Annotated in this window: 104 protein-coding genes and 2 tRNA genes (1 of these 106 cut by a window edge); 48 read left to right on the forward strand and 58 right to left on the reverse strand. The window is 69.9% G+C overall.

The genetic code is table 11. The annotated features are described in order from the left end of the window. Positions 1-145: 145 nt before the first annotated feature. Positions 146-313 carry a 50S ribosomal protein L33 gene (gene rpmG, locus ACFSOX_RS14030; RefSeq protein WP_111355553.1) on the forward strand — a complete coding sequence of 56 codons (168 nt, stop codon included), beginning with the start codon at positions 146-148 and terminating at the stop codon, positions 311-313. A 575-nt stretch (positions 314-888) separates the two neighbouring features. Here rpmG and ACFSOX_RS14035 read toward each other — a convergent pair. Beyond that, positions 889-2,265 (reverse strand): PleD family two-component system response regulator, encoded by a 1,377-nt coding sequence (locus ACFSOX_RS14035; RefSeq protein WP_378478439.1) that lies wholly within the window; start codon positions 2,263-2,265, stop codon positions 889-891. 12 nt (positions 2,266-2,277) lie between these two features. Beyond that, positions 2,278-2,649 carry a response regulator gene (locus tag ACFSOX_RS14040; protein WP_111355551.1) on the reverse strand — a complete coding sequence of 124 codons (372 nt, stop codon included), beginning with the start codon at positions 2,647-2,649 and terminating at the stop codon, positions 2,278-2,280. Positions 2,650-2,913: 264 nt separating this feature from the next. On the opposite strand from ACFSOX_RS14040, the gene ACFSOX_RS14045 reads away from it, so the two are divergent. Further along, entirely contained in the window at positions 2,914-4,194 is a 1,281-nt protein-coding gene (locus tag ACFSOX_RS14045; RefSeq protein WP_378478440.1) for a DNA polymerase IV, read from the forward strand. A gap of 170 nt (positions 4,195-4,364) precedes the next feature. Here the strand turns inward: ACFSOX_RS14045 and ACFSOX_RS14050 are convergent, their stop codons facing one another. Beyond that, positions 4,365-5,270 carry a cell envelope integrity EipB family protein gene (locus ACFSOX_RS14050; RefSeq protein ID WP_378478441.1) on the reverse strand — a complete coding sequence of 302 codons (906 nt, stop codon included), beginning with the start codon at positions 5,268-5,270 and terminating at the stop codon, positions 4,365-4,367. A gap of 291 nt (positions 5,271-5,561) precedes the next feature. On the opposite strand from ACFSOX_RS14050, the gene ACFSOX_RS14055 reads away from it, so the two are divergent. From ACFSOX_RS14055 to ACFSOX_RS14065, 3 genes are all read left to right on the forward strand, one after another. Continuing rightward, positions 5,562-6,026 (forward strand): RidA family protein, encoded by a 465-nt coding sequence (locus ACFSOX_RS14055; protein ID WP_111355548.1) that lies wholly within the window; start codon positions 5,562-5,564, stop codon positions 6,024-6,026. 30 nt (positions 6,027-6,056) lie between these two features. Beyond that, positions 6,057-6,785 carry a glycerophosphodiester phosphodiesterase family protein gene (locus ACFSOX_RS14060; RefSeq protein WP_378478442.1) on the forward strand — a complete coding sequence of 243 codons (729 nt, stop codon included), beginning with the start codon at positions 6,057-6,059 and terminating at the stop codon, positions 6,783-6,785. Positions 6,786-6,864: 79 nt separating this feature from the next. Continuing rightward, the gene (locus ACFSOX_RS14065) at positions 6,865-8,130 is read left to right on the forward strand and encodes a GNAT family N-acetyltransferase (protein WP_378478555.1); all 1,266 of its coding nucleotides are present in this window, start codon (positions 6,865-6,867) and stop codon (positions 8,128-8,130) included. 35 nt (positions 8,131-8,165) lie between these two features. On the opposite strand, the gene ACFSOX_RS14070 is transcribed toward ACFSOX_RS14065, so the two are convergent. Beyond that, positions 8,166-8,414: a PilZ domain-containing protein gene (locus ACFSOX_RS14070; RefSeq protein ID WP_378478443.1), complete on the reverse strand. Its 249-nt coding sequence runs from the start codon at positions 8,412-8,414 to the stop codon at positions 8,166-8,168. 256 nt (positions 8,415-8,670) lie between these two features. Here ACFSOX_RS14070 and ACFSOX_RS14075 point away from each other — a divergent pair, with 256 nt between their 5' ends. Beyond that, entirely contained in the window at positions 8,671-9,096 is a 426-nt protein-coding gene (locus ACFSOX_RS14075; RefSeq protein WP_378478556.1) for an HIT family protein, read from the forward strand. 255 nt (positions 9,097-9,351) lie between these two features. Here ACFSOX_RS14075 and ACFSOX_RS14080 read toward each other — a convergent pair whose 3' ends face one another. The 7 genes from ACFSOX_RS14080 to ACFSOX_RS14110 all read right to left on the reverse strand — a co-directional run bounded on the left by ACFSOX_RS14080 (position 9,352) and on the right by ACFSOX_RS14110 (position 15,106). Next, complete coding sequence (locus tag ACFSOX_RS14080; RefSeq protein WP_378478444.1) at positions 9,352-10,365, reverse strand: metal ABC transporter solute-binding protein, Zn/Mn family; 1,014 nt, start codon at positions 10,363-10,365, stop codon at positions 9,352-9,354. A 197-nt stretch (positions 10,366-10,562) separates the two neighbouring features. After that, the gene (locus ACFSOX_RS14085) at positions 10,563-10,868 is read right to left on the reverse strand and encodes an ETC complex I subunit (protein WP_378478445.1); all 306 of its coding nucleotides are present in this window, start codon (positions 10,866-10,868) and stop codon (positions 10,563-10,565) included. 235 nt (positions 10,869-11,103) lie between these two features. Continuing rightward, a tRNA-Pro gene (locus tag ACFSOX_RS14090) sits at positions 11,104-11,180 on the reverse strand. A 130-nt stretch (positions 11,181-11,310) separates the two neighbouring features. Then, the gene (locus tag ACFSOX_RS14095; protein ID WP_378478446.1) at positions 11,311-11,967 is read right to left on the reverse strand and encodes a GntR family transcriptional regulator; all 657 of its coding nucleotides are present in this window, start codon (positions 11,965-11,967) and stop codon (positions 11,311-11,313) included. Positions 11,968-12,338: 371 nt separating this feature from the next. Continuing rightward, positions 12,339-13,160 carry an ABC transporter permease gene (locus ACFSOX_RS14100; protein ID WP_378478447.1) on the reverse strand — a complete coding sequence of 274 codons (822 nt, stop codon included), beginning with the start codon at positions 13,158-13,160 and terminating at the stop codon, positions 12,339-12,341. Positions 13,161-13,170: 10 nt separating this feature from the next. Then, a complete protein-coding gene (locus ACFSOX_RS14105) occupies positions 13,171-13,926 on the reverse strand; it encodes an ABC transporter ATP-binding protein (RefSeq protein ID WP_378478448.1) in 756 nt (251 codons plus the stop codon). A gap of 133 nt (positions 13,927-14,059) precedes the next feature. Beyond that, a complete protein-coding gene (locus ACFSOX_RS14110; protein WP_378478449.1) occupies positions 14,060-15,106 on the reverse strand; it encodes an ABC transporter substrate-binding protein in 1,047 nt (348 codons plus the stop codon). Positions 15,107-15,300: 194 nt separating this feature from the next. Here ACFSOX_RS14110 and ACFSOX_RS14115 point away from each other — a divergent pair, with 194 nt between their 5' ends. Then, positions 15,301-16,359, forward strand: coding sequence for a zinc-binding dehydrogenase (locus ACFSOX_RS14115; protein ID WP_378478450.1), 1,059 nt, complete (start codon positions 15,301-15,303; stop codon positions 16,357-16,359). A 32-nt stretch (positions 16,360-16,391) separates the two neighbouring features. Continuing rightward, positions 16,392-17,783, forward strand: coding sequence for an acetate--CoA ligase family protein (locus ACFSOX_RS14120; RefSeq protein ID WP_378478451.1), 1,392 nt, complete (start codon positions 16,392-16,394; stop codon positions 17,781-17,783). 26 nt (positions 17,784-17,809) lie between these two features. Here ACFSOX_RS14120 and ACFSOX_RS14125 read toward each other — a convergent pair whose 3' ends face one another. Genes ACFSOX_RS14125 through ACFSOX_RS14135 form a run of 3 tightly spaced genes read right to left on the reverse strand, consistent with a single transcriptional unit; the run spans position 17,810 to position 21,486 of the window. Then, positions 17,810-19,039, reverse strand: a complete 1,230-nt coding sequence (locus ACFSOX_RS14125; protein WP_378478452.1) for a M20 family metallopeptidase — start codon at positions 19,037-19,039, stop codon at positions 17,810-17,812. 12 nt (positions 19,040-19,051) lie between these two features. Then, positions 19,052-20,653, reverse strand: coding sequence for a gamma-glutamyltransferase (gene ggt, locus ACFSOX_RS14130; protein ID WP_378478453.1), 1,602 nt, complete (start codon positions 20,651-20,653; stop codon positions 19,052-19,054). Positions 20,654-20,664: 11 nt separating this feature from the next. Next, positions 20,665-21,486: a putative hydro-lyase gene (locus ACFSOX_RS14135; RefSeq protein ID WP_378478454.1), complete on the reverse strand. Its 822-nt coding sequence runs from the start codon at positions 21,484-21,486 to the stop codon at positions 20,665-20,667. Between the two features lie 245 nt (positions 21,487-21,731). Here ACFSOX_RS14135 and ACFSOX_RS14140 point away from each other — a divergent pair, with 245 nt between their 5' ends. Then, complete coding sequence (locus ACFSOX_RS14140; RefSeq protein ID WP_378478455.1) at positions 21,732-21,911, forward strand: hypothetical protein; 180 nt, start codon at positions 21,732-21,734, stop codon at positions 21,909-21,911. 59 nt (positions 21,912-21,970) lie between these two features. Here ACFSOX_RS14140 and ACFSOX_RS14145 read toward each other — a convergent pair whose 3' ends face one another. The 15 genes from ACFSOX_RS14145 to ACFSOX_RS14215 form a co-directional block, all read right to left on the reverse strand. Then, the gene (locus ACFSOX_RS14145; protein WP_378478456.1) at positions 21,971-22,666 is read right to left on the reverse strand and encodes a GntR family transcriptional regulator; all 696 of its coding nucleotides are present in this window, start codon (positions 22,664-22,666) and stop codon (positions 21,971-21,973) included. After that, the gene (locus tag ACFSOX_RS14150) at positions 22,663-23,445 is read right to left on the reverse strand and encodes a GNAT family N-acetyltransferase (protein ID WP_378478457.1); all 783 of its coding nucleotides are present in this window, start codon (positions 23,443-23,445) and stop codon (positions 22,663-22,665) included. Before ACFSOX_RS14150 ends, ACFSOX_RS14145 begins: the two co-directional genes overlap by 4 nt. Before the next feature lie 33 nt (positions 23,446-23,478). After that, positions 23,479-24,735 (reverse strand): M20 family metallo-hydrolase, encoded by a 1,257-nt coding sequence (locus ACFSOX_RS14155; RefSeq protein ID WP_378478458.1) that lies wholly within the window; start codon positions 24,733-24,735, stop codon positions 23,479-23,481. Between the two features lie 40 nt (positions 24,736-24,775). Continuing rightward, positions 24,776-25,657 carry an alpha/beta fold hydrolase gene (locus tag ACFSOX_RS14160; protein ID WP_378478459.1) on the reverse strand — a complete coding sequence of 294 codons (882 nt, stop codon included), beginning with the start codon at positions 25,655-25,657 and terminating at the stop codon, positions 24,776-24,778. 199 nt (positions 25,658-25,856) lie between these two features. Then, on the reverse strand, positions 25,857-26,987 hold the full coding sequence (locus tag ACFSOX_RS14165) for a pyridoxal phosphate-dependent aminotransferase (RefSeq protein WP_378478460.1): 1,131 nt from the start codon (positions 26,985-26,987) through the stop codon (positions 25,857-25,859). A gap of 49 nt (positions 26,988-27,036) precedes the next feature. Further along, complete coding sequence (locus ACFSOX_RS14170) at positions 27,037-27,819, reverse strand: SDR family oxidoreductase (protein WP_378478461.1); 783 nt, start codon at positions 27,817-27,819, stop codon at positions 27,037-27,039. Between the two features lie 183 nt (positions 27,820-28,002). Beyond that, entirely contained in the window at positions 28,003-28,827 is an 825-nt protein-coding gene (locus tag ACFSOX_RS14175; RefSeq protein ID WP_378478462.1) for an ABC transporter permease, read from the reverse strand. Positions 28,828-28,891: 64 nt separating this feature from the next. Then, a complete protein-coding gene (locus tag ACFSOX_RS14180; RefSeq protein ID WP_378478557.1) occupies positions 28,892-29,725 on the reverse strand; it encodes an ABC transporter ATP-binding protein in 834 nt (277 codons plus the stop codon). 19 nt (positions 29,726-29,744) lie between these two features. Then, a complete protein-coding gene (locus ACFSOX_RS14185) occupies positions 29,745-30,830 on the reverse strand; it encodes an ABC transporter substrate-binding protein (RefSeq protein WP_378478463.1) in 1,086 nt (361 codons plus the stop codon). Positions 30,831-31,074: 244 nt separating this feature from the next. Further along, a complete protein-coding gene (locus ACFSOX_RS14190; protein WP_378478464.1) occupies positions 31,075-31,752 on the reverse strand; it encodes a GntR family transcriptional regulator in 678 nt (225 codons plus the stop codon). Positions 31,753-31,870: 118 nt separating this feature from the next. Continuing rightward, the gene (locus tag ACFSOX_RS14195; protein WP_378478465.1) at positions 31,871-33,079 is read right to left on the reverse strand and encodes a M24 family metallopeptidase; all 1,209 of its coding nucleotides are present in this window, start codon (positions 33,077-33,079) and stop codon (positions 31,871-31,873) included. A 217-nt stretch (positions 33,080-33,296) separates the two neighbouring features. Next, complete coding sequence (locus ACFSOX_RS14200; protein WP_378478466.1) at positions 33,297-34,349, reverse strand: ABC transporter substrate-binding protein; 1,053 nt, start codon at positions 34,347-34,349, stop codon at positions 33,297-33,299. Between the two features lie 37 nt (positions 34,350-34,386). Then, entirely contained in the window at positions 34,387-35,835 is a 1,449-nt protein-coding gene (locus ACFSOX_RS14205; protein ID WP_378478467.1) for an amidohydrolase family protein, read from the reverse strand. A 17-nt stretch (positions 35,836-35,852) separates the two neighbouring features. Beyond that, positions 35,853-36,599: an ABC transporter permease gene (locus ACFSOX_RS14210; RefSeq protein WP_378478468.1), complete on the reverse strand. Its 747-nt coding sequence runs from the start codon at positions 36,597-36,599 to the stop codon at positions 35,853-35,855. A gap of 152 nt (positions 36,600-36,751) precedes the next feature. After that, positions 36,752-37,558, reverse strand: a complete 807-nt coding sequence (locus ACFSOX_RS14215) for an ABC transporter ATP-binding protein (protein WP_378478469.1) — start codon at positions 37,556-37,558, stop codon at positions 36,752-36,754. A gap of 240 nt (positions 37,559-37,798) precedes the next feature. On the opposite strand from ACFSOX_RS14215, the gene ACFSOX_RS14220 reads away from it, so the two are divergent. Beyond that, positions 37,799-38,401: a MarR family winged helix-turn-helix transcriptional regulator gene (locus tag ACFSOX_RS14220; RefSeq protein WP_378478470.1), complete on the forward strand. Its 603-nt coding sequence runs from the start codon at positions 37,799-37,801 to the stop codon at positions 38,399-38,401. A gap of 163 nt (positions 38,402-38,564) precedes the next feature. On the opposite strand, the gene ACFSOX_RS14225 is transcribed toward ACFSOX_RS14220, so the two are convergent. Continuing rightward, the gene (locus ACFSOX_RS14225) at positions 38,565-39,464 is read right to left on the reverse strand and encodes a LysR substrate-binding domain-containing protein (protein ID WP_378478471.1); all 900 of its coding nucleotides are present in this window, start codon (positions 39,462-39,464) and stop codon (positions 38,565-38,567) included. A 272-nt stretch (positions 39,465-39,736) separates the two neighbouring features. Here ACFSOX_RS14225 and ACFSOX_RS14230 point away from each other — a divergent pair, with 272 nt between their 5' ends. The 3 genes from ACFSOX_RS14230 to ACFSOX_RS14240 are packed head-to-tail and all read left to right on the forward strand — an operon-like array spanning position 39,737 to position 43,643. After that, entirely contained in the window at positions 39,737-40,705 is a 969-nt protein-coding gene (locus ACFSOX_RS14230; protein ID WP_378478558.1) for a tripartite tricarboxylate transporter substrate binding protein, read from the forward strand. Then, positions 40,705-41,562, forward strand: a complete 858-nt coding sequence (locus ACFSOX_RS14235; RefSeq protein ID WP_378478472.1) for an enoyl-CoA hydratase/isomerase family protein — start codon at positions 40,705-40,707, stop codon at positions 41,560-41,562. Before ACFSOX_RS14230 ends, ACFSOX_RS14235 begins: the two co-directional genes overlap by 1 nt. Further along, positions 41,559-43,643 (forward strand): acetate--CoA ligase family protein, encoded by a 2,085-nt coding sequence (locus tag ACFSOX_RS14240; protein ID WP_378478473.1) that lies wholly within the window; start codon positions 41,559-41,561, stop codon positions 43,641-43,643. The genes ACFSOX_RS14235 and ACFSOX_RS14240 overlap by 4 nt, the downstream gene beginning before the upstream one ends. Positions 43,644-43,658: 15 nt before the next feature. Here ACFSOX_RS14240 and ACFSOX_RS14245 read toward each other — a convergent pair whose 3' ends face one another. From ACFSOX_RS14245 to ACFSOX_RS14255, 3 genes are all read right to left on the reverse strand, one after another. After that, positions 43,659-44,144, reverse strand: a complete 486-nt coding sequence (locus ACFSOX_RS14245) for a DUF192 domain-containing protein (protein ID WP_378478474.1) — start codon at positions 44,142-44,144, stop codon at positions 43,659-43,661. Between the two features lie 283 nt (positions 44,145-44,427). Further along, positions 44,428-45,033 (reverse strand): cold-shock protein, encoded by a 606-nt coding sequence (locus ACFSOX_RS14250; protein ID WP_378478475.1) that lies wholly within the window; start codon positions 45,031-45,033, stop codon positions 44,428-44,430. 168 nt (positions 45,034-45,201) lie between these two features. Further along, a complete protein-coding gene (locus ACFSOX_RS14255; RefSeq protein ID WP_378478476.1) occupies positions 45,202-45,960 on the reverse strand; it encodes an SIR2 family NAD-dependent protein deacylase in 759 nt (252 codons plus the stop codon). A gap of 59 nt (positions 45,961-46,019) precedes the next feature. Here ACFSOX_RS14255 and ACFSOX_RS14260 point away from each other — a divergent pair, with 59 nt between their 5' ends. From ACFSOX_RS14260 to ACFSOX_RS14280, 5 genes are all read left to right on the forward strand, one after another. Beyond that, positions 46,020-46,478, forward strand: a complete 459-nt coding sequence (locus tag ACFSOX_RS14260; RefSeq protein ID WP_378478477.1) for a VOC family protein — start codon at positions 46,020-46,022, stop codon at positions 46,476-46,478. Between the two features lie 327 nt (positions 46,479-46,805). Continuing rightward, positions 46,806-46,881, forward strand: a tRNA-Glu gene (locus tag ACFSOX_RS14265). Between the two features lie 485 nt (positions 46,882-47,366). After that, a complete protein-coding gene (locus tag ACFSOX_RS14270; protein ID WP_378478478.1) occupies positions 47,367-47,648 on the forward strand; it encodes a hypothetical protein in 282 nt (93 codons plus the stop codon). A gap of 31 nt (positions 47,649-47,679) precedes the next feature. After that, positions 47,680-47,952, forward strand: a complete 273-nt coding sequence (locus tag ACFSOX_RS14275; protein WP_378478479.1) for a hypothetical protein — start codon at positions 47,680-47,682, stop codon at positions 47,950-47,952. 77 nt (positions 47,953-48,029) lie between these two features. After that, the gene (locus tag ACFSOX_RS14280) at positions 48,030-48,257 is read left to right on the forward strand and encodes a hypothetical protein (RefSeq protein ID WP_378478480.1); all 228 of its coding nucleotides are present in this window, start codon (positions 48,030-48,032) and stop codon (positions 48,255-48,257) included. 566 nt (positions 48,258-48,823) lie between these two features. On the opposite strand, the gene ACFSOX_RS23650 is transcribed toward ACFSOX_RS14280, so the two are convergent. The 13 genes from ACFSOX_RS23650 to ACFSOX_RS14340 form a co-directional block, all read right to left on the reverse strand. Further along, positions 48,824-49,846: a hypothetical protein gene (locus ACFSOX_RS23650; protein WP_465270122.1), complete on the reverse strand. Its 1,023-nt coding sequence runs from the start codon at positions 49,844-49,846 to the stop codon at positions 48,824-48,826. Next, on the reverse strand, positions 49,843-51,774 hold the full coding sequence (locus ACFSOX_RS14285) for a phage tail tape measure protein (RefSeq protein WP_378478481.1): 1,932 nt from the start codon (positions 51,772-51,774) through the stop codon (positions 49,843-49,845). Before ACFSOX_RS14285 ends, ACFSOX_RS23650 begins: the two co-directional genes overlap by 4 nt. Positions 51,775-52,466: 692 nt before the next feature. Then, positions 52,467-52,838 (reverse strand): hypothetical protein, encoded by a 372-nt coding sequence (locus ACFSOX_RS14290; protein ID WP_378478482.1) that lies wholly within the window; start codon positions 52,836-52,838, stop codon positions 52,467-52,469. Beyond that, on the reverse strand, positions 52,838-54,028 hold the full coding sequence (locus ACFSOX_RS14295) for a S49 family peptidase (RefSeq protein ID WP_378478483.1): 1,191 nt from the start codon (positions 54,026-54,028) through the stop codon (positions 52,838-52,840). Before ACFSOX_RS14295 ends, ACFSOX_RS14290 begins: the two co-directional genes overlap by 1 nt. Next, positions 54,025-55,053: a hypothetical protein gene (locus tag ACFSOX_RS14300; RefSeq protein ID WP_378478484.1), complete on the reverse strand. Its 1,029-nt coding sequence runs from the start codon at positions 55,051-55,053 to the stop codon at positions 54,025-54,027. Before ACFSOX_RS14300 ends, ACFSOX_RS14295 begins: the two co-directional genes overlap by 4 nt. 61 nt (positions 55,054-55,114) lie before the next feature. Next, entirely contained in the window at positions 55,115-55,489 is a 375-nt protein-coding gene (locus ACFSOX_RS14305) for a hypothetical protein (protein WP_378478485.1), read from the reverse strand. A gap of 4 nt (positions 55,490-55,493) precedes the next feature. Continuing rightward, complete coding sequence (locus tag ACFSOX_RS14310; protein ID WP_378478486.1) at positions 55,494-56,051, reverse strand: hypothetical protein; 558 nt, start codon at positions 56,049-56,051, stop codon at positions 55,494-55,496. A gap of 64 nt (positions 56,052-56,115) precedes the next feature. Then, positions 56,116-57,480, reverse strand: coding sequence for a hypothetical protein (locus ACFSOX_RS14315; RefSeq protein ID WP_378478487.1), 1,365 nt, complete (start codon positions 57,478-57,480; stop codon positions 56,116-56,118). Between the two features lie 73 nt (positions 57,481-57,553). Then, entirely contained in the window at positions 57,554-57,862 is a 309-nt protein-coding gene (locus ACFSOX_RS14320; protein WP_378478488.1) for a DUF6074 family protein, read from the reverse strand. Positions 57,863-57,918: 56 nt separating this feature from the next. Further along, positions 57,919-58,599, reverse strand: a complete 681-nt coding sequence (locus ACFSOX_RS14325; protein WP_378478489.1) for a hypothetical protein — start codon at positions 58,597-58,599, stop codon at positions 57,919-57,921. A 91-nt stretch (positions 58,600-58,690) separates the two neighbouring features. After that, positions 58,691-58,909, reverse strand: a complete 219-nt coding sequence (locus ACFSOX_RS14330) for a helix-turn-helix domain-containing protein (protein WP_378478490.1) — start codon at positions 58,907-58,909, stop codon at positions 58,691-58,693. A 271-nt stretch (positions 58,910-59,180) separates the two neighbouring features. Continuing rightward, positions 59,181-60,491, reverse strand: coding sequence for a tyrosine-type recombinase/integrase (locus tag ACFSOX_RS14335; protein WP_378478491.1), 1,311 nt, complete (start codon positions 60,489-60,491; stop codon positions 59,181-59,183). Between the two features lie 247 nt (positions 60,492-60,738). Then, entirely contained in the window at positions 60,739-61,752 is a 1,014-nt protein-coding gene (locus ACFSOX_RS14340) for a helix-turn-helix transcriptional regulator (RefSeq protein ID WP_378478492.1), read from the reverse strand. Between the two features lie 283 nt (positions 61,753-62,035). Here ACFSOX_RS14340 and ACFSOX_RS14345 point away from each other — a divergent pair, with 283 nt between their 5' ends. The 7 genes from ACFSOX_RS14345 to ACFSOX_RS14375 all read left to right on the forward strand — a co-directional run bounded on the left by ACFSOX_RS14345 (position 62,036) and on the right by ACFSOX_RS14375 (position 70,315). Then, positions 62,036-64,378 carry a TonB-dependent siderophore receptor gene (locus tag ACFSOX_RS14345; protein WP_378478493.1) on the forward strand — a complete coding sequence of 781 codons (2,343 nt, stop codon included), beginning with the start codon at positions 62,036-62,038 and terminating at the stop codon, positions 64,376-64,378. Further along, positions 64,375-65,334 carry an alpha/beta hydrolase gene (locus ACFSOX_RS14350; RefSeq protein ID WP_378478494.1) on the forward strand — a complete coding sequence of 320 codons (960 nt, stop codon included), beginning with the start codon at positions 64,375-64,377 and terminating at the stop codon, positions 65,332-65,334. Before ACFSOX_RS14345 ends, ACFSOX_RS14350 begins: the two co-directional genes overlap by 4 nt. Beyond that, entirely contained in the window at positions 65,331-66,467 is a 1,137-nt protein-coding gene (locus ACFSOX_RS14355) for an ABC transporter substrate-binding protein (RefSeq protein WP_378478495.1), read from the forward strand. Before ACFSOX_RS14350 ends, ACFSOX_RS14355 begins: the two co-directional genes overlap by 4 nt. 91 nt (positions 66,468-66,558) lie before the next feature. Further along, positions 66,559-67,620 carry a FecCD family ABC transporter permease gene (locus tag ACFSOX_RS14360; protein WP_378478496.1) on the forward strand — a complete coding sequence of 354 codons (1,062 nt, stop codon included), beginning with the start codon at positions 66,559-66,561 and terminating at the stop codon, positions 67,618-67,620. Continuing rightward, on the forward strand, positions 67,620-68,456 hold the full coding sequence (locus ACFSOX_RS14365; RefSeq protein WP_378478497.1) for an ABC transporter ATP-binding protein: 837 nt from the start codon (positions 67,620-67,622) through the stop codon (positions 68,454-68,456). The genes ACFSOX_RS14360 and ACFSOX_RS14365 overlap by 1 nt, the downstream gene beginning before the upstream one ends. An 18-nt stretch (positions 68,457-68,474) precedes the next feature. Next, entirely contained in the window at positions 68,475-69,371 is an 897-nt protein-coding gene (locus tag ACFSOX_RS14370) for a siderophore-interacting protein (protein WP_378478498.1), read from the forward strand. Between the two features lie 164 nt (positions 69,372-69,535). Continuing rightward, a complete protein-coding gene (locus tag ACFSOX_RS14375) occupies positions 69,536-70,315 on the forward strand; it encodes an IclR family transcriptional regulator (RefSeq protein ID WP_378478499.1) in 780 nt (259 codons plus the stop codon). A gap of 223 nt (positions 70,316-70,538) precedes the next feature. On the opposite strand, the gene ACFSOX_RS14380 is transcribed toward ACFSOX_RS14375, so the two are convergent. The 3 genes from ACFSOX_RS14380 to ACFSOX_RS14390 form a co-directional block, all read right to left on the reverse strand. After that, positions 70,539-71,792: an MFS transporter gene (locus tag ACFSOX_RS14380; RefSeq protein ID WP_378478500.1), complete on the reverse strand. Its 1,254-nt coding sequence runs from the start codon at positions 71,790-71,792 to the stop codon at positions 70,539-70,541. Between the two features lie 223 nt (positions 71,793-72,015). Next, positions 72,016-73,254 (reverse strand): MFS transporter, encoded by a 1,239-nt coding sequence (locus tag ACFSOX_RS14385; protein WP_378478501.1) that lies wholly within the window; start codon positions 73,252-73,254, stop codon positions 72,016-72,018. 28 nt (positions 73,255-73,282) lie between these two features. Further along, the gene (locus ACFSOX_RS14390) at positions 73,283-74,236 is read right to left on the reverse strand and encodes an amidohydrolase family protein (protein ID WP_378478502.1); all 954 of its coding nucleotides are present in this window, start codon (positions 74,234-74,236) and stop codon (positions 73,283-73,285) included. Positions 74,237-75,039: 803 nt separating this feature from the next. On the opposite strand from ACFSOX_RS14390, the gene ACFSOX_RS14395 reads away from it, so the two are divergent. From ACFSOX_RS14395 to ACFSOX_RS14425, 7 genes are all read left to right on the forward strand, one after another. Beyond that, positions 75,040-75,879, forward strand: a complete 840-nt coding sequence (locus tag ACFSOX_RS14395; RefSeq protein ID WP_378478503.1) for a cyclase family protein — start codon at positions 75,040-75,042, stop codon at positions 75,877-75,879. Continuing rightward, positions 75,879-76,220 (forward strand): cupin domain-containing protein, encoded by a 342-nt coding sequence (locus ACFSOX_RS14400; RefSeq protein WP_378478504.1) that lies wholly within the window; start codon positions 75,879-75,881, stop codon positions 76,218-76,220. The genes ACFSOX_RS14395 and ACFSOX_RS14400 overlap by 1 nt, the downstream gene beginning before the upstream one ends. A 118-nt stretch (positions 76,221-76,338) precedes the next feature. Next, a complete protein-coding gene (locus tag ACFSOX_RS14405; protein ID WP_378478505.1) occupies positions 76,339-77,142 on the forward strand; it encodes an SDR family NAD(P)-dependent oxidoreductase in 804 nt (267 codons plus the stop codon). A gap of 2 nt (positions 77,143-77,144) precedes the next feature. Continuing rightward, positions 77,145-78,068: a 3-hydroxyacyl-CoA dehydrogenase family protein gene (locus tag ACFSOX_RS14410; RefSeq protein ID WP_378478506.1), complete on the forward strand. Its 924-nt coding sequence runs from the start codon at positions 77,145-77,147 to the stop codon at positions 78,066-78,068. A 138-nt stretch (positions 78,069-78,206) separates the two neighbouring features. After that, positions 78,207-79,670 (forward strand): sodium:solute symporter family protein, encoded by a 1,464-nt coding sequence (locus ACFSOX_RS14415; protein WP_378478507.1) that lies wholly within the window; start codon positions 78,207-78,209, stop codon positions 79,668-79,670. Beyond that, complete coding sequence (locus ACFSOX_RS14420; RefSeq protein WP_378478508.1) at positions 79,667-79,795, forward strand: hypothetical protein; 129 nt, start codon at positions 79,667-79,669, stop codon at positions 79,793-79,795. Before ACFSOX_RS14415 ends, ACFSOX_RS14420 begins: the two co-directional genes overlap by 4 nt. A gap of 179 nt (positions 79,796-79,974) precedes the next feature. Next, positions 79,975-80,919, forward strand: a complete 945-nt coding sequence (locus tag ACFSOX_RS14425) for a beta-keto acid cleavage family enzyme (RefSeq protein WP_378478509.1) — start codon at positions 79,975-79,977, stop codon at positions 80,917-80,919. 269 nt (positions 80,920-81,188) lie between these two features. Here ACFSOX_RS14425 and ACFSOX_RS14430 read toward each other — a convergent pair whose 3' ends face one another. Beyond that, positions 81,189-82,187: a dihydrodipicolinate synthase family protein gene (locus ACFSOX_RS14430; protein ID WP_378478510.1), complete on the reverse strand. Its 999-nt coding sequence runs from the start codon at positions 82,185-82,187 to the stop codon at positions 81,189-81,191. Positions 82,188-82,236: 49 nt separating this feature from the next. Further along, positions 82,237-83,607 (reverse strand): MFS transporter, encoded by a 1,371-nt coding sequence (locus ACFSOX_RS14435; protein WP_378478511.1) that lies wholly within the window; start codon positions 83,605-83,607, stop codon positions 82,237-82,239. Positions 83,608-83,770: 163 nt separating this feature from the next. Here ACFSOX_RS14435 and ACFSOX_RS14440 point away from each other — a divergent pair, with 163 nt between their 5' ends. The 8 genes from ACFSOX_RS14440 (at position 83,771) to cysN (ending at position 92,368) form a co-directional block, all read left to right on the forward strand. Beyond that, the gene (locus ACFSOX_RS14440; RefSeq protein WP_378478512.1) at positions 83,771-84,733 is read left to right on the forward strand and encodes a LysR family transcriptional regulator; all 963 of its coding nucleotides are present in this window, start codon (positions 83,771-83,773) and stop codon (positions 84,731-84,733) included. A gap of 326 nt (positions 84,734-85,059) precedes the next feature. Further along, entirely contained in the window at positions 85,060-86,130 is a 1,071-nt protein-coding gene (locus tag ACFSOX_RS14445) for a siroheme synthase family protein (protein WP_378478513.1), read from the forward strand. A 10-nt stretch (positions 86,131-86,140) separates the two neighbouring features. Further along, entirely contained in the window at positions 86,141-86,491 is a 351-nt protein-coding gene (locus tag ACFSOX_RS14450; protein ID WP_378478514.1) for a DUF2849 domain-containing protein, read from the forward strand. Between the two features lie 14 nt (positions 86,492-86,505). Continuing rightward, positions 86,506-88,167 carry a nitrite/sulfite reductase gene (locus ACFSOX_RS14455; RefSeq protein ID WP_378478515.1) on the forward strand — a complete coding sequence of 554 codons (1,662 nt, stop codon included), beginning with the start codon at positions 86,506-86,508 and terminating at the stop codon, positions 88,165-88,167. Then, positions 88,151-88,897, forward strand: coding sequence for a phosphoadenylyl-sulfate reductase (locus tag ACFSOX_RS14460; protein WP_378478516.1), 747 nt, complete (start codon positions 88,151-88,153; stop codon positions 88,895-88,897). Before ACFSOX_RS14455 ends, ACFSOX_RS14460 begins: the two co-directional genes overlap by 17 nt. A gap of 2 nt (positions 88,898-88,899) precedes the next feature. After that, positions 88,900-89,418 carry a DUF934 domain-containing protein gene (locus tag ACFSOX_RS14465; protein WP_378478517.1) on the forward strand — a complete coding sequence of 173 codons (519 nt, stop codon included), beginning with the start codon at positions 88,900-88,902 and terminating at the stop codon, positions 89,416-89,418. Between the two features lie 8 nt (positions 89,419-89,426). After that, complete coding sequence (cysD, locus tag ACFSOX_RS14470; RefSeq protein ID WP_378478518.1) at positions 89,427-90,422, forward strand: sulfate adenylyltransferase subunit CysD; 996 nt, start codon at positions 89,427-89,429, stop codon at positions 90,420-90,422. Next, positions 90,422-92,368 (forward strand): sulfate adenylyltransferase subunit CysN, encoded by a 1,947-nt coding sequence (gene cysN, locus ACFSOX_RS14475; RefSeq protein ID WP_378478519.1) that lies wholly within the window; start codon positions 90,422-90,424, stop codon positions 92,366-92,368. Before cysD ends, cysN begins: the two co-directional genes overlap by 1 nt. Before the next feature lie 75 nt (positions 92,369-92,443). On the opposite strand, the gene ACFSOX_RS14480 is transcribed toward cysN, so the two are convergent. Together ACFSOX_RS14480 and ACFSOX_RS14485 are read right to left on the reverse strand one after the other, a co-directional pair. Then, complete coding sequence (locus tag ACFSOX_RS14480) at positions 92,444-92,794, reverse strand: hypothetical protein (RefSeq protein WP_378478520.1); 351 nt, start codon at positions 92,792-92,794, stop codon at positions 92,444-92,446. Between the two features lie 50 nt (positions 92,795-92,844). Then, positions 92,845-94,788: a cation:proton antiporter domain-containing protein gene (locus ACFSOX_RS14485; protein ID WP_378478521.1), complete on the reverse strand. Its 1,944-nt coding sequence runs from the start codon at positions 94,786-94,788 to the stop codon at positions 92,845-92,847. 271 nt (positions 94,789-95,059) lie between these two features. Between ACFSOX_RS14485 and ACFSOX_RS14490 the strand changes: the two genes are divergently transcribed. Next, a complete protein-coding gene (locus ACFSOX_RS14490) occupies positions 95,060-95,488 on the forward strand; it encodes a hypothetical protein (RefSeq protein WP_378478522.1) in 429 nt (142 codons plus the stop codon). 113 nt (positions 95,489-95,601) lie between these two features. Then, positions 95,602-98,166, forward strand: coding sequence for a protein translocase subunit SecD (gene secD, locus ACFSOX_RS14495; RefSeq protein ID WP_378478523.1), 2,565 nt, complete (start codon positions 95,602-95,604; stop codon positions 98,164-98,166). 159 nt (positions 98,167-98,325) lie between these two features. On the opposite strand, the gene ACFSOX_RS14500 is transcribed toward secD, so the two are convergent. The 3 genes from ACFSOX_RS14500 to ACFSOX_RS14510 are packed head-to-tail and all read right to left on the reverse strand — an operon-like array spanning position 98,326 to position 101,373. Further along, positions 98,326-99,048 (reverse strand): ABC transporter ATP-binding protein, encoded by a 723-nt coding sequence (locus tag ACFSOX_RS14500; RefSeq protein ID WP_465270123.1) that lies wholly within the window; start codon positions 99,046-99,048, stop codon positions 98,326-98,328. A gap of 10 nt (positions 99,049-99,058) precedes the next feature. Continuing rightward, entirely contained in the window at positions 99,059-100,192 is a 1,134-nt protein-coding gene (locus ACFSOX_RS14505; RefSeq protein ID WP_378478524.1) for an ABC transporter permease, read from the reverse strand. Further along, positions 100,189-101,373: an efflux RND transporter periplasmic adaptor subunit gene (locus ACFSOX_RS14510; RefSeq protein ID WP_378478525.1), complete on the reverse strand. Its 1,185-nt coding sequence runs from the start codon at positions 101,371-101,373 to the stop codon at positions 100,189-100,191. Before ACFSOX_RS14510 ends, ACFSOX_RS14505 begins: the two co-directional genes overlap by 4 nt. Before the next feature lie 281 nt (positions 101,374-101,654). On the opposite strand from ACFSOX_RS14510, the gene ACFSOX_RS14515 reads away from it, so the two are divergent. The 6 genes from ACFSOX_RS14515 (at position 101,655) to ACFSOX_RS14540 (ending at position 109,755) form a co-directional block, all read left to right on the forward strand. Further along, positions 101,655-102,218, forward strand: a complete 564-nt coding sequence (locus ACFSOX_RS14515) for a hypothetical protein (protein WP_378478526.1) — start codon at positions 101,655-101,657, stop codon at positions 102,216-102,218. Between the two features lie 84 nt (positions 102,219-102,302). Further along, the gene (locus ACFSOX_RS14520; protein ID WP_378478527.1) at positions 102,303-104,063 is read left to right on the forward strand and encodes an efflux RND transporter periplasmic adaptor subunit; all 1,761 of its coding nucleotides are present in this window, start codon (positions 102,303-102,305) and stop codon (positions 104,061-104,063) included. Between the two features lie 9 nt (positions 104,064-104,072). Continuing rightward, positions 104,073-107,210 carry an efflux RND transporter permease subunit gene (locus ACFSOX_RS14525; protein ID WP_378478528.1) on the forward strand — a complete coding sequence of 1,046 codons (3,138 nt, stop codon included), beginning with the start codon at positions 104,073-104,075 and terminating at the stop codon, positions 107,208-107,210. Between the two features lie 31 nt (positions 107,211-107,241). After that, positions 107,242-107,643 (forward strand): hypothetical protein, encoded by a 402-nt coding sequence (locus tag ACFSOX_RS14530; RefSeq protein WP_378478529.1) that lies wholly within the window; start codon positions 107,242-107,244, stop codon positions 107,641-107,643. Positions 107,644-107,992: 349 nt separating this feature from the next. Continuing rightward, complete coding sequence (locus ACFSOX_RS14535; protein ID WP_378478530.1) at positions 107,993-108,562, forward strand: GNAT family N-acetyltransferase; 570 nt, start codon at positions 107,993-107,995, stop codon at positions 108,560-108,562. Beyond that, a complete protein-coding gene (locus ACFSOX_RS14540) occupies positions 108,559-109,755 on the forward strand; it encodes an MFS transporter (RefSeq protein WP_378478531.1) in 1,197 nt (398 codons plus the stop codon). Before ACFSOX_RS14535 ends, ACFSOX_RS14540 begins: the two co-directional genes overlap by 4 nt. 137 nt (positions 109,756-109,892) lie before the next feature. Here the strand turns inward: ACFSOX_RS14540 and pflA are convergent, their stop codons facing one another. Then, positions 109,893-110,693 (reverse strand): pyruvate formate-lyase-activating protein, encoded by an 801-nt coding sequence (pflA, locus tag ACFSOX_RS14545; RefSeq protein ID WP_378478532.1) that lies wholly within the window; start codon positions 110,691-110,693, stop codon positions 109,893-109,895. A gap of 195 nt (positions 110,694-110,888) precedes the next feature. After that, positions 110,889-112,348: the 3' portion of a formate C-acetyltransferase gene (pflB, locus tag ACFSOX_RS14550; protein WP_378478533.1), read on the reverse strand. 799 nt of this gene lie beyond the right edge of the window; 1,460 of the gene's 2,259 nt are visible here — the last part of the coding sequence; its start codon lies beyond the right edge, outside the window — the gene reads right to left on this strand; the stop codon is at positions 110,889-110,891.

Genomic DNA, 112,348 nt, shown 5'->3' on the forward strand with positions numbered 1-112,348 from the left:
GAATCAGACCTTCCGCTACCCCGAAACCGCCGTTAACCCGAGTTCGGTGCCCTGGCCGGGCGGGGTGCTTCCTTGACATTTCGGGCTCTGCCACTAGGTTGCCCGCAACTCACCGCATCGTTCGAACGTTTTTCGAGGGCGCCCCATGGCGAAGGCCACCACCATCAAGATCAAGCTCGTCTCGAGCGCCGACACCGGCTACTTCTACGTGGCGAAGAAGAACTCGCGCACGCAGACCGAGAAGCTCGTCAAGAAGAAGTACGACCCGGTCGCCAAGAAGCACGTCGAGTTCCGCGAAGCCAAGATCAAGTGAGGCGCCCGCGGCGCGCGCCGCGGCCTGCTCCTCTTCGATCCGCCGATCTCTTTCGATCCTTTGACGACACGCTGGCCGGGCTCGTCCCGGCCTTCGGCGTTCGTGGGGCCGCGCGATACGGCCCCGGCAGGACGGAGGCGTGCGTCGGCGAGGCGCAGGCGGCGCCTCGGATGGACTTGTGATGGGAAGGACGCCGGCCGCCACCGAGCCGCATCCGGCGCGCGTCGGCGCTTATCGCCGGTCGGCGTAAAGCTTCGGAAGACCGGCCCGAAAGAAAAGTGGCCGGCCGGGAGCGGTGTTTCGAGGAGGCCACTCTCACCGCTCACCGGCCGGCCGAACCCCACGGACCCAGGAGATGCGGCGGACCTGAGCACTCCGTAGGGTTAGCCCTACTCGTTCGGAACGCGGCGACTCGACGTGCCTGCACACCCCCGTTCGAGCAATTTCAATCAAAATCTAGCGCAAGTTCCCGGGAAATCAACCACCGTCCACCCGCCGAGCTCTGCGCCCGTGCGGCATGCTGAACATTTAAGGTTTACGCATCAGTCGCTTAAATCCGCCGGGATGGTCCCGCCTCAGGCCGCGGCGGCGACCACCCGGTTGCGCCCGTCCCGCTTAGCCCTGTACAACGCCTCGTCGGCACGTTTCAGAACCTTCGCCGGGCTGTCGTCCGTTCCGGCTAGCCCGGAAATTCCGATCGAGATCGTCACCTCGACGCTGCGGCCCGAGGCATGGATCAGGAACGGCTCGGAGGCGATGCGTCGGCGCAGCCGCTCGGCGACCTTGGCGGCGACCGTGATGTCGGTGTCGGGCATCACCACGACGAACTCCTCGCCGCCGAACCGGCAGGCGAGATCGATGCCGCGGATCGACTTGCGCAGCCGCATGGCGAACTCGCGCAGCACGTCGTCGCCGCCGTCGTGGCCATGCGTGTCGTTGATCGACTTGAAGAAGTCGATGTCGAGCACGAGCACGGAGAGCGGCTTGCCGCGGGCGATCGCCTGCTCGACCAAGGTCGCCACATGGGTCTCCATGTAGCGACGGTTGTGCAGCCCGGTGAGCGCGTCGGTGATCGCCATCTCGATCGACAGCGTGACGTTGTCGCGCAGCCGCTCGGTGAACCGCTTCTTGCGCACCTGGGTGCGGGCGCGGGCGAGCAGCTCGTTGCGGTCGATCGGACGGAAGACGTAGTCGTTGACCCCGATCTCCAGGCCACGATTGAGCCGCGCGCTCTCCTCCTCCGGGTCGGCGATCGCCAGGATCGGGACGTTGCGGGTGCGGTCGAGCGAGCGGAGCTGGCTGCACAGGCGCAGCGCGTCGAAGCTCTCCAGCCCGAGCGACACGACGACGAGATCGTAGGTGCCGTCGGCGGCCCGGAACAGCGCCTCGGCGGCGTCCGTCTCGACATCGACCGTGTGCTCGGCCGACAGCATCCCGGCGATCCGGTCCCACGACGACTTGCGGTCGTCGATCAGCAGAACCTGGCCACCGCGGCCCGTGTCGGCGATCGCCTCCATGACCGGGTTCTCGATGCCGATCTCGCGCGAGGTCTGGGCCCGCATGCGCAGCTCGTCGGTCATCAGCTTGAGGCGCGTGAGCGAGCGCACCCGCGCGACCAGCGCGATGTCGGACACCGGCTTGGTGAGGAAGTCGTCGGCGCCGGCCTCGAGGCCGCGCACCCGGTCGGCGGCCTGGTCGAGTGCCGTCACCATGACGACCGGGATGTGGTGGGTCTTGGGGTTCGCCTTGAGGCGCCGGCACACCTCGAATCCGTCCATGTCGGGCATCATGACGTCGAGCAGCACGATGTCGCACTGCGCCCGCTCGCAGATCGCCAGCGCCTCGGCGCCGGACAGCGCCGTGATGACGTCGAAATACTCGGCCGAGAGCCGCGCCTCGAGCAGCTTCACGTTCGCCAGGACGTCGTCGACGACGAGGATGCGGGCGGTCATGGGTGGATCACCTCACGGCTGGCCGAGGAAATGGCGGACGGTCTCGATGAACTTGCCGACCGAGATCGGCTTCGACAGATACGCCTCGCAGCCGCCCTCGCGGATGCGCTCCTCGTCGCCCTTCATGGCGAAGGCCGTCACGGCGACCACCGGGATGGCCTTGAGCTCGGGGTCGTCCTTCAGCCAGCGCGTCACCTCGAGGCCGGAGACCTCGGGGAGCTGAATGTCCATCAAGATCAGATCGGGGCGATGACGGCGAGCGAGATCGAGCGCCTCGATGCCGTTGCGCGTCCCGATCGTGCTGTAGCCGTGCGCCTCCAGAAGATCGTGGAAGAGCTTCATGTTGAGCTCGTTGTCCTCCACGATGAGGACGGTCTTCGGCATCGAAGCCCCCCGCGGTTCGCGACCGCTCCGGCGAATTCGGCGTTTCAGCGCCGTCCGCGATATGGTCCTTACTAGCTCATCCTACAAGCTATTCCTTTCACAATCGCAAACAATCACGCACCGGAAAGGATTTGTTAAGTATAGTGAATCCGAACGCTACGGCGAGTCCCGGCGCGCCGCCGGCGGCGCCGAAGACCCGGGGGCGGACTTGATCGACTCGACCCGCCGCCCGACAGTCGGGCCGAACGAGACCACGAGGCGCCCATGGCGGCCTTCTGCCGCGACTGCCTGAGCGAGGCGCCGGACGCCGCGCGCCGCTGCGCCCGCTGCGGGTCGCCGCGACTCGTCGCCCATCCCGACCTCGACCGCTTCCACATCGCCCATGTCGACTGCGACGCCTTCTATGCGGCGGTCGAGAAGCGCGACCGGCCCGAGCTGCGCGACCTCCCGGTCATCATCGGCGGCGGCACGCGCGGCGTCGTCTCCACGGCCTGCTACATCGCCCGCACCTTCGGGGTGCGCTCGGCCATGCCGATGTTCGAGGCGCGCCGGCTGTGCCCGGACGCCGTGGTGATCAAGCCGGACATGGCGAAATACGCCGAGGCCGGCCGCACGGTGCGCGCCATGATGCGGCAGCTCACCCCTCTGGTCGAGCCGCTGTCGATCGACGAGGCGTTCCTCGACCTCGGCGGCACCGAGCGCCTGCACGGCGCCTCGCCGGCCATGACGCTCGCCCGCTTCGCCAGGCGGGTCGAGCAGGCGGTCGGCATCACGGTCTCGGTCGGCCTGTCGGACAACAAGTTTCTGGCCAAGCTCGCCTCGGACCTCGAGAAGCCGCGCGGCTTCTCGGTGCTGTCGCAGGCCGAGGGCGCCCGGTTCCTGGCCCCGAAGCCGGTGACCGCGATCTTCGGGGTCGGCCAGGCGACCGCGGCGACGCTCGCCAAGGCGGGCTACCGCACCGTCGCCGACCTGCAGCGGGCCGACGAGGCCGCGCTGATGCGCGCCTTCGGGGCCGAGGGCCTGCGGCTCGGCCGCCTCGCCCGCGGGCTCGACGCCCGCATCGTGACGCCCGACCGGCCGGCCAAGAGCATCTCGGCCGAGACGACGCTCGACACCGACGTCGCCGATGTCCGCCGGCTGGAGAAGCTCCTGTGGGCGCTGTCCGAGAAGGTGTCGGGGCGGCTGAAGGCGGCCGGCCTCGCCGGCAGCACCGTGACGCTCAAGCTCAAGCGCCACGACCACCGGCTGCGCACTCGCTCGCACAGCCTGCCGGCGCCGACCGCGCTCGCCGCGACGATCTTCACGGTCGGCCGCGACCTGCTGGCGCCCGAGGCCGACGGCACCCGGTTCCGGCTGATCGGGATCGGGGTCGGCAGCCTCGCCGCCGGCGAGACCGCCGATCCGCCCGACCTGATCGACACCAGGGCGACCCGCACGGCCGCGGCCGAGCATGCCGTCGACAAGATCCGGGAAAAGTTCGGCAAGGCCGCCGTGATGCGCGGGCTGTCGCTGGACGACGCGGAGGAGACCCGGCGGAAAGGGTGACGGCGACGGCTGATGGCGCCGGTCGTCCCGGGGCGGCCCGCAGGGCCGAACCCGGGATCCATACGCCCTACCCGTCATGAGCCCCCGACACCGGGGCGATGGATTAAGGGCTCGCGAGCCTTCGGCTCGCGCTCCGGACCGACGGAGCTTTCAGATCGCGAGAAAGCCCGTTACGGGCACGCCTTGTCGGGCTTGATGTCGAGCTGGGTCATGTCGCCGGCGACGACGAAGTCGCCGTAGTCGAGGCGCAGCGCCCGCGAGACGCCGTTCTCGTAGAGCTGGAAGCCGATCGCGTAGACCGGGGTCTGCTCGCCCTGCCCGGCCGCGCGGTCGAAATAGCTGATCGTCACGGGCCACCGCTTGAGGCCGTCGAGCGCCGCCTGGCCGGCCGTCGCGTCGCCCTCGGGACGGTTCTCCGGGCCGATCGCGGGGCCGATGACGGTGAGCGTGTTGAACGACTTCTGGCCGTTCTCGGATCCGTCGTAGACGGGCAGCTCGAGCAGCGTCCTGCCTTCGCGCGCCGCGTCAAGAACACGGCGCATGTGCTCGGTCGGAAACACCATTCCGATGTCGAGATCGAATGTCGTCCCGGTCGGCTTGGTGAGCGCCACCGCGACCTTGTCGTCGCGCCGCTCGGCCTTGCCGTCGACCATGTCGCCGGGCCGGTCGTTGACGTAGTTCTGCGAGCTGAAGCGGAAGCTCTTGGCCGCGGCGTCCTCCCAGGTGGAGGCGCGCAGGTCGCTGACCGCCACCTTGCCCTCGCCGTTGTCGAGCTCGGAGACCTGGCGGAACTGCAGCACCCAGCCGTCGCAGGCATTGCCGGAGAAGTCGTAGAGGATGCGCCCGCGCACCGACTGCAGCGACCGCTTGCCCTGCGAGCGGACGAGCTTGAGGTCGTAGACGGCGCGATGCGAGGCGAGCCCCGGGGCGGCGCCCGCCGACGGCGCCGGCGTCGCCGCCGTGCAGGCGGCGGCGATCACGACCGCGGCGGCGAGGCGGACCTGGTGGGGCCGGGCCTGCAGGAAGCGGGCCTGCAGGAGGCGCGTGCACGACTGTCCGAGAGAGCCGAGATCCATCGCGTCCGGTAACTCCTGTGCGGTTGCCGGGCCGTCCCGCGCACCGTCCCGCGAACATAGGCGGCGCCCGGAGTCGCCGCAACCGCGCGCCGGCATGCGTCCGGCCCGCACGCGCACGTTCGCCCGACGGCGCCCCACCCGCGATGCGGTCCGCGGTACCGCGCCGCCGGCCTGCCGGGCTGCCATTCAGGGCTGCCATGCCGGGACCGACGCAATGGCGCGGCCCCATTGCGCGGCGATCCGCGATCGACGACAAGGTCGCGGTCCACAAACGGCCGGGGAGGCTCGACAATGACCAGCAGTGCCGAACAGAAACTCGCGGAGCTCGGGATCGTGCTGCCGACGCCGGCGGCGCCGATCGCCAACTATGTCGGCTTCGTCCGCTCGGGCCGGCTCCTGTTCGTCTCCGGCCAGCTCTGCCTGGTCGACGGCAAGGCCGTCGCCACCGGCAAGCTCGGCGCCGACGTGACGATCGAACAGGGTCGCGACGCGGCGCGCATCTGCGCCATCAACCTGCTCGCCCAGGTGAAGGCGGCGCTCGGCGATCTCGACAAGGTGGTCCGGGTGGTCCGGCTCGGCGGCTTCGTCGCCTCCGCCCCGAGCTTCCTGGACGGCCCCAAGGTGCTCAACGGCGCCTCCGACCTGATGGTCGAGGTGTTCGGCGAGAAGGGCCGGCACGCCCGCACCACGATCGGCGTCGCGGTGCTGCCCGGCGACGCGGCGGTCGAGGTCGAAGGCACCTTCGAGGTCGCCTGACCCCACACCTGACGACAGGAGCGGCGCGCCATGGGAACCCTGACCTGGCTCACGGTGCGCCCGATCGCCCATCGCGGCCTCCACGATGCCGAAGCCGGCATCGTGGAGAACACCGCCGCCGCCTTCACGGCCGCCATCGCGGCCGGATACGGCATCGAGACCGACCTGCAGCCGAGCCGCGACGGCGAGGCGATGGTCCACCACGACGACGCCCTCGGCCGGCTGGTCGAAGGCACGGAGCGGCTGCGCGATCTCGACGCGGCCGACCTCAGGGCGCACCCTTACAAGGCCACCGCCGACCGCATGCTGACGCTCGGCGAGCTTCTGGATCTCGTCGGCGGCCGGGTGCCCCTGCTGATCGAGCTGAAGAGCCGCTTCGACGGCGACCGGACGCTGGCGCGCCGGGTCGCCTCCTTGCTGGGAGGCACGACGGCGCCGATCGCCGTGATGTCGTTCGATCCCGCCCTGATGGTCGCCGTGAACGCGCTGGCGCCGCGGCTGACGCGCGGCCTCGTCGGCGAGCGCCGCTTCGCCGGAGCGGGGCCGCTCGATCGCCGGGCCGGAATGCTGCTCGACGCGCTGCGTGCCGATCCCGCCTTCCTGGCGTGGCGCTTGCAGGATTTGGACGCCTGGCCGCCCCGGCTCGCCCGGACCTTCGGCCGCCCCCTGCTCTCCTGGACGATCCGCTCCGCGGCCCAGCGCGACGAGGCTTTGCGGGCCGGCGCCGATCAGGTGATCTTCGAGGGGTTTCGGGCGTAGACTGAAACGATCGCTCCATCGGGAGATCACCCCCCTGACCTCCACCCCCGCGCCCCCCGCGACCCCCGCCCGCCCGGCCATCCCGGCCGGCCTGCGCATCAATGTCGTCTCGTCGATCGCCGAGATCCCCGCTCCAGTGTGGGACGCCTGTGCCAACCCGGCCCCGACGGATGCCGCACCCGGCGCCGAGCCGCCCCTCGCGGCGAGCTACGATCCCACCTCAGGCCTTACCTACAATCCGTTCGTTTCACACGCTTTTCTCTCCGCTCTCGAGGCGTCGCGCTCGGCCGTGACGCGGACCGGCTGGCAGCCCCGCCACCTCGTTCTGGAGGATGCGACCGAGACCGTGCTGGGCGTGGTTCCATGCTATCTGAAGTCGCATTCGCGCGGCGAGTACGTGTTCGACCACGGCTGGGCCGACGCCTACGAGCGGGCCGGCGGCCGCTATTATCCGAAGCTGCAGGTCGCGGTGCCGTTCACGCCGGCGACCGGCCGGCGCCTTCTCGTCGCCCCCGGGCCGCAGGCCGAGGTCGCCCAGGTGGTGCTGCTCGACGGGCTGAAGACGCTGTGCGGACGCGAGGGCCACTCCTCGGTCCACGTCACCTTCATGACCGAGGCGGAGGCGAGCCTCGCCGCCGACTACGGCTGGCTCACCCGCACCGACCAGCAGTTCCACTGGGACAATCTCGGCTACGGCAGTTTCGAGGACTTTCTGAACGCGCTCGCCGCGCGCAAGCGCAAGGCGATCCGGCGCGAGCGGCGCGAGGCGGTGGAGAACGGCATCGAGATCGTGCGGCTCACCGGCGCCGCCATCGACGAGGAGGCGTGGGACGCCTTCTTCGCCTTCTACATGGACACCGGCTCGCGCAAATGGGGCCGCCCCTACCTCACCCGCGACTTCTTCTCGCGGGTCGGGGCCAGCATGGCCGACCAGATTCTTCTCGTGATGGCGAAACGGAACGGGCGCTACATCGCCGGCGCGCTCAACTTCATCGGCGGCGACACGCTGTTCGGCCGCCATTGGGGCGCCGTCGAGCACCACCCGTTCCTGCATTTCGAGCTGTGCTACTACCAGGCGATCGAGTTCGCCATCGAGCGCCGCATCCCGCGCGTCGAGGCCGGCGCACAGGGCGAGCACAAGCTCGCCCGCGGCTACCTTCCGAACACCACCTGGTCGGCCCATCACATCGCCGACCCGGCGCTGCGCCGCGCGATCGCCGACTACTTGAAGCGCGAGCGCGCCTATGTCGACGCGGCCGCCCGCGAGCTCGCCGCAGCGAGCCCGTTCCGCCGCGACGGCATCGATATCCGCCCCCCGGCCGAGGCCGAGATGGAGGCGGATTGACGGGCCCCGTCATTCCGGGGCGGCGCGCGGCGCCGTCAGAACTGGATGCCGATCTTGCGGCCCTTCTCCCAGACGACGCGGCTCGATTTCTTCACGGCGCCGTGCAGGAAGGTGAAGCGCTTGGGGATCGGCCCGTTGCCGCCGACATAGAGGCAGGCGCCGCCGGCGCTGACATCGATCACCTGACAGTCGATCGCCGGGCTCTTGGGATCGACGAAGATCTTCCCGACCCGCGGCACGAGACCGCTGGGGCGCACCCGCACGAACCTGCGCTTGTCGTTCATGGCCGCTCCGCGCCGCTGCGAGAGATGCCACGATCTTCCGCGGCCGCGATTAAAGCCGCGTTAAACTATCGCGCGCCGCGCGTGCCGCCGCCGTGCCTCGCCGCGGCTTGACGGGCGGGCGCACGGTTTGCCATCCATGCGGGGACCGATCGGTATCGTCGCGGACGGCCGCGATCGACGCGCGCCCCCCCCGACGACGGGACCGAGGCAGCGGGAACAACACAGCGGGAACAAGGCAGCGGGAATGAGGCAGCCTATGGCGAGCTACGACACCTCGAACGTGTTCGCGAAGATCCTGCGCGGGGATCTGCCCTGCCACAAGGTCTACGAGGACGACCGCGCGCTCGCGTTCCTCGATATCATGCCGCGCTGCCCCGGCCACACGCTGGTGATCCCGAAGGCGGCGGCACGCGGCATCTACGACATCGCGCCGGAAGATCTCGGCCACGTCCACCAAGTGGCGCAGAAGATCGCCAAGGCGGCAACGGCGGTGTTCAAGGCGGACGGCGTCACCATCCAGCAGTTCAACGAGCCGGCCGGCGGCCAGGTGGTGTTCCACCTGCACGTCCACGTGCTGCCGCGCCACGACGGCGTGCCGCTCAAGCCGGCCGCGACCTTCAAGGAGGAAACGGCGACGCTCGCCAATCACGCCGCCCAGCTGTCGGCCGCGCTGGCGGGGTGAAGGCGATTTCCGGAACCATCACTCCGAGGCGCGGACCGTCAGATCCGCGAGCCCGGACCGATAGGCGTCATATCGATGGCTCCGAGCCCTGACCCGTCGTCCTGAGGCGCCCGGCGAATCCGGGCCTCGAAGGATGGCGGCCGCTGTCAGGACCGTCGCCCTTCGAGGGCTGCGTTTCGCGCAGCCGCCTCAGGGTGACGGTGAGAGTCAGTGCCGGAAGCCATTCGCATCCCCCGTGAAGCTGCGCCCGTACCATCACCCCTTCAGCGCGTCGGCGAGCGCCTTGGTGTTGGCCCGCATCATGTCGACATAGGTCGGCGCCGCGCCGGACGGCTCGGACAGCGCGTCGGAGAACAGCGTGCCCCCGACCTTGGCGTCGGTCTCCTTGGCGATGCGGTCGAGCAGGCGCCGGTTGGAGATGTTCTCGACGAACAGCGCCCGTACCTTCTCCTTCTTGATCAGCTTGATCAGGTCGGCGATCTCGCGCGCCGAAGGCTCGGAATCCTCGGTCACGCCCTTGGCGGCCCGGAACGTGATGCCGTAGGCGGCGCCGTAGTAGCGGAACGCCTGGTGGGCCGTGATCACGGTGCGCATGTCCTTCGGCACCCCCTCGAACGCCGCCACGATGTCGCGCTCGAGCGCGTCGAGCTGCTTCAGATAGGCATCGGCGTTCGCCGCATAGGTCGCCTTGTTGGCGGGGTCGACGGCCGTAAGTCCGTCGCGGATGTTGCCGACATAGAGCTTCACGTTGGCGACCGACTGCCAGGCGTGCGGGTCGTCCTTGCCGTGGTCGTGATCGTGGCCGTGCCCGTGGCCGTGATCGCTGTCCTTGGGCTTGGCGATCGGCTTGAGGCCCTTCGCCGCGACGACGACCGGGCCGGTGTAGCCGGAGGCCTTGGTCATCCGCTCGACCCACCCCTCGAGACCCAGCCCGTTGATCACCACGAGCTTGGCGCCGGCGAGCTTCTTCGAATCGGCCGGCGAGGGCTGGAAGGCGTGCATGTCGGCGTTCGGGCCGACCAGGAGATCGACCGCGACCAGCGGGCCGCCGACCTGCTTCACCAGGTCGCCGAGGATCGAGAAGCTCGCCACCACTCTTACGGGCACGGCAGCAGCAGGGACGTCCGCCGGCGTGCCGGCCTCGCCCGCCGCCTGGGCGAGCCCCGCCGTCGGCGCCGCGAGTGCGGCCACAAGCGCGAGGCCGGCGGTCGTCGCCGCCAGGGTGCCGAGCAGGGTCCGCCGCGTGAAGGTCACCGGGAGCCGGGGCATCGGAGTCTCCTGTAATGCCAATGTAATAACATAACATTCAGGAGATGGTTTTGAGCCTGAACCGCGCCGCTGTCAACCGCCCCGCGTGCGCGGCGGACGAGCCGTCGTCCCTCACAGCCGACGGTTCGCCGACGGAGCATTGCGTCGGCCCGGTTCGCGTCGGCTCGGTTCTCGGGGGCGTCGACGGTGCGTCGGCGTCAGTGCGTCCAGAGACCGCGGCGCGAATAGGCGAAATTGTCGGCGTAGGCGATGGTGCGGCGGCTCGGTGCCTTCGGCTCGAGCACCTGGTAGGCGACGCCGTGCTGCTCGCAGAAGGCGATCGCCTCCTCCTTCGTCTCGAACCGCATGCGGACCTGCTGGCGGGTGTCGCCCGAGCTGGTCCAGCCCATCAACGGCTCGACCCGCCGCGGCTCGTCGGGCTCGTAGTCGAGCACCCAGTGCTTGGTCTTGGCGGTGCCGGACTGCATCGCGTTCCGGGCGGGCTTGTAGATGCGTGCGATCATGAAGGCCTCGGCGACGATCCCGCGTCAGTGTCCGTCGTTCCGCGACCCCGCCGGCGGCACCGACGCGGCCCCGGAGGGACCGCAAAAGTCCTACGCGACCCGCGAAGAAACGCAAGCCGGTCGGGCGACGCGGACGGCGGACGGCGGACGGCGAGCAGGTCTCGGCGATGGCCGGCGCCGTTTGAAGCCCCGGGCGCCTCGGCTCCCCGCCGTCGGCTCCCGTCGTCCAGGGAAATGGTCGGGGCAGCAGGATTCGAACCTGCGACCTGGAGTACCCAAAACTCCCGCGCTACCAGGCTGCGCCATACCCCGAAGCCGAGAAATCGGAAGCCGAGAAATCGATCGTGCAGTACCGGGCGGGACTTGCGGGGTCAAGCGGCGCCGGGACGTCCCGGAACGGCAGGTGGTCGTTGCGCCCCCGCCCCACCGATCCTTCACGCGCTCAAGCGCTCTCCTGGAGCTGCAGCCGCAGAGCGAGGGCGTGACGGATATGGCGTCGGGCGAGCTGCTCGGCCCGTTTCGCGTTCCGATCGCGGATCGCCCGGATGATCTCGACATGCTCGCGGCGGGCGAGCTCGGTCGAGCCCGGCAACACGAAGGTCGAGTGCCGCAGCAGGCCGAGCGAATCGACGATGCTGTTCAACGACTGCAGCAGGTAGCGGTTGTGGGCCGCCGCATAGATCGTCTGGTGCAGCTCCGCGTTGATCAGGACCAGACGATCGGGGTCGCCGGCGGCGCCGAGCTCGTTGCCCGCGATCGAGAACATCAGCTTGATCTCGGCGTCCGACGCGTGCTGGGCGGCGAGCCCCGCGGCCGTTCCCTCGAGCACCTCGCGGACCGCGTAGAGCTCGACGAGCTGCTGGCGATCGAGCGCGGCGATCATCAGCCCGTTCCACGGCCCGCTGGTCAGCAGCCCTTCCGAAACGATGCGGTGGAACGCTTCGCGCACCGGCGTGCGGCTGATGTCGAGCCAGCGCGCCACGTCGGCTTCGCGAAGGTGCCGGCCGGGGCGGAAATGGCCGCTGCGGATCGCCTCGCGCAGCACCCGGTAGGCGAAATCGCCGAGCCCCTCGCCCGGCCGCTGCCGTGGCGCCGGCATCGGAAAGCCGGCCTCCGTGTCGTCTCCCTCGGCGGCCGGATCCGAGTCGGCGCGACGGCGCGGGGCACGCCGTTTGTCGCTGCGCAGCCTGGTCGCCGCTCGGGCCATGCTCGATCCGTCCGTCTCGGGAACCGCTCGTCCGGGGATCCGCTCGAAACGGAATCCACTCGAATCGGGTGCCGTTCGCTTCGAGCGTCGTTCGTTTCGGGTGTCGTTGGTATCGGGTGTCGGTTGATATCGGGTGTCGTTGGTATCGGGTGTCGGTTGATATCGGGTGTCGGTTGATATCGGGTGTCGGTTGATATCGAGTGTCGTTGGTATCGGGGTTCGCCCGCCACGCCCCTCCGGTCCCGACCGGGAGGGCCGGCGACTCAGGTCTTGGTCGCCCAGGGAACCATCAGGCGCTCGACGAACTCCACCGCATAATACAGCACGATGCTCATCAGCGTAAGCACCACCAGGGCCGCGAAGGCCAGCGGGGTGCGCGACTGCGAGGACGAGACGAGAATCAGGTAGCCGAGCCCCGATTCGGAGCCGACGAACTCGCCGATGACGGCGCCGATCACGGCGAACGTGATGGCGATCTTCAGGCCGACGAAGATGTGCGGCAGGGCGGTCGGGAACCGTGCCTTGACGAAGGTCTGGACGGGCGTCGCCGACAGCGAGCGGATCAGATCCATCAAGGCCGGCGGCACGGCGGTCAGGCCCGTCGCCGTCGCCACGACGATCGGGAAGAAGCAGACCAGGAAGACGACGATGATCTTCGGCATCGCGCCGAAGCCGATCCACAGCGCGAGCAAGGGCGCGATGGCGACCTTCGGCACCGACTGCAGCGCGAGCAGGATCGGATAGATGGTCTTCTGCAGCACCGGCGAGGAGACGACCGCGACGGCGAGCGGCACGCCGACCACGATCGACAGCGCGAAGCCCGCCAAGGTCTCGTAGAGGGTGACGAGCGAATGCGCCGCGAGCTCGCGCCACCAATCGACGAAAGCCTCGCCGATCACCAGCGGCGACGGCAGGAGCCAGGCCGGGATCTTCGCTTCCCGCACCGCGACCTCCCAGATCGCCAACAGGATCGCGAAGGTCGCGAGCGGCAGCAGCACGTCGCGCAGCGACACGCGCTCTGGATCGACCCAAGATTCGGTCCCGTTCTCGGTGTCGTCGTCGGTGTCGGTGGTCGCGGCGGTCATGCGGACCTCCTCAGGCGCGGCGGATCAGGGCGCGGATCTCGTCGGAATGCGCCTTGAACGCCGGGGTGAACTGCAGGTCCAGGGTGCGGGGCCGCGGCAGGTCGATCTCGATCACCTTCTCGATGCGGCCCGGCCGCGGCGACATCGCCACGACCCGGTCGGCGAGCAGGATCGCCTCGGGGATGTTGTGGGTGACGAACACCACGGTCTTGCGGTGGCGCTCCCAGATGCGCAGCAACTCGAAGCCGAGATCCTCGCGCGTCATCGCGTCGAGCGCCGCGAACGGCTCGTCCATCAGCAGCACCGAGGGATCGTGGACGAGGCCGCGGCAGATCGCGGCGCGCTGCTGCATGCCGCCCGACAGCTCGCCCGGCGCGCGGTTCTCGAATCCGCCGAGCCCGACCAGCGCGAGGAGCTCGACGGCCCGCGCCCGCGCGGCGGTCATGTCGAGGCCGATGATCTCTGCCGGCAACAGCACGTTGTCGAGCACGCTGCGCCACGGCATCAGCACCGGTTGCTGAAACACGATTCCGATGTCGCGCGACGGCCTGTCGAGCAGGGTTCCGCCGAGCAGGATCTTTCCGCGCGACGGCTTGATCAGGGCCGTGATCAGCTTGAGCAGGGTCGACTTGCCGCAGCCCGAGGGTCCGACGAGCGCGATGAACTCGTTCTCACGGATGTCGAGATCGACCTTCTGGAGCGCCGTGGTGCGGCCGTTGCGGGTCGCATAGGTCTTGTAGACGTCGAAGATCTGGATCTTGGTCATGGCGCCCGTCGCCGTCTCGGGAGTGGCGGCCGGCGGCCCGCCCGCAGGCGGAACGGCCGCGGACGGAACGGCCGGCCTGCGGCGATCGTCACCGCAGGCCGCGGGATCGGCGAGACCGAGGCTCATCGCCGCGTCACTTGCCGACCATGTCGGTCACCGCGATGTCCTGCACGGTCACGGGCGACTTGAGCTTGAAGGCGTCCGAGACGATGTCGATCGTCTTCTGGACGCGCGCCGGGTTGACGGCACCGAGGGGCTCGCCGGGCACCTGGGCGAGCGCCGCCACGGCGGCCGTCTCGGCGGTGGCGACGTCGACGTCGACCTGGCGGTGATACTTGTTCATGATCGCGCCGGCCGCGGCCGGATCGGCGATCGCGTCCTTCAGGCCGCGCATCGTGGCGGCGACGAAGCGCTTGACCAGATCCGGATTGGTCCTGATCGTCTCGTCCGTCGCGATGATGCCGTTCGAGTAGTAGTCGAGGCCGACGTCTCCGTAGGCGAGGCGCACCAGCTCCTTGCCGCCGGCCGCCTTCTTGAGCAGCGCCTCGCCGACCGTGAACTGGCCGATGCCCTCGGCGCGGCCGAGATTGAGCATCCCGGGCAACGCGTCGCTCGCCGCGACGATCCAGCTCACCTTGGCGGGATCGATCCCGGCGGCTTTGGCGTAGGCGTCGAACATCTTCGGCATGGCGCTGAACGCCGTGTCGGCGACCCGCTTGCCCTCCAGATCCTTCGGCTTGGCGATGCCGGACTCCTTCAGCACGTAGATGGCGTGCGGCGGCTTGGCGTAGACCATGGCCACCAACTTGACCGGGATCTGATCGTTGCCGCGCCCGAGAATGACGGCGGCCGCGTCGGCGAAGCCGAGCTGTGCGGTCTTCGCGGCCACCTGCTTGACGGCGTCGGCGGAGCCCTGCCCGCGCACGATCTCCACGTCGAGCCCGGCGTCCTTGTAGTAGCCCTTGTCGAGCGCGACGAAGTAGTAGGCGTGACGGCCGTTGAAGCCGAAGTCGGTCACGAACGTCACCTTGTCGGCAGCCTCGGCGGCACCGCCGGCGAGGGCCACGGCGGCGACCACGGTCGCGACCGCGCCGAGCGCGGCCCGGCGGGTCCAGGATGCGATCGCGGTCCGCGTCGAAGCCGATGTCTCGATCTGCATCCACGTCTGCTCGTTCTGCATCTGTCGCCTTCCTTGGGCTCGATGATGACAGGGAAGCCGTCCGCGCGGCGCGTTGATTTCCGGTATAAGTCGGTATACAAAATCAGACCCATCGACGGCAAGCACCCGGCCCGCTTCAAATATGCGCAGGGCTGCCGAAATTTCAGACACGGCGGCGCCGCCCGGCGGCGGCGCGCCGCAGGACAGAGACGGACATGATCCCGCAGACCATGAAGGCCGCGATCTACGAGCAGTACGGCGATCCCGACGTGCTGCGTTACGCCGACTTTCCGGTGCCGACGCTCGCCCGCGGCGAGGCTCTGGTGAAGGTCCACGCGGTGGCCCTCAACGGCTACGACCTGATGGCGCGGGCCGGCCGCTACAAGCCCAACAAGGGGCGCTTCCCGCACATCCTCGGCGGCGACTTCGGCGGCGAGCTCGTCGCCCTCGACGCCGAGGCGAAGACCGACCTGCCGCTCGGCACCCGGGTGACCAGCTGGTGGGTGCTGCCCTGCGGCTACTGCGACCAGTGCACCAGCGGTCATCCGAACCGCTGTTCGCGCGACTATCGATACCTCGGCGCGCACGCGCACGGCGCCTATGCCCAGTATGTCAAGCTGCCCGCCCATCACCTGATCCCGCTGCCGCCGAACGTGACGTTCGAGGATGCAGCCGCCTTCCCCAACGCCTTCGGCACCGCCTGGCACATGGTGGTGAAGCGCGCGAACGTGCGGCCGGGCGAGACCGTGCTGGTGAACTCCGCCTCCTCGGGCGTCAGCATGGCGGCCATCCAGATCTGCAAGCTGATCGGCGCCCGCGTGATCACCACGTCGAGCAGCGACTGGAAGCTCGACCGCGCCAAGGCGCTCGGGGCCGACGACCTCGTCAACTACAACACGGTCGATTTCGTCGACGAGGTGCTCAGGCTGACGAACAAGCGCGGCGTCGACTGCGTGGTCGAGCACGTCGGTGGCGACTTCCTGGGGAAGTCGCTGCGCTGCCTCACCCGCGGGGGTCGCGTCGTCACGGCCGGCGGCACCAAGTCCTACGACTGCACTGTGCAGGTCAATTTCATTTTCCACAAGGAGCTGTCGATCATCGGTTCGAACAGCGCAACCAAGCACGATCTCGAAGCGATGATGCCGATGCTCGACGACGGGCGACTGAAGACCGTGATCGACCGCATCTTCCCGCTGTCGCAGGCGGCCGAGGCGCACCGCTATCTCGAGGCGGCCAAGCAGTTCGGCAAGGTGCTCCTGAAGGTCGAGCACTGAGCCGGCGCACCGCCCGAGGAGACCGAACCGTCATGCGCGACATCCGTCCGCTCGTCGCCCCGCGCTCGATCGCCGTGATCGGCGCCTCGACCAACGCCCAGAAGTCCGGCGGCGTCCTGTTCCACAACCTGGTGCGCGGCGGCTTCGCCGGCCCGCTCTACCCGATCAACCCAAACGCCGCCGAGGTGATGGGTCGCAAGGCCTATGCGAGCCTCGCCGACGTGCCCGAGCACGTCGATCTCGTCTACATCGTGCTGCCGCGCGACCATGTCGAGACCGCCGTGACGCAGTGCATCGCGGCGGGCGCCCGCGCCGCCTCGATCATCACGGCCGGCTTCGCCGAGGCGAGCGAGGCGGGCCGCGTCGACCAGGAGCGCATCCGGGCGATGGCGCGCGGCGCCGGCCTGCTGCTCGGCGGGCCGAACACCATCGGCATGGTCAATGCCGAATGCGGCATGATGGGGAGCTTCGTGAACTTCCCGCGTTGGGAGACGGGCGGCGTCTCGCTGTTCACCCAGACCGGCATCTTCACCGGTGCCCTGATGCTCGGCGTGATGAGCGCCGAGACGCAGCGCCTGCCGGTCGGCAAGAGCATCGACGTCGGCAACAAGATCGACGTCGACGAGCTCGACTTCCTCGACTTCGTCGCCGACGATCCGGGCACGTCCGTGATCGGCTTCTACATCGAGACGATCCTTCGCCCGGCTGCCTTCCTGGCGCGCGCGAAGCAGATCCGAGGGAGCAAGCCGATCGTGATGCTCAAGCCGGGCCGCACCGCCGACGGCGCCCGCGCCTCGCTCGCGCACACCGGCTCGCGCGAGAGCCTGACGGACAGCGAGCGCGACGCGCTCGACGCCGCGATCGCGGAGGCCGGCATCATCCGGGTCGCCGACGAGCACGAGTTCGTCGACACGCTGCGCACCCTCGCCTATGCACCGCGACCGAAGGGCCGGCGCGTCGCGGTGGCGACCACCAGCGGGGCGCTCGGGGTGATGACGACCGACCTCGTCGTCGAGGCCGGGCTGACACTGTCGACCTTCGCGCCCGCGACGGTCGCGCGCATGCGCACCATCCTGCCCGACTGGCTGCCGCCCGAGAATCCGTTCGATTTCTGGATCGGCATCGACGTGAAGGGCCCGCGCGAGGCGCACGAGGTCGGGCTCGACGCCGTGATGGCGGATCCGAACACCGACATGGTACTCGCCACGCTGCTCGCCCCGGGCAATGCCGACTTCCCGGAGTTCGGCGCGCTGATCCGGCGGCTGCGCAAGGAGCACGACAAGCCGATCGTGCTGGCGATCTACGGCGGTGCGGCGCGGGAGCGGTGGATCCGCGACATCGAGGGCGCCGGTGTGCCGGTGCTGCGCACCTCGCGCGAGGCCGCCCGCGCGCTCGCCCTCCTCGCCGCGGCCGCGGCGGTCTGACCGCAGCGGCGGTCCGACCTTCGCGGTCAGACCGCCGCCGGCGCCCGCTGTCGGGCGAGCAACGCGAGCGCCGTGCGGGCATAGACCTTGGCGCAGTCGACGACGTCCTGCTCGAAGGCGAAGTCGTCGACGCCGGCCGAGAGCGTCGGCTGCGGGCCGTAGCAGATCGCCGGCACGCCGAGCGCTCGCCAGCGCCGCGCGTCGCTGCCCGGCAGCCGCACGACGAAGCGCGGCGCCCTTCCCCGCACGGCGGTCGCGGCCGCCACGGCGGCGAGCGTGAGCGGATCGTCGAGCGCCGTCCAGTTGGCGTCCCACGCCTTGACGGCCGTGACCGTGACGTCGGGATCGCCCTCGGCCGCCTCGCGCACCCGCGCCTCGATCTCGTGCGCCGTGACGCCCGGCGGCAGCCGCACGTCGATCTCGGCCCGCGCCGTGGTGGCGATCAGGCTGCGCACGCCACCGGCCGCGACCGTGCCGGCGCTGAGCGAGACGCGCAGGCCGGCATTGTCCGGGCCGCCCGTGACGGCGCCGATCTCCGGCGGAACGGTGGCGTAGAGGCTGTTGATCGGATCGATGCGCGACAGCAGCGCCGCGAGCTTCGCCACCGCGGTCCGCCCGGTGAGGGCTCGCGACGAGTGGCCGCCGTCGCCCCGCACCACGACATCGAGCCACAACAGGCCCTTCTCGGCGACCGCGAGCTCCATCCAGCCCGGCCCCTCGCCGCTGATCAGATAGTCACCGTGCACGTCGGGCCGGGCGGCGAGCAGATGGACGGCGCCGCGCTCGCCGAACATCACCTCGTCGCACACCGCCGTCATGGTGAGGCGGCCGCGGAACCGGTCGCGATGCCGCGCCAGCACCGTGGTGGCGAGACACATGGCCGCCAGCGCGCCCTTCATGTTGCCCATGCCGAGCCCGTAGAGACGGCCGTCGCGGCGCGTCTGCGTCAGGATCGGCACGGTCCAGCGCGTCTCGTCGCCGGCCTGCATGGTGTCCATATGGGCGTTGAACACCACCTGCGGCCCGGTCCCGGCACCATCGACATGCGCCACGATGTTGGGCGCGTCGGGATCGCAGAAGGCGCGCTCGCTCGCCACGCCGCCGGCGTCGAGAACGCGTTCGACGATCGGCGCGACACCGGCCGTGTGGCCGGGCGGGCTCATGCTGGGCGCCGCGACGAGCGCCGCGCACAGGTCGACGAGCGTTTCGCGCGCGGCGTCGATCTCGGCATCGACGATGGTCGGAAGATCGGTCACGAACAATGGTCCTCAGTAGCCCAGCGCCAGCCCGTCGCGGCGCGGATCGGCGCCGCCGCGCAGCACGCCCGCGGCGCGATCGATCCAGATCGCCTGCGCGGTGCCGAGCGGATTTTCCGGTCGCGTCACGGTGTGCCCGAGCGCGCGAAGCGCCTCGGCCACGTGTTCCGGCACCGTGCTCTCGATCTCGAACGTGTCACCGCGCGCGAACATCCGCGGCAGGTCGATCGCCTGCTGCACCGGGAGGCCGTGATCCAGGATGTTGGAGAGCACCTGCACCTGCCCGAACGGCTGGAACTGCGCGCCGGTGACGCCGAACGGCATCACGGCCTCGCCGTCCTTCGACAGCATCGCCGGGATGATGGTGTGCAGCGGCCGCTTGCCGGGCGCCAGCGCGTTCGGATGTCCTTCCTCCAGCACGAAGCCGCAGGCCCGGTTGTGCAGCACGACGCCGGTCTCCGGGCAGACGATGCCGCTGCCGAAATCCTCGTAGATCGAGTTGATCAGCGCGACGGCGTTGCGGTCGCGGTCGACCGCGGCGATGAACACGGTATCGCGATGCACGGGCCCGACCGGCGGCAGCGGATCGACGATGCGACCGGTCGGCGACACGCGCGCGCGCAGCGTCGCCGCATGCGCCTCGGACAGCAACCGCGCGACCGGCACGGCGCCGCTGCGCGGATCGCCGACGATCGCGTCGCGCTCGGCATAGGCCTGACGGCCGATCTCGGCGAGGAGATGATAACGCGCCGTGCTCACCGGATCGAAGCGCGCGAGGTCGAAGCCGTCGAGCACATTCAGCATCATCAGCGGCACCACGCCCTGGCCATTGGGCGGACACTCCCACACGTCGTAGCCGCGGTAGCGGACCGAGATCGGCGTCACCGGCTCGGGCGCGTAACCGGCGAAGTCGTCCGCGGTGTGGACGCCGCCGAGCGCCCGCAGGGTGCGCACCAGCGCGGCCGCGACCGGACCGCGATAGAACGCCTCGGCGCCGTCGCGCGCGATGGCCCGCAAGGTCGCGGCGAGCAGCGGCTGGCGATGAATCGTGCCGGGCCGCGGCGGCGCCCCGTCGACGAGAAAGATCGCGGCGGCGGCCGGGTTGCGGCGGAGCTTCGCGACCTGCCGGCCCCAGTCACGGGCGAGCCGCTCGGGCACCGGACAGCCCGCCTCGGCGACCGCGATCGCCGGCGCGAGCAGGCGGGCGAGATCGAAGCGGCCGTGCTCCCGCACCAGGCGCTCCCAGGCGCCGATCGCCCCCGGGATCGTGACGGCGTGCGGGCTCTCCACCGGGATCTCGCGAAGGCCTTTTGCGAGCAGTGAATCGCGTGTCGCGCCGGCCGGCGCGGAGCCAGACCCGTTGAGGCCGACCGGCGCCGCGTCCCCGGCCCGCATCAGGAGCACGAAGCAGTCGCCGCCGATGCCCGTCTGGGTCGGCTCGACGACGGCCTGCATGGCGGCCGCGCACACCGCGGCGTCGACCGCATTGCCGCCGGCGCGCAGCACGTCGAGCCCGGCGAGCGTCGCGGCCGGGTGCGAGGTCGCGACCATGCCGTCGGCGCCGAGCGCCTCGGAGCGGCCGGGCCGCTCGAAATCGCGAAACCGATGATCCATGGGCGCCGGTCTCACAGCACGGCGAGGCTGGCGTTGCGCAGATCCGTCACCAGCATCGACGACGGCGCGTGCGTGATGCAGAACGGCGGCTTCGCATTGGCGACGGCGAGCTGCGGGGTGAGACCGCACGCCCAGAACAGCGGCAGCTCGCCGGGCTCGACGGTGCCGTCGCCGACGCCACGATACCTCACCGCAAGATCGACGCCGATGGCGGCCGGATCGCCGATATGCACGGGCGCGCCGTGCACGTTCGGAAAGCGCGACGTCACCTGGATGGCCCGGATGGCATCCGCCGGCTTGAACGGCCGCATCGTCACGGCGAGCTTGCCGTGGAAGCGCCCGGCCGGCCTGGTGTCGATGTTCGTCACGTAGACCCCGGCGACCGAGCCGCGCTCCAGGAAACGCAAAGGCAGCCCCGCGTCGACGAGCGCCTCCTCGAAGGAGAACGAGCAGCCGAGCGCGAAGACGACGAGGTCGTCACGCCAATGGTCGGTGATGTCGGTGACCTCCTCGACGAAGGCCCCGTCGCGGAAGACGTGATAGCGCGGCACGTCGGTGCGGATGTCGAGATCGGCGGCGAGCGTCGGCAGGCGCGGATCGCCGGGATCGGAGCGGGCGATCAGCGGGCACGGCGCCGGATTACGTTGGCAGAACAGGAGGAAATCCTCGGCCCAATCCTTCGGCAACATGCACAGATTGGCCTGGACGTGGCCGGGCGCGAGGCCGGCCGTGTAGCCCGTGTAGTCGCCGGCGCGGCAGGCGTGGCGCACCGCGCGGGGGTCGCGGCGATCCCAACGGTACTCGGTCGTCTTCGGCAACGTGATCGTCGTCATGGTCCTGGCCGTTCCGTGTCGCGACCGTCGCGCCGCGCCTTCGTGCGAAATTTGTATACCAAATTATCCCGCGGCGTGGAAAGAGCGCTGTGCCGGCCACGCCCGACGGGTTGAAGCCCCGCCCACGGAGCAACCGGCAGCGGGTGGAGGCTGCCTGCCGCAGATCGAAGGTATCCCGTTCGGAAACCGTTAACCGTCTCGCGCCACCTTGCGGGTCAGGTCCGGTCCCCGAGGATGCCCGACGAGTGCAGACCATGGACGAGCAGAATTCGAAGTTTCACGAGGCCGACGTCGAGTTGCGGGAGCTGATCGACGATCTCAACAAGGTCGTGGGGCGGGTCCAGGTGGCGATCGCGAAAGTGACTCGCAAACCGACCGACGACGACGCCACGGCCGGCCCCGCGGAGACCTCGGCGGCGGCCTAGACGTTCGGTCGCGGGCGGCCTCCCCGGGGCTGCCCCTCGGACCCGAGCCGCGCCCGTCCTCACTCCCACACGGCGACGAAGTCGACGAGGTCGTCGCCGAGGAGGTTGACGTGGTCGCGCATCAGCACGTCGGCGCGGTCGGCGTCGTGGGCCCGGATGGCGGCCAGCACGGCCTCGTGCTCGACCAGCGTCTTGTCGAAGCGGTGCGGCTTGTAGGTGACGCGGCGGCGGAACGGTGCGACGCGGTTGCGCAGCTGGCGCACCTGCTCGGCCAGGAAGCCGTTGCGGGCGGCGTCGTAGATCAGCTCGTGGAACTCCTGGTTCACGGCGTAGAAGCGCTCGACGTCGCTCTCGTGGCCGGCCGCCGTCAGGCGCGCGTGGATCGCCTCGAGGTCGCGCAGCCGCGCCGGCGCGATGCGGCGCGCCGCGAGCCGCGCGCACAGCCCCTCCAGCTCGGCCATCACCTGGAACATCTCGAGCAGCGTCGCGATGCTGATCTTGCGCACGACGACGCCCTGGCGGCTCTTCTGTTCGACCAGCCCGTCGGCGCCGAGCAGCCGGAACGCCTCGCGCACCGGCGTGCGCGAGACGCCGTAGCGCTGGGCGATATCGTTCTCCTCCAGCCGGTCGCCGGGCGCGAGCGTGCCCTTGACGATCGCCTCCTCGAGCTCGCGGCGCAGGATCTCTGTCAGCGTCCGTCCGGCGGCGCGCAGCACCGGGCCGGGCCGCACGAGCGCGCCGCGGCCCGCCGTCACGGTGCGCCCTCCGCCGCGGCGAACCCGCTGGCGTCAGGATGGCGCTCGTCGCTGGGGAAGAGGCGCGCGGTGTCCGCCATCAGCGCACCGAGCGTCGTCCTCTGGCGGCCGTCGGCGTCGAAATTGTCGGGCGCGAGCCACGCCTCGAAGGCCGCCTTGCGGGCCGGCCACTCGGAGGCGAGTATCGAGAACCAGGCGGTGTCGCGCGCCCTGCCTTTCTGGATCATGTGGCGTGGAAAAACGCCCTCGAACGTGAAGCCGAAGCGCAGCGCGGCGCGCCGCGACGGCGCGTTGAGCGTATTGCACTTCCATTCGAAGCGCATATAGCCCAGCGTTTCGAACACCAGCCGGGCGACCAGATAGATCGCCTCGGTGCCGCCGGGCTTTCGCGACAGCGCCGCCGTGTAGAGGATGTTGCCGACCTCGATCACCTTGTGGGCCGGCTTGATGCGCATGAGGGCGAGATGGCCGACGGCGCGCCCCGTGGCGTTGTCGACGATGGCGAGCGTCACCGGCTCGTCGCGGCCGGCGACGCTGTCGAGATACGCATCGAACGCGGCCCGTTCCGGGAACGGTCCGGCATTCAGATAGAGCCACAGCGCCTCGCGGTCCGGCCCCTGCGAGGCGGCGAACACGTCGTCGCCGTGCACCGCCGGATCGAGCGGCACCAACGTGACGAAGCGGCCGGCGAGCCGCGGCCGGCCGGGATGCCGGGCCGCCACGCCGTCGTCGAGCGGACCGACGGGCAGGCCGGCGGCGGGATGGATCACCGGACGCATCGCATCACTCCGGGACTCGCTCGGCGCATCTGATCACTCCGCCACCGACAGCCCGAATGCCGTCTCGGCGAGCACGCGGGCGCCGGCGGCGATGTCGTCTCGCGTCGCGCTCTCGGCCTCGTGGTGGCTCAGGCCGTCCTTGCACGGGATGAAGATCATTCCGGTCGGACCATGATAATGCAGATAGCGCGCGTCATGCCCCGCGCCGGAGGGAATGTCCATCCAGGCGATCCCGAGGTTTTCGGCCGCCGCCCGGATGCAGTCGCGGATCGCCGCGGGGAACGTGAGCGGCGGATCGTGCAGCAGCTCGCGCACCGCGACGGCGCAGCGCCCGGCCGCGGCCTCGCACAGGCCCGGGATGCGGTCGCCGAGATCACGGAGCGTCGCAGTGTCGGGGTGGCGCAGATCGATCGAGAAGACGACGCGGGCCGGCACCACGGAAGGTGCATTCGGCGTCACCTCGAAGCGGCCGATGGTGAAGCGCACCACGTCGGCCGCGTCCCACATCGCGTCTTGCAAGGCCTGCACCATGGCGACGGCGGAGACCAGGGCATCGCGCCGCGCGCTGCGCGGCGACGTGCCAGCGTGGTTCTCCTCGCCCGTCACGGTGACCCGGAAGGTGCGCTTGCCCTGGATGCCAGTGACGACGCCGATGGTGCGCTTCTCCGCCTCCAGGATCGGCCCCTGCTCGATATGCGCCTCGACGAAGGCGGCGACCGGCGTGCCGAGCGGGCGGCGCGGGAGCTGCGACTCGGCCGCCAGCACGGCGGCGAGCGCATCGGTCACGCTGACACCGGCGGCGTCGCGCACCGCGAGGACGTCGGCGAGCTTTCGGGCGCCCGTGAAGGCGGCCGAGCCCATCATGCCGGGGGCGAAGCGCGAGCCCTCTTCGTTCATCCAGGCGACGACGTCGATCGGCCGGCGCGGCCGTGCGCCCGACGCGATGATCGCCTCCACGCTTTCGAGCGCCGCCAGCACCCCGAAGGCGCCGTCGAACTTGCCGCCCGTCGGCTGGCTGTCGATATGCGAGCCGATCATCACGGGCGCGAGGTCGGGCTCGCTTCCGGCGAGCCGCAGGAAGAGATTGCCGGCGTCGTCGTTGGAGGCGACGAGCCCGATCGCCGCGCCCCAGGCGACGAGCGTGCGGCGCGCGTCGATCTCCTCGGCCGACAGCGCCTGGCGATCGACGCCGCCGTTCGCCGTCGCGCCGTGCCGTGCCAGCTCCATGTGCCGGCGCCACAGCCGCTCGGCATCGACATGCGCGGCGATCGTCCCGGGTCGCACCATCATGCTCGCTCCGCCTCGCTCGGCCCGTATCGGCCCGTCCGCGTCAGTCTGTTCGCATGACTTGCGCCGGATTGGCGCGCGGATCACGCGGCAACCATTTGCGCGCCTCGACCATGGCGAAGAACTCGGCCAGCGCCGCGTTGAACGCCGCCGGTTCCTCCAGATTGATGGTGTGGCCGGTCTTGGGGAGGATCAGCAGGCCGCAGGCCGGGATCACCCGCTTCATGTAGAGGGCCGGCTGCAGGCAATGGTCGTCCTCGTCGCCCGAGATCACGAGGCTCGGCACCGGCATGACGCGCAGCCGGTCCTCGAGGTCGTAGAGCGACGGCCGCTGCGCCTGCACGCCGCGCATCGTGTTGGCGGCGCCGGTCTCATCGTGCTGGCCGAGCCAGTCGGCGAACTCGCGCCAGCCGCGCGGATCCTTGTTCTGGAACTGCACCCGCGAAGCGCCGAGCGCGTAGATCTCGGCGAACTGCCTCGATCCCTGCTCGAGGAAATTCTTGGCGACGTTCTCGGAGACGCCCTTGAAGTAGCTCTCGTGCTGCTTCTCGGCGCCGTAACCGGCCCCGGCGATGACCAGCGAGAGCGCCTTGTCGGCGTGGTCGAGACCGAAATGCACCGTGGCGAAGCCCCCCATCGACAGGCCGACGATGTGCGCCTTGCCCATCCCGAGGCCCGTGATCACGTCGGCGATGTCGGCGGTGGCGCGCGCCTGCGAGTAGGCCTCGACGTTCACGGGCACGTCGGAGGGTGGATAGCCGCGCGCCGCGAAGGTGACGCAGCGGTAGCGGCGGGCGAAGAACCGCATCTGCGGCTCCCAGCTCCGATGGTCGCCGCCGAACTCGTGCACGAACACGATCGGCGTGCCGCTGCCCGCCTCCTCGTAATAGAGCTTCACGCCGTCGCTGGCCGTGACGTATCCCATCGTCCTCTCCTTCCGCCGTTCGAGACTCAGCTCGAAAGCGCCCCTTGGTCACTCCGCCCGAGCCCCGTCATCCTGAGGAGCTCGCGAAGCGAGCCTCGAAGGATAAACGGCCCCGGCACCCCGGCCGTCGCCCTTCGAGGCCCGGCTTCGCCGGGACACCTCAGGGTGGCGGAGCAATTCAGAGCCATCCAAGCAAGGCTCAGAACAGCGCCGGCGTCTCGTTCATGCCGCGCGCCTCCTCGACCGCCTCGGGGAGCGCGGCGCAGAATTCGTCGACCCATTCGGCCGGTACGCTGACGCTCACCTTGATGAAGCGATCGCCGAACGTCTTGGTGTGATAACCGCCGTGGCGGATCTGGATGTTGCGCTTGCCCATGGCGACGCACACGGCCTCCGGCCGCAGCCCCGCTTGGTCCACCTCGATCACGAGAAAGTTGCCGTTGGACGGGAACACCGGCAGATGCAGGCCGCATCGCTGCGCGACGCCGCGCACCCGCGCCTGGCTGTCGCGTTGCGCCGCCAGCACGGCCGGGAACCACTCGTGCTTCACCTTCAGCCCGGCGATGGCGCCGCGCTGCGCCAGGATGCTGGAGCCGAGATTGTTGGGCGGCGCCGCCGCGAGCTTTTCGGCGACATCCGGATGCGTCACCAGCGCACCCATCCGCAGCCCGGCGAAGCCGAGCCACTTCGAGAAGCTCCACGTCGTGATGGTGCGCTCGGGATAGAGCTGCGCGGCGAGATGATGCTGGAACGCGAAGTCCCGGTACGTGCAGTCGTGGATCAGATAGGCACCGACCGAGCGGGCGATGTCGACGATCGCGGCGATCTCCTCGGCCGTGCAGCAGCAGCCGATCGGATTGTTCGGATCGACGATGTAGATCACCGTCGTGCGCGACGTGACGACCCGGCGTAGGCGCTCCGGGTCGAGCCTATAGCCGTGCTCGGGGCCGTAGATCGGGATCTGGATCACGTCGGCGCCGGCCGCGCGGGCGAACGCCATCGGCCATGCCCAGGTCGGATCCGTGGTGACGAACTGGTCGCCCGGCCCGCACAGCGTGCGGCAGACGTGATAGAGCCCCTCGACGGCGCCGTCGGTGATCAGCGCCGAGAGGCCGTCGAGCCCGAGGTCGCGCGCGACGAGATCGCGCAGCTCCTCGAGACCGGCCGGCGGCGCATAGGCGTGATAGTTTTCACCCTCGATGCAGTCGATGAGCGCCTGGCGCACCGCCGGGTGCGAGGGATAGTGGTTGGTGTTCTGGCCCATCCAGCGCAGGCCGGGCGTGCTCATCAACCGGTCGAAATGCCGGTTGCGGATCTCGAAGTCCTTCATCGACGCTGCTCCGGCCGAATTGTTTCGAAGGATGCGATCGGACGCGCGCCTAGATGATCGAGCGGCGCGACGCGATGCCGCCGTCGATGGTGACGATCGTGCCGGTGATGTAGGCGGCGCGCGGCGAGGCGAGGAAGACGATCAGGTCGGCGACCTCCTCGGGCGTCGCCGGGCGCTTGCCCGGATACTTGTCGTTGAGCTCCTGCCAGCGGCTGTCGTCGCCGTACCATTCGGTGGCGCGGCGCTTCATCAGCTTGATCATGCGGTCGGTCGCGACCGGTCCGGGATTGACGCCGACCACCCGCACGCCGTGATCGAGGCTGACGCCGCCGAGCGCCCGGGTGAACGCCATCAGCGAGGCGTTGCCGGAGGCGCCGGCGATGTAGTTGGCGTCCCAGTTCTCGCCCGAGTTGCCGATGTCGTTGACGATGACGCCGGCGCCGCGCGCCGTCATGCGTGGATAGATCAGGCGGGTGAGGTCGATGTAGCCGTAGACCTTGAGGTTCCAGCCGCGCCGCCACGCGGCCGCGTCGACCGCGAGGAGATCGCCGGAGGGGATGTCGCCGGCGTTGTTGACCAGGATGTCGACGTCGCCGCACGCCGCCGCGAGTTCTTCGATCGCCGCCGTGTCGGAAAGGTCCGCCGGATGGATCGCGACCTCGACGCCGTACTCCTTCACGATACGGTCGCGGTTGGCCTCGAGCTGCTCGGCCGAGCGAGCCGACAGATGCAGCGAGCATCCCTCCGCCGCGAAGGCGAGCGCCGACGACAGCCCGATCCCCTTCGACGCGCCCGTGATCAGGACGCTCTTCCCCTTCAGGTGCAAGTCCATTTTCTTCTCCGTTGACGTCTCCTCGGCGCCGGGCCGAGCCGCCCCGCCCGCTCCGCGATCGGCGCGGGCGAGCCTTGGGCGTCGTTTGGATGTCGTGCGATCACATGTCGTGGATCACGCGCGTCGGTCACAGGCCCTGGGTCACAGGCGTTGGGTCACAGGCCTGGGGTCACAGGCCGTCGGTCACATGGCCTCGGTGGAATAGACTCGGTTGGCGAACCACTCGCCGGCGGCGACCAGCCCGTAGAGCAGCAGGCCGGCAACGCACAGGACGACGATAGCCGCCATCGACACCTCGGTGTCGGCCCGGGCGGTCGCGAAGATGATCAGGTAGCCGAGGCCGGCCTGCGCCGTGATGAACTCGCCGATGATCACGCCGATGATGGCGAGCGTCATCGCGATCTTCATGCCGCTGAAGATGTAGGGCAGCGCCGAGGGAAACCGGACCGCGGTGAACACCTGCCACTCGGTCGCGGTGAGCGAGCGGCACAGTCGCAGCATGTTGCGGTCGACGTTCATGAAGCCGGCCGCCGTCGCGATCACGATCGGAAAGAAGGCGATGAACACCGAGAAGGCGATGCGCGACTGGCTGCCCACCCCGAGCCAGATGATGAACAGTGGCGCCAGCGCGATCTTCGGGATGAGCTGAAAGAACACCAGGTTCGGGTAGAGCGCGTCGCGCGCCAGCGTCGAGTAGGTGATGAGGATCGCCAGCGCGATGCCGAGCACCGAGGCCAGCACGAAGCCGACCGCGGATTCCAGCGTCGTCGGGATCGCGTGCATCATCAGGATGTCCCAGCGCGAGACGATGTAGCGCAGGATCGCGATCGGCGACGGCAGGATGACGGCCGGCACGTCGGCGACCGTGACGGCCACCTGCCAGATGGTCAGCACCACGAGGGCGAGTCCGAGCGGCAGGCCGACGGTGCGCAGGCTGCGGCCCGCGACGCCCGAGACTGGCACCTTCAGGCTGGTGCCGGTCTCGGTGGCGATGGTGGCGTTGGCCATGGGGGCTCTCCTCGGATCGTCTTTTTCGCGCGTCGTCGCTCGGTCGTCGCGGCGCGAGCGCCGGTCACTCGACGCGCGAGGCGGCGGCGCGGGGACCGCGCGATGCGCCGGCGTCGGCATGGGCGTCCTCGATGCTCAGGCGGAGCGTCCGGCACACCGCCGTGAACTCCGCCGTCTCCTCGATGTCGAAGCGCCGCGGACGAGCGAACGGCATCTCCATGTCGAGGATGATGGTCGAGGGGCGCCCACCCATCACCAGCACGCGGTCGGACAGAAAGGCCGCCTCGCGGATCGAGTGGGTCACGAAGATCACGGTCTTGTGGTAGGTCTCGAGGATCTCCGAGAGCGCCACGTTCATCTGGTCGCGCGTGATCGCGTCGAGCGCGCTGAACGGCTCGTCCATCAGAAGAATCTCGGGATCGTGCACCAGCGCTCGGCAGATGGCCACGCGCTGGCGCATGCCACCCGACAGCTCCGCCGGCTTCTTGGTCTCGAAGCCGGAGAGCCCGACCATGCGCAAGAGCTCGCGTGCCCGATCGATGTACGTGTCGACCGGCAGCTTGAGGATTCGCACCGGGAACAGCACGTTTTCCAGCGCGCTTTTCCACGGCAGCAGCGTCGCGTCCTGGAAGATGATGCCGATGTCGCGGCGCGGCCCCGTCACCGGCGTGCCGGCGAGCGCGATGGTGCCGGCCGTGACCGGCTCGAGGCCGGCCACCATCATCAGGAGCGTGCTCTTGCCGCAGCCGCTCGGACCGAGCAGCGAGACGAACTCGCCCTTGCGCACCGCGAGCGTGGCGGAGGCGACCGCTTGGATCGCCCCGCCCTGCCGGCCGAGATACGTCTTCTGCACCCCGTCGACCGACACCAGCGGCGGGAGCGCCGCGGGCGGCGTCATGGCGAGCACGGCGGCGCTCCTAGACAAGATAGCGCCGGTAGGGCTGCGCCGCCTTCTCGGCCGCCGCGAGCTCGGCGGCGGAGAGCTTCACCTTGCCGACGAACCTGTTGGTGAACAGCGCGTCGAGATCGGGCGCCGCCGCGCCGTCGCCGGCCGCGTATTTCACCACCAGATCCGCCATGGTCTTCACCTTGGCCGGATCGGCGAAGCCGAAGCCGTGCTCCTTCACCTCCGGCACCAGGTTGGTGATGGTGGTGAGGCCCAGCCCGATGCGGGTGTACTCCTTGCCCGAGGAGGACATCGCCACCTCGCTGTTGGCCTTGAGGAAGATGTCCACGGCCTCGTCGAAATTGGTCATCGTGAACTTGATCGCCTCGAGCGCGCCCTCGACGACGGCGGCGCAGAGCGCCGGATCGTCGGCGACGCGCTTCGGCTGGGTGATCAGCGACTGGCCGTAGAACTGCAGTCCGGCGGCGGCGAACAGCATGAAGCGCACGTCGGTTCCGATCGAGGCGAGCGACGGGACCGTGGAGGTGGCGAAGGCCGCGACCGCGTCGACCTGCTTCTCGACCAGCGAGCGCTCGCGCACCTTGCCGTCGACCTGGACGAGCTGGATCTTGGAGAAGTCGACGCCCGACTTCTCCGCGTAGAGCGGCAGGAACGGATACTCGCCCGACGACACGCTGGCGCCGAGCTTCTTGCCTTCGAGATCCTTCGGGGTCTTGATCGGCGAGCCGGCGAGTACGCCGATCCCCATCAGCGCATCGTAGTTGATCTGGCCGATGCAGGTGATCGGCAGCTTCTTGGCCGCCTGCACGATCACGGTCGGGGTCGCCGCCATGCCGAAGTCGAACGTGCCGGCGCCGACCGCCTGGGCGGCCGCCCCCGAGCCCGAGCCGCGCGCCACGCTGACGTCGAGGCCGAGCTTCTTCCAGAAGCCGCGGTCGCGCGCCACATAGGCGAACAGATTCGGCCCCTCGGGGATCCAGGAGGTGGTGAAGGACACCTTGGTGAGCCCCTGCGAGATCGCCGGGGTGGCGAGCGGCAGCACGCCGGCGGCGAGCCCGGCACTCCCCAGGGCACGCAGCATGCTGCGGCGGGACATCGAGCGCTTCACGGAGACCCCCTTTCGATCGAAGACGCGACATTTCAGCGTCTTGTCGGCTATTGTATGGAATACTTCTGCCGATGCATGCAATTTTTTCCGCCACGCTGCACGTCTGTGTCGGGTCGGACTTTCCCTCACATGGTCAAAGAGTTGGGACGCGCGTCGAAGCGCCTTGCCCGAGGATTGGGCCGCGCGGTGCGGCGATGTTGCGCAGGGTTCGGGAGACCGCGGCGGTGCGCCGTCAGGCCGGAACGGCCACCGCCTCGACCATGGCGGCGATGTCGTCGCGCAGCGTCGCGACATGCGCCCGCATCGCGCTCGATGCAGCCTCGCCGTCGGCCCGCAGGATCGCGTCGACCACGGCGCGGTGCTCACGGTTCGAGGTGTCGATCAGGCCGGGCAGCGCCGTCACCTGGCGGCGATAGGGCTCGAGCCGGTGGCGCAACGCCAGGGTCTGGCCGGCCAGATAGGTGTTGTGGGCGGCCGCGTAGATCGCCTCGTGGAGCCGGGCATTGGCCAGGTAGTAGTCGGCCGGCGTGCGGGCCGCCTCGCAGGCCTCGCGCGCGGCCAGCACGGCGGCCCGATCGGCGGCGGTGTGGCGGCGCGCGGCGAGCTCGGCGCAGGCGCCCTCCATGACCCCCATCAGCTCGAGCATCTCGACGATGTCCTTGAGGGTGAGCACCGCGACATGGGCGCCCTGGTGCGGCCTGATCTCCACGAGCCCGGCCGAGGCGAGCGCCTTGAAGGCCTCGCGCACCGGCGTGCGGGAGACGCCGAAGCGGCGCGCGATCCCCTCCTCGTCGAGACGGGTGCCGGGACGCAGCCGGCCGGCGAGGATCTCCTCCTCGAGCTTCAGCCGCAGCCGCTCCGTGCGGGTCGCCCCCGCCGGCATCGGCACCCGGAACTGACTGGTCTTCAAGGCGTCCCCTCGACGAGCCGTCGCGCGAGACGCGAGGCGCCCGCACACCGCGGCGCAGCATATGCCGGCGGGGCGGCCGCTGTCGATGCGGGCGCGACCGGACGCGCCGGGCGCCGGGTCAAAGCACCTGATACCCGCGCGGAAACTGCTGGAGCGCGCGCCAGCCCTCTTCGGTGACCAGCACGAGATGGCCGGTCTGCACGCCGGCCGTTCCGTCGCGCGTCGTCACGTTGGGCTGGACGACGAGCGCCATCCCGGCGGCGAGCGTCAGGTCCGGAATGCCGGCGGAGGGGCGGCTCGCGGTGCCGAGCACGGGCGGCAGATAGCCGCCGCCGTAGCCGTGAACCAGATCGTCGATCACCGTGAAGCCGGCCTCTTCGATCCCGCGCGACGCTTCCACGAGATCGCGCGCATGGGCACCGGGCCTCACTTGCGCCAGCACGGCGTCCATCGCGGCATCGGCGACAGCGTGGAGCTCGCGAAAGAGCGGGCTCGGTTCGACGCCGAGAAAGAAGGTGCGCAGGATCTGGCCCGTCCAGCCCCAGTAGTCGACCGACAGCTCGCAGCTCACCACGTCGCCGGTGCGCAGCACGCGACCCGACGGATACTGCCGCGGCACCGCGACGTCCGGCGCGTCCATGCCGGTCGAATGGACGTAGTGGATGAAGTCGGTGCCGCCGAGCGCCAGATAGCTCTCCTGCACGCGGGCGATCAGCGCGCGCTCGCTGATGCCGGGCCGGGCGTGCTCCGCGAACGCCGTCACGGCGAGATCGGTGAGACCGGCGGCGAGCGACAGCCATCGCACCTCCTCGTCCGACTTGATCATGCGGAGCTGCGCATAGGCGCGGTTCATGTCGACCACGCGGAAGCGCCCGGCGAGCCGCTCGGCCTCGCCCGGCGGCAGGCGGCCGATCACGCCCACCGTGGCGCGGCCCGTGATCGCGGCGTCGCTGGTCGCGCTCGCGACGCTCTCGGCGGCGCGCCCGATCGCGCTGCCCTCGCCCCACGCGACCTCGGTGTGCCAGGCGATGCGGCGCGCCAGCGGCAGATGGTTGTAGTGCTGGACGAACATGCGTCGCGGCACGCCGGGTACGATCACGGTGACGGCCTCGGCCGTGACCGGCCAGCCGGTGATCCAGCCGGTCGCGGTTCCGGCCCGCATCGCCTCGGCGACGATCAGGGCATCGAGCCCGTGCGTCGCCATCATGCCCGCGACAGCGGCCGCGCGGCGCTCCATCTCGGCCTCCGAGACGCGCGGATAGTCGACGTCAAGAAGGTCGCCGAAGCGCGACCGCAACTGCGCCTCGAAGATCGCACGCGACGGCATGGTCCCTCTCTCGTTGTTATTTTCTTGCCAGGCGGGACGCCTTTCACCTCTCCACACGAGGCGCGTGCCGCATTGCTCCCCGGTCGTTCCGGGGCGGCGCGTCAGCGCCGAGCCCGGAACCCATACGCCCTGTCTGTCGTGAGCCACGGACACCGGTGATATGGATTCCGGGCTCGCGAGCTATGCCCGCGCCCCGGAATGACACCGCACGGACACCTCACTTCCCGAAAGGCTTCTCCTTCTCCAGCCGCGCCGCGGCCTCCTTGGCGATCGAGAGATCGAACAGCCGATCGGCCGGCACCTTCTTCTCGACGAAGTCGTAATAATCGGCCCAATAGTCCTGCATCTTCATGATCGAGGCCACGTTCGGCACGCCGTCCTCGTTGGTGTAGGACCAGAACGGCGCGATCGCCTTGACGGTCTCGGGCTTCTGCAGTGCCGTGGTGCGAGCCAGGATGTCGACGATCTCGGGATGCTGGTCGGGCGCCGCGGCGGCGGCGTTGAACTCCTTCGCACCCTGCAGATAGGCCATGGCGAAGCGCACCAGCACGTCGCGCTTCTCGCGGATCAGCGCCTGCCGGGTCGCGTAGACGCCGATCGGGCCGTCGGGGTCGATCTTGTCCCCCGTGGCGATCATCGGACCCCAGCCGTTCTTCTCGGCGAAGAAGCCGAACTGATAGGCGAGATCGGTCGCGTCCACCTGGTTCTGGCCGAGCATCTTCATGAGGTCGGGCTGCGGCACGTTGAGCACCCAGGTCACGTCCTTGCGCGGATCCAGTCCGGCCTTCTGCAGCGCCAGCGAAAAGACGTACTGGTTGATGCTGCCGGTGCCGCTGACGCCGATCTTCTTGCCCTTCAGCTTGCCGAGATCGGCGGCGGTCTTGATGCCGGCCTCCGCCATCGGCTTGCTGACGTTGATGACCGTGTAGCCCCGGCCCGCCTTGTTGTTGCCGCGGTCGAGCACGACGACGAGCGGCGCGCCGCGGGCGATCGAGTTGAACAGGCTGGCGTTCGCGGTCATGAAGGTGAGGTCGAGCTCGCCCGCGATCAGCGCCGGAACGGCCTGCTGGCCGTCGATGAACATGCGCTTCTCGATCGTGATGCCGAGCTTCTTGAAGTAGCCCTTCTCGTCGGCGACCAGGAAGCCGCCGCCGGTGATGAAGGGCCCCTCCCCGATGCGCAGCACGTCGGCCGCGCGCGACGCGGTCGTCGTTCCCGCTATACCCAGCACCGCGGCGACGATCGCCAGAACTCTGCCAGACGCTTTCATGACCGTGTCCTTCTTCCGTGGGGGCTGCGGAGAATTCTTAGGCATGCGCAGGATGTCGCCTCACCGGCGCGGCGTGAACGGGCCAGGGCGAGGCCATGCGGGCCGAAAGTCCGGCGCGTTCGGCGATCGCGCGGCCGATCGCTTCGGCCTCGCGCAAGACCTCGCGATGATCGGGACAGCGCGGAAACGCGCCGTCGCGATAGACGATCTCGCCGTCGACCAGCACCACCTTGGCGTCCGAGCCCTTGCCGGCGCACACGAAAGCGGAGAGCGGTCGCAGCAGCGGCCCGACATGGGGCCGGCGCATGTCGAACACGGCGACGTCGGCACGCTTGCCGACCTCGAGCGAACCGATCTCGGCGTCGAGCCCGGCGGCGCGCGCCGCGTCGATGGTCGCCATTTCGATCGCCTGCTCGACCGAGATGCGGGTCGGATCGAGGTGCCGCTGGTGCTGGAACAGCACGCAGGCCTTGATCTGCTCGAGCATGTCGTCCGTGTAGTCGACCATCGGCCCATCGGTGCCGAGCGCCGTGACGATGCCGAGCCGCGCCGCGTTGGCGATCGGCCCGATGCCGCCGCCGCGGATCGACTCGCTGGTCGGGGTGTAGACAAGGCTCGCCCCGACATGCGCCATCTGCTCGAGGTCGAGCTCGGTGCAGTGGATGCCGTGCGCGAGGATCCAGTGCTCGTCGAGCACGCCGAGCTGCATCAGGTAGCGCACGTCGGTGCGCCCGGTGTCGCGCAGATGCTTGAGGAAGCCCTTCTCCAGCGAGAAGGTGCCGCCGGCGATGTGGCTGGAGATCTTCAGGTCGAGATCGCGAGCGAGCTGATAGCCGCGGGTGATCAGCTCCTCGGTGCTCATGCCCGAGGCCGTCCAATGGGCGTTGGCCTCGATCACCATGCCCATGCGCACGAGGCCGCCATGGGCGCCGTCCCAGCGCCGCGCCTCCTCGGCGAAGGCGGCGAGCGATTCATCGAGCGTCAGCGGATGCGCGGCGAAGCGCGGGTTGCGGCAGCGCAGCTCCTTGGCGAAGATCTGGCGGATGCCGAGCGCGGCCTGCGGCGCGACGATCGCCTCGACGATCTCGGGCGTCGTCACCGTGACGGAATGGTTGAGCGAGCAGGTCGTGCCGGTCGCCAGCATCTCCAGTCCGCACTGCCAGCTCGCCACCCGCATCGCCTGCGCATCGAGCCGCGACACCAGTGGGAAGACGAGATCGGTGATCCAGTCCTCCAGCAGCAGGCCGTCCGCGAGCCCCTTGAACAGCACGTACCAGTGATGCTGATGCAGGTTGATCAGCCCCGGCATCACCAGGCAGCCCGTCGCGTCGATCACCTCGTCGGCGCCGCGCCGCAGCTCGGGATCGACGCTCGCGCCGACCGCGGCGATACGGCCGTCCGCGACCACCACGGCACCGCCCGGATACATGTTGCGGGCGCCGTCGACCGTGACCACCAGGCCGTTCTCGATGAGGATACGTGCCATGTCGCCTCGGGCCTCGCTCAACGCTTGCCGACGGCCCAGGGGGCGACGAGACGGTCGATCGCCTGCTGGGCCTTGATGATGACGCCGCCGAACACGGCGAGGACGACCAGGGCGGCGAACACCTTCTCGGTCTCCATCACCTGGCCGTAGCGGATGAGCAGATAGCCCATGCCGCTCTGGTTCGAGCCGCCGATCATCTCGGCCGCGACCACCAGGATGATGGTGACTCCCATGCCGAGATGGAGGCCCGAGAAGATGCTCGGGATCGCCGCCGGGATCACCACGTGCATCTGGATCTGTCGCGTGCTGGCGCCGAGATCGCGCGCCGTCTTGACGAGCTCCTGGCTGGTCTGGCGGATCCCGGCGAACGTACTGATGACCACGGGGAAGAACGCCGTCACGGCGCTGATGGTGAGGATGTAGGCTTCGCCGGTGCCGAGCCAGATGATCAGGAGCGGGATCAGCGAGATCTTGGGCAGCGGATAGAGCGCCGCGATCCACGGGTCGAGGACATCGGCGGCGATCCGCGACATCCCCATCAGCACGCCGACCATCACGCCGAGCAGGCCGGCAACCACGAACCCCGCCATGATGCGCGCGAAGGTGACGGCGAGATTCCACGGCAACGTGCCGTCGGCGATCATGGCGACCAGATAGCGCGCGATGCTGGACGGCGCCGGCAGGATGATGGGGGCCACCTCGCCGGCGCGCACCGCGGCCTCCCAGACGGCGAGGAAGAGCACCACCGACAAGGTCGGAAGCACACGAATCCAAAACGGGTCGCGGCGTCGTCGTGCCGGCCGCCCGCTCCTCGCGCGTCCACTCTTCGCATGTCCGCTCGCGATGCCGCCGCGTCCCGCGAAGGCGGCGGCGGCGCGGCGGCTCCAGCCGCCGAACATGGCGCGTCCGCTCGGAATCATGCGAGGGCCTCGTCCTGCTGACGCATGGCGTTCAACACCTCCTCGCGGATCAGGTGGAGAATGCGGTCGTAGAGCGCGCCGAACGCCTTGGTGCCGACCATCTCCTGGGTGCGCGGGCGCGGCAGATCGATCACGATCACCTCCTTGACACGACCCGGGCGGGCCGTCATCACCACCACCTCGTCGCCGAGCAGGATCGCCTCGTCGATCGCGTGGGTGACGAACAGGATGGTGTTGCGCAGCCGCTCGAAGATGCGGGTCAGCTCCTCCTGCATGACGATCTTGGTCTGCGCGTCGAGCGCCGCGAAAGGCTCGTCCATCAGGAGGATCGGCCGGTCCATGATGAGGGCGCGGGCGAGCGCGACCCGCTGTCGCATGCCGCCGGAGAGCTGGCTGCACGCCTTCTCCTCGAAGTTCCGCAATCCCACCAGGGCGATCAGCTCGCGGGCGCGGGCGTAGCGCGCCTCGCGCGGCACGCCCGCCATCTCCGGCCCGAAGGCGACGTTGTCGATGACGTTGCGCCACGGAAACAGGTTCAGCGACTGCCACATCATCACCGAGCACTGGCCCGGCTTCGCCGGCGCCGCGCCCGGCGTCTTCGGATCGACGATGCGGATCGTGCCGGAGGTTGCGGTCTCGATGCCGCCGACGATCTGGGCGAGCGTGCTCTTGCCGCAACCGCTCGGACCCAGCAGGCAGGTGAGCGTGCCGGAGCGGAACCGATGCGTGATGCCGTCGAGCGCGCGCACGCCGTCGCCGCCGTCGTCCCACACCTGCACCAGATTCTCGACGAAAATGTCCATGCGCGGGGGCTCGCAGGAAGGCGCCGAGCGGAGGAGAGCGGCAGCCGCGTGCGGACACGAGACGCCGAACCGCTCGACATTGATTATCTTAACGTTGAGCTTTTCATTTGCGTGCCCGCCTCGTCAAGCTCATTATGCGTGCGCAGTGCCGCAAACGACGGCGGCGACCTTCGCGGTCGCACACCATCTTTCGACCGTCATGTTTCGAGCATCGGCACGAAACGTTCGAGCGCAGGCCAGATGACCACCGAAGTGTCCGACTCCGTCGCGAAGCTGCTCACCGAATGGCGGCGCGAGCGCCCCGACCTCGACCCGTCGCCGATCGGCGTGCAGGGCCGCGTCATGCGGCTCGCCGCGCATTTCCAGCGCCGGACCGAGGACTGGCTGGCGCCGCTCGGCCTGTCCTGGGAGGCGTTCAGCCTGATCGTGACGCTGCGGCGCTCGGGCAAGCCTTACGAATTGCGGCCGACCGACCTGCTCGCCGAGTCGCTGCTCACCTCGGGCGCCATCACCAACCGGATCGACAAGGTCGAGGCGCTCGGGCTGGTCGAGCGGCGGCCCGACCCACGCGACCGGCGCGGCGCCATCATCCGTCTCACGCCCGCCGGCAAGCGGCTCGCCGATCGCGCCATCGCCGATCACGTCGCCGGAGTCGAGGGCCTGCTCGACGCGCTGTCGGGCGCCGAGCAGCGCCAGCTCGCCGCGCTGCTGACGAAGCTCCTCGTCGCGACCGAGCGGCGCGTCGAAGGCGAGCGACACGGCCGACGACGGCCGGCCGTGGACCGGCCGGCGCGGACCGAGAGCGCCCGCCGCAAGCCGGTCGATACCACACGCGCCGATTAGGTCTGAGCCGACGCGCGAACCGACGGACGACGAGGTCGCGTCGCCGACCTCGCCACCGACCTCGCCACCGACCTCGCGAGGCCGAGCCCGAGCCGGGTCGGGATGCGCGCGGCACGCGACCGCGAGCAGCCGACCTGTTCGGGCACATGAGCCGGACAGCGCCTCAGCTCGTCTCCAGCGCGCAGGAAATCTCGTCGCGCAGCCAGTCGCGAAACGCCTTCACGGTGCGACTGGCGCGCCGTCCCTGCGGCAGCAGCAGGTAATAGCCGAGGTCGAGCGGCAGCACGTGATCGAACGGCGCGACGAGGCTGCCGAGCCGCACATGCTGGGCGACCAGCACCCGCACGCCCATCGCGACCCCGATGCCCTGCAGGGCCGCCTCGTAGGCCAGCACCGAGTTCTCGAACTTGAGCCCGCGGGTCGCGTCGATCCCGGCGACGCCGGCCGAGGCGAGCCACAGCGCCCAGTCGTTCGGCCGCGCCAGCGAGTGCAGCAGCGTGTGACGCGCCAGATTCTCGGGCGCGCTGGGGTCGGCCCAGCCGCGAGTCAGCGCCTCGGTGCAGACCGGCATCAGCTCGACGGGCGCCAGGAACTCGGCCTCGCAGCCCTCGAAGCGGCCGGTGCCGGTCCTGATCACGACCTGGTCGGCGCGCGCATCGAGGGTCGGATGCGCCGAGGCGGTGAGGCGGATCTCGATGTCGGCGAAGCGATCGTGGAACCGTTGCAGCCGCGGGATCAGCCAGCGCTGGCCGAAGGTGGTGTGGGTGTGGACGGAGAGGACGTCGCGCTGGCCCCGCATGCTCACCGCGGCGACGGCGCCGTCGATTTCGTCGAGCGCGCGATTGATGGTCGGGAACAGCCGCCGGCCGCTCTCGGTGAGCTTGATCGTGCGGTGCGAGCGCTCGAACAGCGACACCGCCAGATGATCCTCCAGTGCCCGGATCTGGCGGCTTACCGCGACCTGGGTGACCTCGAGCTCGGCGGCCGCCGCCGTGAAGCTGAGATGGCGAGCCGCGACCTCGAAGGTGCGCAGCGGATTGAGAGGAACACGACGGCCGCGCATGGCTTTGCCCAACTTTTGGTTATGGATGCTGAGCCTTTTGCTTCGTTGTGTCAACGCCGCCACCGACTAGCATCGGGTCACGGCCGCGCTGCGACTCATAACTCAGCGGGTTCCCGTCAGGGGACACCGACAAGGCCGGGACACGCGGAGGAACCATGCGCACCCTGGACGACGAAGCCCGCCCCATGCCGGTGACCGATCGGTCGGACCGGCCTTCCCTCGCGACACCACGGCCGCGGTCCACCGCGACAGTCGCCCGAACCTTGCGGGTGATGCTCGGCGCCGCGCTGCTCGGCGCGCTCGCGGTCACGCTCGCCGGCATCGCACCGGCGCGGGCGGCGTTTCCGGATCGCGTGGTGCGCATCGTCGTGCCGTTCGCGGCCGGCGGCGGCACCGATCTGATCGCCCGCCGGCTCGCCGACGAGATGGGCAAGGTCATGGGCCAGCGCGTCATCGTCGAGAACCGCCCCGGCGCCGGCACCATCCTGGGCTCCGCCGCGGTCGCGTCGAGCCCGCCCGACGGCTACACGCTGCTGATGGCGACCTTCGCACATGCCGTCAATCCGAGCCTCAACCCGAAGCTGCCCTACGACACCTTCAAGGCGTTCGCGCCGGTGGCGCTCGTCGCGCGCTCGTTCAATGTCGTCGTCGTCAATCCGGACCTGCCCTGGCGCTCGGTCGCCGATCTGGTCGCGGCGGCCAAGCGCGATCCCGGGAAGATCAATTACGGCTCGTTCGGCAACGGCACCTCGGCGCATCTCGCCGGCGAGCTGTTCAAGAACCTCGCGCAGGTCGACCTCACCCACGTGCCCTATCAGGGCGCCGCACCCGCCATCACGGATCTGATGGGCGGCCAGACCCAGGTGATGTTCACGACCGCGGCGAGCGTCGCCTCCCACATCCAGAGCGGCCGGCTGCGGCCGCTCGCGGTCACGTCGGCGGCGCGGGCGTCGCTGTATCCCGATCTGCCGACCGTCGCCGAGGCGGGCGTTCCCGGCTATGTCGCCGAGAGCTGGTACGGCCTCTACGCCCCGGCCGGCACGCCGGCCGAGATCGTCGCAGCGCTGAACCAGGCGGCACGGCGCGCCGCCGAGAGCGAGGCTTTCGCCAAGCTGAAGGACATCGAGGGCCTCACCATCGAGGCCGGCGCACCGGCCGATCTCGATCGCTACGTGAGGGCCGAGGCGGAGCGTTGGAAGCGCCTCGTCGAGGCCGCCAACATCCGCACGGAGCGCCAGTGATGACCGACACGCCCGTCCGTCAGTTCGTCGACCTCGTGGTCGAGAATGGCATCGCCACCGTGACGCTGTCACGCCCGGAGGTCCGCAACGCCATCCACGACGCCATGCGGGCGGAGCTGATCGGGGTGCTCGACCGCGTCGCCGAGGACGAGGCCGTGCGGGCCGTGGTGATCACCGGCCGGGGTGGCGCCTTCTGCGCGGGCGGCGACGTGTCGGGCATGCGCACACGGCTCGCCGAGCCGGCCGGCGAGATCGCCTTCAACGGCTGGCGCCGCCAGCGCAAGACCCATCGCAGCATCGCCAGCCTCCATCAGATGGGCAAGCCGACCGTCGCGGCCGTCGCGGGCGCCGCGGTCGGGCTCGGCTGCGATCTCGCCCTGTGCTGCGATTTCATCGTGGCCGGCGAGAGCGCCGTGTTCGCGATGAGCTTCATCCACCGCGGCCTGGTGCCGGACGGCGGCGGGCTCTACTTCCTGCCGCGGCGCGTCGGCCTGCCGCGCGCCAAGGAGCTGATCTTCTCGGGGCGCCGCGTCAAGGCCGACGAGGCGTTGCGCATCGGGCTCGCCGACCGGCTGGTGAGCGATACGGACCTGCTCGCGACCGCGCAGGCCTGGGCGGCCGAGCTCGGCGCCGGCTCGCCGGTCGCGCTCGCGCTGACCAAGTCGATCCTCGACCGCACCTTCGAGCTGCCCGAGGAGCAGGTCTTCGCGCTCGGCCGCCAGGCCCAGGCGATCTGCTACACGACGACGGCGCACCGCGAGTCGGTGGAGGCCTTCCTGTCGAAAGCCGAACGAAAGGAAGCCGATCGCAGGAGCACCGCTCGAGAGGGCACCGACCGTCAGGAGCCGTCGCGGTGACGCGCCTCGATCGTCTGTTCAGCCCGCGCAGCATCGCCGTGATCGGCGCCTCCGCGGACGCGACCAAGCTGACCGGCCGGCCGATCGCCTATCTGGAGAAGCACGGCTACGCCGGCGCCATCTATCCGGTGAACCCGCGGACCGAGACGATCGGCGGCCGCCGCTGCTACCCGGAGGTCGCCTCGCTGCCGGAGGTGCCCGATGTCGGCCTCGTGCTGCTCGGCGCCGAGCGCGCCGTCGCCGCGGTCGAGCAGCTCGCACGCGCCGGCGCGGCCGCCGCCGTGGTGCTGGCGAGCGGCTTCGGCGAGGCCGGCGAGGACGGCCGGAGGCGCCAGCAGGCGTTGCGCGAGGCGGCCGGCGGCATGCGGCTCCTCGGCCCCAACACCATCGGTCTCGTCAATGTCGACGAGCGGATCATGCTGTCGGCGAGCGGCGCCATGGAGCTCGACGGCTTCGTGCCCGGCCGCGTCGCGCTGGTGTCGCAGAGCGGCGGCATCCTGGGCGCATTGTTGTCGCGCGGTGCGGCGCGAGGTATCGGCTTCTCCAAGCTGGTCGCCACCGGCAACGAGGCCGATCTCGACGTCGCCGACATGATCGATCACTTGGCCGACGACGACGCGACCGCCGTGATCGCGCTCTACATCGAGGGGCTGCGCCACGTCGACCGGTTCCGCGCCGTCACCATGAAGGCGGCCGCGCGCGGCAAGCGCCTCGTCGTCTATAAAGTGGGACGGTCGGAGACGGGCGCCCGCTCGGCCGTGTCGCACACCGGGGCGCTCGCCGGCTCCGACCGGCTGTACGACGCGCTGTTTCGCCAGCTCGGCATCGTGCGAGCGAACGCCTTCTCGGACCTGCTCGACATCCCGGCCGCGCTCGCCACCGGCCGCCGGCTCGGCGGCGCCCGGCTCGCCGTCGTCACCACCACCGGGGGGGCCGCGACCCTGATCGCCGACAATGCCGGCCTTGCCGGCTTCGCGCTCCCGGATCCTGATCCCGCCACCGCCGAGGGCCTGACGGCGCTCGCTATTCCGGACGCGACGCTCGACCGCAATCCCGTCGACGTGACGCTCGCGGGCCTTCGCCCCGAGCTGTTCCGCCGCGTGCTGGCGCTGCTCTCGGCGAGCCCGGGCTACGACGCCATCGTCACCATCGTCGGATCGTCCGCGCTCGGCCAGCCCGACCTCGTCGCCAAGCCGCTGATCGCGGCGATCGAGAACACCGAAAAGCCGATTCTCGCCTATGTGAGCCCGGAGGCACCCCATATCGTCGCCGCGCTCAACCGCGCCGGCGTCCCGGCCTTCGCGAGCCCCGAGGGCTGCGTCGCGGCGCTCGCCGCCCTGCGGATCGCGCCGCCTGCGGCCTGTCCGGAACGCTCGGCTGCGACGCTGCGGGCGGCCGGCGAGCCGACCGTGCCTCCGGGGAGCGGCCCACTGAACGAGGCCGACAGCAAGGCGCTGTTCGCCCGCTTCGGCATTCCGGCCGTCGCCGAGATGGTCGCGGCGACGCCCGAGGACGCCGCGGCGGCAGCGCAGCGCCTCGGGGGTGAACCCGTGGTCGTCAAGATTCTGTCACGCAGCATCGCGCACAAGAGCGAGCTGGGCGGCGTCGCGGTCGGCGTCGCGCCCGCGGCGGTCGCCGACTGTTGCCGCGCCATGGCGGCGCGCGTTTCGGAATGGGCGGCAGGCGCGCTCGACGGCTTCCTGGTGCAGGAGTGCGTCACCGACGGCATCGAGATGATTCTCGGCCTGTCCCGCGATCCGCAGCTCGGCCCCGCCGTGCTGCTCGGCGTCGGCGGCGTCACGGCCGAGCTGCTGAAGGACACGACGCTGCGGCCGCTGCCGCTGGCGCCCGGCGATGCCGCGGCGATGATCGCCGAGCTGAAGCTCGCGCCACTGCTGCACGGCTATCGCGGACGGCCGGCAGCCGACACGGCCGCGCTCGTCGCCGCGATCGAGGCGTTCTCCGTGATGGTGACGTCCCTCGGCGACCGCTTGCAGGAGGCGGAGATCAACCCCCTGTTCGTCCGCCCCGCCGGACACGGCGTCGCGGCCGCCGACGGCCTGGTGGTGCTGGCGCCTTGACGGGCGACCAGCGGCTCAGCGCCCCGTGAACATCGGGTGACCGATCCGATCACCCGGCGCGATGCCGAGCTTCTTCGCCGTGCCGGCGACCACCTCGAGCACGCCGCGCACCGGGCCGCCCGACGGGATGATGCGCTCCGACATCGGCGTCGTGTTCTCGGCGATGCGATGGATGCGCCCGTCCGCCGTGATGAAGATCATGTCGAGCGGCACATAGGTGTTCTTCATCCACATCGAGACCGGCTCGTCGCGCTTGAAGTCGAACAGCATGCCGGTGCCCTCGGGCAGCTCCTTGCGGTGCATCAGCCCCTGCGCGCGCTCGGCATCCGTCGTGGCGACCTCGACCGAGAAGACGTGCACGCCGGTCTTGGTCGCGATCTCCAGCGTCTGCCGCTCGAAGGCGATGGCGCCCGAGACGCCGAGCGGCGCGCCGAGCAGGATCGCGAGGACCGCGACGGTGACGAGCCGGAGCGCGGCGGACAGGACGGTACGACGGGTCATGCGGGAACCTTGCGGACTGGCGCCATGCTGGTGCGAACGCCCTGGGACGCACGGCTTCCCGCGGGCCGTTTTGCCGGCCCGGCGCATACGCGCTCACGGGCGGCGCGTCACCCTACCCCATCGGGCGCGGATTTGAAGAGCCTCGGCGACCGAGACCGCGAGACGAGGTCCGGCCGCCGCAGGCGTCCAGTGTCATGGGCGGGAGGAGGAACGCGCCATCCGAAATCAGGGCCCAGGGCAGGCCTGTGAAGCGGCTCGATCGGAAGCGGCAGCGGCGGCGAGATCAGTGGGAAGCGAGCGCGTGGGTGCCGCCGTCGGGCCGCACCTCGGCGGCCATCAGGCCCTTCGGTCCGGGGCCGAACCGCACCAGGACGGTCTGGCCGGGCCGCAGTTCGGTGAGACCGTACCGCCGCAGCGTCTCCATGTGGACGAAGATGTCCGGCGTGCCCTCGCCGCGCGTCAGGAAGCCGAAGCCGCGCAGCCGGTTGAACCACTTCACCACGGCCCGCTCGAGCCCGCTGGTCGGCGTCACCGTGACGTGGGTGCGGGGTGGCGGCATCTGGGCCGGGTGAACGGCCGTGGTTTCGTCCATCGAGACGATGCGGAACGCCTGGAAGCCCTTCGGCCGGGCCAGCGCCTCGCACACCACACGGGCGCCCTCGTAGGCGGTCTGGAAACCGTCGCGCCGCAGGCAGGTGACGTGAAGGAGGACATCGGGCAAGCCGTTGTCCGGAACGATGAAGCCGTATCCCTTGGCGACGTCGAACCACTTGATGACGCCGCTGATCTCCACGACCGCAGCCGTCGCGTCGTCGACGAAGTCGCCGATCGCCTCGTTCACGCCGTAGCTCGCGCTAGGCCCCTTCGCACCGAATTCGTCCGTGGCCATGAGGACGTACGCCGCCGCTTTTGGCGCCTCTTCTGGAGCGCTTCAACGAATCTCTTGAAAAAAGATATCCAGGCCGCCCGGGATGGGAAACAGGAAAATGAGTTTGTCGCAATCTGTGCGCTAAATCTGTGCACGACCGTGGCAACCGTGCACGGAAGCCGAGTCAAATCAATGTGAAACGAGCGGGGCTAGCACGTCTCCTATATCCGCGTGCACGACAAGGTCAGCGATCTCGTCGAACTCGGTCGGCTCTCGGTTCAGGATCACCAGCCGTGCGCCGTTGCGCTTGGCGAGCAGCGGGAACCCGGCCGCCGGCCAGACCACCAGCGACGAGCCGATGGCGAGGAAGAGATCGCAGCGAAGCGTCAGCTCCTCGGCGCGGCGCATCTCGGCCTCCGGCATCGCCTGACCGAACGACACGGTCGCGGTCTTGATGTGGCCACCGCACGCGCAGTCCGGTGCGTGGCCGGTCGCATCGAACCGCTCCCGCACCCAGGCGATCTCGTAGCGGGCCGCGCACGACAGGCAAAGCGCGTAGGTGGTGTTGCCGTGCAACTCGACGACGTCCTGTGCGGCGACGCCGGATGCCTGATGCAGATTGTCGATGTTCTGGGTCACGACGGCGGGCGCCCTGCCGGCGCGCCACAGGCTCGCGAGGGCATGGTGCCCGCGCCCCGGCTGTGCGGCGCCGAACTGCTCCTCCAGCGCGAAACGGCGCCGCCACGCCTCGTCGCGCATGGCGCGGCGCGCGACGAAATCGCGAAAGTCGATCGGCGCGTTCTTGGTCCACACGCCGCCGGGCGAGCGGAAGTCCGGAATCCCACATTCGGTGGAAATGCCGGCGCCCGTGAAGGGCAGCACGGCACGCGCTCCCTCGATCAGCGCGAGGAGCCTGCGGCGACCTGTCTCGACGTCCGTCGTGATCATATATGCATGCTCGGGCGGCCGGGCCGAACGCGCGGTCGCCGTCTGTCGAAGAGGACTTCATGCGATATCTGCATACGATGCTCCGGGTCCGCAACCTCGACGCCGCGCTCGACTTCTGGTGCGGCAAGCTCGGCCTGGTCGAGACGCACCGGACCGAGAGCGACACGGGCCGCTTCACCTTGGTGTTCCTGGCGGCTCCCGAGGACACGGGCGACGTCGCGGCGAGCCGCGCCAAGGGCCGCCCGGCCCCGCTCCTCGAGCTGACCTACAACTGGGACGGTGACGAGGACTACGCCGAGGCCCGCTATTTCGGCCACCTCGCCTTCGAGGTCGACGACATCTACGCGACCTGCGCCCGCCTGCAGGCCGCCGGCGTCGCCATCCTGCGGCCGCCGCGCGACGGCCAGATGGCGTTCGTCCGCTCGCCCGATCGCCAGTCGGTCGAGCTCCTGCAGAAGGGCGCCGCCAAGCCGCCGCAGGAGCCGTGGAGCTCGATGCCCAACACCGGGCACTGGTAGCCGCGGCGTCGCGGCGGCGACCTTGGCCGGCCGGGCTCCTCCACGCCCGCCGGCACCGACCGTCGCGTCCTCGCAGAGGCGACCGTCGCGCCGCGACGACGACCCGCGGCGCGGACGGGAACCGTCGCGGTGCCGACAGGGAGCCGAGTCGCGCAACGGCACGGCGACCGGCGGGCGGCACGAGCGACGCGGCCGGCCGCCCCGGCGGTCGCTTCGTGGCCACTTGCCGGCCCCTTCGCGGCCCCTTCGCGGCCCCTTGCCCGCCGCTTGCCGCCCGGCCGAAACGCCACTATACGTCTCGCCGCGTCGGCGCCCGCGCCGACCCCCGCGCCCATCGTCTAGCGGTCCAGGACGTCGCCCTTTCACGGCGAAAACAGGGGTTCGATCCCCCTTGGGCGCGCCAAAATAAACCAAGCAAAACATGACCTTGGCGTGTCAGGCAGTTCGCCGAAGGCGATTTGTCTAATATCCGTCGAATATCACTACCGCGGACGGCGATGGACACTGAAGCATCGTGGTGACCATCGATCCCTCGGTGGCCCGGCCTCGTTCGCGCCTCGTAGTCCCCCCCCGCCCCCGCCCGGTCCGGGCGCCACCAGGGCGAGCGGGTCGCGGCCCCTGCGGGGCACACCTCCCCGTCGGCTTCGCCTCCCACCGCCGCCCCTGGCGCCACCAGGGCGTCGCCGGGTCGGGTTCCGGCGCCACGCCCGACCAGGGCACCACCGCCCCGACCGGGCCACGGCCTCCGACGGAGGTTACGTTCACTCGCGGGTTATTTTCACCAGTCAACTTTACCTTAGTTTACTTAACCTATTTCGACGTTGCCATAGGGGTTTTTTGAAAATACCGTTTCGGTCACCTCGTTCACCAGACCCCGAAGGAGCGACCATGACCACCGCCCGCCCGACCGACCTCGCCGGCCTCATCCACAGCTACCGCCAGATCGACGCGGCCGTCGACACCCTCGACGACGCGCCGAGCGCCCTGCTCCAGGCGATCGAAGACGCCCTCCTGCACCTCGCGCTCGCCATTGCCGAAGCGCCGGTCTCGGACCCGATCAGCTTCCGCGAGAAGCTCGCCGTCGTCGGGCGTCACCCCTTCATGGGCAACGCCCGCGCCGTCGACCGCGTCACCAAGGCGATCCGTCGCGACCTCCTCGCGCTCGGCTGACCGCCGAGGTCTCAGCCTGTAGGGTTGCGCCATGGACCTCCGCCTTCGCCGAAGCGAAATCCCGGCCGGCACCCCGCTCGTGGACGACTATTGCGTCGTCCTCGACGGGCACACGATCGGCCGCATCATGAAGGTCCAGCGAGCCGGCGGCGCCGTGGCGTGGTTCTGGTCGCTCCTGCTCTTCCCGAGCAGCGCGGCCGACCGTGGCGACGCGCCGACCTTGGACGCCGCGAAGGCGGCATTCCGGGCTCGCGCGGAGAGGGTCTGGCCGTTCGATCCTCGGACCATGCGTCGGACGCTGTGACCCGACCGACATCAGCCTTGCGGCCCAGGTCAGGAGGCGCGACATCAGACCCGTCCGGAACCAACACGAGGTCGACCATGCTCCCGTTTCACCTCAAGCCGAAGCGCCTGTCTCCCGAAGAGCGCGAGGCCCGCAAGGTGGCGTGGCGAGCCGATCAGGCGTTCAGGGAACGTAGGCGATACGGCACACTCGGCGCGGGGAGCGAGTGCCGGCGGATCGACCCGCAGACGGGCGAAGTGGTCGGGATCGTCGAGCGCGACGAGGTGAAGCCGTCCGACGTGATCACGATCGCCGGCACCTTGTGACGCTCGCGCCGGGCGCCTATTCTGCGTCCGCGCTCGCACCGCGATGGGGTCTGATCAACTCCACAGCAACGCCGCGCCCTGGAGGCCCGGCTACGCGCCGGGCCTTTCCATTCCAGCCGCCTCGCCGAGATCGACGAAAACCTGATCCGGGGCGAGACCGGCCCGTCCGAACGCGCCCTCCTCACCGCAGAACGGAAACGGGTCTACGAGCTGAAGCACCCGGAGACGTCCTACAAGGCGCGACCGGGCCGGGCTGGGAAATCCTCCAAAGTTCGGACCAATTCTGAGCCAGCGCCGTCCTTCGTCGAGGACACCTCGAAGAAGACCGGGCGCTCCAAGTCGAGCGTCGCGGCCGACGCGACGCGGGCGAAGGAGCTCAAAGGCGACCTCGCGAAGACGGCGCGGACCTCGCTGGACAAGGGCGCCGAGCTGGATGCGCTGACTGACGCGAAAGGGCGGGAGGGTCTCACGGCCGGCAGCAGTGCATCCGTGCTGCCCGGCTCGTGAGGATGCGCCGCGAAGCAGCGCACCACCAATATGACGACGAGCTGGCGTGACGTCCAGGGTCAGGCCTCACCAACGTCTCGCCCTGCGGCGACCTGGACGACCCGCTCGCCTTCGTGATCAGCAAGAACCTGAAACGGAGACACCTCACCGAGAGCCAGCGCGCGATGGTGTTGGCCAGGATTGCCACGCTGCCGAAGGGGGCGAACCAGCATACCGCAATTGCGGCACCCTCCCAGGAGCAGGCCGCTGCGATGCTCAATGTGAGCGTGGATAGCGGCCAGCGTGCGAAGCGCGTGATCGAGAAGGGCGCCCCCGAGGTCGCGGCGGCGGTCGACGCTGGGAGGGTGAAGGTGTCGGCTGCGGCGGAGTTCGTGAAGCAGCCCGTCGCCGAAGACATCAAAACGAACGGCCAGCTCGACCCGATCATCACGATGGCTCTCGACGGCGAGACCGTCATCGTCGATGGCCGCAACCGCTTCGAAGCCTGCAAGCTCGCCGGCGTCGAGCCGAAGTTCGAAGACCTGGGCGACCGCGACCCGATCACGCTCGTGGCGTCGCGCGGGCAGCGGCGCAACGTGAGCAAGGGCCAGCAGGCCCTCGCGCTCGCGCTGCTCTACCCGGAGGGTGAGAAGGGTCGAGGGAAGAACTCCGCGGCCAGAAAAGCCCAACTGGGTTTGGGTTTTTCGTCGGAACTGATCCGTCAAGCGCGGATGGTGATCAGCGTAGCCCCCGACCTGATCGACGCTGTCCGCAACGGGCCCGACACGCTGAAGGACGCCTACGCCAAGGCGGTCGCCCGCAAGCGCGATGCCGAGAGCAAGGCCGAGCGTCTCGGTCGGTTGCGGAAGGGTGCGCCGGATCTCGCCGACCTCGTGGACGAGGAACGGCTGACGCTCGACGACGCCCTGGCCGCGATGGAGCGCCGGATCGCCGAGGAAGAGGCCGCCGAGGAGAACCGCCGCGAGACCTTGCTGCGGCTGTTCGTTAACGGGTGCTTCGCCGTCACGGCGTGGAAGGGTGACGGCAGCCTGCCCGCGCTGATCGAGAGGATGGGCGCGCCCGGAGGCGCGCCACCGGATCACCTCCTACCCGGGAAGTCATTCAGCGTGCCGGCGGCACCGCCCGAAGCGGGAGCGATCCGGGGTGTGATCGTGGGCGACACGACCATCCCGCTCGCCTTCATCAGACCGCCGAGGAGCTGCTGGACCTTGGAGATCGCCGCGTCGATCGACGACGTGTCCACGACCGGCGCCACGCGCGCCCCGTCGACCTTGTCCAAGGCCTGCCCAGCCTGCCCCGCCCGCTGCGTGATCTGGTCGAGCTTCCCGGGTGCGTCGCCCATGTCGACCACCGGCGGAGCGGCCGAGGTCTTCGGACCGACGCGGCCGGTCCGACGATCCCACAACTGCTTCTGCGCCTCCCGCTCCGAACGAGCGCGCTCCTCCTCGGCACGCCGCTTCTTCTCCGGACCCCAGAACCGGAGGTGGTCGTCCTGCTGCTCGCGGGAGCGCCTGTCCTGCTCGGTGACCGTGACCGGCAGCTTGTCGCGGAGCAGCCGCATCGTCTCGACCCTCATCTGCGCTTCTTGATGCGCGATCCGAGCCGCGGCGAGCCGCTCCTGCGCCGCCTTCAGGTTCGACCGTCCGAACGGACGGCCGGCGGCGGCGTCCTTCTCGGCCCCAGCGACGCGCCCCTCCTCGGTCCGGACAGCCATCTCGGCCTGCTTCGCCCGGACCTCGGCGAGCTTCAGCGCCTGCTCCTGCGCCTTCGCCCGAGCCGCATCGGTGCCGGACCATGGATGGTCCGTCCAGCTATCGACGAGGCGGTTCGTCTCGTTGGCGATGCCCTGCATGACGGACGAGGCGCCGAGCTTGTCCGCGAGGCGGCCCGCACTGCGCAAGAGGCTCTCCCACGCCGAGTTGAGGCGCTGCGTCGCCGCCGCCGCATCGTTGGTGACGTTCGAGAGGTCCTTGACGGTGGACCCCGGCGAGGTCGCGGCGATCTCGCGCGCGAGCTTCTGCCACTCGCCACGCGCCTGGATCATCGAGCGGATCGCCCGAGCAAACTCCTTGTCCTGCGCCAGCTTCGGCACCAGGGAAGCGTCTCCCTTCGTCGCGAGGTGGACGGCCTCCTCGAAGACTTCGAGCAGGTTCCGGCCCTCCTGGCGGCCCTTCTTGAACATCGCCTCCAGGTCGACACCCAGCTCCTTGAACTTCTTCTGCGTCTCGGCCATCTCCATCTTCTGGAACAGGTCCGACACGCTGGCGGCGGCCTCCTCCGAGGTGCCAGAGAACTTCCGGACGACCTGCATCAGCGCGACGATGGTCCGCAACCCCTCCTGACCCTTCAGCCCGGCCGCCGATGCGGCCGGCAGGATCGAGGGCAGATACCGGGCCATGTCCTTCAGCTCGAACATGCCAGCCTTGCCGCCCGCGACCATCGTGTCGAACGCCTGCTGCATCCCCTCGGCGCCGACCTTCATGTGCGACGCCGTGGCGTCCGCCGACTTCGCGATGTCCTCGACAGTCGCACCCGAAGCCTGGGCCGACCGGGCGACCGCCGGCAGGATCGCCAGCGCGTCCTTCAGCGTGCGCCCCTGCGCGACGAGCGTGTCGAGCCCACCGACCACGTCGTTGAGCGGCAGCGCGACCTCGTTCGAGAGCTTCACGAGGTCGCCGAGCACCCCTCCCATCTCGGCGCGGGTCGCGTTGGCCGTGTTCATCACGCGGGTGAGGTGGCGCTCGACGTCGGCATAGTCCCGGAAGCCGCGCGTGACGCTGCGGCCGAGCCCGTAGGCGCCGGCCGTGGCCGCGAGCCCCTTCAGGCCGAGACCGGGGGCGACGAGCGTTCCGGGCGCTCCCTGCCCTGCGACATGCGGGCCGCGGACGGTCGTCCCGTTGACGCTGCGCGCCGCGGTGCCGACCTGCTTCAGCGCGGCGGCGATCTGCTTCGCACCAGCCGACGCGAGGTCGCGGAGCCTGATGGTGATCTCGGCGGATCGACCAGCCATGTGTGGGGTCCTTTCGTGATCAGCGGTCGGCCGCCGCCCGGATGGCGGCGGCGGCGCGATGGCAGAGGGCGGCGAGCCGGCGCAGCACCAGGGCGAGGAGGCCGGCGGCGGGACCGAGGGTGTTGATGATCAGCATCGGGGGCCTCAATTCAGCGCACAGGGGCGATCAGCGAAACGAAACTCGAAAAAATCCGGACCTAAATACGCGGAAAGCCCGGACTGCCGCCGCCGCGCGGGGTCCGCTCCCCCTGGGACGGTCCCTAAACGCTCTGCGGCACCCCATGCCGCCCCTACGGCGAGCGGTGGTGCGAGGACAGCGCCGACCCTGCCTCGCATGGGTTCGCTCGCATCCTCGCATCGGTGCCCGCGGTACGGGCGGGGTGCGGTCGATCCCGTGCGGGCGGAGAGGAAGGGCGACGACCGTGCGGAGCACACGATCGTCGCCCGGCCATTCGGAGTGGGCGTCTGAAGGGGGATCGCTTCACCACACCGACGGCATCGCGACCGGGCCGGCGAGCCCGATCGTGATCGAAGAAGAAGCGGCCGGGCGTCGTCCAACAGCACCCGGCCGCTCGCGGCGGCGACTTGCATCTGCTCGCTCAAGGACGACGAGCCGGCCCTATCGCCACCGCCGACCGGCGGCACGCGGCGCCGGTCGAGAAGGTCGGCGGTGCGTGTCTGCACCGCCATCATCACGCAACGTCCGGCGGAGTGTCGGTGGTGCGCTTGGCGTCGCGCTTGGCGTTCGCCTTCGCCAGCGCCTCCGGCCAGCCCGTCTTTGCGCGCTCAGCCTCGAAGTCGATGAGAACGAGCCCGAGCGAGGTGTCTCCGGCGCGCTGGCCGATCACCGGCGCCGGGGTCTCGGTGGCAACCTCCAGCTTCGGCGCCACTGCGAACATCGCCGTGGCCTGCTCGACAGACACGGAGGTCTTGAAGGCGAGGTGGCGGGCGAGCTGCTCGCGGCCCGCCGCATCGGGGTGATCGAGGATGCCGGCGATCCGGGCGGTCGCCGCCTCGAAGCCCTCGGCACGCGCGCGATCGATGTCAGCCTGAGTGATGGTCATCAGCTCCTCCCTGCCCGTCGCTGGGCGTTCACCTCGGCGACCACGTCGTGCCAAGCGTTGGCCTCCGGCGTGGGGGCGACGTGGGGCTCGACCACCTCGACCGCTTCAGCGACCTCGCTCTCGTCGGCGCTGGCGGCGCTGATCCCGCCGAAGCGGCTGGAGTTGACGCGGGCCATCACCGGCCCCCAGGAGCTGCCGTTCGAGCTGTCGACGGCCTCCCCGGCGCGGGCGGTTCCGTCGTGGCGCGCATTCATGGTCGCCACGATGCTGTTCCAGGCACCCTTGTGCCCCCACGCGCTGGCGCTGTCGTCCCAGAGTTCGACGCCATCGCGATCATCCCGTTCGTCCAGCACCTCGTTCTTCGACGCGGGATTGAAGGACCTGATGACCTCCTCCAGGCTGGCGACCCGATCAGCCAGACCGGCGACGATGGCTTCGCGCTCCCCGGTCTGCGGGTTCAGCGCGCGGTAGACCTGCGCCTCGGTCGCGAGCGCCGCCTTCTCGGTCAACTGCGAGCCGCGCCCGGAGGCAACGTCGCGGGCGAACATCAGCCGGAGATCGTCGACCTCGGTCTGGATGCGCTTCCGCACGTCGGCCGGCAGGGGTCCGAACGGGTGCCCGTCGACCTTGTGCTCACCGGAGCTGATCAGGGAGACGTTCACGCCCGCATCGTCCAGGGCCTTCGACAGGTCCATGTGCATCGTGTAGACGCCGATGGAGCCGACCTGAGCCAGATCGTCGGCGAGCACGATCTCGTTCGCCTGAGACGCCAGCCAGTAACCGGCCGACATAGCCATACCGGAGACGTGGGCGATCACCCGCTTCTCCGCACGAGCGGCCCGGATCGCTTCGACCGCCCTGAGGATGCCGCTCACCGTGCCGCCGGGAGAGTTGATCGCGAGGACGATCGCACGGACCTTGGCGTCGGCGACGGCACGGTTCACCGCGCCGGCGATTTCGTCGTAGGACGAGACACCGCATTCCGCGCACGAAATGAGATATCCATAGACCGGGATCACGGCGACGCCGCCGGTGACGTAGACGCTCCGCAGAGGCGTTCTCGCCCCACCGTTCTCCTGGGGCTCCGACATGAACGCCTGCTCGGCCTTGATGACCGCAGAGCAGAGGCCGGCAAAGTGCAGCTCGTCGACCAGCAACGGCCGGCGGGCGAGCGAGGGGGGGATGATCATCCGATAGCTCCAGTCTCGATGGTGATCTGAAGGACCGCCTGGGGCGAGGCGTCCGGGCGGCGCTCGAAGCTCCCCCCGCCCGCTTCGATGTGACGGATCAGAAGCTCCTCCTCGAACTCCGTCGCGAGCCGGTCGCCCTCGTTCTCGGCGAGAGCGGCGTTCCGCTGCTCGTCGGTGAGCGCGTTCGCGTCGTCGGCGATCGCGTCGACCTCGGAGAGGAGCTTCTTCACGAGCGCGTCCCGGTGCAGCCACGCCGTCAATGCGAGCGGGTCGAACTCGACCGTGTGCAGCCGGGTCGGCCAGTCGATCAGCGATCGATTGACCTCGATCGCGCCATCGACGACCGGAGCCCCGCGCTCGGCGAGCCGGTCGATCTCGGCGACGATCAGCTCCTTCGCGACCTTGCTCGGCCGCGGCGCGCTCGTGACGCGGTGGCGATTGGCCTCCAGCACACGGAGGTGGCGACGCCGCGTCTCCACTGCGGTGGCGAAGTCGCCGTTCTTGACCTTGGGGAACTCGACCTCATGGTCGAAGACCCGGACATCGGGCGGCAGCTCCCCGATGAAAGTCTCGATGCCGCGAACGAGCCGGCTCAACCGGCTCCTGGCCTCCGACAGCGCCTCGCTGCGTTTGCTGATGTTCTCGTAGTCCGCAGCGGCCCGCGCGAGTTCGCGCTCGGCCTGAGCAGCGGAGACCGGCTTGGGTCGCCCCTCCCGCTCGTTCTTCTCGATCGCGGGCTTCATGAAAATCTCGAAGCTCGACCGCAGCTTCCCGTGCCGCTCGCGCGCCTCGTGCCGCTTGCTGTTCGTTTCGGAGGACGCGGCACGGGCGATCTCGAGACGCTCACGGAGGCCGTGGAGGTGCTCCCGCGCCCGCGGGGGCAGGCGATCGGCGACGTCGCGCTCCTCGCTGGTCAGACTGTCGGGCGACATGCCCTTCGGGTCCAGGTCCACGATGGAGCACCCGATGGTCTGCACCCTCGGGGCAAAGTGCTGGTTGGCGGGATGGTCGAACAGATTGGGCATGCTCACATCCTTTCGGACCTACTCTCGGTCGACGTGTTGGCCAATAAAAGCACCGACGTGATCAGTTCGAGAGCGAGCGTCTGATCGACCGCGGCGAGGGAACGAAGTCGCGGAGGCGAAGGATCGACCACGCGATCTCTGTCGGCCGGCCGAGGTGACGAGCGGGCACCGTGTCGTCGGTCCGCTCGCGCTGCCACGCCGAGGAGCGATAGCGGCCGAGGTCGCGCGCGATCAGCTCCGCGGCGGCATGCGCCGACAGCTCCGGGTGGTGCTGGCGGTGCCAGACCCGGAACAACCTGTCGCGCTCGACGAGACCGTGATCCGGCGGTCGACCGCGACCACGCGCCGGTGCAACAGCCGGCACGATCGGCGCCACTCCGATCGTGACTTCTTCGACGTCGAGCAGATCGAGGAGGTCGAGCTGAGCGATGCACATCCGTTCACGCAGCCGCTTCGTCGATGGTGTCGTCGAAACCGTCCTCCGCCGGCGGCAGCGGCGGCGCGTCGGGATCGAACTGGTCGCGGATGCTGTCGACGTCATCCCGCAGCAGGTCGAGCTTCAGAAGCTCGGCGTCGAGCTTGTCGAGGCGCGCCTCGGCGTCGCGACAGGCCGCGAGGATGGCAGCCGGCGGCGGGCGCCTCGTCTCGGTCCTCAGCAGCGTGTTCAGCGCGATCGCGAGTGCCGCCGGGCTGGTGGCGACGCTCTCGCCCATGCCGAGCAAGGCCCCGGCGTCGAGCCCGGTCAGCATGCCGACCACCGCGTCGAGCCAGAGTGCCGTCCGATCGGACGCCTCGACGCCGAGGTGGTCGAGGAACCCGACGAGCGCCTCGGTCGCGGCCTCTGCCGTCAGCGTCGCGGTTCGGAGGTCGTCGACCGTGCCGCGGGCAGCGGCGAGCTGCCGATAGTCGGGGAGCATGGCGTCGAGCCGCCGGGCTTCCGCGAGGCTCGCCCTCGCGATCGGCAGGCGCCGGCCGGCGAGGTGGCGGACCTCCGTCACGAGGCTGGCGACGGACGCGACGTTCGCGGCCTGTGCGAGGACGAGAGCCCGGCCGGAAGCCGGGTCAGAGCTTCTGTCGTGCGGCATACTTCTCACTCACCTTCCGGCGCATGTCGTCGAAGGTCCACGGGCGGCCGGTGTCGGGGTTGATGTTCTTCGGCTGGGCGGCCGGCTCCTCACGGAAGCGCGGCTCGCGCGCGTCCGTGAATTCGGAACCATCGGGGTTCAGGACGATGTGCCGGGTGCCGGCCCGCGCGCCTTCGGGCGCGCGCGGGAGCACCAGTTCGAGGATCGACGGGTTCGGTTCCGGCTCGGCGAGCTGGACATCTTCGAAGGTGTCGGTTTCCTCGTCCTTCACTTCGTGCTGCGCGGGCGCGCCTTCGGGCGCGCCGACCGCAATCGTGTTGGTCTCGTCGAGCGACAGGGTGACGCTGTAGGGCGGAGAGGCCCACCACCGACCAGCGTGCGACCCGTAGTTATAAGAATACGCTGCGCACGCGGCGTCCCGAGCGGTGCGCACGCCCTCCTCGTTATAGGCGTCCGGAGCGGTGCGCACGCTGTCGGCGTTATAGGAGTAAGTGCCCGTATTCACGCCGGTTTCGACGCTCCCGACCTCGGTCGCGGGATCGCTGCTCTTCGCCGCGTTCGGGGCCTTGTTACGGTAACAGGCCGTGTTCGCGGCGGTCAGCTCGGTGTCCGCGACCCGCCGGACCTCGGCCGGCTGGCCGATCTTCCCGGTCCGGATGTCGACCAGCCCGACCCGCACCAGCTCGCGGGCCGCCCGCCAGACCGCCATGTGCTTCGCGGCCGGCGAGAGCCCGCCGACTTCACCCTCGGTCCACGACCGCTCGACCTCGGGCAGCTTCATCCAGCGCCCGGATGCCAGCCGATCGAAGAGGCTCGCGGCCCGCGGCGACAGGTCCAGGCGGGCGAGCACCTTGCCGCGCCGTTCGGCGGCGTCCTGCTTCCGCTCGCGCCGGCGCGCCCGCTGCCGCGCCGCGTGCCGTTCCTTCCGCCGGCGCGCGCGCTCGGCCGGTCCGCAGTCGATCGCGCCGATGGTGGTGATGCCGAGCTTCTGGCGCTCCTCGTAGGTCAGACCGAGCCGCTCGGCGACCTCGTCGGCGGTTCCGATGCTGTCGGTGCCGGCGGCCTTCTCGACCAGCGTTGCGGCTTCCTCTGCACTCGCCCAGGGCGCCCACCGCCGGACGAACGACGGTGCGACCTGGTGGCCGTTGCTGAACCGGAGGACGTGGACGAGCAGCACGTCGAGATCGTCGCGACCGGCGTCGTCATCCGGCAGTACCGCAACGTACCGATGCCGGAACACGCGCTCGATCTCCGGCACGCGGAGCGCAGAGACGCCGGTGGTCTCGTTGCTGCTGAAGCGCCTCCGCTTCGAGGGTTGACGAACGGTGGTCTGTTTGGTCATAGATGGGGCTCCACAGTGTTTCGACTTCCGCGGCCGCGCCTCCACCAAGGCGCGGCCGTTCTTCATTTCAGGTCTATGTGCTGGTGTTCGCCGAGCCGGGCCTCGGGGCAGCACCTCCGGACCTGCGGCTCGCCGCCCTGATGGTCTCGTCGTAGACGGCGAACATCCACGGTCGGAGAGCCGCCTCGATCTCCTGCTCGGTCGCGCCCCGCGCCAGCATGGCCTTGCGGCGCGCCATCAGCTCCTCGGCGATCCCGTTGACCGCGTCATAGGGCGACCCATCAGCCAGGGTCTTCGCGAACGCCTTCACGTCGCCCTGGCAGCGGGACGGCGGGAAGGTCAGGATGCGCGGGCCTCGTTCGTGCTCGTTCATGCTCGTCATTGTCGGTGTCCTTCTGCGGAAGGTCTTCGGATCGTCTTCTCGCTTCACGCGGCGAACTACGCGAAAGCGCCCAGCTCTTCACTGGTGATTATCGGGAGCGTCACGGTCGCCGGGTTGCTGACGTCCATGAACTCGGTTCCGCTGGTGCCGAACGGGCCGGGGGTCTTCAGGTCGTAACGCCGGACGGTCGCGCCCGAGAGGTTGCGGCTCTTCAGCTCGTAGGCGATCGCCTCCCTTTTGACCGGGCGACGGCTGCAATCGACGCCGTTGGCGAACGGGTCGCTCTGCGGCCCATTCGAGAGCGCGTAGTGGGTGAAGCCGTCCGGCCTCGGATCGAGCCACATGAGGTCGATCCAGGTCTTGCCGGTCGTGCGCCAGATCATGCACGGACCCTCGTCCAGCAAGTCGGCCAGCGAGGCGTAGACGTGGCCGAGGTCGGCGATCGCGGCGAGCGCGGCGCGAACGCTCAAAACGGCAACGGTGTTACCGTTTTGACGCTGCTCCAGCAGTGGCCAGTGCTGAGCCAGCCGCATGTAGTGGCGCGCCGTGCGCGGATTGAGCCCGCAGCTCTCCACGAACGGAGCGAAGTCACCGTGGAGCAGGCGCTCCTTCGCCCTGATGAGAGCCTTGCCCGCTTTGACCGCGTGGCCCAGGGCGAGCCCGATGGCGATCGTCGCCTGCTGAGCGTTCTCCGTCACCTTGCGCCGGAGATCTTCGATTTCCGTGTTGCTTCGCATTTTTCTTTCTCCAGTCTGTTCAGAACGAAGAAAGGGCACCGCTCTCGCGGCGCCCTCTCGTGGGCTTTGGATTTTTGATGTTTGAGGGCGGTCAGGTGGCCTCGCCGCCGACGATGCGGCGGCGGATGTACTCGTCGACGCTGGACGCGACGAAGCGGCGGCTCTTTCCGATCTTCACCGTCTGGAAGGCGTTCTGCGACAGCAGTTTGTACAGGGTGCCTTGCGACACGTTCAGCCGCTCGCGCGTCTCGCGGGGCGTCAGGAGCTTGATCGGATTGCTGGTGCTGGTGGTCGAGGCCGCGGCGTTCATCGGCTCTTCTCCTAGAGATTGAATTGCTAAAGTATACCGCGAACGACCGCGCACTGTAAGGGGCGATTGCTGTCTACTCAGATGCGGCGCCGAACGACGGAAGCAATTGCGCTGCAAGCGTTTTAAAAACTGATCAGGACGTTCAGCGCATCACGTAGGAGATATCAACAGGCTTCTTTTGCTTGGGCACTACGTCCGAGACAATCCACGCGACAGAAAATGCCCGGCCGAGGTCGGGCACGAGACGAGAGTACGAGCATCCTCAGGTGTTCTACTTCTTCCGCCGCCTTGGTCGCAGCGGCACGACATCCGCCGGCGCCGCGACCAGCGGCACCACGGCCGCGCTGGCGAGGTCATCCAGAGCATCCACGATGAACGCCGAGTAGTGGCGTTCGATCATTGCGGACGACGTGTCGTGAAGCGCCGCGACCAGACGGACCGGCAGGCCGGCGCGCAGCCCGCGCACGATCGAGGAGTGGCGCAGCGCATAGGGCACGGTGCCCTCGGCGAGTTCAGCCTTCTCGCGGATGGTCACCCACGGTCTCGTCAGCTCGGCAGCCACCGACCAAGGCCCCCGGCGATCCCGAACCCAGGTGATGCCGACCTGCTTCGATCTCCACCGCTCCAGCAGTGGCGCGCTGCTCGGTCTGCCTGTCGTGACGGGGGCCAGCGCATCGAGCACATCCCGCCCGACCCGGACGGCGACCCTGGACCGAGCCTTCGCGCCTCGTCCCTTGTGGGAGGTGGGCACGAGGATGCGGTTCTCAACGACGTCCCCGACGGTGCAGCGGATCACCTGCGACATGCGAGCCCCCGTCGCCGCAAGGATAAGCACGAGGCGGTGCAGGTCCCCTTCCCACCCCTGCTCCCGGTCGACCTCCTCGGCGGCCCGGATGATGGCCCGAACCTCTTCGTCGCTGAGCACCTGCGCCTCGCGAGCGACCGTAGCAACCGCCTCCGTCACGGCGAGCCCGTTCTTGATCACCACGGCGATGTGCGGCGGTAGGCGATCCCGGTGGACGCGCGCCGCCCGGTTCAAGGCGGCCTTCAGGTCGTTCACAGTTCGGCGGATGGTGCCATGGGCGAGGTCGCTGGGCGCCGTGTTCCGCCAGAGGGTCAGATCGCGTTCGGTCAAGGTGTGCAGCGTGATGTCGCCGAGCGGCTTCGCCACGACATGTCGCGTCAGCCTGGACCGGGCGTCGCGCTTCTTGTCGGCGGTCCGGCGCTCGCGCTCGTCAAGGTACTCTTCGATCGCCGCGGCGACAGTCAGGGGCGGTCCGGCGGCGGCAGCCGCCTCGTCGGCCCGATGCCGCGCCACGACCTCCCGGACCCGAATGACCGCCTGAGCATAGGTGAGGACGCCCTCCCCGTCCGCCGGCATGGCGTCGTCCGCGGTTCCGAGCACCTCCTGCTGATAGCCGCCCGACCGGGTTCGCCACCGGGCGACCCAGCGACCGCCTCGGACGCCTTTCCGGTAACCGACATGCACGTCGGGATCGACCGCCCGCCAGTGCATTCCGGGGGTGAGGCGGGATCGAGCCGAGGGAGTTGTGACGGGGCTCTCGACCAGGGTGCGCGGCACTGCTCGCCCTCCAATTTGTCTAATATTCGTCAAATATCCCGGCGTGTACGACCACGCACAACCATAGACGCTCGGCCTCGGTTCCTCAACGAAAACAAAGACAACCGTGAACAAGGGCGAAACAATCGAAGGGCGTTTTCGCAACCCTTTCACGGCGAAAACAGGGGTTCGATTCCCCTTGGGCGCGCCAGTTCGGGACGAGCCCGAGCCCCCGGCCTTCGCCGTTCTCCGGTCCGGATGCGCCGCCCTATATCCGTGCACGAAAATGGCGTGGCGGCACGCCGAAGGTGCGCTTGAAGGCGGTGGCGAAATTCGCCGGGTTGGCGTAGCCGGCGATGAACGCCGCCTCGTTGACCGAGACGCCGTCGCGCTCCAGCGCCTCGCGGGCCCGTTCCAGCTTGCGCGCCCGGATGTGGTCGACGACCGTCGTCCCGCGCGCCGCCCGGAACACCCGCTGCAGCGTCGAGACGCTCATGCCGACGTGGCGGGCGACCGTGTCGAGCGTCACGGCGTCGTCGAGATGGGCGTCGACATACTCACAGACGGCACGCACCCGAGCGTAGTCCTTCGGCCGCAGCATCGCCGCGGCGGCCCGCTCCTGACCGGCGATGTCGGCGTGCGCGACTGCGTTGAGCGCCTCGCCGACGATGTCGAGCGTCCGGCTCTCGACGTAAAGGTTGCGCATCAGCGGCGCGTAGGACGGCGGCTTGAGGATCTGCTCGACCAACGACACGAGGCGCGGCGACGGCGTCCAGCGCAGGCTGGCGAGATGCGTGCGGCTGAAGGCCAGGACGCCGCGATGATCCTCGATCGTGTCGAGGCCGCTCTCCTCCAGCCATTGCGGCGACACCGTCACGGTGACCTTGCGGACATGGGTGCCGCAGGCGGAAACCCGGCGGAACATCTCGCGTCGGGCGCGTGCCACCACGACGGCCTCGACCGGGCCGCCCCTGCCGTCGGGGCGGCCCATGGCGAAGGCGCGCTCGCCCACATGGGCCGTGACGCCGCCTTCGAGGAACAGCGAGAAGGTCAGCCCGGGCTCCTGCACGGCGCGGGTCTCGAGGTCGTGCAAGTCCCAGACGTCGGTGGCGTGGAGTTGGAGGCCGGAGCGCAGCACGAGCTGGACGAAGTCGCCGCGCAGCAGCGCCGCGTCGTCGTCGAGCACCGGGGCCACCAGACGGAAATCGGCCGCCTTGGCCCACCGCCGCAGGTCGCGATGGCGCACGAGCCGTCCGCCCGCGCCGTCCTGGCTCGCGTTCATCGTGCCGCCGCTCGAGGTGTCGTCCGATCGATCACGCGAGCAACTTCGTCGAGCGCGACAGTGGCGTCAACGCCTCTCCAACGATTTCGAAATGGTATAGCTCTAAACTTCGAAGTCTAGAATTGCAGCAAGGAAGCCCCTTGTCGTAGGCATTTGGTGATTTCGCAAAGGAAATACACGCCCTGTCGAATGTACGCCTCCTCGGCCCGCAGTTAACTGTCGGGATCAATTGGGGACGGACGTGACACGGCTACGGCCGTGCGTGCGACGACGGGGGCTGACCATGACTCACACGACATCCACCGGCGGATCGGCCCGGATCGTCGGCCTGTTGCTCGCCACGACGATGCTGACCGGCACGGTCGCGACCGGCGCGTTCGCGCAGAGCACGGCGCTGCCGACCATCCGGGTCGAAAGCGACCGCGAGACCGGCGGCAGCGGCGGCGGCGAGGCGACGGCGCCGGGCGCCGGCGGCGCGGGCGGGACCGTCACGGCGACGCGCGGCGTCGCGGCGACCTCGGCGAGCGCCGTCGGCCCGGTCGAGGGTTACGTCGCCGACCGCAGCATGACCGGCACCAAGACCAACACGCCGGTGGTGGAGACGCCCGAGTCCGTGTCGATCGTCACCCGTGATCAGATGGAGGATCAGCAGGCCCAGAGCGTCAGCCAAGCGTTGCGCTATACGCCCGGCGTGCTCACCGACCTGCGGCCGGCGAGCCGCTTCGACATCATCCCGGTGCGCGGCTACGGCGGCAATCTCGGGGTGCTGCAGGGCTTCGTCGGCTTCCAGGACGGGCTCAAGCTGCAGCGCGGCATCTCGTTCGCGGTACCGACCGTCGATCCCTACACGCTGGAGCGCATCGAGGTGCTGCGCGGCCCCTCGTCGATCCTGTACGGCCAGACCAATCTGGGCGGCATGATCAATCTCGTGACCAAGCGACCGCTCGACAAGCCGTTCCACGAGGTGCAGGTGACGGGCGGCAACTTCGAGCGCCTGCAGGGCACGTTCGACGTCTCCGGGCCGATCGACAAGGACGGCCGCTGGCTCTATCGGCTCACCGGGCTCGCCCGCAACTCCGGCACCCAGGTCGACTACACCGAGGACGACCGCTACGTGCTCGCCCCGGCGCTGACCTGGAAGCCGTCGAGCGACACGACCTGGACGCTGCTCGCCAACCACACCCAGGATCCGAACAGCTTCTACTCGGTGTTCCTGCCCAAGGAAGGCACCGTGATGCCGAGCCGGAGCGGCTGGATCGCGTCGACCTTCAACGTGTCGGACCCCGGCTACGAGGTGTTCGAGCGCAAGCAGACCTCGCTCACCTCGCTGTTCGAGCACAGGTTCGACGACGTCTGGACGATCCGCCAGAACACCCGGGTGATGCATCTCGAAACCAACTTCCGCGGCCTCTCGCCGACCAGCTACGCCGATGCGGCGCAGTCGATCATCAACCGGGCGAAGTCGAACGTGAAGGACGAGCTCGACTCGCTCGCCATGGACAACCAGGTGCAGGCGCAGTTCTACACCGGCGCGTTCAAGCACACGGTGCTGATGGGCCTCGACTACCAGTACGCCGACGCGAGCCGCCTGCTCGGCAACGCCACGACCGGCGTGGCGACCATCAACTTCCTCAGTCCGATGTATTGGCAGAGCATCCCGGTTCCGGCCTACCAGACGGACGCGAAGCAGACCAACGACCAGCTCGGCCTCTACATCCAGGACCAGATCCGGCTCGGAAACCTGATCGGCATGTTCGGCCTCCGGCGCGACCGAGCGAGCTTCGACTTCGACCAGATCACCATCGCGTCGGGGGCGCTGACGTCGGCGTCGCAGACCGACGCGGCGACCACCTGGCGGGCCGGCCTGCTCTATCACTTCGAGAACGGGCTCGCGCCCTACATCAGCTATTCGACCTCGTTCGAGCCGGTGACGGGCTCGACGCTCGACTACTACAAACGGCCGTTCAAGCCGACCACCGGCGAGCAGGTCGAGGCCGGCATCAAGTACCAGCCGCCCGGCACCAACATGCTGTTCACGGCGGCCGTCTACGAGCTCACCCAGTACAACGTGCAGACGCCCGACACCGATCCGACCCACAAGGGCTGCGGCACCACGGCGTCGAGCTCGTGCAGCGTGCAGACCGGCGCAGTGCGAACCCGCGGCGTCGAGCTCGAGGCGAAGGCGAGCATCAACCGCAACATCGACGTGCTCGGCGCCTTCACCTGGCAGGACATGGAGGTGACGCAGGCGAACGACACCAGCCTCGGCAAGCGGCCCGTCCAGGTGCCGGAGTATTTCGGCTCGGTGTGGGGCATGTACACGTTCCGCGACGGCCCGGCCGCCGGCCTCGGCCTCGGCGCCGGCGTGCGCCACGTCTCGTCGACCTTCGGCGACGTCGCCAACACGATCGAGGTGCCGGCCTTCACGCTGGTCGACGCCGCGGTCCATTTCGACTTCGACACCATCGAGCCGAAGCTCAAGGGCCTGCGCCTGTCGCTCAACGCCTCGAACCTGTTCGACAAGGAGTATGTCGCCTCGTGCAGCGCCGGCAGCGGCAGCTTCGACACCGGCTGCTACTTCGGCACGCGGCGCACCATCCTGGCGACCGCGAGGTATCGCTGGTGACGGCTGTCGTCTCCGATCTCCGCGCGACCGCGGCACGCCGCGATCGCGACGACGAGGGCGCCGCCGGCCTCGGCCCTCCGCCGGCGGCGTTGCCGCACACGCGGGTCGAGACGATGCGGTCGCGCGACGGCCTGGAGCATCGTGTCTACGTGGCGCGTCCGCACGGAAAACCGCCGTCGCCGGCCGGCTATCCCCTAATCTTGATCACCGACGCCAACGCGGCCTTCGCGACCGTCGCCGAGGCCGTGAGCCTGCGCTCGCGGCGGACCGAGGTGACCGGCGTGGTGCCGGCCGCGGTGGTCGGGCTCGGCTATCCGATCGACGAGCCGCTCGATCTCGTCCGCCGCACCTTCGACTACACGCCGGCGCCGCGCGGGCCGCTCACGATGCCGCCGCGCCCCGACGGCTCGGGCTGGCCGCCGGTCGGCGGTGCCGACCGGTTTCTCGATTTCATCGAAGCCGACGTGCTGCCGGCGATCGGCCGCGACGTCCCGCTCGATCCGACGCGTCGCACGCTGTTCGGACACTCCTTCGGCGGACTGTTCACGCTCTACGCGTTGTTCACACGGCCCGGCCTGTTCCGCACCTGCGTGGCGGCGAGTCCGTCGATCTGGTTCGCCGATCGTGTGATCCTGGCGCACGAGCGTGATTTCGTCGCGGCGCTGCGGCCCGACGCCGATCTTCGCCTGCTGATCACCATGGGCGGTTGCGAGCAGGAGCCGACCACGGTCGAGTGCGACGCCGTCGATGCCGACACGCGCATCGCCTGGAAGCAGCGCAACCGAATGGTCGACAACGCGCGCGAGATGGCGGCTCGCCTCGCCCCGCTCGCCGGACGCGGGCTCACGGTCGACTACGTCGAGTTTCCCGACGAGGACCATGTCTCGGTCGTCCCGGCCGCGATCTCACGCGCCGTCACGCTCGCGCTCGGCCGGCCGCTGCGGAGCAACCCATGACCCTTTCCCGCCGCACCCTTCTCACGACCGGCGCCGCCGCTGCCGCCGGCTCGCTGCTACCGCGCCGCGCTCGCGCGGCCCGCGACGTGATCACGGTGACGGACGTCGCCGGGCGGCAGGTCGAGATCGCCCGCCCGGTGAAACGGATCGTGCTCGGCGAGGGCCGCCAGCTGATCACCTTGTCGCTCGTCCATCCCGATCCGGTGTCGCTGCTCGCCGGCTGGCCCGGCGATCTCGCCCGTCAGGACAAGGTGACCTATGGCCGTTATCTGGAGACGTTTCCGGCGATCGCCGGCGTGCCGATCGTCGGCCGCGGCAGCGAGGAGACCTTCTCCATCGAGCAGGCGCTGGCGACCGGCCCGGATCTCGCGATCCTGTCCGGCGGCTACGGGCCTTCGCTGCGTTCGAAGGAGACGCTCGACCGCTTCGCCGCCGCCGGCGTGCCGGTCGTCTTCGTCGATCTGATCGCCAAGCCGCTCGACAACATCGTGCCGAGCCTGCGGCTGCTCGGCCGCGTGCTCGGGCGCGAGGACGCGGCCGAGCGGGTCGTGCAGTTCCACGAGAGCCGGGCGGCGCGCATCCGCGATCGCCTGGCGGCGGCGAAGCCGGTCGTCCCGACCGTGCTGATGAACGCCCATGCCGGCCTCTCCGAGTGCTGCAACGCGCCCGGCCGCGCCACCATCGGGGCCTTCATCGATCCCGCCGGCGGCTACAACATCGCGGTCGACGTGCTCAAGACGCCGTTCGGCCCGATCAGCCTCGAATACGTGATGGGGCGCGACCCCGACGTGTATGTCGGCACCGGCGGGCAGCATCTCGCCGGCACCGGCGGGCTGGTGCTCGGGCCCGGCGTCGACGCCGCCGAGTCGCGCGCCAAGCTGCAGCGCATCGTGAAGGCCCCCGGTCTCGCCGACATCGCGGCGGTACGCCGCGGGCGCGTGCACGGGCTGTGGCACCTGTTCGGCAATTTTCCGCTCAACGTGCTGGCCCTGGAGGCGCTCGCCACGTGGTTCCATCCGAAGCTGTTCGGGGACGTCGACCCCGATGCGAGCCTGAAGTTCGCCAACGAGACGCTGCTCGCGGTTCCGATGCACGGCACCTACTGGGTGTCGCTCGACGGCAGGGGGCGGTGATGCTCTCGGAGCGCCGGCGGACACGGCACGACTCGACCTCTCCCCGCCGTGCGGGGAGAGGGATCGTAGCTCGGGCGGCCGTGCTGTGACGATGACGGACACCGCCCCTCTCTCTGCCGTCGCCGAGGCGGCGCTGGTCGCGCATCGCCGGCGGCTGCGCCGGCGCGCCCTGATCGTCATGGCTCTGGCGCTGGCCGGCATCGCCGCCTTCGTGATCGATCTCGGCACCGGCCCGTCGACCCTGACGGCCCTCGACGTGGTCCGCGGCCTCCTGTTTCCCGACACGCTCGGGCGCGCCGTCGCCGTGATCGTCTTCGACGTTCGCCTGCCACAGGCCGTGATGGCGATTTTGGTCGGCATGGCGCTGTCGCTCGCCGGCGCCGAGATGCAGACCGTACTGAACAATCCGATGGCGAGCCCGTTCACGCTCGGCCTGTCGGCCGCGGCGACCTTCGGAGCGGCGCTCGCCATCGTGCTCGGATTCGCGCTGCCCGGCGTGCCGGCGACCTGGAGCATCCCGGTCAACGCCTTCGTGTTCGCCTTCGGCTCGGCCATGCTGCTGCAATCGCTCGGCCGGCTGCGGCGCAGCGGCGACAGCCTGGTGCTGTTCGGCATCGCACTGTTCTTCACCTTCAACGCGCTGGTCGCCATCACCCAGTTCGTGGCGAGCGAGCAGGCCCTCCAGCAGCTCGTGTTCTGGACGATGGGCAGCCTGGCGCGGGCGACCCGGGAGAAGGTCACGATCCTCGCGCTCGTCGTCGCCTGCGTGGTGCCGTTCTCGTTTCGCGCCGCCTGGACGCTCACGGCGCTGCGGCTCGGCACCGAGCGGGCGCAGAGCCTCGGCATCGACATCGCGCGACTGCGGATGCTCTCGCTGATGCGGCTGAGCCTCTTGACCGGCGCCGCCGTCGCCTATGTGGGCGTCATCGCCTTCGTCGGCCTGGTCGGGCCGCACATCGCCCGCCTGCTGATCGGCGAGGACCACCGCTTCTTCCTGCCGGCGAGCGCGCTGTGCGGCGCCGTGCTGATGTCGCTCGCCTCGGTCGCCAGCAAGGCGGCGGTGCCCGGCATCGTGCTGCCGATCGGCCTGATCACGTCGCTGGTCGGGGTTCCGATCTTCATCACGCTCGTGCTGACCCGGCGGGGGCACTGATGCGGGCCGCACTCACGATCGAACGGCTCACGGCCGGCTATCCGCGCCGCCCGGTGCTGCGCGATCTCTCGCTGCCGCCGCTGTCGGCCGGTGGCGTGACGGCGCTCACCGGCCCCAACGCGGCCGGCAAGTCGACGCTGCTGAAGGCGCTCGCCGGGCTGGTGAAGGCCGAGGGGCGCGTGCTCTACGGCGACGTCGATCTCCTGCGCCTGCCGCTCGCGGCGCGCGCCGATCTGGTCGGCTTCATGCCGCAGGCGCTGCCGCAGGGCGTCGCGCTCTCGGTTCTCGAATCGGTCGTCGCCGCCTTCGAGGCGGCGCGGCCGGACGCGCTCGCCGACGCCGACGCGACCCGCCGCGCCGTCGCGACGCTCGACCGGCTCGGCATCGCCGACCTCGCCCTCGACGGGCTCGACCAGCTCTCCGGCGGTCAACGCCAGCTCGTCAGTCTCGCCCAGGCGCTGGTGCGCGAGCCGCGCCTCCTTCTGCTCGACGAGCCGACCAGCGCGCTGGATCTGCGCCACCAGGTCACCGTGATGGAGGCGGCGCGCTCGCTCGCCGCCGAGGGCCGCACCGTCGTCGTCGTGCTGCACGACCTCAATCTCGCGGCGCGCTGGGCCGAGCGCGTCGTCGTGCTCGACCACGGCCGCGTGGCGGCGAACGGCACGCCGGCGCAGGCCCTGACCGCCGAGACGCTCGCCGCCGTGTGGGGCGTCGCGGCCCGTATCGCGCCCGATCCGGGCGGCATCCCGCACGTCGTCGTCGAAGGCGCGCTGGACACGGCACGCGCCGACCCGGCCGGCGCCGCTTCTCCATCGAGAAACACCACCGCAGCCTGATCGCCACGAGGGAGTCCGATGACCGATCCGACCATCACGACGGCCGGTGCGCCGACACGCTTTCGCGGCATCCGCGTGCTCGAGGTGCTGCGCACCGAGACGGTGACGCCGCAGATGCGCCGCCTGATTCTCGGTGGCCCCGAGATCGCCGGCTTCCGCGCCGACGCGCTGAACCTCAAGATCCTGTTCGCGCCCGAGGGCGTCGACGATCCGGGCTGGCCGCTGGAGGGCCCGGGCGGCAAGCCGATCTGGCCCAAGGATCCGGTCCGGCCGATCGTGCGCACCTACACGCTGCGCCGGTTCGATGCGGCGAGCGGCGAGCTCGCCGTCGACTTCGTGCTGCATGCCGACGGCGAGGCGACCCGCTTCGCGCGCCGGGCGAAGCCCGGCGACCGCGTCGGCGTCGGCGGCCCGGGCGGCCGCGCCATCAACCCGGCCGACTGGTATCTGTTCGCCGGCGATCACACCGCCCTGCCCGCGATCGCCGCCGTTCTCGAGACGCTGCCCGACGACGCCGTCGGCCACGCCTTCGTCGAGGTGCCGGACGTCGCCGAGGAGCAGAGCTTCCGCCGACCCGCCGGCATCGCGCTGACCTGGCTGCATCGCGACGGCCGGGCGCCCGGCCGCACGACGCTGCTGCGCGACGCCGTGCTGGCGCTGCGCTGGCCCGACACGGCGACGCGGCCGTTCGCCTTCATCGCCGGCGAGTCGGCCACCGTGCGGGCACTGCGGGCCTATGTGCGCGACGCGCGCGGGATGGACCGTCGCCAGATCCACGCCATCGGCTACTGGCGGCTCGGCATGACCGAGAACGCCTATCACGACCAGCACGACAACGACCGCGACACGGACTACTTCACGACTTGGCGCGAGGAGTTGGCGGCGCGCGGCATCCCGGCCGAAGCCGCCCACTGAGGACGCCATCCGAACGTCCGACCGCCGTCGGCGCCGGCGGGTGGTCAGCCATTCCGTCGGCGCAACCGGGCTCGGCGCGCGGACAAATTGCACGCCGCGGCGCTGTACCGTATTGTGAGCCAGTCGCCCCACCACGAATCTGCGGGGCGCTGAGGATACGCGTCATGAACAGCCGCGAGGGGCCGCCGAACGGCGAACGTGGGCCCGTGCAGGTCATCACCCGTGCGGCCGCGATCCTGCGCGCCCTGGAAGATCAGCCGGCCGGGCTGAGCCTCGGGCAGATCGCACAGCGCGTCGATCTCGCACGATCGACCGTGCAGCGCATCGTCGCCGCGCTCGAGGCCGAGAAGCTCCTGATCGCCGCCTCGCCGAACGGCCGGGTGCGGCTCGGGCCGACGCTGCTGCGGCTCGCCGCCTCGGTGCAGAGCGACTTCGTCTCGCTGTGCCGTCCCTATCTGCTCCGGCTGTCGAACGAGCTGCGCGAGACCGTCGACCTCGCCGCCGTCAAGCGCGACGGCATGGTGTTCATCGACCAGGTGGTGGGCTCGCAGCGGCTGCGCACCGTCTCGGCGGTCGGCGAGACGTTCCCGCTCTACTGCACGGCGAACGGCAAGGCTTATCTGGCCCAACTCGGCAACGACGCGATCGAGCAGCTCATCGGCCGCTCCTACCCGGCCCGCACGCCGCACACGCTGACGAACCTCGACAGCCTGGTGCAGGATCTGCGGCGCGTCCGTCGCACCGGCGTCGCGTTCGATCGCGAGGAGCACACGGTCGGCGTCTGTGCGGCCGGGGTGGTGCTGCGCGACACGCTCGGCAACTACGTGGCGATCTCGGTGCCGGTCCCGGCCCAGCGCTTCAAGGACCACGAGGCCGCGATCGCCGAGCGCCTGCTCGCCACCAAGCGCGCGGTGGAGAGTCAGCTCGAGGCGGTGGCCGCCTGAGCATCGCCTCCGCGCGTCAACGGCGTCCCGGACGCTGTACGCATCATACCAACGGCCATGACGGGTAACTCTCTCCGTCACCCTGAGGTGCCCGGCGAAGCCGGTCACCTTCAGGATGACCGGTCAAAGTCCGGAACCGTTGGTATCACATCACGAGACACCGAAGAAAGACCGCTCGTGAGCGGTCTTTCGTTCTTCCTCGACGCGCCGCGCCGGCCTGCCCTCAGTCTTCGACTGCGCGCCCCCGCGTGTCGGGCAGCAGCAGCACCATCAGGCCGGCGAGCGCGAAGCTCGCGCCGCACAGCGAGATGCCGACCGCCAGGCTGTAATGCGCGGCGATCTGGCCGAGCAGGAACGGCGCGAAGGCCGAGATGCCGCGACCGACGTCGAAGCAGAAGCCCGAGCCCAAGCTCCTGATCCGCAGCGGGTAGAGCTTGGCGAAGTAGGAGCCGAAGATCCCCGCATAGGAGAAGAACAGCGCCATCACCGGGCCGAGCCAGAACAGGAGCGTCGCGCTCTCGGCGAAGGCGTAGACCGGGACCATGACGGTGGCGCCGACGAAGTTGAGGATCAGGGCGTTCTTGCCGCCGATCTTGTCGGCCAGGAAGCCGAACAGCTGATAGCCGAGGAACATGCCGACGTTGAGCATGACGATGAACATCGACATGTCGGCGATCGCCATGCCGCGCTCCTTGACCAGGAAGGTCGGCACCCAGGTGTTGACGCCCCAATAGGCGATCAGCGCGAAGCTCGCCGACAGGGTGCCGACGATGGTGTAGCGCAGAACCTCGGGCGCGAAGATCTCGCCGATGCCGACCGAGGCCTTGCCGCCGCCGCCGGCCTCGCGCTCCGCCTTGGCCTTCTTCCAGGTCTCCGATTCCGGCACGAAGAAATACGTGTAGGCGACCGCGACCAGCGCGACGGCCCCGCAGAAGAACAGCACCCGCCAGCCGTAGCGCGGCAGGATGAAGCCGGCCAGCAGCGCCGCCGAGCCGAAGCCGATCGGCCAGGACGAGAACACGAAGGAAGCGGCACGCCCGCTCTGATGCGACGGCCAGGTCTCGCTGATATAGGCGGCGATGACGCCCCAGATGCCGCCAAGCCCCAAGCCGGCGACGAAGCGCAACACCATGATCGACCAATAGCCCTGCGCGAGACCGATCGCCGCCGTGAACAGGCCGAAGATCGCGATGCCGACCATCAGGGCCGTCTTGCGGCCGTAGTTGTCGGCGAACCAGCCCATGGCGACCGACGAGATGCCGACACCGAGCAGCGTCGCCGTGCCGAGCAGGCCGGCGTCCGCCATGGTGATGTCGAGCTCCTTGATGATCAGAGGCAGCGACATCGCGAGGATCATGAAGTCCAGCGCGTCGAACGCGTAGCTCATGAAGCCGCTGATCAGAACCCGCCATTTGACGGGAAGTCCACCGCTGGCGGCACTGGTCGCCGGGGCCGCCGTTCCGGTCTCGATCGTCATCGTGTTGCACTCCAGGTCGCGACATCGGACCCGCGCGGTCCCGTGGCGCGGTCACGGACAGGCGCACCGATTCCGTCCCCGCACGCGCGGGCGTGCGGGATCGACGATCGGACGAAAATCCGGCCGTGCGTCGGGGATCACGAGGGGGAGAACCGGCTCCGGATCCGCCCCGAAGCCGGAGGACGGGAAGGCCGGCGCGCGGCCGACCGTCCCGAAGGTGCCGTCAGGCCTCCTGCACGGCGAGCTTGCGTCGGGCGAGATCCTGCTTGGAGGGATAGACGTAGGGGCCCATCATCAGAATCAGCACCGCGGCGAGAACGAGCCCACCGGCGAACACCCAGAGCACCGGCACGTAGGATCCGGCCTTGTCGAAGCTGACGCCCATCACGAACGGACCGACACCGTTCGCCAGCATGAAGATGGCGAACAGGTAGCCGTAGATCTCGCCGAAGCTGCGCAGGCCGAGATAGCGCGAGATGAAGAAGGCGATCAGGTCGACCTCGGCGCCGATGCCGAGCCCCATCAGGACGGTGGCGACCGTCGCCATCGTCGTGTCGTGGGTCGACATCAGGAGCATGATGCCGAGGAGCGGCGTGACGATGAACACCACCGCCACGTAGGGCGCGAACATGCGGTCGAGCAGCCAACCGGCGAGCAGCCGGCCGGCGATCAGCGACAGGCCGGCCATCGACAGCGCCGTCGTCGCCATCTGCGGGGACACACCACGGTCCGTGAGCAGCGGCACGACATGCGTGATAGTGCCGTTGGCGGCCATGGCGAGCGCGAAGAACGGCACGACGAGGAGCCAGAAGTACTTGGTCTTCAGCGCCTCGCGGCCGGTCAGGCCGGGCAGCACCGCGGGCGCCTCGCCGGCCGCGGCGGCGAGTGCGCGGTCCGGCTCGCGCACCAGGAAGGCGACGGCCGGAATTGCGAACAGCACCGTGATCACACCGAGCCCGACATAGGCGCCGCGCCAGCCCACCACGCCGATCAGCGCCTGGGCGAATTGCGGAACCAGCGCGACGCCGAGCCCGACGCCCGCCATGGCGATGCCGAGGGCGAGGCCACGCCGGTCGTCGAAGGTCGCGACGATCGACTTCGAGTAGATCAGCGGCGTCTGCCCGGCGGCGGCGAGCCCCATCAGGCCGTAGATGGCGATGAACACGGCCGGCACGGCCGGGGTGAGCGACGCGGCCGCGACGATCAGGGCGAACAGGGTGATGAACGGCAGCGCGACGCGGCGGATGCCGTAGCGGTCGACGAGAATGCCGACCAGCGGCGTCATCAGGCCGGTGCAGACGAGGCCGATCACCATCGCCATCGACACGGTGCCACGGCTCCAGCCGAACTCCTCGCCGATCGGCTTGAGCAACACGCCGAACGTGAAGTGCATGATGGCGCCGTTGCCGACCAAGAGGCCGAGCACGGCACCGACGACGACCCACCACGGGTTCTTGAGCATGGTCTCGATCCTGGGTGCGAGGGCGTGATCAGGCGAGGCCGAGCAGCGTCTCGGCATTCCTCGAGGCGACCGCGACGCGGACGTCCTCGGGCAGCGCGACCGCGTCGAGGAAGTGACCGGCCTCGCCGGCGTCCTCGAACGGGTGGTCGGAGGCGAAGCAGACCCGGTCGGTGCCGAGCGCCGCCAGCGCGCAGGCGAGCGGCTCGGCCGAGCACATGCCCGAGGTCGTCACCGCGATGTTGCGCTTGATGTAGAAGGACGGCGGCTGCGGCAGCTTCACGCCGTACAGCTGCGCGCGGCTATCGAGCCGCCACAGCAGATAGGGCAGCGTCTCGCCGAGATGGCCGAGCATCAGCCGGGCGCCCGGATGGCGGTCGAACACGCCGCCGAAGACCAGCCGCAGGGCATGCGTGCCGGTCTCGACGCCCCACTCCCAGGTGGCGCGCTTGAGCCCGTAGGTGCCGGCGAGCGACGGCATGGTGGCGACCGGATCGGCCGGGTGCAGATAGACCCAGGTGTTCAGCGCCGCGGCGCGCTCCCAGAACGGCGCGTAGGACGGATCGTCGAGATAGCGGCCGAGCGTGTGGCCGTTCACCATGGCGCCGCGGAACTTCAGCTGCTCGACGCAGCGCTGCAGCTCGTCGGCCGCGGCGGTCGCGTCCTGCAGCGGCAGATGCGCGAAGCCGGCGTAGCGGTTTGGCTTCTTCGCCACCTCGGCGGCCAGGTAGTCGTTCGACGCCTTCGCCTTGGCGACGGCGCGGGCCGTGTCGGTCTCCACCTGTACGCCGGGACCGGCGATGCCGATCACCGACTTGGCGATTCCGGCCCGGTCCATCGACGCGATCCGGCGATCGCCGAAATCGGTCAGCGCATCGAGGAGGCGATCCCGCACCATCGCCGGGACGTCCGCCACGGTGGGGTGCCAATATTCGGCGAGGCTCGGGCAGAGAGCGTGCTCTTCGAGAGCGATCTTCGTGACCAAAGGGAAGCTCCGTTTATCCGTCGTTCGTCGGTCGGAGCGGAGGTCCGGAAGGGATTGCGGGCCGGGACCAGCCTCCGCAGTGTCCTGCGATACGGTTCGGCCGTATCAGATCGTGGTTTTATCAGCAAGGCGAGATCGACCGTGACGACCTCCGATCTTGTTTGCGATGCAGCGACCGCAGCGCACCACGGGCCACAGGGAACCCTCCCGATCTTTCTTATCAGGTTGTTCTTTCTGAGTATGTGCGGCGCGACATGACCGGGTCGCGCTGCCGGCGGAGCCGACGTCGCACGGCCCTCCGCATGAACACTTATCCGCTCGTCGAGAGGCGCGCCTGTACCGAAACGCAGGACAGTTTGTGCGGCGCTTGCAGCCCCGGCGGACGCCTCCAGGGCAACTGATCAGATCGCGATCGCGGCGGGACCGAATCTGCACGGCGCCGCGGTTTCCAGGCCTCCAGGGGCCGCGATCCGAGCGCCCGCGAAGGACCACGACGGCGCGGACCATCCCAGGACGACTACTTAGGTAGAGCTACGTCGGTTCCGCATGATGGTACATCGGCGCGCCTTCGGGTCCGCGGCCGAGCCGCCGACCGGTTCGGCGAAAGCCGCACCAGCCAAGCATTTCCCCGATCGCGACAGTGCCCTGCCCGGCCGCCCGTCGGAGCGTCCGCTGCGCTCCGGGGCGAGCGGCAGCGCCGCCTCGGCACGGCGCCGGTGATTGACCGAGATGCCCATTCTACAGTACAGCCGTATCACATTGCGGGCCTTCACGATGTCGAACTCTCACACAGGAGACGAACAATGCCGGTGATCCGGGGCGTGACGATGGAAGGCAATCTGGAGAACTCGATGGGGCTCGAGTTCTACGACCTCTCCCATCCGTTCGGCCTGCAGAAGCCGAACTGGCCGTATTTCCAGGACGTCCAGATCGAGCGCATCCACTACATGGCGAAGTCGGGCGTGCTGTCCCAGCGCATCACGACCAGCATGCACCACACCACCCATATCGACGCGCCGGCCCATGTGGTCGAGGGCACGCCGTTCATGGACGAGGTGCCGCTGCCGCACTTCTTCGGCTCCGGCATCGTCGTCTCGATCCCGAAGAAGCAGTGGGAGCCGATCGGCTACGACGACCTGGAGAAGGCCGCCGGCAAGCTGGTGCGCCCGCGCGACGTCGTCATCGTCAACACCGGCTGGCACGAGAAGTACGAGGACAGCGAGGAGTACTTCTGCCTGTCGCCCGGCTTCGTGAAGTCGGCCGGCGAGTGGTTCGTCGAGAAGAAGGTGAAGGTCGTCGGCCACGACACCCAGGCGAACGACCATCCGCTCGCCACCGCCATCGGTCCGCACCGCAACGGCCCGATCCACCCGCACCTCGCCGCCGAGTACAAGAAGTGGTCCGGCGGCCGCGACTGGAAGGACGACCATCCGGAGTGGGAGCCGGTGCACCGCCTCCTGTTCAAGAACGGCATTCTCGGCATCGAGAACGTCGGCGGCGAGATCGACAAGGTCACGGGCCGGCGCTGCACCTTCGCGATGTTCCCGTGGCGCTGGGAGCGCGGCGACGGTTGCATCATCCGCCTGGTCGCGATCGCCGACCCCAAGGGCACCTATCGCATCGAGTCCGGGGAGCGCTTCTGATGCAGGTCCGTCGCTTCTCCGAGCTGAAGACCTACGACGCGCCGAACCACCGCGGCTGCATGCCGCTGCGGGTGTTCGGCGCCGAGGCGGGCGGCACCACGGGCGTGGTGGTCGGCATCTCCCATTTCCTCCCCGGCGGGGGCGCCGGCCCCGACGCCTCGCCGCCCGAGAAGGTCTACTTCGTTCTGGCCGGCGAGCTGACCGTCATCGTCGACGGCAAGGAGACGGTGCTGAAGCAGAACGACGCCTGCACGATCGCACCCAACGAAAGCCGCGAGATCATCAATCGCGGCAACGACGTCTGCACCATCCTGGTGGCGGTCGCCGCCCCCAAAGCCTGAGTCGAGCCGAGACGTCGCGGCGGCGGAGGGGTCCGGGGACGCGCAAATGCGTCGCCGGGCTCTCCGCCGGCGGCGACCGCTGCTCCCCGCCGGGAGCGTCGTCCATGGAGGACGCATCATGTCCGAGGACTTCCTGAAGAATCCGCTGTCGTTGTTCGACGTGCGCGGCAAGACCGCGATCGTCACCGGCGCCTCGGGCGCGTTCGGCGCGCTCGCCGCCAAGGTGCTGGCCGGCGCCGGCGCCAAGCTGGTGATCGCCGCCGGCAACATCGCCGAGCTCGACAAGGTGGCGCACGAGTGCCGGGCACTCGGCGCCGAGGTGAAGCCGGTGGGGCTGCGCCCGAGCAACGAGAAGAACTGCGACGCCATCGTCGCCGCCGCGGTCGAGGCCTTCGGCCGGCTCGACATCCTGGTCGTCGGCTCCGGCAAGAACGACGTCGCCAAGATCGGCGACATGACGCCCGACCGCTTCGAGGACGTCATGGACGCCAACGTCACCCAGTCGTGGCTCATGGCGCGTTCGGCGTCCCGGCAGATGCTCGCGCAAGGGCACGGCGGCAAGATCATCCTGATGTCGTCGGCCCGCGGCCTGCTCGGCCATCCTGCCGGCTACACGGCTTATTGCGCCTCGAAGTCCGCCGTCGACGGCATCACCAAGGCGCTCGGCTGCGAGCTCGGGCCCACGGGCATCACGGTCAACGCCATCGCCCCGACGGTCTTCCGCTCGGCCCTGACGGCGTGGATGTACGAGGACACCGAGAAGGCACGCGGCGTCCGCCCGGCGTTCCTGGCCCGCGTGCCGAAGGGCCGGCTCGGCGAGCCGTCCGACCTCGCCGGTCCCCTGCTCTTCCTCGCCTCGGCCGCGTCCGACTTCTACACCGGACACATCCTCTACGCCGACGGCGGCTACACGGCGGGCTGACCATGAGCGGGACAGCGCGCGAGCCGGCGCAACGACCGATGCGCATCGCCGTCATCGGCGCCGGCCTGATGGGGCACGGAATCGCCCAGGTGTTCGCGCTCGCCGGCCACGGCGTCACGATCACGGACGCGCACGCGCCGACGCTGGCGAGTGTGCTGTCCCGCGTCGAGGCGAACCTGATCGACCTCGGCGAGGACGTTTCCGCCGTGAAGCGGATCCGTCTCGCCGAGACTCTCGCGGACGCGGTGCGTGACGCCGACTTCGTCGTCGAGGCGGCGCCCGAGAACCTCGCGCTCAAGCGCAAGCTTTTCGCCGAGGTGGAAGCCGTGGCGCCGGCGACCACGGTGCTCGCCAGCAACACCTCGGTGATCCCGATCTCCGAGATCATGCGGACCCTGACGCGCCGCGAGCGCGCCGTCGGAACGCATTGGTGGAACCCGCCCTTCCTGGTGCCGCTCGTCGAGGTGATCGGCACCGAATGGACGTCGGATGCCACCATGACGTTCACGATGGACTTGCACGCGCGGGCCGGCAAGACGCCCGTGCACGTCAAGAAAGACGTGCCGGGCTTCGTCGGCAACCGGCTCCAACATGCCTTGTGGCGCGAGGCGGTGTCGCTGGTCGAGCACGGCATCTGCGACGCCGAGACGGTCGACACGGTGATCAAGGCGAGCTTCGGCCGCCGTCTCGCCGTTCTCGGCCCGTTGGAGAACGCCGACCTCGTCGGCACGGATCTCACGCTCGCGATCCACCAGACGGTGCTGCCGGCCATCGAGTCGCGGCCCGGACCGTCGCCCTATCTCGAGACGCTGGTGAAGGAGGGCCGCCTCGGCATGAAGTCGGGCGAAGGCTTCCGCCGCTGGACGCCCGAGGAGCAGGCCGCGCTGAAGAAGCGGGTCGTCGATCACCTGAAGAAACAACGCTAGTCCCGCACCCGGGGCGCCGCCCGCGTCCCCGCACGACGGGGACGGACCGACGTCCGGCGGCTCAGCGAGACGCTCGCCGGACCAAGAGCAACAAGAAGCCGCACAGCGGCCGCTGGCCCGAGACACTCGGAGGAAGACATGAAATGGGAGATTCTCGTCGGCGTTCTGGCCTATGAGCTGATCGTCATCGTCGGGCTCGGTCTCTATTTCTCCGCGCGGGAGAAGCACGCCTCGGAAGGGGGCTTTCTCCTGTCCAATCGTGATCTGCCCTACTACGTCGTCGCCGTGACGCTCGCCCTGACGGTGCTGGGCACGCCGCACATCTTCGGCGTGTTCGAGATGACCTGGTTCATCGGGGCGAGCAGCATCTGGTTCGGCTTGGCGCACGCCGTTCTTCTGGTCGTCACCTGTACGTCCACGGCCCTGTGGGCCCGCCGGCTGCAGGTCACCTCGATGCCCGAAATGCTGGCCCTGATCTTCGGCGAGACGCCTCGCCTGATGGTCGGCTGCGTCATGTCCGGACTGATCTGGGGGATTCTCACGCTCGAATCCCAGGGCGTCGGCATCGTCTTCGCCACCGTCACGGGCGTGACCATCCAGCAGGGCGCGATCCTCGGCGGCATCCTCGGGATTCTCTACGTGGTGCTGGCGGGCATGAAGGAGATCGGCTGGGTCAACCTGATCAATTGCGCCGTCATGTATGTCGGCCTGGTGATCGCCATGATCTATCTGACGCTCGGCCTGCCGGCCGGCGGCTGGGAGGCGGTGTCGGACTTCTACGTCCGCCAGGACCAGGCCCACATGTTGTCTTTGTTCGGCACCCCCGAGGTGCTTTGGACCTTCGCGCTCAGCATCGTGCTGTCGACCACGTTCTGCCAGTCGGTGAGCCAACAGCTCATCCAGCCGGCGATGGCGGCCAAGAGCGAGGAGGCGATCCGTAAGTCGCTGTGGATCGCAGTGCCGCTCAACGGCGTGTTCTGCGTGTTCATCGCCTGCATCGGGCTCGCCGCGAAGGCCGATCCGGCCTTCAACGGTCTCGGGCCCAAGCTCGCGGCGCCCACCATGCTGCTGACGATGCTGCCGGGCTGGCTGGTCGCCTGGCTGATGGCGTCGCTGCTCGCCGCGGTGCTGTCGAGCTTCGCCATGGCCGTCATGGCGCCGGCGACGATCTTCACGATCGACGTCTACAAGAACTTCTTCAATCCCGCGGCCGGAGAGGCCGATGAACGGCGCGTGACCCGGATCATGATCCTCGTGCTCGGGGTTGCCGCGTTCCTGGTCGCGGCCTACCTGCCGCCGATCGTGCAGGCGATGAACTGGCTGTTCGCCTGGATGACCCCGGTGTTCTGGCTGATCATCATCGGCCTGTTCTGGAAGCGGTCCTCGACGGCCGCCGTGTGGACCCTGGCGGTGTCGTGGATCCTCAACGGCCTGTGGTCGTTCTCGTCGCTGCCGGCGTTGATCGGGCTCGACGGCACGCCGAACGTCTACGCGACGCTCGTCTCCGGCCTCGTCCTCGGCATCGGCCTGACGGCGGTATGCGACGGACTCCCGGGCCTGTTCCGGTCCGTCGCGGCGGCGCCGCGACCCGAGCCGGCATGAGAGTGGAGGGAACGATGCTGTTCTGGACGCTGATGGTGCAGACGGTCGTGTTCATCGTCGTCGTCACCGCGATCGGAGCGTTCTTGTCGAATCTGGCCCGCGGCCGCGACGTGTCGCGCAAGTGAGGGAGGCCGTGATGGGTCTCGAGGCGAATTGGATGATCATGGTGATGGGGCTGATGCTGGTCTATGCCGGCGCCATGGTGGTGGGACTCGCGATGAAACGCACGAGATAAGCCCCGTCCGGCGAGCGGGACGACGACGTCCCGTCCGCCGGACGCCGGTGATTCAACGAGGAGAATAGAATGTCGAAACTGATCATCACGGCCGCCGTCACCGGGTCGGTGCATACGCCGAGCATGTCGCCCTATCTGCCGGTGACCCCGGACGAGATCGCGAACGATGCCGTCACGGCCGCGAAGGCCGGCGCCGCGATCGTCCATGTGCACGCGCGCGACCCGCGGACCGGCAAACCCTCCGCCGACCCGACGCTCTACGAGGAGATCGTCAAGAAGATCAGCGCCCGCACCGATGCGCCGATCTGCATCACCACGGGCGGCTCCAAGGAGATGACGGTCGCCGACCGCGCCCGCTCGGTGGCGTTGCTGAAGCCCGAGCTCGCCTCGCTCAACACCGGCTCGATGAACTTCGCGTTCCATCCGCTCGCCGACAAACTGAAGGAGCCGAAGCACGATTGGGAGGTGCCGTTCATCCGGGCAACGGACGACTGGATCTTCCCGAACACCTTCAAGACGCTCGCCGAGTTCGCGACGTTCATGACCGCGGCCGGCACCAAGCCGGAGCTCGAGGTCTACGATGCCGGCATGCTGTCCAACGTGCAGTTCCTGCTGACGACCGGCGTGCTGAAAGCCCCGATCCATCTGCAGTTCGTGCTCGGCATCCTGGGCGGCATGCAGGCGACCGTTCCGAATCTCGTGTTCCTGCACGAGTCCGCCTGCCGGATGATCGGCGAGAAGAACTTCACCTGGTCGCTCTCGGCGGCCGGCCGCGCCCAGCTCCCGATGATGGCGACCGCCATGGGCATGGGCGGCAACGTCCGGGTCGGCCTCGAGGACAACCTCTACCTCGCCCCCAAGGTGCTGGCGAAGTCGAGTGCCGAGCAGGTCGAGCGGATCATGACGATCGCGGCGGCGCTCAGCATCCCGGTCGCGACGCCCGCCGAGGCGCGGCAGATCCTGGGCCTCAAGGGCGCGGACGCCGTCGGCTGGGCCGCCGGTCAGGCGGCCTGACGAGCCTTCGAGCCGATCGGCCGTTCGTCGTCTCTCTCCACCGGAAGAGCGTGCAGACTTGCTGAGGTCGTCCCGGGGCGGCGCGCGAGCGCCGAGCCCGGGATCCATACGCCCTGTCTAGGGTGAGCTACCTGCACCGGGATTATGGATCCCGGGCTCGCGAACCTTCGATTCGCAACCCGGGATGACGCTCAGACGAAAGAGCCTCGTCGTGTGGACCACGGCGAGGCTCCCTTCGTTCATGACCAAGATCACGTGTGTCGGCCGCATCACGCGACCGCGCGGGTCTCCGCGATGTCGATCACCGGCACGCCGACGCGCGAGAGCAGACGGTGCAGGGTCTCGATCTCGGCCCGGCTCGGCTTGGGCATCGGCGCCCGCATGAACGGGTTCGGGATCAGCCCGGCGATCCAGGTCGCGGTCTTGTAACGGATGTGGAGGCGACCCATGTCGGCGACGTAGTCGTGCAGCTCGGAGAGGCCGCCGTCCCAGATCTCGCGCGCCTTGACGACGTCGTTGCGATCCCACGCCTCGAGATGGTCCATCATCGGCTCGAGCGCGAAGTTCCAGAAACCCGACAGCGTGCCGTCGAACAAGCCGGTCGCCTTGTACTCGTGCCAGCGCGACGCCAGCGCCCCCATGATCGCGACGTGCCGGTCGAGCGAGCGCAGGCCCTTCGCGATCAGCCTGAACCCGTCGTACATGTAGGTCATCTTCCAGCCGACGATGTTGGGCACCTCGCGGCAGATCCGCAACGTCGCACCGAGCGGCAAGCCCGGATAGAACGGCGGCTTGGCGCCACCGACCGGATGGGTGACGATCGGCAGGTCGACGGCGCGGTCCTGGGCGACGATCTGGTCGAGCCAGATTTCCGGATAGCCGTCGGCATCCCAGCACGAGGTGACGTCCTGCGCACCGCCGGGCGGCGTGACGAAGATGCCGTCGACGCCGAGCGCCTTGCAGTCCTTGGCGGTCTCCACCGTCTCCTCGGTGGTCAGCGCCCAGGTGCCGGCGATCAGCGGCACCTTGCCGTTGTTCTCCTCCTGGGCGATCTCCAGCACGCGGCGCTTCTCGGCGCGGGTGAGATAGAAAATCTCGCCCGCCTCCGGGTTGATGCACAGGCCGCCGCCCATCCTCACGAAGCGCTCGTTGTCGAGGAAGTGGCGCAGGAAGCGGCGGTAGGCCGCCTCGTCGATCTTCATGTGCCGGTCGTAGGGCAGCAGCGTCGCCACGTAGAGGTGGTCGCCGACGGTCTTTTCGATGGTCATGGCTTGGTCCTGATGATGGTCCGGAGTCCGGGTGAAAGTATGGTGGCGGTCAGGGCGAGATCTCCTCCAGCACGCGGCCCTTCGTCTCGATCGCGAAGACCGCCGTGATCACGGCCGCGAATGCGGCGACGAGACCGAAAGCGAGGAACACGGCCTCGAGACCGATGCCGATCATGGCGCCGACGATGCTCGGCCCGATCATCGAGGCGAAGCGCAGCCATGCCGTCGCGGTGGAGACCGCGATGGCGCGGGCGCGGGTCGGATAGAGTTCGGGCGTGTAGAGATAGACGCCGATCGACAGCACCGAGGAGAAGAAGAACGCGGTGCTCACCAGCACGAGGACACGGACCGGGGTGCCGGCGCCGATCAACCAGAGCGCGCACAGCGCCGTCGCGGCGCCCGCGAAGGCGAGCGCGAACCACGGCCGCCGGCCCAGCCGATCGATGCTGAGCGCACAGGTGAGCGTGCCGCACAGGCCGACCACCTGGGTGATCAGGCCGTATTGGAGCGCATCCTCGAGCGAGAGGTGGAACACGGTGCGGTAGATGGTCGGCAGCCAGACCGTCAGACCGTAGGTGATCAGGTAGGCGGAGAACCAGATCGTCCACACCACGAGCGTCCGGCGCAGATAGCGCGGGCCGAACAGGTCGCTCCAGGACGCCGGCTTGTCGTGCGACGCAGAAACCGGCTCGGGCCGCGGCAGCGGCGCGCCGGTCGCCTTCTCGGTCGCGCGCTCGATATAGGCGAGCGCCCGCTCGGCCTCGTCGAAACGGCCGCGGGTCGCCAGCCAGCGCGGCGATTCCGGCAGGATGCGCTGCATGAACACGACCAGGATGGCCGGGATCGCGCCGATCAGGAACATGTAATGCCAGCCGAGATGCGGCACGATCCAGCGCCCGAGCAGGCCGGAAGCGACGAGACCGACCGGGAAGATCACCTCGTAGAGCAGCACGAAGCGGCCGCGCCCCTTCGCCTTGGCGATCTCGCTGATGTAGACGGCGGCGATCGGCACCTCGCCGCCGAGGCCGAGCCCCTGCAGGGTGCGGAACACGAGGAGCGACTCGTAGCTCCAGGCGAACGCGCAGGCGAGGCTCATGGCGGCGAACAGAAGCACGGCCCAGATCATCGCCTTCACCCGGCCGTGGCGCTGGGCGAGCCAGCCGAAGGCGAGTGCACCGACGAGCTGGCCGAGATAGCCGACCGAGATCATCAGGCCGATCTGCGGCGACGAGAGCTTCCACAACGGCGCCAGCACGGGCAGCACGAAGGCGATCGCCAGCGCGTCGAAGGCGTCGAAGAAGGTCGCGGTTCCGATGATGACACGCGCCTTCACGTGCCAGGTCGAGATGGGCAGCCGTTCGATGCGCGAGACAATGTCGTCCTGTCTCGCGCGGTCGTCGACCGTGGCGTGCGTCAACATGGTCTACTCCTGAAGCGGTCTTGTTTTGCCGGGACGGCGCAGCGTTCGGGGGTGAGACGAGGCTCGAGGGCGTTTCCGGAGCCGACGCTAGCCCTGCTTTCTCGGGACGAGAATTCATGTATTGGTCATGGCGGAATGAACACCATTCATTGTGCGGTGCGTCATGAACTTGCGCTCGGTCGATCTCAACCTGCTCGTCGCGTTCGATGTGCTGGTCACCGAGCGCAACGTGACTCGGGCAGCCGACAAGCTCGGGGTGACGCAATCGGCGCTCAGCCATGCCCTGCGGCGCTTGAGAACCTTGTTCGGCGATCCGCTGCTGACGCGCGGGCCGCACGGCATGGAGCCGACCGAAGTCGCGCTGGAGCTCGTCCAGCCGGTTCGGGACGTGCTGTCCGACATCCATTCGGTGCTGACGGCCAGAGCCGCTTTCGATCCGGCGACCACACGACGCTCGTTCTCGCTGTCGATGAGCGATGCGATGAGCGTCGAGGTTCTGCCCACGATCGTGCGCCATGTCAGGTCGCAGGCGCCGGGTATCGATCTCGTGGTGAGCACGTCCGGCCCGCGCGCCACCTGCATCCGTATCGCCGAGGACGAGGTGGATCTCGCCGTCGGGGTGTTCCCGGAAGTGCCTCCGGAGATCCGCTCTCAGGAGCTCTACCGCGACAGACTGGTGTGTGTCGCCGACCGCCGTCACCCGCTGCTTCGACGCGGCCGCATGGACGAGCGATCCTATCTCTCCTGCCCGCACGTCACGGTCGCCCCGAACCTCGAGTCCGGAATCCAGATCGACACGATCCTCGCGGCCATGGGCCTCGATCGCCGGGTGATGGCGACGGTCTCGCACTACATCGCGGTCCCGGCGCTCGTGCGCGACACGGACCTGATCGCGCATTCACGTCGACGTCTGGTGGGCTTGCTGCCCGGCTCGGCCGGGCTCGTGGCGTTTCCGATCCCGGTTCCGATCCGGGTTCCCGAGCTCAGCTTCGTCCAGCTCTGGCATCGGCGTCACGAGCGCGATCCCGGGCACCGATGGCTGCGGAACCTCGTCGGAGACGCGATCCGGAGCCTCGATCGAAAGAGCGGCAAAGGACGTCGCGCGGAACTCGGCATGCGCGATTGACGCATCGTCGCTCGCGGCCGCTTCGCCCCCCCCTGCGCGCCGACGACATCGACCGGAGGACCGCACGCGCCCGGCACGCGCACAGCCAGCCCGTGGCCCCGGGGAACGATCGATGCGGCGTGCGTGCAGAAGAAAGAACAAAGACGTCGCGCGCGACGGTCACACGACCACGACGTCGCTATTTCGCCGAACGCCTTGAGATCCGCCCCTCCGTAGGCCTCTCTTGATGTCCAGGCGGCCGCGCCGAGCGCTTCGGCGGCCGCCGCGGGCCGCGTGCGCGCAAGGGCGCGTCTCCCGGTCCGCCCCCTCCGCACGAGGACAGTTCGATGGCGCGGTTTCGCTACTTTCCGGTCTCCTACGACGTCGCCGGACGCATCGTGGTGGTCGTCGGCGACGGCGAGCCGGCGCTGCTGAAGCTGCGGTTGCTCGTGCGGACCGAAGCGCGGCTGATGCTGTATGCGAAGACGCCGATGCCGGCGCTGACCGAGTTCGCCGCCGCGCACGGGGTCACGCTCGTCGCGGGGCCGCCGACCACGGAGGCACTGGGGGGAGCCGCGCTCGTGTTCGTCGCCACCGGTGACGACCAGGAGGATACCCGGCTCGGCACGCTCGCGCGGCAGTGCGGCGTGCCCGTCAACGTCGTCGACCGACCCCACCTGTGCGATTTCGCGACGCCCGCGATCGTCGACCGCGCGCCGCTGTCGGTCGCCGTCGCGACCGACGGACACGCGCCGGTGCTGGCCCAGATGGTGCGGGCCAAGATCGAGGCTCTCCTCCCGCCGGCCTTCGGGCGGCTCGCGACGCTCGCCGGAGCGGTGCGCGAGACCGTGCTGCTGCGATTGCCGGACAACGCCGCGCGCCGACGCTTCTGGTCGGCGCTCTTGTCCGGCCGCGCTGCCGCTCTCGCGCTCGCCGGCGAGGAGGAGCGTGCCCGCGTGTTCGCCCTCGCGACGCTCGCCGACGCGCAGAGGTCGATCGCACCGAGCGGAAAGGTGTTCCTGGTGGGCGCCGGCCCGGGCGCCCCCGATCTGCTCACCGTGCGGGCCCATCGCCTGCTGGCGGAGGCCGACGTGATCGTCCACGACGCGCTGGTGCCGGACACGGTTGTCGCCATGGGTCGGCGCGACGCGATGCGCATCGCGGTCGGCGGGCACGAGGAGCCGGCGTCGGTGGCGGAGTCGGACGTCGCTGCACTGCTGGTGCGGCTCGCCCGCGAGGGCCGCCGCGTCGTGCGTCTCGAGGTCGGTGACCCGATCGTGTCCGGCGACGCCCGCCAGGTGATCGCGACGCTGCGCGCCGCCGGCGTCGATCACGAGATCGTCCCGGGCCTTGCGGCGAGGCGCGACACCGTCACCGACCATGGCAGGACCGGCGACGTCGCGCCGGCCGCCGCCTGACGAGGTTCGGATGTCGAAGCGCCCGAAGACGTTCCAGCCGGTGGTCGCGACCGCCAACGACCTCTCGACCGGCGTCGTCGTGTTCCGCCGCCGCGACGGCGCCTGGTCTCGCGACATCGCCGTGGCCGCGATCGCCGCGACGCCGGAGCAGGCCGAGGCGCTGCTCGCCGCGGCCCGCGCCGACCAGGACGACCGCCCTCGCGTCGTCGACGTCGCGTTGATCGAGGTGGTGCGCGACGGGGACTTCGTGCGCCCCGCCGCCCTGCGCGAGCTGATCCGCACCACCGGACCGACCATCGTGCTGCCCGCCGACGTTCCGCAGTCCGGCGCGCCCGCCGCCTCCCGCAACCCCGGCGCCTGAACCGGAGGAGCCCGATGTATCGCTACGACGAGTTCGATCGAGACTTCGTCCACGAGCGCGTCGCGGAGTTTCGTGATCAGGTCGCGCGACGGCTGTCCGGCGCGCTGACCGAGGACCAGTTCAAGCCGCTGCGGCTGATGAACGGCGTCTATCTGCAGCTGCACGCCTACATGCTGCGGATCGCCATTCCCTACGGCACGCTGTCGTCGCGCCAGCTCCGCCTGCTCGCGACGATCGCGCGCGACCACGACCGCGGCTACGGCCACTTCACCACGCGGCAGAACCTGCAGTTCAACTGGATCGCCCTCGAGGAGGTGCCCGACATCCTGGAAAAGCTCGCGGGCGTCGAGATGCACGCGATCCAGACCTCGGGCAACTGCATCCGTAACGTGACGGCCGACCACTTCGCCGGCGCCGCCGCCGACGAGGTCGCCGATCCACGGCCCTATGCCGAGATCCTGCGGCAGTGGTCGTCGCTGCATCCGGAGTTCACGTTCCTGCCGCGAAAGTTCAAGCTCGCCGTGACGGGCGCGCCGCACGATCGCGCCGCGATCCAGACGCACGACATCGGCCTGCAGGTGACGCGCGACGCCTCGGGCGCGCTGGGTTTCGTGGTGTTCGTCGGCGGCGGCCAGGGCCGCACCCCGATGATCGCGCGAAAGCTCCGCGACTTTCTTCCCGAGGGCGATCTGCTCGCCTACTGCGAAGCGATCCTGCGCGTCTACAACCTGGAGGGCCGGCGCGACAACAAGTACAAGGCGCGCATCAAGATCCTGGTGCACGAGACCGGCGAGGCCGCGTTCAAGGACGCCGTCGAGGCGGAGTTCGCACAGCTGAGGGGCAAGACGTTGCGGCTGCCGGCCGACGAGGTGGCGCGCATCCGCGACTACTTCGCCCCGCCCGCCTTCGCGACGCTGCCGCCCCGTTCCGCCGTGTTCGACCGCGCCGTCGCGAGCGACCCGGAGTTCGCCCTCTTCGCCGCCCGCAACGTGCACGATCACAAGATGCCCGGCTATGCGATCGTCACGGTGTCGCTGAAGCCCATCGGCGCCCCGCCCGGCGACGCCACCGCGGCGCAGATGGAGGCCGTGGCCGACATCGCGGCACATTATTCCTTCGACGAGATCCGGGTGAGCCACGAGCAGAACCTGGTGCTGCCGCATGTCCGGCGCGACGACCTGCCGGCCGTGTTCGCCGCGCTGCGCGCCGCCGGGCTCGCGACCCCGAACGCCGGCCTCGTCACCGACATCATCTCGTGTCCGGGGCTCGACTATTGTGCTCTCGCGACCGCCCGCTCGATCCCGATCGCGGAGCGGATCTCGCAGCGTTTCGCCGATCTCGACCGCCAGCACGACATCGGCGACCTGAAGATCAAGATCTCCGGCTGCATCAACGCCTGCGGCCATCATCACGTCGGCCACATCGGCATCCTCGGCCTCGAGCGCAAGGGCGAGGAGTTCTACCAGATCACGCTCGGTGGCTCCGGCGACGAGACCTGCGCGATCGGGGAGATCGTCGGCCCGGGCTTCTCGTCGACGACGATCGTCGATGCGGTCGAGACCGTGGTCGACACGTATCTGGCCTTGCGCACCTCGCCGCAGGAGACGTTTCTGGCCGCCTATCGCCGCATCGGCGAAGCCCCGTTCCGGGAGGCTCTCTATGCCGCTGCGGGCTGAGACGACACGGGCCGAGATGGGCGACGGCGGCCTCGCGGAAACGCTCGCGGCCGCGTGGGTCGAGGCCACGCCGCAGGAGATCGTCCGCGCGGCGCTGGAAGAATTCGCCGGCCGCATCGCGCTCGTCTCGTCGTTCGGGGCCGACGCGGCCGTGCTGCTGCACATGGTCGCGCAGATCGATCCGGCGACCCCGGTGGTGTTCGTCGACACGCTGCGATTGTTCCCGGAGACCCTCGCCTATCGCGATACGCTGATCGCGACGCTCGGCCTGACCGACGTTCGCATCGTGAGACCGGATGCGGCCCAGATCACACGGCGCGATCCCGATCTCGCCCTCGCGGGCCGCGATCCCGACGCCTGCTGCGGCATTCGCAAGGTCGCGCCGTTCGAGCAGGCGATCACGCCGTTCGCGGCTTGGCTCAACGGCCGGCGGCGCGATCAGGGCGCGAGCCGCGCCGCGATCGCCGCGGCCGAGTGGGACGGCGCGCGCGTGAAGATCAACCCGCTCGCGGCGTGGACCTCGGCCGACGCCACCGCCTATCGCCACGCGCACGATCTGCCCGAGCACCCCCTCACGGCGCAGGGTTACCCGTCGATCGGCTGCGTTCCGTGCACGTCACGGGTCGACGCCGGCGAGAACGGCCGCGCGGGGCGCTGGCGCGGCTTCGAAAAGACCGAATGTGGGCTGCACACACGGCGCATCGGCGTCGCCGCAAGCACGGATTCCTGATCATGCCGATCTTTCGCCATGGCACCTTCGTCGACGACGACTGGCAGATCCCGGCCGACGACGAACCGATACCCGAGGCCGGCAAGGTCGCGCTGTCGAAAGCCCGATATCTCGTCGAGCGTGCGGCGCTGTCGCGGCGCGACGCCGCTATCGGCGTCGTGCTCACCGCCGGCGACACGCTCGACGACATCGTCGCGGCGCTGCCGCGGCTCGCCCTCGTCGTGATCAGGATCCCGAAATACTTCGACGGACGCCCCTACTCCCTCGCGAGATTGCTGCGCGACCGTCACGGCTTCGCGGGCGAAGTCCGCGCCGCCGGCGACGTGCTGCGCGACCAGATCGCGCTGATGCTGCGTGCCGGCTTCGATTCCTTCGACGTGACTCATCCCGGCACGATCGAGGCGCTGCGGGAAAAGCGCATCGTCGCGGTCCGCCATCATTACCAGCCCGCCTCGGCCGAGGCGTCCGAAACCCAGCCGGACGACCGCCCGTGGCGGCGCGTCTCGGCCGCGCTCTTCTGAGGGTCGCCATGCGTGCCGCCGAAAGCCTCGCCGAACGCCCCCTGGATCCGCTCCGCACCGAGCGAGCGCCCGCCCCCGCACGGCCCCCGACGACCGAGCCGCGGGCACACCTGTCGCCGCACCTGAAGACGCTCGAGGCCGAGGCGATCTTCATCATGCGCGAGGTCGCGGCCGAATTCCGCAATCCCGTGATGCTCTACTCGGTCGGCAAGGACTCCTCGGTGATGCTCCACATCGCCCGCAAGGCGTTCTTCCCGGGACGCCCGCCCTTCCCGCTCCTGCACATCGCGTCGGGCTGGGATTTTCGCGAGGTCATCACCCATCGCGACCGTATGGCGGCGCATTACGGGCTCGACCTGCTCGTCCACACCAACGCGCACGCCGCGGCCGCCGGGGTCAATCCGTTCGACACCGAGACGGGCGAGTATTCGCGGCTGATGCTGACCGAGGCGCTCAAGACGGCACTCGACGCGCACGGCTTCGACGCCGCTTTCGGTGGAGCACGACGCGACGAGGAGAAAGCGCGCGCCAAGGAGCGCATCTTCTCGCACCGGCGCGGCCATGTCTGGGATCCGCGCAATCAGCGGCCCGAGCTGTGGAGGCTGTTCAACACGCGGCTGGCGCCGGGCGACACGATGCGGGTGTTCCCGCTCTCCAACTGGACCGAGCTCGACGTGTGGGACTACATCCGGGCCGAGAGCATACCCGTGGTGCCGCTCTACTTCGCGGCCGAGCGCGGCGTGGTGATCCGCGACGGCGCGCTGCTGGTCGTCGACGACGAGCGGATGCGGTGGCGCAAGGGCGAACGGCTCGAGACGCGCCGCGTGCGGTTCCGCACGCTCGGCTGCTGGCCGCTGACCGGCGCGGTCGAATCCGACGCCGCCGATCTGGACGGCATCATCACGGAAATCGTCGCATCGCGAGTCTCCGAGCGCAACGGCCGGCTGGTCGACGGCGCCTTGCAGGCCTCGATGGAAGCCAAGAAGCGCGAGGGTTACTTCTGATGCCGACCGCTCTCCGATCCGCCGTGGCCGCAGCGGCCGCCGTCACGGCCCCTGCCGCCGACAGCCTTCCGGTGCGCGCGCGCGGAGCGCTGCGCTTCATCACCTGCGGCTCGGTCGACGACGGCAAGTCGACGCTGATCGGCCGCCTGCTGCACGAGGCGCAAGGCGTGCTGGACGACCAGCTCGCGACCGTGACACACGACAGCCGCCGATTCGGCACCACGGGCGAGGATGTCGACTTGGCGCTGCTGCTCGACGGTCTCGAGGCCGAACGCCAGCAAGGCATCACCATCGACGTCGCCTACCGGTTCTTCACGACCGGGCGGCGCGCCTTCGTGGTCGCCGACACGCCGGGACATGCGCAGTATACCCGCAACATGGCGACCGGTGCCTCGACCTCTGACCTCGCCGTTCTGCTGGTCGATGCCCGGAAAGGCCTCCTGGAGCAGACGCGGCGGCACGCCGCGATCGTGTCGCTGCTCGGGATTCGCCACGTCGTGCTGGCGATCAACAAGATGGATCTGGTCGGCTGGTCGCAGCTTCGTTTCGCCGAGCTGGTGGCGGCGTTCCGTGACTTCGCGGCGCCTCTCGGCTTCCGCACGGTGACACCGATCCCGCTGTCGGCGCGCTTCGGCGACAACGTCGCGCGACCGAGCCCGAACGCGCCCTGGTTCGACGGGCCCACCCTGCTCGACCATCTCGAAACCGTGGCGATCGCCGACGAGGGCGAGGCGGACGTCCGCTTTCCGGTGCAGTGGGTGAGCCGGCCGAACGCGGATTTTCGCGGTGCCGCCGGCACGGTCGCGAGCGGCCGCATCGCGGTCGGCGACCCGCTGGTCGTCGCCGCCTCGGGACGATCGACGCGCGTCGCCCGCATCGTCACCATGGATGGCGATCTCGATGTCGCGAGCGCGGGCGACGCCGTCACCCTCACCTTCACGGACGAGATCGACATCGGGCGCGGCGACGTGCTGGTGCCGCCGCGGGCGCGGCCGGCCGTGACGCGACGTTTCTCGGCCGACCTCGTGTGGATGATCGACGAGGAGATCGAGGCCGGTCGGAACTATCGCCTGAAGATCGGCACCGCCACGGTCGCGGCGACCGTCACGCGCATCGCCGACCGGCTCGATCTCGCGAGCCTCGGCCGGGTGCCGGCCGATCGGCTCGCGCTCAACGCCATCGGCCGCGTCCATGTCGAGACCGCCGTGCCGGTGGCGATCGACCCTTATACGGAGAACCGCTCGACCGGCGCCTTCATCCTGATCGACCGCGCGACCCATGCGACCGCCGCGGCCGGGCTGGTGGTGGGACCGCTCGGCGCCGCGCGCGACGTGCACGTCCATGCGGGGGCCGTCGCGCCGTCGCTGCGCGCCTTCGTGAAGGCGCAAGCGCCGCTCGCCGTGTGGCTCACCGGCCTGCCCGGCTCCGGCAAGTCGACCATCGCGGATCTGGTCGAGCGCCGCCTCGTCGCGCTCGGCCATCACACCATGCTGCTCGACGGCGACAATGTCCGGCAGGGCCTCAATGCCGACCTCGGATTCGACGCGGCGTCACGCGCCGAGAACGTGCGACGCGTCGGCGAGGTGGCGAAGCTGATGACCGACGCAGGACTGATCGTGCTGGTGTCGCTGGTGTCGCCGTTCCGCGCCGACCGCGACAAGGTCGCGGCCCTGCTCGGGCCCGATCGGTTCCTCGAGGTGTTCGTCGACGCGAGCCCGGAGACGTGCCGGTTGCGCGACCCGAAGGGCCTCTACGCCAAAGTGGACGCCGGCCGGATCGTGAACTTCACCGGACGTGACCAGCCCTACGAGCCCCCGCTCGCCCCGGCCCTGGTGCTGCCGACGGACACGATCGCCCCGGAGATCGCCGCCGAGCGCCTCGTCCAAGCGATCCTCGAGCGGGTGCGCCCGCAGCCGACGAGCGCACTCGACGGCGCCCAGCTCTGAAAAGCGCCCCGACGACGCCCGACGTCGTCGGGGCCGTCGGGGCCGTCGGCGATGGGCGGCGCGACACCGGAGCCGTCAGAACACCGGCACCGGCTCGATGCGCAGGCTGTCGGCCGACGCCGACGACCGCGCTGCGGCGAGGTGACGGACGAGATCGGCCCCGATGTCGTCGAGCGACGCGCCGGGGCGCGGGGCCGGGCTGGTGGAGAGGCGCGGATCGGCGCTGTCCAGCCAATCGAGACACCACTGCGCGCCGTCGTGACGGAGCGTGCCCTGGATGTCGCCGTTCCAGGTGACCAGCCAGATCCCGAGCGTCCAGTCGCGGACGAAGCCGATCGACATCGCCTCGACGGCGCGACGGAGTTCCGACAGCCCGCGGACGATGCGGGCGGACAGGTCGACGAGGGCGATGCGGCTCGCGGTCATGACCGGAAGTTTGCAGCCGGCGCCTCTTGTCGGCAACGCGCAGGACTTTGTTATTTTCGGGCTCGCCGGAGAAGATCGCGCACGCTGACGCGCCGACGCCGAGATCGAACGTCGTCGACGCGCTCTCGATGCCGCGACGCGTCGTCCGGTGAACCCAGACCACCATCGGTGCTCGGCGACCTCGGTCTCAGGCCCTTCGGCGGCGACGGCGCGCCGGGAGCCGTGGCGCCGGGGACCGCCCCTGGTGCAGTCCCCGCACCGGCCGGCACGATGTGCTCGACGATGCCGCGGGCGATCTCGCGCTCGCCCATGATCACCACGGCCGCGCCCAGCGATTCGAGGTGTTCGACCTCGGCGTCCGAATGTGCGCGCGCGATGATCTCGAGCGACGGATTGGCGGCCTTCGCCTGCTCCACCACCTGCCCGGCCTCGAAGGCGTTGGGGATCGCGAGCACCAGCCGCCGGGCGCCCGGCAGATTGGCGGCCGCCATCACCTCGGGATCGGCCGCGTTGCCGGCGAGCACCTCGGTCTTCTGCGAGCGCAATGCCGCGACGGCCGCGTCGGCGTCCTCGATCACCAGGACGGGCAGCCGCCGCGCGGCGAGCGCGGCGGCGACGAGGCTGCCGACCCGGCCGTGGCCCACCAGCACGGTGTGATCCGTGAGCGTGGTGGCGACCAAAGGCTCGACCGCGACGGCGGTCGCGGCGGGCGCGGCCCGCGCGCCCGCACCAGCGGTGCCGCCCGCCGGTGCGGCGGCCGACGCACCCGCCCGCCGGCTGAGCGCGGCGACCGCCGCGAATGCGAGCGGGTTGATCAGAATCGACAGGATCGCGCCGGCCAGGATCAGATCGCGCGCCGCCTCCGGCAGCAGCTTCAGGCCGACGCCGAGCTCGGCCAGGATGAAGGAGAACTCGCCGATCTGCGCGAGGCTCGCCGAGATGATCAGCGCCGTGCCGGTGGGATGGCCGAACGCCCGCACGATGAGGAACGCCGCCGCCGACTTGCCGATGACGATGATGAACAGGGTGATCAGCACGGCGACCGGCTCGCGCATAATGGTCGAGGGATCGAACAGCATGCCGACCGAGACGAAGAACAGAACCGCGAAGGCGTCGCGCAGCGGCAGCGACTCCTCGGCGGCCCGGTGGCTCAGCTCGGATTCCGACAGGATCATGCCGGCGAAGAAGGCGCCGAGCGCGAACGACACGCCGAACAGCTTCGCCGCTCCGAACGCGACGCCGAGCGCGATCGCCAGCACGGCGAGGCGGAACAGCTCGCGCGAGCCGGTGTGCGCGACCCAGTGCAGCACCCACGGGATCACGCGCCGGCCGACAACCAGCATCACGACGACGAAGCCCGCGACCTTCAGCACCGTCACGGCGAGCACGCCACCGACGCCGAGGTCGGTGACGACGCCGAACAGCCCGCCGGGCGCGGCGTGGCCGTTCGCCCCCGCGCCGCCGGTGCCGAGCGCGCCGGCCAGTGCCGGCAGCAGCACCAGCGCCAGCACCATCGCGAGATCCTCGACGATTAGCCAGCCGACCGCGATCTTGCCGCGTTCGGTCTCGACGAGGCGGCGCTCCTGCAAGGCCCGCAGCAGCACCACGGTCGAGGCGACGGAGAGCGCGAGACCGAACACCAGCGCGGCCGCCATCGACCAGCCGAGCCACCAGGCGAGCCCCGCCCCCATCGCGGTCGCGGCGGCGATCTGCACGATGGCGCCGGGCACGGCGATCGCCCGCACCGAGAGGAGATCGTCGAGCGAGAAGTGCAGCCCGACGCCGAACATCAGGAGGATCACGCCCATCTCGGCCAGTTCCGGCGCCAACGTCTGATCGGCGACGAAGCCCGGCGTGTGCGGACCGACCAGCACCCCGGCCACGAGATATCCGACCAGCGGCGGAATCTTCAGCCGGTGTGCGAGCGCACCGAACACGAAAGCGAGGCCGAGACCGGCGACGATGGTGGCGATCAACGGGGTATCATGCGGCATGAACGACGAGGCCTCGCGCGGTCCCGCGGGCGGAACGGCACTCTGATGGATGGATTTCCGCCATTATGAAGGGCTACAAGACGATCGAGCAAGCGCACCGGCACGCGCCATCCGAGACTTCGCGCACCGAGCCTCCACGCACGGAGACTCCACGCACGGAGACTTCACGTGTGAAGACTTCACGCGCGAAGTGCGGTACGACACGCGAACCGATATCACCAACGAACCATGACAGGCGTTCGCGCCCCGACGAGACAGTGACGGCGAGACCATGACGGCCAGGCGAGGGACACGACAGGTGAACGGCGGCGCGGCGACGCCTGCCGGTCTGCGCGCCTGTCTGGTCATCGCCCTCCTGGTGCTGCACTGGAGCGCGCTGCCGCTCATCGGCCTCCATCTCGGGATCGGCGTCGGCGGCACGATGTCGCGGGGCGTCGAGAACGCCGATCAGACGGCACGGCCGGCCCTGCCGGTGCGCGACATGCTGCGCGCCGCCGCGACCATGCGGGCGGAGCGCAGCGACCTCGGGGCCCCGGCCGCCGTCGGGCCGTCGGACGATCCCGCGGCCGTGCTGCCGTCCGTCGTGCGACCACCGATCGTCGAGACGACGACGCGCCTCGCCGAAGCGCGGAGCGAAACCTCGCGGGCGCACTACCGCCGCGCCTTCGACGCGCGCGGTCCGCCGGCCGTCCGGACCTGATCCCGACCGCACCTCCTTCCGCGGCTGATCCCTCCTTTTCCGATCTCATCACGCTCCCGCCGGGCGACGACGACGTCGCGCCGGTGCGCGAACGCTCGACCTGGACGACACCCATGCGAACCTCGCCTCGGGTGCTGACGACCTATGCCCTCGTGATCATTCTGGGCATGCTCGCGGCGCTCCCCAATCTCCTCACCTCGGCGCAGCTCGCCGCCCTGCCGGACTGGCTGCCGAAGCGGCAGATCACGCTCGGCCTCGATCTGCGCGGCGGATCGCACCTCGTCCTCGAGGTCGATGTCCGCGAGCTCGTCAAGGAGCGCCTGCAAGGCCTCGTCGGCGAAGCCCGGCGCGAACTCCGCCAGGCCGGCATCGAGACCGCCTCGGTGCGCCGCCAGGACAATGCCGTGGTGGTCGACCTGCGCGATCCGGCCCGCGAGGCCGACGCCGTGAAGCTCCTGCGCAAGCTCGCCCAGCCGGTGGCGTCGCTGGCCTTCGGCAGCCCGACGACGACCGACATCACGGTCACGCCCGGCCAGGCCGGTCCGACCGGCCCAGCCGGACGCATCCGCATGGCGCTCGGCGAGGACGGGATCCGCGACCGCACCAATGCCGCCGTCGAGCAGAGCATCGAGATCATCCGCAGCCGGATCGATCAGGTCGGCGTCGCCGAGCCGACCATCCAGCGCGCCGGCGCCGACCGGATTCTCGTGCAGCTTCCCGGTGTGCAGGATCCGAACCGCATCCGCTCGCTGCTCGGCAGCACCGCCAAGCTGACCTTCCAGATGCTGTCGACGGCGGATCCGTCCGGGCCTCTGCCGGCGGGCGTCCGCGTGATGCCCGGCGCCGCGGCGGGCGAGCGCTACGCCGTCGAGGACCGCGTCTCGGTCGCCGGCGACCGGCTCGCCGACGCGCGCGCCGGCTTCGACCAGCGCACCGGTGAGCCGATCGTCTCGTTCCGCTTCGACGGCGTCGGCGCCCGCCAGTTCGCCGACGTGACCACGGCGAATGTCGGCCGGCCCTTCGCCATCGTGCTCGACGGCAAGGTGCTGAGCGCGCCGGTCATCCGCGAGCCGATCACCGGTGGCTCCGGCCAGATCAGCGGCCGCTTCACGGTGGCGCAGGCGACCGACCTCGCCGCCCTGCTGCGCGCCGGCGCGCTGCCGGCGCCGCTGACCGTGATCGAGGAACGAACCGTCGGTGCCGATCTCGGCGGCGACGCCATCGCGCGGGGGCTGGGGAGCGGGCTCGTCGGCTTCGGCCTGGTGTTCGCCTTCATGCTGGTGCTGTACGGGCCGTGGGGGCTGGTCGCCAACGCGGCGCTCGCCCTCAACGTGGTGCTCACGCTCGGCGCCCTGAGCGTGCTCGGCGCCACCCTGACGCTGCCCGGCATCGCCGGAATCGTGCTCGGCATCGGTCTCGCGGTCGACGCCAACGTTCTGGTCAACGAGCGCATCCGCGAAGAGACCCGGAAGGGCCTGGGCGCCTTCGCGGCGCTCGACGCGGGCTTCGATCGCGCCTACGCCACCATCGTCGACTCCAACGTGACGGCGCTGATCGCCACCGCACTCCTGTTCTTGTTCGGCTCCGGCGCGATGCGCGGCTTCGCCGTCACGATGGGGCTCGGCATCGCCATCTCGATGTTCACGGCGGTGTCGATCGTGCGGGTGATCATGACCGCGATCGTGCGCCGCCGACGCCTGAAGACGCTGCGCATCGAGCCGCCGTTCCGGCTCAAGCTGATTCCGGAGGGCACCGCGATCCCGTTCATGCGCGGCCGCTTCGTCGGCATCGGCGTGTCGGCCTTCCTGTCGCTCGCATCGATCGGCCTGTTCGTCGCGCCGGGGCTCAACTACGGCGTCGACTTCCGCGGCGGCATCCAGATGGAGGTGGTGACGAAAGCGCCGGCCGACCTCGCGACGCTGCGCAGCGGGCTCGACAGGCTCGGTCTCGGCGAGATCGTGCTACAGGAGTTCGGCGACGCCTCGACCGTGCTGGTGCGGGCCGAGCGGCAGCCCGGCGACGAGGCGACCCAGACCGCGGCCGTGGAGACGATCCGCGGCACGCTCGCCCAGATCGCGCCGGGATCGAAGGTCGAGCGGACCGAGGTGGTCGGACCGAAGGTGAGCGGCGAGCTCGCCACCGCGGGCGTGCTCGCCGTGGTTCTCGCGAGCCTCGCCATGATGGCCTACATCTGGGTGCGGTTCGAATGGCCTTTCGCGGTCGGCGCCATCGCGACCCTGGTGCTCGACGTCACCAAGACGATCGGCTTCTTCGCGCTGACCGGGCTCGACTTCAACCTCACCGCCATCGCGGCGCTCTTGACGCTGATCGGCTACTCGGTCAACGACAAGGTCGTGGTGTACGACCGCATGCGCGAGAACATGCGGCGCTTCAAGGCGATGCCGCTGCGCGACGTGATCGATCGGTCGATCAACGAGACCCTGGGGCGCAGCCTCTACACCTCGGTGACGGCCCTCCTGGCGATGCTGCCGATGGCGCTGTTCGGCGGCGCCGCGGTGGCGAGCTTCGCCGTCCCGATGGTGTTCGGCATCGTCGTGGCGGCGAGCTCCTCGGTGTTCATCGCGGCACCGATCCTCCTGTTCCTCGGCGACTGGCGGACCCGCCGACGGTCGGCGATCGCCCCGCCTCGCGCCGATGAGGCCGAGAGTCCGGCCTGAGCGACCGTGGCCCGCGACCGACCGCCGGCGCCGCGCGCTGCCGACGGTCGGCCGCCTCGGGCTTCTCGGACGGCATCTGCCTGATCGCTGCCGGTCGGTCCGGGTTCGCGGCTTCGCCGCGGCCCGAAATGACCAGGAGCCGATCGACTGGAACGGGTATCAGATCAGGCGGCCGTCGCGCAGCTCCAGCACCCGGTCGAAGCGGTCGACGATCTTCTCGTCGTGGGTCACGACGACGATCGCCGCCTTCCGGTCGACGGCGACGCGGCGGAGCAGATCCATCACGGTCTGGGCGCGCTGGGAATCGAGCGCCGCGGTCGGCTCGTCGGCCAGGATGATGCGCGGCCGGTTGGCGAGCGCACGGGCGATGGCGACGCGCTGCGCCTCGCCGCCCGAAAGCTGCGACGGAAAGGCGTCACTGCGGTGGCCGACGTCGAGATAGTCGAGCAGCTCGCGGGCGCGGCACCGCGCCGCGGCGCGCCGCTCTCCGGCGAGCTGTAGCACCAGCGCGACATTGTCGGTCGCGGTGAGGAAAGGCAGCAGATTGTGGAACTGGAAGATGAAGCCGACGGTCTCGAGCCGCAGCCGGCGCAGATCACGGCGCAGCCAGTGCCCCTCGGCGAAGATGTCCTCGCCGGCGATCCGAACCGTGCCCTCCGACGGCGCCAGGATGCAGCCGACGATGTTGAGCACCGTCGTCTTGCCGGAGCCGCTCGGGCCGCGCAGCCCGACCACCTCGCCGGCCGCGACGTCGAACGACACGCCGCGCAGCGCGTCGACTCGCGCCGGGCCTTCGCCGTAGTGCTTCCGCACGTCGACGAAGGAGACGAGAGGCGCTGCGGGGCTGATCATCGCGGCGTCGATCATCGTGGGGGCGCTCATGGCGCGCTCCTCACCCGGCCAGCGCCGTCGCCGGATCGACCTTCAGGGCGAGCCGGACACCGAGCGTGCTGGCCAGAAGGCAGATGACGACGACCGCGGCGGCGAGCGCCATCACGTCCGGCGGATCGACGACGACGCGGCGCGGAAAGCTGTCCTTGAGGGCGAGCAGCAGCCCGAGGCCCGCGGCGAAGCCGATCGCTCCCATCGCGAGCGCCTGCTGCAGGATCAGCCCGACGATGGTGCGATCGGGCGCGCCGATCAGCTTGAGGGTGGCGATCTCGCGGGTCTTGTCGATGGTCAGCGTGTGGATGATCAACGCGATGATCACGGTCGAGACGATCAGCAGGAGGGTCGTGAACAGGCCGATCTGCCGCCGCGCCCGCTCGATCACGGACCGGCTCAGCACCGTCTCCTGCTCCTCCTGGGTCAGCACCGCGAGATGCTTCCAGCGCCGCACGCCGTCGGCGACGCTCGCCACCGGCACGTCCGGGCTCACCCGCGCGACGATCGCGTTGACGATATCGCTCGACGCCTCGCCGCCGCCGCGGGCGAGCTCGCGGCGCGCCGCCGGCGGGGCGAGCTCGAACTGCAGCTTCTGCGAGTCGCGCAGCGTGATGAACACCACCGGGTCGCCGCCCGAGGAGACCTGCCCGGCCGTGACGCCGACCACCGTGAACTCGCGGCGACCGAGCTTCAAGCGCTCGCCGACCATCAGCCCGGCGGAGCGATCGACGACCGCCTCGTAACGGCTCTGCACGATCGGACGGCCGTCGATCAGCCGGCCGGGACCGCCGGGACGACCGGGCTCGAAGCCGATCACATAGAGCCGCAGTTTGCCGGCCGCCGTATCGGTCTCGACCGATTGGAACGTCACGGCGCCGGCCGCCATGACGCCGGCGACGCGGGCGACCGCCTCCCGCGTGTCGCCGGGCAGCCGCGAAGCCTCCGCGAAGGGACCGCGCGTGTTGGTCTCGACCACCCACAGGTCGACGGCCGGCGACCGCGCCAGCGCCAGGGCCTCGGCGATCAGGCCGCGATAGATGCCGAGCATCGAGAGAACGATGGCGAGCAGCAGGCCGAGCCCCAGGCACGTCATCAGGAAGCGGCCGAGATTGTGCAGGATGTCGCGGGCCGCGAGGTTCATGGCCGCGATCCCTCCGGCCGCGATCCTTCGGTCCCTGCCGCGAGCGAGGCGGAGCGTCCTTCACGAAATCCCGAGCCGACCACGGCGGCGATCCGGGCGCCGTCCGGCAGGCCGTCGCGCAGCGCGACGCGGCCATCGTGGCTGCGGTCGCCGAGCTGCACCCGCACCTTCTCGAGCCGACCATCGCGAAGAATCCAGACGACGCCGGTCGCGCCGTCGAAGCGCTCGATCGCCTTCTCGGGGATCATCAGGGCGCGCGGCAGCACCGCCTTGGTGACGAACACCTCGGCCTGCTCGCCAATGTGGAAGTCGGCCGGACAGTCCGTGCAGGCGACGTAGACGCGGCGCTCCTCGTTGACGCGGTCGCTCTCGATGCCGATGCGCACCACCGTGCCGTGGAAGGTCTTCTGGGGCAGCGAGCGCAGCCGCACCTCGGCCGGCTGGCCGAGCGCGATGCCGCCGGCGCGCGCCTCGTCCACATAGGCGAGGATCCACACGGTCTGCGGCGCGACCAGCGTGAACAGTGCCTCGCCGGCCCCGACCACGGCGCCGAGCTCCTTCGCACGCGACACCACGATCGCATCGAACGGCGCCTTCAGGACATGCTGATCCAGCACGGCGCGGTCGCTGGCGAGCTGGGCGCGGGCGTCGTCGAGCCGTGCCTTCGCGGACGCGATCTCGCTCTGCGCCACCAGGAGGTCGGCGCCGGCGATCGCCTCGTTGGCCTGCGCCTCCTCGGCGGCCTCCTGCGACACCGACTGGCGTTCGAGCAGCGACTGGCGCCGGCGGTTGGTCTGGGTGCGCTGGCGATGCGTCGCCTCGGCCTTGTGGGCCGCGGCCTCGGCGACCTTCAGGGCGGCCTCTGCGCTGGCGACCTGAGCCTGCGCCTTGGCGAGCCGCGCCGCCTGCTCGGTCGGGTCGATCGCGGCCAGCACCTGCCCGGTCGTGACGGCGTCGCCGTGGTCGGCGTGCAGCGCCGTGAGCGTGCCGGCCACCTTGAAGCCGGTCCGGCTGGTCACCCGCGCCTCGACGGTGCCGAGCCCGAACACCTTTATCGGCACCTCGGTCGCCGGTTCCACGACGGTGACCGAGACCGGCGACGAGCGCAGGACGAAGACGACGCCGGCCACGACGGCGGTCCCGACACCGAGCACGGCGAGAACGAGAGCGAGGCGGCGCATGGGCGGCTCTGACCAGGACAGGGGGGAGCGAATGGACGACACCGTGGACAGGCACGCAGGACGGATGCGAGACGCACACGGAGGGACCGATCAGGGGACCGATCACGGCCGGAAATGATCACCGGACGGAGTGTCCAGGCGATGTCGTGAATGTAAAGTCGTGTAAAGACCGGACGATCGGGCCCGCGTCGCAAGCGGCCCGACCATTTTACCTCACCGTGCGTCGATTGCCGTCGCGTCCGAACACGAGTATTCTGATCCGCGAGAGGATAATCCGACCGATGCGATCGTCGATCCTGCGCCTGCTCGGACTGGCCGCGCTGCTCCTCGCAGCCGCGGTCGGCTTCGTCGTGGCCGGATCCGGCCTCGCACAGGCCCATCCGGGACATGGTCACGATCATCCGGGCCCGGTTCACGCAGGTCACGTCCTGTCCAGCCCCATCCTGTCGGATGACACCCATTCCGGTCATGTCCCGGGCCTCCAGCCGGTGTCGGCATCGACCGGAATCGACCTGACAACCTCGGCCACGACCATCGCCCTCGCGTCGCCGATCAGCACGCACGCAACCGATGCGCACGCAACCGACGTGCACGCCTCCGATTCGCCCGACGCCGCCATGACCGACGGGTCCGTTCGGCACGACGGCACGGCATCCGGAGGCGGCTGTGCGGCGCCCGGCTGCTGCGGCGGCGGTCCCTGCAGCGTCTGCTGCTCGGTGGTGCCCGCCAATGCCGGTCTCGTCTGGCCGTCGCGCGCCGTGGTGGCGCTCGGCATCCTCCCCGGCCCGACGCTCGACGACGCCGTGTCGTCCGGCCTCATTCGTCCCCCTCGATCCTTCGTCTGAGCCCGCTTTCGCAACGATCCCGATCCCGGCCCTTCGCGCCGGATCGTGGTCCATGCCCGGTTCCACGACGAAGGACGCTTTTCGATGCTCTCCCGCATGTTTCGCGCGGCCGCGGTTCGCGCGACCGTGGTGGTCGCCGCGCTGCTCGTCGCGCTGTTCGCCGGAACGGCGACCGCTGTCGCCCACGAAGGTCACGATCACGGCGACCAGTCGGCCGCACCGGCCCATGTGCTGCCGCGCGGCGAGGCGACCAGCGGGCCGTTCCAACTCGTCGGCGTCCTCAACGGTGACGAGCTGGCCCTGTGGCTCGACGACTTCGCCACCAACCGGCCCATCACGAACGCGACTCTCGAGATCGAGACCCCGCAAGGGCCGGTGACGGCCGAGCCGCGACCGGCGGACGGCAGCTTCCGCCTGAAGGCGCCCTGGCTCGCGGCCGGCCGCTCTGCCGCCGACACATCCGCCGGCGCCGCCGCCTCAGGGCATGTCGATCTCGCCGTCACGGTGACGGCCGGCGACGCGATCGAGATCCTCGCGCTCACGATCGAGACCGGTGGAGCGGCGACCACCGCGGCTCCGGCCGACGCCGGCACCTGGGCGGCCTGGACGGCTCGCCTCGGTGCGCTCGGTCGGCCGGCCGTGCTGTCGACGCTCGCCGGTGGCATCGCGGCGGGCCTGCTGCTCGCCGGCCTGTTCGGGCGACGCCGCGCCGCCGCCGTGCCGCTCGCCGCGGTCGGGCTTCTCGCCGCGATCGGCCTCGGGCTCCTGCAGCAGCAGAGTATCGCGCACGAAGAGCGCACCGCCGACGCGCGTCCTCCGGCGCCCCGGCCGACCGCGATCGCGGTCGCCGAGCGGGCGCAGCGCCAGACCGACGGCACCCTCTTCGTGCCCAAGGCGGTGCAGCGCATCTTCGCCCTGGAGAACACCCTCTCGGCCACCGGCAGCACCCGTCGCGCCGTCGAGCTGCCGGGCCGCATCATCCCGGACCCGGACGCCGCGGGCTACGTGCAGACCGCCGTCGGCGGCCGCTTGGCGCCGCCACCCGGCGGCTTTCCCCGGCTCGGAGCGACCGTGAAAGCGGGCGACGTGCTCGCCTATGTCACGCCGCCCGTGCAGGCGATCGACGCCTCCGACATGCGCCAGCGCCAGGGCGAGCTCGACCAGCAGATCGCCATCGTCGAGCGCCGCATCGCCCGCTGGGAGCCGCTCGCCGCCGCCGGCGCCGTGACCCGCACCCAGCTCGAGGAGGCCCGGCTCGAGCTGAAGGGCCTCGCCGACCGCCGCGCTGCGCTCGACCGTGTTCGTCGCGAGCCGGAGGCGCTGGTCGCGCCGGTGTCCGGCATCGTCGCCGACGGCGTGCCGGTCGCCGGCCAGATCGCCCAGACCAACGCGATCGTGTTCCAGATCGTCGACCCGACGCGCCTGTGGGTCGAGGCGATGAGCTTCGATCCGCTCGACGGCCTCGCCCAGGCGAGCGCCGTGACGGCCGGCGGCACCACGCTGCCGCTCGCCTTCCGGGGCGCCGGCTTCGCCGACCGCGGCCAAGCCATCCCGGTGCACTTCGCCGTCACGGGCGACACCAAGGGCATTCGCACCGGCCAGTTCGTCACCGTGGTGGCGGCGACCGGCGAGACCACCTCCGGCATCGCGGTGCCCCGCTCCGCCGTGGTGCGCGGCAGCGACGGCCAGGCCCAGGTGTTCGACCACGTCTCGGCCGAGCGCTTCGTGGCGCGCCCGGTGCGCACCGCGCCGCTCGACGGCGACCGCGTGCTGATCCTGGCCGGCGTCGAGCCGGGCCGGCGGATCGTCGTGCAGGGCGCGCCGCTCCTCGACAACGTGCGCTGAGGCCGCGCCATGTTCACGACCCTGGTCACCCAGTCGCTGCGCAACCGCATCCTGGTGCTGGCGCTCGCCGCCGTGCTGATCGTCGTCGGGATGTTCAGCGTGTCGCGCCTGCCCGTCGACGTCTTCCCCGACCTCAATCGCCAGACCATCACCATCATGACCGAGGCGGAGGGGCTCGCCCCGCCCGAGGTCGAGCTGCTCGTCACCTACCCGATCGAGACGCGGTTGAACGGGGCGCCGGGCGTCACCCGCATCCGCTCGGTGTCGGGCGTCGGCCTGTCAATCGTCTATGTCGAGTTCGAGTGGGGCGGCGACATCTACCGCAACCGCCAGCTCGTCGCCGAGCGGCTCGCGCTGGTGCGCGATCAGCTCCCGCCCGAGGTGACCCCGATGATGGGGCCGGTCTCCTCGCTGATGGGCCAGATCGTGATGATCGCCATGACCAGTGAGACCGCGACCCCGATGGAGCTGCGCGAGACCGCCGACTTCGTGGTGCGGCCGCGGCTCCTCGCCATTCCGGGCGTCGCCCAGGTGATCCCGATGGGCGGCGAGGTACGCCAGTATCGCGTCTCGCCGCAGCCGCCGGCGCTGCGCGCGCTCGGCGTGAGCTACGAGCAGATCGAGAAGGCCCTGACCGCCTTCGGCGCCAATGCGGGCGGCGGCTTCGCCGACCTCGACGCGCGCGAGGTGCTGATCCGCAACATCGGGCGCACGACGAACCTCGACGATCTGCGCAACGTCGTCGTCGCCACCGTCGACGGGCGACCCGTGTTCCTGCACCAGGTCGCGACCGTCGACTACGCGGCGCGCGCCAAACGCGGCGACTCCGGCTACATGGGCAAGCCCGCCGTCGTGGTCGCGGTGGAGAAGCAGCCCGACGTCGACACGGTGGCGCTGACGCGGCGCATCGAGGAGGCCGTCAAGGAGCTCGAGCCGTCGCTGCCGCACGGCATCTCGCTCGCCAACCCGATGTTCCGCCAGGCCGACTTCATCGAGACCTCGATCCGCAACGTCGAGACCGTGCTGATCGAGGCCGGCATCGTCGTCGCCGTGGTGCTGTTCGCCTTCCTGCTGAACTGGCGCACCACCGTGATCTCGCTGACCGCGATTCCGATGTCGATCCTGATCACGGCCGTGGTGTTCCACCTCGCCGGCCTGTCGATCAACACCATGACGCTCGGCGGCATCGCCATCGCGATCGGCGAGCTGGTCGACGACGCCGTCGTCGACGTGGAGAACATCTTCCGGCGCCTGCGCGAGAACGTCGCGCTCGGCTCGCCCCGCCCGGTGTTCGACGTGGTGGTCGGCGCCTCGCAGGAGGTGCGCTCCGGCATCGTCTACGCCACCGCCATCATCGTGATGGTGTTCGTGCCGCTGTTCGCGCTCGGCGGCGTCGAGGGCAAGCTGTTCGCGCCGCTCGGCCAGGCCTACATCGTCTCGATCCTGGCGAGCCTCCTGGTGTCGATCACGCTGACGCCCGTGATGGCCTTCTACATGCTGCCGGCGCTCGGCCGGCACGCCCATCGCGAGGGCTTTCTCGTCCGCGTGCTCAAGCGCGGCTATGCGGCGACGCTGCGCCGCGCCTACGGCGACGGCGGGCCGATCCTCGCCGCCACCGTGGCGCTGGTGATCGCCGCCGGCGCGGCGGCGCTGTCTCTGCCGCGCGTCTTCCTGCCGCCCTTCAACGAGGGCACCTTCACGATCCTGCTCACCTTCAATCCCGGCGTATCGCTGCCCGAGTCGAACCGCGTCGGCACCATCGCCGAGCGCCTCCTGATGGACGTGCCGGGGATCCGCACGGTCGGCCGGCGCACCGGCCGGGCCGAGCTCGACGAGCACGCCGAGGGCATCCACGTCACCGAACTCGAGGTGGCGCTCGACCGCGGCCGGCCCAAGCAGGAGATCGTCGCCGACATCAGGGCGCGGCTCGCCGTGCTGCCGCTGTCGCTCAACATCGGCCAGCCGATCTCGCACCGGCTCGACCACATGCTGTCCGGCATCCGCTCGGAGCTCGCCCTGAAAGTGTTCGGCGAGGATCTCGACACCATGCGGACGGTCGCCGAGAGCTTTCGCGAGAAGCTCGCCGGCATCCCCGGCGTCGTCGACCTGCAGGTCGAGAAGCAGGTGCGCATCCCGCAACTCGAGGTGAGGGTCGACTACGGCCGCGCCGCGCTCTACGGCGTGCAGCCGGCCGCCGTGGTCGATCAGCTCGGACGCCTGTCGAACGGCCGCGTCGTCTCGCGGGTGATCGACGGCGTCCGACGCTTCGACGTGGTGATGCGTCTGCCCGAGCGGCTGCGCACCACCGGCGGGCTCGGCGATCTGCTGATCGAGACGCCACGCGGCTGGATCCCGGCCCGCCTGATCGCCGACATCCGCGAGACCGACGGGCCGAACCAGATTCTGCGCGAGAACGCACGGCGCCGCATCGTCGTGCTCGCCAACGGCGACGGCTCGACCGACATGGCCGGAATCGTCGCGTCGATCAGGAACGTCATCGCGGAGACGCCGCTGCCGCAGGGCGTGACGGCCCGGCTCGAAGGCACGTTCCAGGCCCAGGAGGAGGCCGCCCGCACCATCGGGCTCCTGTCGCTGGTGTCGCTGGCGATGATCTTCGCGATCCTGTACGGCCGCTATCGTTCGGCCGTGCTGGCGCTGATCATCATGGGCAGCGTGCCGCTGGCGCTGATCGGCTCCGTGGCGGCGCTGTGGATCGCCGGCGAGCCCCTGTCTGTCGCCAGCATGGTGGGCTTCATCACGCTCACCGGCATCGCGGCCCGCAACGGCATCCTCAAGATCAGCCACATCGCCAACCTGGCGGTGAGCGAGGGCATGCCGTTCGGCCGCGAACTCGTCACCCGCGGCTGCCTGGAGCGGATGACGCCGGTGCTGATGACGGCGCTCTCGGCCGGCGTCGCGCTGGTGCCGCTGCTGATCGACGCCTCGGGCGCCGGCAAGGAGATCCTGCACCCGGTCGCGGTCACGATCTTCGGCGGGCTGATCAGCGCGACGCTGCTCGACGCCTTCGTGACGCCGATCCTGGTGCTGCGGCTCGGCGAGAAGCCGATCGCACGGCTGTGCGCCGTCGCGGCCGAACGCGCCACCGACTCCGCCACCGCGGCGACGCCCGCGCCGGCGACCTTCTGATCCTTCATCTCACACGAACAGGAGAACCCCGATGATCACCCGACGCATCCTGCTCACCAGCGCCGCCCTCGCGACCTCCGCGCTGACGGCCGGCCCCGTGCTCCTCGCGCCCGCACCGGCTCTCGCCCACAACCCGAAGCCGAGCCACGGCGGCCGCATCGTCATCGCCGGCCAATATCACGTCGAGCTGGTGATCGCGGGCACGACCGTGTCGGCCTATCTGCTCGGCCACGACGACAAGCCGCGCGACGCCGCCGGTCACCAGGGCTTCGCCCTGCTGGTCGTCGACGGCAAGAGCCAGCGCGTGCCGCTCGTGCCGGCCGGGCCGAACCGGCTCGAAGGGACGGCCCCGGCGCCGCTGCCGCCGACCGCCAAGGCGGTCGTGCAGATCACCGCCCCGGGGGGCGCCACGGCGCAGGCCAAGTTCGATTGACGCCCGGCGGTTCGGTGGAAGACGATGCCGCGCGGGTGGCGTCGTCCGCGCAGGCGGGTGTCCCGGCAACCGCCGACGCCCGTCGTCGTCGTCGCGACGCCGCGGCGGACCGGGCGCTGCGCCTTCGCGGAGCGCGACGACTGAGAGGTTTCGGCCACGGTGTCGGCCGCGAGGTGTGACCGATCGGCGGGGCACGTGACGCGCCTCGCGGCGGGTTTCGGAGCGGGCGGAACGACACCCACGATCGCCTCGATCGGGCGGCTTCCATCGGGATGCCGGCAGGGGCAAGATCGCCGACGCTTCACGCCGTCCTGCACGGCCTCGCTTCGGTGTCTCCCACGAGGGTCTCTTGTCCCGTCCGTCCGACTCGTCCCCGACTCGGCTGCGCGATTGCGCGGCCGGCGATCTCCCGGCCGTCACGGCCATCTACGCCGAGGCGGTCCGCCACGGGCGCGCCAGTTTCGAGCTCGAGCCCCCCGATCTCGCCGAGATGACGCGGCGGCGCGACGCCCTGGTCGCAGGCGGCTTTCCGTATCTGGTCGCCGAGATCGACGGCACGATCGCCGGCTACGCCTATGCGGGGCCGTATCGGTCGCGGCCCGCCTATGCCTGGACGGTGGAGAACTCGGTCTATGTCGCGCCGCCGATGCAGGGCCGCGGCCTCGGCCTCGCGCTGCTGACGAGGCTTATCGACGCGGCGACGGCGCACGGCTTCCGCCAGATGATCGCGGTGATCGGCGACTCGGCGAACCACGCCTCGATCCGGCTGCACACCCGCGCCGGCTTCGCACCGGTCGGGGTGCTGCGGGCGAGCGGCTTCAAGCACGGCGTCTGGCTCGACAGCGTGCTCATGCAGCGCGCGCTGGGCGACGGCGACCGCACGCCGCCCGCCGTTCCGGCCGCCCCGACCGCCCGATGAACGCCGGCAGCGGGATCTCGCGACGCCTGGTCGCGGCACTGGGCGCCGGGCAGCTCGTGCTGTGGGGCGTGTCCTACTATCTGGTCGGCGTGCTGGGCGACCCGATGGTGGCCGACCTCGGCTGGTCGCGCACCGCCGTCTATGGCGGCTTCGCGCTGGCGCTGGTGGTGATGGGCATCGTCTCGGCGCCGGTCGGCCGTGCCGTCGATCGCCTCGGCGGGCGGCAGGTGATGACGGCCGGCTCGCTGCTCACCGCACTCGGCTGCGCCGGGCTCGCCGCCACGACCGGGCCGATCTCGTTCGTCGCCGCCTGGGCCTGCCTCGGCCTCGCGATGCGGATGACGCTCTACGAGGCCGCCTTCGCGGCGCTGGTGCGGATCGGCGGCCGTGAGGCGCGCCCCGCCATCGCCCAGATCACGCTTCTCGGCGGGCTCGCGTCGAGCGTGTTCTGGCCGATCGGCGATCTTCTGAACAAGGGCTTCGGGTGGCGCGGCGCGGCGCTCGGCTACGCCCTGTTCGCGCTCGCCACCGTGCCGATCCACCGGTCGATCCCGGACGCTCGCGCGTCCGACCGCCCGGTGCCGGCCGGCACCACCCCGCCGCCGGCCCCGCTCGCCGCGACGCCGGCGCAGCACCGTACCGCCGCCGTGCTCTACGCCACCGCCGTGACCGTGACGGCGTTTCTGGCGGCCGCCATGTCGGCCCACATGATCGGGTTGATGGCCGGCCTGGGCCTCGGCGCCGGAGCCGCCGTGTGGATGTCGGCGCTGCGCGGGGTGGGCCAGTCCACGGCGCGCCTCGGCGAGGTGGCGCTCGGCGGCCGTAGCGACCCGTTGACGCTCGGCACGCTCGCGGCCGCGCTGCTGCCGCTCGGCTTCGTGGTCGGGCTGTGGGGCGGCGTGTCGCTGGCCGCGGCCGCCGTGTTCGCGCTCGCCTACGGGGCCGGCAACGGGCTGATGACCGTGGTGCGCGGCACCCAGCCGCTGGTGCTGTTCGACCATGCCACCTACGGCGCCCTGGTCGGTCGACTCACGGCGGCGAGCTTCTTCGTCTCGGCGGCCGCCCCCGTGACCTATGCGGCGGTGATCGATCGGTTCGGAGCAGGTGTGGCCTTGGTCGGCTCGGCCATGCTGGGCACCGTCGTGCTGGCCTGCGCGGCGGCTCTGCTTTTCATGTTCCGCCAGCCGCGATAGGTCGCCGCGACCTCATGTAAGAGCTCCGCTCGTCCCCACGAAGGCGGAAACCCAGAGGCCGCCGACGCGAGGTTCCGGAATCTCGCCTTCGCGGGAATGAACGGAGGATCGGGCGGGTGCCGTGCCCGCCGTTCGGATCAGCGGACCGTGAGACCGCGCGTTCTGAAGATCGCGATCGCCGCCGCGATCTGCTCGGCGGTCGGCACCGGCGTGTCGCCGAGCGGATAGGCGCGGCCGAGCGCCGCCCATTTGTGCTCGCCGAGCCGGTGATACGGCAGCACGTCGACCTGCTGCACCAGCGGGCCGAGACCGACCAGGAAGTCGGCGAGCCGGGCGATGTCGGCTTCGCCGTCGGTGAGGCCGGGCACCAGCACGTAGCGGATCCACAAGGGCTTGCCGAGCCGCACCATGCGCCGCGCGAACTCGAGCGTCGGACCGAGCGCGCGGCCGGTGATCTCCTTGTAGACGGCCGGATCGGAATGCTTGATGTCGAGCATCACGAGATCGACCGGGTCGAACCAGGCGTCGGCGACCTTGCCGCCGAGGAAGCCCGTGGTGTCGAGCGCCGTGTGCAGGCGCAGGTCGTCGTGCAGGCGCCTCAACAGCGCGCCGACGAAGCCGGGCTGGCTCATCGGCTCGCCCCCCGAGACCGTGACGCCGCCGGCGAGGCGCAGAAAGCCGCGATACGGCGCGATCTCGGCGATCGCCTCGTCGAGATCGACGCGGCGGCCGCCCTTCGTGGTCCAGGTGTCGGGGTTGTGGCAGTAGACGCAGCGCAGCGGACAGCCGGCGACGAAGTAGACGAACCGCATGCCCGGGCCGTCGCCCGCCGCCCCGGTCTCGACCGAGTGCAGGAACCCGACCGGCGCCTGGTCGGCTTCGGTGCCGGCGGGCGGCACGATCATGCCGCCGGGCCGACCGACGGGGGCGTGAATCAAAGAGGGCTCGGGGGTCATCGTCTCGTTCTCTTTCGACCGATCCCCCCCGGTCATTCCGGGGCGCGGGCGGAAACCCCGCGAGCCCGGAATCCATAATCACAGACCGGGGTTATGGATTCCGGACAGCCGACCTGCGGTCGGCTTCCGGAATGACGAGGAGGATCCGATGCCTCACGGCATGGGCCAGCGTCATGATCACATGCAGCCGTGGAACGTCCGGCTGATCACGTCGAGCTGCTGCTCGCGCGAGAGCTTGACGAAGTTCACGGCGTAGCCAGACACCCGGATGGTGAGCTGCGGATAGTTCTCCGGGTGCTCCATCGCGTCGAGCAGCGTGTCGCGGTCGAGCACGTTGACGTTGACGTGGTGGCCCATGGCGCCCGCGAAGGCGTCGAGGCAGGCGGCGAGGTTCTTCTGCCGCTCCTCCGGCACCCGGCCGAGCGCCGTCGGCGTCGCCGAGGCGGTCCAGGAGATGCCGTCGAGCGCGCAGGCATAGGGGATCTTCGCGACCGACGCGCCGGCCGCGACGAAGCCCTTCTTGTCGCGCCCGTTCATCGGATTGGCACCCGGCGCGAAGGGCTCGCCGGCGCGGCGGCCGTCCGGCGTGTTGCCGGTCTTCTTGCCGTAGACGACGTTCGACGTGATGGTCAGCACCGACTGGGTCGGCACCGCGTCGCGATAGAAGTACGGCTGCGCCTTGATCTTCTCGATGAAGCTCTCGGCCAGCCACACGGCGATTCTGTCTGCGCGGTCGTCGTTGTTGCCGTAAGCCGGATAGTCGCCCTCGATCACGTAGTCGATCGCGAGGCCGGCGGCGTTTCGCACCACCTTCACCTTGGCGTGCTTGATGGCCGAGAGGCTGTCGGCGGCGACCGACAGGCCGGCGATGCCGCACGCCATGGTGCGCAGCACGTCGCGGTCGTGCAGCGCCATCTCGATGCGCTCGTAGGCGTACTTGTCGTGCATGTAGTGGATGACGTTGAGCGCCTTGACGTAGGTCTTGGCGAGCCAGCTCATCATCGGGTCGAGCTTGGCGACCACGGTCTCGTAGTCGAGCACGTCGCCCTCGATCGGCGTGAAGCCCTCGGCCACCACGAGGCCGGACTTCTCGTCGACGCCGCCGTTGATCGCATAGAGCAGCGCCTTGGCGAGGTTGGCGCGGGCACCGAAGAACTGCATCTGCTTGCCGATGCGCATCGGCGAGACGCAGCAGGCGATGCCGTAGTCGTCGCCCCAGTGCGGCCGCATCACGTCGTCGTTCTCGTACTGGATCGACGAGGTCTCGATCGACACCTTGGCGCAGAAATCCTTGAAGCCCTCGGGCAGCCGGGTCGACCACAGCACCGTCAGATTTGGCTCGGGCGCCGGGCCGAGATTGAACAGCGTCTGCAGGAAGCGGAAACTGGTCTTCGTCACCAGCGGCCGGCCGTCCTCGCCGATGCCGCCGATCGACTCGGTCACCCAGGTCGGGTCGCCGGAGAACAGCGTGTCGTATTCCGGCGTGCGCAGGAAACGCACGATGCGGAGCTTGATCACCATGTCGTCGATCAGCTCCTGCGCTTGCGCCTCGGTGAGGAGGCCGCGCCGGATGTCGCGATCGAGATAGATGTCGAGGAAGGTCGAGACGCGGCCGAGCGACATCGCCGCGCCGTTCT

This window comes from Rhodoplanes azumiensis, assembly GCF_042682915.1.
GTDB lineage: Bacteria > Pseudomonadota > Alphaproteobacteria > Rhizobiales > Xanthobacteraceae > Rhodoplanes > Rhodoplanes azumiensis.

Excerpts from the sequence above, each read along its gene's own strand:
- rpmG (WP_111355553.1), top strand. The coding sequence starts at position 146 with ATGGCGAAGGCCACCACCATCAAGATCAAGCTCGTCTCGAGCGCCGAC.
- ACFSOX_RS14035 (WP_378478439.1), bottom strand. The coding sequence starts at position 2,265 with ATGACCGCCCGCATCCTCGTCGTCGACGACGTCCTGGCGAACGTGAAG.
- ACFSOX_RS14040 (WP_111355551.1), bottom strand. The coding sequence starts at position 2,649 with ATGCCGAAGACCGTCCTCATCGTGGAGGACAACGAGCTCAACATGAAG.
- ACFSOX_RS14045 (WP_378478440.1), top strand. The coding sequence starts at position 2,914 with ATGGCGGCCTTCTGCCGCGACTGCCTGAGCGAGGCGCCGGACGCCGCG.
- ACFSOX_RS14050 (WP_378478441.1), bottom strand. The coding sequence starts at position 5,270 with ATGGATCTCGGCTCTCTCGGACAGTCGTGCACGCGCCTCCTGCAGGCC.
- ACFSOX_RS14055 (WP_111355548.1), top strand. The coding sequence starts at position 5,562 with ATGACCAGCAGTGCCGAACAGAAACTCGCGGAGCTCGGGATCGTGCTG.
- ACFSOX_RS14060 (WP_378478442.1), top strand. The coding sequence starts at position 6,057 with ATGGGAACCCTGACCTGGCTCACGGTGCGCCCGATCGCCCATCGCGGC.
- ACFSOX_RS14070 (WP_378478443.1), bottom strand. The coding sequence starts at position 8,414 with ATGAACGACAAGCGCAGGTTCGTGCGGGTGCGCCCCAGCGGTCTCGTG.
- ACFSOX_RS14075 (WP_378478556.1), top strand. The coding sequence starts at position 8,671 with ATGGCGAGCTACGACACCTCGAACGTGTTCGCGAAGATCCTGCGCGGG.
- ACFSOX_RS14080 (WP_378478444.1), bottom strand. The coding sequence starts at position 10,365 with ATGCCCCGGCTCCCGGTGACCTTCACGCGGCGGACCCTGCTCGGCACC.
- ACFSOX_RS14085 (WP_378478445.1), bottom strand. The coding sequence starts at position 10,868 with ATGATCGCACGCATCTACAAGCCCGCCCGGAACGCGATGCAGTCCGGC.
- ACFSOX_RS14095 (WP_378478446.1), bottom strand. The coding sequence starts at position 11,967 with ATGCCGGCGCCACGGCAGCGGCCGGGCGAGGGGCTCGGCGATTTCGCC.
- ACFSOX_RS14100 (WP_378478447.1), bottom strand. The coding sequence starts at position 13,160 with ATGACCGCCGCGACCACCGACACCGACGACGACACCGAGAACGGGACC.
- ACFSOX_RS14105 (WP_378478448.1), bottom strand. The coding sequence starts at position 13,926 with ATGACCAAGATCCAGATCTTCGACGTCTACAAGACCTATGCGACCCGC.
- ACFSOX_RS14110 (WP_378478449.1), bottom strand. The coding sequence starts at position 15,106 with ATGCAGAACGAGCAGACGTGGATGCAGATCGAGACATCGGCTTCGACG.
- ACFSOX_RS14115 (WP_378478450.1), top strand. The coding sequence starts at position 15,301 with ATGATCCCGCAGACCATGAAGGCCGCGATCTACGAGCAGTACGGCGAT.
- ACFSOX_RS14120 (WP_378478451.1), top strand. The coding sequence starts at position 16,392 with ATGCGCGACATCCGTCCGCTCGTCGCCCCGCGCTCGATCGCCGTGATC.
- ggt (WP_378478453.1), bottom strand. The coding sequence starts at position 20,653 with ATGGATCATCGGTTTCGCGATTTCGAGCGGCCCGGCCGCTCCGAGGCG.
- ACFSOX_RS14135 (WP_378478454.1), bottom strand. The coding sequence starts at position 21,486 with ATGACGACGATCACGTTGCCGAAGACGACCGAGTACCGTTGGGATCGC.
- ACFSOX_RS14150 (WP_378478457.1), bottom strand. The coding sequence starts at position 23,445 with ATGCGTCCGGTGATCCATCCCGCCGCCGGCCTGCCCGTCGGTCCGCTC.
- ACFSOX_RS14155 (WP_378478458.1), bottom strand. The coding sequence starts at position 24,735 with ATGATGGTGCGACCCGGGACGATCGCCGCGCATGTCGATGCCGAGCGG.
- ACFSOX_RS14160 (WP_378478459.1), bottom strand. The coding sequence starts at position 25,657 with ATGGGATACGTCACGGCCAGCGACGGCGTGAAGCTCTATTACGAGGAG.
- ACFSOX_RS14165 (WP_378478460.1), bottom strand. The coding sequence starts at position 26,987 with ATGAAGGACTTCGAGATCCGCAACCGGCATTTCGACCGGTTGATGAGC.
- ACFSOX_RS14170 (WP_378478461.1), bottom strand. The coding sequence starts at position 27,819 with ATGGACTTGCACCTGAAGGGGAAGAGCGTCCTGATCACGGGCGCGTCG.
- ACFSOX_RS14175 (WP_378478462.1), bottom strand. The coding sequence starts at position 28,827 with ATGGCCAACGCCACCATCGCCACCGAGACCGGCACCAGCCTGAAGGTG.
- ACFSOX_RS14180 (WP_378478557.1), bottom strand. The coding sequence starts at position 29,725 with ATGACGCCGCCCGCGGCGCTCCCGCCGCTGGTGTCGGTCGACGGGGTG.
- ACFSOX_RS14185 (WP_378478463.1), bottom strand. The coding sequence starts at position 30,830 with ATGTCCCGCCGCAGCATGCTGCGTGCCCTGGGGAGTGCCGGGCTCGCC.
- ACFSOX_RS14195 (WP_378478465.1), bottom strand. The coding sequence starts at position 33,079 with ATGCCGTCGCGTGCGATCTTCGAGGCGCAGTTGCGGTCGCGCTTCGGC.
- ACFSOX_RS14200 (WP_378478466.1), bottom strand. The coding sequence starts at position 34,349 with ATGAAAGCGTCTGGCAGAGTTCTGGCGATCGTCGCCGCGGTGCTGGGT.
- ACFSOX_RS14205 (WP_378478467.1), bottom strand. The coding sequence starts at position 35,835 with ATGGCACGTATCCTCATCGAGAACGGCCTGGTGGTCACGGTCGACGGC.
- ACFSOX_RS14215 (WP_378478469.1), bottom strand. The coding sequence starts at position 37,558 with ATGGACATTTTCGTCGAGAATCTGGTGCAGGTGTGGGACGACGGCGGC.
- ACFSOX_RS14220 (WP_378478470.1), top strand. The coding sequence starts at position 37,799 with ATGACCACCGAAGTGTCCGACTCCGTCGCGAAGCTGCTCACCGAATGG.
- ACFSOX_RS14225 (WP_378478471.1), bottom strand. The coding sequence starts at position 39,464 with ATGCGCGGCCGTCGTGTTCCTCTCAATCCGCTGCGCACCTTCGAGGTC.
- ACFSOX_RS14230 (WP_378478558.1), top strand. The coding sequence starts at position 39,737 with ATGCTCGGCGCCGCGCTGCTCGGCGCGCTCGCGGTCACGCTCGCCGGC.
- ACFSOX_RS14235 (WP_378478472.1), top strand. The coding sequence starts at position 40,705 with ATGACCGACACGCCCGTCCGTCAGTTCGTCGACCTCGTGGTCGAGAAT.
- ACFSOX_RS14245 (WP_378478474.1), bottom strand. The coding sequence starts at position 44,144 with ATGACCCGTCGTACCGTCCTGTCCGCCGCGCTCCGGCTCGTCACCGTC.
- ACFSOX_RS14250 (WP_378478475.1), bottom strand. The coding sequence starts at position 45,033 with ATGGCCACGGACGAATTCGGTGCGAAGGGGCCTAGCGCGAGCTACGGC.
- ACFSOX_RS14255 (WP_378478476.1), bottom strand. The coding sequence starts at position 45,960 with ATGATCACGACGGACGTCGAGACAGGTCGCCGCAGGCTCCTCGCGCTG.
- ACFSOX_RS14260 (WP_378478477.1), top strand. The coding sequence starts at position 46,020 with ATGCGATATCTGCATACGATGCTCCGGGTCCGCAACCTCGACGCCGCG.
- ACFSOX_RS14270 (WP_378478478.1), top strand. The coding sequence starts at position 47,367 with ATGACCACCGCCCGCCCGACCGACCTCGCCGGCCTCATCCACAGCTAC.
- ACFSOX_RS14275 (WP_378478479.1), top strand. The coding sequence starts at position 47,680 with ATGGACCTCCGCCTTCGCCGAAGCGAAATCCCGGCCGGCACCCCGCTC.
- ACFSOX_RS14280 (WP_378478480.1), top strand. The coding sequence starts at position 48,030 with ATGCTCCCGTTTCACCTCAAGCCGAAGCGCCTGTCTCCCGAAGAGCGC.
- ACFSOX_RS14285 (WP_378478481.1), bottom strand. The coding sequence starts at position 51,774 with ATGGCTGGTCGATCCGCCGAGATCACCATCAGGCTCCGCGACCTCGCG.
- ACFSOX_RS14290 (WP_378478482.1), bottom strand. The coding sequence starts at position 52,838 with ATGACCATCACTCAGGCTGACATCGATCGCGCGCGTGCCGAGGGCTTC.
- ACFSOX_RS14295 (WP_378478483.1), bottom strand. The coding sequence starts at position 54,028 with ATGATCATCCCCCCCTCGCTCGCCCGCCGGCCGTTGCTGGTCGACGAG.
- ACFSOX_RS14300 (WP_378478484.1), bottom strand. The coding sequence starts at position 55,053 with ATGCCCAATCTGTTCGACCATCCCGCCAACCAGCACTTTGCCCCGAGG.
- ACFSOX_RS14305 (WP_378478485.1), bottom strand. The coding sequence starts at position 55,489 with ATGTGCATCGCTCAGCTCGACCTCCTCGATCTGCTCGACGTCGAAGAA.
- ACFSOX_RS14315 (WP_378478487.1), bottom strand. The coding sequence starts at position 57,480 with ATGACCAAACAGACCACCGTTCGTCAACCCTCGAAGCGGAGGCGCTTC.
- ACFSOX_RS14320 (WP_378478488.1), bottom strand. The coding sequence starts at position 57,862 with ATGACGAGCATGAACGAGCACGAACGAGGCCCGCGCATCCTGACCTTC.
- ACFSOX_RS14325 (WP_378478489.1), bottom strand. The coding sequence starts at position 58,599 with ATGCGAAGCAACACGGAAATCGAAGATCTCCGGCGCAAGGTGACGGAG.
- ACFSOX_RS14330 (WP_378478490.1), bottom strand. The coding sequence starts at position 58,909 with ATGAACGCCGCGGCCTCGACCACCAGCACCAGCAATCCGATCAAGCTC.
- ACFSOX_RS14340 (WP_378478492.1), bottom strand. The coding sequence starts at position 61,752 with ATGAACGCGAGCCAGGACGGCGCGGGCGGACGGCTCGTGCGCCATCGC.
- ACFSOX_RS14345 (WP_378478493.1), top strand. The coding sequence starts at position 62,036 with ATGACTCACACGACATCCACCGGCGGATCGGCCCGGATCGTCGGCCTG.
- ACFSOX_RS14355 (WP_378478495.1), top strand. The coding sequence starts at position 65,331 with ATGACCCTTTCCCGCCGCACCCTTCTCACGACCGGCGCCGCCGCTGCC.
- ACFSOX_RS14360 (WP_378478496.1), top strand. The coding sequence starts at position 66,559 with ATGACGGACACCGCCCCTCTCTCTGCCGTCGCCGAGGCGGCGCTGGTC.
- ACFSOX_RS14365 (WP_378478497.1), top strand. The coding sequence starts at position 67,620 with ATGCGGGCCGCACTCACGATCGAACGGCTCACGGCCGGCTATCCGCGC.
- ACFSOX_RS14370 (WP_378478498.1), top strand. The coding sequence starts at position 68,475 with ATGACCGATCCGACCATCACGACGGCCGGTGCGCCGACACGCTTTCGC.
- ACFSOX_RS14375 (WP_378478499.1), top strand. The coding sequence starts at position 69,536 with ATGAACAGCCGCGAGGGGCCGCCGAACGGCGAACGTGGGCCCGTGCAG.
- ACFSOX_RS14380 (WP_378478500.1), bottom strand. The coding sequence starts at position 71,792 with ATGACGATCGAGACCGGAACGGCGGCCCCGGCGACCAGTGCCGCCAGC.
- ACFSOX_RS14385 (WP_378478501.1), bottom strand. The coding sequence starts at position 73,254 with ATGCTCAAGAACCCGTGGTGGGTCGTCGTCGGTGCCGTGCTCGGCCTC.
- ACFSOX_RS14395 (WP_378478503.1), top strand. The coding sequence starts at position 75,040 with ATGCCGGTGATCCGGGGCGTGACGATGGAAGGCAATCTGGAGAACTCG.
- ACFSOX_RS14400 (WP_378478504.1), top strand. The coding sequence starts at position 75,879 with ATGCAGGTCCGTCGCTTCTCCGAGCTGAAGACCTACGACGCGCCGAAC.
- ACFSOX_RS14405 (WP_378478505.1), top strand. The coding sequence starts at position 76,339 with ATGTCCGAGGACTTCCTGAAGAATCCGCTGTCGTTGTTCGACGTGCGC.
- ACFSOX_RS14410 (WP_378478506.1), top strand. The coding sequence starts at position 77,145 with ATGAGCGGGACAGCGCGCGAGCCGGCGCAACGACCGATGCGCATCGCC.
- ACFSOX_RS14415 (WP_378478507.1), top strand. The coding sequence starts at position 78,207 with ATGAAATGGGAGATTCTCGTCGGCGTTCTGGCCTATGAGCTGATCGTC.
- ACFSOX_RS14420 (WP_378478508.1), top strand. The coding sequence starts at position 79,667 with ATGAGAGTGGAGGGAACGATGCTGTTCTGGACGCTGATGGTGCAGACG.
- ACFSOX_RS14425 (WP_378478509.1), top strand. The coding sequence starts at position 79,975 with ATGTCGAAACTGATCATCACGGCCGCCGTCACCGGGTCGGTGCATACG.
- ACFSOX_RS14430 (WP_378478510.1), bottom strand. The coding sequence starts at position 82,187 with ATGACCATCGAAAAGACCGTCGGCGACCACCTCTACGTGGCGACGCTG.
- ACFSOX_RS14435 (WP_378478511.1), bottom strand. The coding sequence starts at position 83,607 with ATGTTGACGCACGCCACGGTCGACGACCGCGCGAGACAGGACGACATT.
- ACFSOX_RS14440 (WP_378478512.1), top strand. The coding sequence starts at position 83,771 with ATGAACTTGCGCTCGGTCGATCTCAACCTGCTCGTCGCGTTCGATGTG.
- ACFSOX_RS14445 (WP_378478513.1), top strand. The coding sequence starts at position 85,060 with ATGGCGCGGTTTCGCTACTTTCCGGTCTCCTACGACGTCGCCGGACGC.
- ACFSOX_RS14450 (WP_378478514.1), top strand. The coding sequence starts at position 86,141 with ATGTCGAAGCGCCCGAAGACGTTCCAGCCGGTGGTCGCGACCGCCAAC.
- ACFSOX_RS14455 (WP_378478515.1), top strand. The coding sequence starts at position 86,506 with ATGTATCGCTACGACGAGTTCGATCGAGACTTCGTCCACGAGCGCGTC.
- ACFSOX_RS14460 (WP_378478516.1), top strand. The coding sequence starts at position 88,151 with ATGCCGCTGCGGGCTGAGACGACACGGGCCGAGATGGGCGACGGCGGC.
- ACFSOX_RS14465 (WP_378478517.1), top strand. The coding sequence starts at position 88,900 with ATGCCGATCTTTCGCCATGGCACCTTCGTCGACGACGACTGGCAGATC.
- cysD (WP_378478518.1), top strand. The coding sequence starts at position 89,427 with ATGCGTGCCGCCGAAAGCCTCGCCGAACGCCCCCTGGATCCGCTCCGC.
- cysN (WP_378478519.1), top strand. The coding sequence starts at position 90,422 with ATGCCGACCGCTCTCCGATCCGCCGTGGCCGCAGCGGCCGCCGTCACG.
- ACFSOX_RS14480 (WP_378478520.1), bottom strand. The coding sequence starts at position 92,794 with ATGACCGCGAGCCGCATCGCCCTCGTCGACCTGTCCGCCCGCATCGTC.
- ACFSOX_RS14485 (WP_378478521.1), bottom strand. The coding sequence starts at position 94,788 with ATGCCGCATGATACCCCGTTGATCGCCACCATCGTCGCCGGTCTCGGC.
- ACFSOX_RS14490 (WP_378478522.1), top strand. The coding sequence starts at position 95,060 with ATGACGGCCAGGCGAGGGACACGACAGGTGAACGGCGGCGCGGCGACG.
- secD (WP_378478523.1), top strand. The coding sequence starts at position 95,602 with ATGCGAACCTCGCCTCGGGTGCTGACGACCTATGCCCTCGTGATCATT.
- ACFSOX_RS14500 (WP_465270123.1), bottom strand. The coding sequence starts at position 99,048 with ATGAGCGCCCCCACGATGATCGACGCCGCGATGATCAGCCCCGCAGCG.
- ACFSOX_RS14505 (WP_378478524.1), bottom strand. The coding sequence starts at position 100,192 with ATGAACCTCGCGGCCCGCGACATCCTGCACAATCTCGGCCGCTTCCTG.
- ACFSOX_RS14510 (WP_378478525.1), bottom strand. The coding sequence starts at position 101,373 with ATGCGCCGCCTCGCTCTCGTTCTCGCCGTGCTCGGTGTCGGGACCGCC.
- ACFSOX_RS14515 (WP_378478526.1), top strand. The coding sequence starts at position 101,655 with ATGCGATCGTCGATCCTGCGCCTGCTCGGACTGGCCGCGCTGCTCCTC.
- ACFSOX_RS14520 (WP_378478527.1), top strand. The coding sequence starts at position 102,303 with ATGCTCTCCCGCATGTTTCGCGCGGCCGCGGTTCGCGCGACCGTGGTG.
- ACFSOX_RS14525 (WP_378478528.1), top strand. The coding sequence starts at position 104,073 with ATGTTCACGACCCTGGTCACCCAGTCGCTGCGCAACCGCATCCTGGTG.
- ACFSOX_RS14530 (WP_378478529.1), top strand. The coding sequence starts at position 107,242 with ATGATCACCCGACGCATCCTGCTCACCAGCGCCGCCCTCGCGACCTCC.
- ACFSOX_RS14540 (WP_378478531.1), top strand. The coding sequence starts at position 108,559 with ATGAACGCCGGCAGCGGGATCTCGCGACGCCTGGTCGCGGCACTGGGC.